This is a genomic window from Flavobacterium sp. RSSA_27 (genome assembly GCF_051547125.1).
GTDB lineage: Bacteria > Bacteroidota > Bacteroidia > Flavobacteriales > Flavobacteriaceae > Flavobacterium.
In genome coordinates, this window is the sequence record NZ_JBPTTN010000008.1 from 57,672 (window position 1) to 173,014 (window position 115,343).

The window sequence follows — 115,343 nt, forward strand, 5'->3', positions numbered from 1 at the left end:
ATTTCGTTCACCATAAAGGCCTCGCAAGGTTTGGTTGTATATTTGGTTCCATTGAAACCAATTTCAACTCCCTTCTTTATTTGCTCAATAGCTTCGGGGGTAATGATCCCATCTACTTGAACATAATATTCCTTGGCAACTTTTTGGCTTCTAATATGTTCGCTGACTTTTCCATCGGTAGTCAAGAGTAGTAAGCCTTCTGAATCTTCGTCTAATCGACCGATAGCCATGGTACCTTGTGGGAAATCATACAATTCGCCCAACAATCGTTTTTTGCGTTTGAGTACGTAAATAAATTGACTTAAATAACCATAAGGTTTATGTAGTAGAAAATGACGATGCATGGGTCTTACTATAATTTGGCAAGATAATTTTAGTTTTTGAGTAGCTTTTTAACTTCTTTGAAATCACCATCTATAGTACCTACTTTAAGCCCTAAAATATGAGCAATCAAGGGATACACACTTACGTTTTGAAAAGATTTGACAACTTTACCTTTGACAAAATTAGGTCCTTTGGCATAAAAAATAGCTTGCATGTCTTTATTTTTAGTATCGTAGCCATGGGTGCCTCCACTGATTTTTTGATCGGGTTTGTTGACCAAACTATAGCCTGTCTCTGCTTCAACCACAAAATCAAGAGCTCTCGGATTGGTACCAAAATGCAATCGTTTTGGGACTTTTGAAGAAGGATACCATTTGATATGAGGTACTTTTTTTAAAGCTTTTGCTATGGTATCTTTATACCCAGTTTTGGCTTCAATACTCATAATTGGATTGATTACTGCTGCATAGCCATACCATTCTGGCTGTAAATAGTCCAAAATAGCTATTTTCTTATCGTTATTAATTGGCGCCATGCCATGATCTGAAACGATTATCAAATTTATTTCGTCTGCAATAGGTAGTTTGGCCAATTGTTGCTCTAATTGACCAATGATAGCATCCATTTGAACCACCATTTCTCTATTTTCTTCCGACAATGGACCAAAATCATGTCCGGTTGTATCCGGTTGATCAAAATAAAGAGTGATCAAATGAGGACGTTCGGCTTCAGGCAATTGCAACCAATGTAACACGGTTGCAATACGCGTTTCGTAACTTACTGTAGCATCATATTCTTTAAAAGTACTCGGACTCATAGCACCTGTATCTGACCCCGGCCAATAAAAACAAGCGGCTTTTACCCCTTGCTGTTCGGCGAGATACCAAATGGGTGTGCCACCATAAAATTGAGGATCTTTTTTTGCAGCTGTTCTCAAGGTAAACTGTTGTTTCGTTTTGGGGTCAAAAAAGGCATTATTAACAATCCCATGATGGTCCGGGTACAAACCAGTTGCAATGGAATAGTGATTCGGGAACGTTTTGGTGGGATAACTAGGCTGCAGGAATTGGGCTTTTACTCCTTTTTGGGCTATCCCATCCAAATTAGGAGTTTCAAAAAGCTGCGGGTAATCCCAACGAAAACCATCTAAAGAAACCAAGATGACATAGGGCTTTTTGTCATTTTGCGCTGTCATACCTACTACCAAGAATAGGAAAAACGCTACTGCTATTTTTTGCATACTGTTGTTTTGATCAACAAAGATACAATTTGCCATTGAGGATTTGTAATCTAAAAGTGGAAGTCGTAATTTTTCTGAAGTGAGTTTTTAATCCAACTTGTTCTATTGCTGTTTTTTATTGCCTTTTCATTATAAAAACAATACTTTTACTCTTCACCAAAAAAACTATTTATGCCCGAATTATTTTCCTTTATAGTCGTATTCATCCTCGCACTTGGTCTTGGTTTTTTTATTGGGAAACTGCTATTTTCTACTCGATTCGAGTCACAAAAAATTAGCTTAGAAGAAAAGATGCATGCTGCCCAACTTTTGTTGCAACAACAAAAAGAACAAGCTGTACTGGATAAAACTGCCTTCGAAAAACAATTGCAAACTAGTCTTCAAGAAAAAGAAGCTATCCGAAATGAAAAAGACAGTTTGGCCATTCAACTCTCTAAAAAAGAAGTAGATTTTGATAATTTATTGGAGCGTCATAAAGAACAGAAAAATGAGGTAGCAGCGCTTCAGGAAAAATTCACTAAAGAATTTGAAAATTTGGCCAACAAAATTCTAGACGAAAAATCGAATAAATTCACCGAGCAAAACAAAGAAAACATGAAAACTATCTTGAGTCCGCTTCAAGATAAAATTCAGTTATTCGAGAAAAAAATCGAAGATACCCACAAAGAGAGCATAGACTATCATGCGGCGCTGCGTCAGCAAATTTTGGGGCTTAAAGAAATGAATTTACAAATGAGTAAAGAAACGCTCAATTTGACCAAAGCCCTTAAAGGTGATAGTAAAATGCAAGGCAATTGGGGTGAGCTGGTATTGGAACGCGTACTCGAAAAATCGGGTTTAGAAAAAGGACGCGAATATGAAGTACAACAAAGTCACATTACCGAAGCTGGGAATCGCGTGATTCCAGATGTAGTGATCAATTTACCGGATGGCAAAAAAATGATTGTCGACTCGAAAGTTTCGTTAACGGCCTACGAAAAATACACCAACGAAGAAGACGATTCCCTTAAAGCTTCCTTATTGAAAGAACATGTTTTCTCCATAAAACGCCATGTGGATCAATTGGGTGAGAAAAACTACCATGATTTGTATCAAATGGAAAGTCCTGACTTTGTGTTGCTTTTTATTCCGATAGAACCCGCATTTGCCATAGCACTAAATGAGGATACAAACTTGTACAACAAAGCTTTTGAGAAAAATATTGTAATCGTTACCCCTTCCACCCTTTTGGCCACGCTACGCACTATTGACAGCATGTGGACGAATCAAAAACAACAAGAAAATGCAGTAGAAATCGCTCGTCAAGCAGGGGCTTTATACGACAAATTTGAAGGCTTTGTAGCCGATTTGATCAAAGTTGGTAAGAAAATTGACGAAAGCAAAGTGGAATACGGAGCGGCTATGGGCAAGCTTTTTGAAGGCAAAGGCAACTTGATTGTAAGTGTAGAAAAATTAAAAAAGATGGGCGCCAAAGCCAAAAAAGCCTTACCCGAAAATGTATTGAAAAGAGCTGAAACTGACGATACTAACTTACTAAATTAATTAAATAATGAAAAAAATTGCCGCTTTATTACTCCTTGCTGGAGTTGTAGTCTTATCCATATACATGGCCTTTATGTATTACATACCCGTAAGTGATGGCGTTCGCTCTGGAGAATTGATCCGATTGAGCCACAAAGGGGTACTCATTAAAACTTGGGAGGGTGAATTGAGTCAAGGAATTTCGGGAGCTCAAATTTTCCGTTTTTCAGTATTAGACAAAGACAAAGCCGTAATAGACAGTTTAAAAGCATTTCAAGGACACTATGTTCGCTTGACCTATGAAGAAAAAAAACGCACTTTTATGTGGTGGGGTGAAACGCGTTTTTTTATCACATCGGTGCAAAAAGAAGCCTCACCATTCAATAATCGTTAGCTCATGACCAACATTTTCAAACCTGTTGCTGCATCTCATGTAACCATTTCTGAACTGATGTTGCCCTCACACACTAATTTTAGAGGCAAAATTCATGGTGGCTATATCTTATCCTTACTAGATCAAATAGCCTTTGCTAGCGCTTCCAAATTTTCAGGAAATTATTGTGTCACTGCTTCAGTAGATACGGTTAATTTTTTACAACCTATTGAGGTCGGAGAATTGGTCACCTTGAAAGCCTCTGTGAATTATGTTGGTAGAAGTTCAATGATTGTGGGTATTCGAGTTGAAGCAGAAAACATTCAAACAGGAAGTATCAAACATTGTAACTCCTCCTATTTTACAATGGTTGCCAAAGACGATCATGGTAAAAGTGTAGCTGTCCCTGGGCTCCAATTGAAAACGAAGGACGATATCCGTCGATTTAGTAATTGTTTGCAACAAATAGAACTTAAAAAAGTACACGAAATCCATGAGGAAGAATTCAATTATTGTTCCCCTGAAAACCTAGCACTTGTATCACAATACAAAATTCAATTGGAATTATAATGCCGCAATACTCCAGTAAGTTAAGTGTTTAAAAATAAGTTGTAAAGAACATTAAAAAACAGTAACTTTAAGTAATGTTATTTATTGAATCCCATGAAAAAAATGCTACTTATTTTCTTGTTTTTCTATTTTAACGCGGTTCAAGCTCAAGAGGAGCTATCAACTTCAACTGGAATAATTCTTTTTGAAGCTTCTGTTCCAATATTTGAAGAAGTGAAAGGTGTCAATCATGACGTTATTTGTACTATTGATTTAAAAACTAGTGAAATTAGTTGCACTGTTTATATTAAAAAATTTCAGTTTAAACGAGATTTGATGCGTACCCATTTCAATGACAATTATTTGGAAAGTGATCGCTATCCCAAAGCTACTTTTATTGGAAGAATTGAAAAATTTGATTACAAATCACTCTCCGAATTACCCACCGAATTCCAAATAAAAGGCATTATTAAAATACATGGCAAATCTAAGCCTCTTTCATGCAAAGCTACACTTAAAAAAGTAGCATCAGGAATGGAAATAAACACTTCATTTGTTTTAAATACGGAAGACTTTAAAATTGAAATCCCTTCAATTGTTGCCCCAAAAATATCCAAACAAGTGCAAACTACTTTAAAAGCAATTGTCTTGCAATAAATGGTTAATTTTCAGATTACTATACTACAATTACTTTATTATAGTTGTAAAATAAACTCAAAAAACAAGAAATTATGAAAACAATGTATTTTATCAAACAAAATCTTGTCATGCTTTGCTTCACTTTACTATTTTTTTCTTGTAGCAGTGAGGACACTAACTCTAGTACGACTAATTCAGCTGAAAACGTTGCGAGTATTCTAAAAACTGGCACATGGAGAATCACCTATTACTTTGATACCGACAAGGAAGAAACCAGTAATTTTAGTGGGTATAACTTTACCTTTGCAAACAATGGTGTATTAACCGCTTCAAACGGTACCTTAACTCAAACGGGGACATGGTCTATAACAGACAGCAATAGTAAAGATGACAATATAAGTGATTTGGATTTCAATATAGCCTTCTCCACCCCAGCGACCTTTGCGGAATTAACCGATGATTGGGAAATTATTGAAAAAACAGCCACAGTAATCAAATTAAAAGATGTCAGTGGTGGAAATGGCGGCATTGATTATTTGACTTTTACCAAAAACTAAATTCGAAACCTCTCGAATAGCATCAAAACGTTGAAGAATACTCAACGTTTTTTTATGCCAACTATTGATTAACTTTACGTTATCGGCTTTTAAATACAAAAACTATGAATCGATTACAGAATTTTTTGGATTTACATACTGGAGAAGAAGACAAGCAAAAAGTATTGGAAAACGTAAAGGCAAATATATCCTTTAGAGGATCGACTGTTTGGATTTTGGCTTGTGCTATAGTGGTAGCCTCTGTGGGACTCAATGTCAATTCAACGGCGGTTATCATTGGTGCCATGCTCATTTCTCCTTTGATGGGGCCCATCGTAGGAGCAGGATTTAGTCTGGGAATTTATGATTTTGAATTATTAAAAAAAGCGGCAAAAAATCTCCTTATCGCTACTTTAGTTAGTTTGTTGGTGTCCACAGTCTATTTCACTCTCAGCCCTTTTAAAGAAACCCAATCGGAATTATTGGCACGAACTTCGCCAAATATTTATGATATTTTGATTGCTTTTTTTGGAGGTCTCGTTGGTGTTATTGCAATTACAAGAGTCGAAAAAGGAAATCCGATTCCTGGAGTTGCTATTGCCACCGCTTTGATGCCTCCTTTGTGTACTGCAGGCTATGGACTCGCAATTGGCAATTGGAAATACTTTTTAGGGGCTCTTTTTTTATATACTATCAACTGTGTTTTCATCTGTATTTCAACCTTTGTGATTGTCAAATACTTGAAGTATCCGGTGGTGCAATATGTCAATCCAAAATACCGCAAACAAATCAAATATACCATTACAACTATTATCGTTTTATTAATTGTTCCAAGTGTTTATTTTGCCTATGCCTTAGCCCAAGAAAAAAAGTACCATGAAAAAGTCGTTGTTTTTCTTAATGAAGAATTTACAGAAAAAGGGTTTGCCATTTTATATCAAAAAATCAATTACAATAAAAATCCAAGAAGCATAGAATTGGCTTTTCTTAACAAAAAAATTACTAAACAAGAGATACAAAGCTTGAGTAGCTTACTTCAAAAATACCACATCGAGAACACTCAACTCATCATCAAGCAAGATACTACAGATATCAAAAAATACATTTTAGAAAATAGTGCCAATGAAAAAGCCAAAGAAAATGAAAAGGATTTAATGATCCTTCAATTGCAAAACAAACTAAAAGCCAATACTTATAATAATCAAGCCCTACAGGAAGAAATTGCTATTTTGTTTCCACAAGTACGTCAAATATCATTAGCCAACCACCTATTTAACGAAAACACAGATAGTACCGTAACCAAAACGATAGCTATTTACAGCAGTAAAAAGAATTTATCCTCACAAGAAGAAGAAAAACTTACACTATGGTTACAAAAAAGGGTCGCAGGACACCCCATAGTATTGTATAAAGAAAAGGGAGAGTAATTTATTTTAAAACTCGATTAACCTGCACAAAGTTTTTACTATAATAGCCTTCTTTGGTAGACGAAATTACCACTCCGCTACTTGTTGAAGAATGGATAAATTTTATTTCATCTCCTTGCACTTCAACAACTACACCAACATGGTTAATACGACGACTACCTCTGGTTTTAAAGAAAATTAAATCCCCTTTCTGGGCTTCAGCTGCTTTTATTTTTAATCCAACATTTGCCATCTCACCTGAAGAACGAGGCAGTTTAATATCCATAGCATTAAATGCGTAACAAACAAAACCAGAACAGTCAAAACCAGCTTTTGTAGTACCTCCTGAACGATAGCGCACTCCCAAATTATCAGAAGCATTAGCTATTAAATTATCGGCTACCGAATAATTCCCAAAAAAAGTGGCATTCGAAGCTGTTTCCTCTAGTGGAGTGGTTTTACTTTCTGAAACTACATCAGAGGTAACTGTATTCCCAGCAGTTGGGTTTCCTTCTTTAATTTTTAAAACAACACCAACTCTTAAATTTTTATGCAAAGTGGGATTTAATTGTTCTAATTCCGCTATCGTTAATCCATATTTTTTGGCGATGCCAAATTTGGTTTCTTTGGGCAAAACCTCATGAACTATAGCAGTTGTTGGTATTGAAGAAGGTGTTGCTGTGGGAAGTGTTTCATTGCCTATTGGTTCATTTACAAGAGCAGCCTTTACATCGCTTTTACTTTCTATTGCATTCGAAATTACAACAGTATTGAGAGATTCATCCGTTTTATTTTGCATGGGGACATTCAATTGCTGGCCTACTTCTAGGGATTTGGCAACAATAGCCGGATTCCTTTTTTCTAATTCAGCAATAGTGATTCCGTACCGTTTTGCTATTCCATATTTAGTTTCACTTGTTTGTACTTGATGAGTGTGCTGCTCTTCTATTAAAGTTGTGGTTACAAACTCTTGAATTGGAGTTGTGGTCTCCATATTTTCAACTTTTTGGGAATAATCCTGGTTTAAGGTTACAATTTTTTCTTCTTTTAGTTCGAAATTTTCTGGTACTAAGAGTGTAATTTTTTTACCAATTTGCAAACCTTGCTGTTCAATTAATGGATTACTTTTCTTTATATCGTCAATCGAAAGCTGGAATTTTTTGGCAATTCCAAATAAAGTTTCTTTTGGTAGAACCACATACTCAATCGTTTTGGTATTTTTCTTTTTCTCAGACAACTCCTTTTTAAAATTCTTATTTGGGATTTTTAAAACGGAATTTAATTTTAAAATTCCAGATGCTTTTGGGTTTAAATCAAAAATAACTTTTTGACTAACATGGTATTTTTCGGCTATAGTAGATATAGTCTCGCCTTGTGAAATTTTATGAGAAATGAATTTTTGTTGAGCAAAAACGGAAGTTGTAGCGCCAATTAAAAGCCAAAATAGTAATCCAAAATACTTCATGCTAAATTATTACAAATTATGGTATTATTATTATCAAAAAACTGATTTTGTTTAATTTAAAATAAAAACAAGCCCTTTTACTACCTCAAAATCAATTTTTTATCAAAAAACACAAATATACCCCTTTTTGCTAATTTAAAAATGTTAAAACAATTATAAATTCAATTTTTCGTTCATACAAGGACAAAAAAAAACTCCAAAGTTACCCGAGGAGCTTTCTTTAAGGTTCATTTATTTAGTTAAACTTGACCTGCAGCTGCTATTAAATTGAGTGCTGAACCTGCAACAAACCAACCAATTTGACTTTCATTATACGTATGATTCGCCAAAATAGTTTCTCTTGTACCATCAGAATGAACTAATTCAATTGTCAAGGGTTTGCCAGGTACAAACTCGGTCAAGTCCAAGAAATTGATGGTGTCATCTTCTTGAATTGTATCATAATCCAATTCGTTAGCAAAAGTTAAAGCCAACATACCTTGCTTTTTCAAATTTGTTTCGTGTATACGAGCAAATGATTTTACCAAAACAGCTTTCACACCCAAGAAACGTGGTTCCATAGCCGCATGTTCTCTTGAAGAACCTTCTCCATAATTATGATCTCCCACTACTATTGAAGGAATTCCTGCCGCCTTATAAGCCCTCTGAACCGTTGGGACTTCCGCATAGTCTCCAGTTAACTGATTTTTAACTTCGTTGGTTTTTTGATTAAAGGCATTGACCGCACCAATCAACATATTGTTAGAAATATTATCTAGATGTCCACGGAAACGCAACCAAGGACCTGCCATAGAAATATGATCAGTGGTGCATTTACCAAAAGCTTTAATCAACAACTTTGCACCGATGATATTCTTACCATCCCATGGCTCAAATGGAGCTAATAGTTGCAAACGGTCTGAAGTGGGACTTACCAAGATTTGTACATTTGAACCATCCTCTGCGGGAGCTTGAAAACCATCCTCTTCAACATCAAATCCTCGTTTGGGTAATTCGTCACCGAAAGGAGCGTTCAATTTCACTTCTTCACCATTATCATTCAACAAACTATCCGTTAATGGATTAAAATCCAATCTTCCAGCAATTGCAAGAGCTGCCACCATTTCTGGAGAGGTAACAAAAGCATGCGTATTAGGATTTCCATCTGCTCTTTTAGAAAAATTACGATTGAATGAATGTACGATGGTATTCTTCTCTCCTTTATTCGCTCCTGCTCTATCCCATTGCCCGATACAGGGCCCACAAGCATTGGTAAACACTTTGGTTCCCATTTTTTCAAAAGTTGCGATAATACCATCTCGCTCTATAGTGTATCGGATTTGTTCCGATCCTGGATTAATGCCAAATTCGGCTTTGGGAGTAATCCCATGATTCACTGCTTGCTCAACAATAGAAGCTGCCCGCGCCATATCTTCGTAAGATGAATTCGTACAAGAACCTATTAGTCCCCATTCCACTTTTATGGGCCAACCATTTGCAGCTGCTTCTGCTTTCATTTTAGAGACCGGAGTACCTCTGTCTGGTGTGAATGGCCCATTGATATGAGGTTCTAATTCCGACAAGTTGATCTCGATCAATTGGTCAAAATACTGCTCTGGATGGGCATATACTTCAGGATCGGCTGTCAAATAAGAAGCAACTGCATCAGCGGCCTCCACCACTTCTTGACGTCCTGTAGCCTTCAAATACCTTCTCATACTTTCATCATATCCAAATGTAGAGGTGGTCGCACCAATTTCGGCACCCATATTACAAATCGTTCCTTTTCCTGTGCAGGACATATTTAGAGCACCTTCTCCAAAATATTCAACGATTGCACCAGTTCCTCCTTTTACCGTTAGAATATCAGCTACTTTTAAGATCACATCTTTGGGAGAAGTCCATCCTGATAACTTGCCTGTAAGTTTTACACCAATGAGCTTAGGAAACTTTAACTCCCATGACATTCCTGACATGACATCTACGGCATCGGCTCCCCCAACACCTATGGCTAACATTCCTAAACCACCCGCATTTACGGTATGTGAGTCGGTACCAATCATCATTCCTCCTGGGAAAGCATAATTTTCTAAAACAATTTGATGGATAATTCCAGACCCTGGTTTCCAAAATCCAATACCGTATTTATTGGAAACTGAGGATAAAAAATCAAATACTTCTTTTGACTGTTCATTGGCAGCAGCCAAATCATATTTTGCACCGTTTTTAGCCAAAATCAAGTGATCACAATGCACTGTTGTTGGAACAGCTACCGTTTTTTTTCCAGCTTGCATGAATTGCAACAAAGCCATTTGTGCCGTAGCATCTTGACAAGCCACTCTGTCTGGGGCAAAATCTACATAATCAGTCCCTATATGATATGCCTTTGTAGCTTTACCATCCCAGAGATGACCGTATAGAATCTTCTCCGTTAAAGTAAGAGGTCTACCAACAATTTCTCGTGCAGCATCAACACGTTCAGCCATGCTTGCGTACACTTTTTTTATCATTTCAATATCAAAAGCCATAAAATATAAAATTAGAGTTTGTTTGTTTTTTTCAACACTCTAATTTACAACAATTTAATACAGCAACTGCAATAGAAATCTACTATAACTATAGTACTCCACCATTTTATATTTTTTAGTGGAGTTCAGTGATTGAATTTTTCTTCAAAACCAAGAACTTACCGCTCCCGAAAGTTTTCTGGATACCTTCCAAATACAAAAGTAGTAGCTCATTGGTTTATCTTTTTTTTGCAAGTATTCATTGAATGTTGTTTGCTTATTTAAAAATAGTTCGTGAGCTTTCCTTTTTTTGAATAATTCAGTTTCGCAACGAAGTCTATTGCGGATTCTGGGTTTAATTTGTAAATAAAAAAAGCCCGAGGTTTATCCTCGAGCTTCTTGTTACAAACAGCTTAATTATGTTATTATTATACCAACTGCTTATTAGAAGGTGTAAACTTAGTCAAGTTAATTCCATCAACAGCGGCAATGTATTCTTCAATGGTTGGAGTTCTACCAAGAACAGTTGACAAGACTACTACTGGAGTAGAAGAAAGCAATGATTCTCCTTTTTTGCCCTCAGCATCTTCTACTACTCTACCTTGGAAAAGTCGTGTAGAAGTTGCCATAACAGTATCACCTTTAGCTGCTTTTTCTTGATTTCCCATGCAAAGATTACACCCTGGGCGCTCTAAATATAGCATTTTTTCATAAGATGTTCTAGCAGCAGCTTTAGGTGCATTATCATCAAACTCAAAACCAGAGTACTTCTGCAACACTTCCCAATCCCCTTCCGCTTTCAATTCATCTACAATATTGTAAGTAGGAGGAGCTACCACTAGAGGTGCTTTAAACTCCACTTTACCATTTTGTGATTCGATGTTTTTTAGCATTTGTGCCAAAATTTTCATATCTCCTTTGTGTACCATACAAGAACCAATAAATCCTAAATCCACAGGCTTGTCTCCTCCATAAAAAGACAAAGGCCTGATGGTATCATGAGTATAGCGTTTAGAAACATCGGCATTGTTAACATCTGGATCTGCAATCATGGGTTCCGCAATTAAGTCCAAATCAATTTCAACTTCTGCGAAATACTTCGCATTTGCATCTGGAGTTAAAGCAGGTTTTTCACCTGATTGAATTTCAGCAATTCTTTTATTCGCTTTATTGATTAATCCTTGTAGTACTTGATTTTTGTTATCCATTCCTTTATCAATCATAATTTGGATTCTGCTTTTAGCAATTTCCAATGATTCGATTAAAGTAGCGTCTTCAGAAATACAAATAGCAGCTTTGGCTTTCATTTCAGCTGACCAGTCTGTAAATGTAAAAGCTTGGTCTGCCGTAAGTGTACCAATGTGTACCTCGATAACTCTTCCTTGGAAAACATTTTCTCCACCAAATTTCTTAAGCATCTGAGCTTGTGTAGCATGAACCACATCACGGAAATCCATGTATTCTTTCATCTTTCCTTTGAAGGTTACTTTTACAGATTCTGGAATTGGCATTGATGCTTCACCAGTGGCCAAAGCTAAGGCTACGGTTCCTGAATCGGCTCCGAATGCAACCCCTTTCGACATTCTGGTATGAGAGTCCCCTCCAATAATAATAGCCCAGTCATCGATTGTAATATCATTCAAAACTTTATGAATTACATCGGTCATCGCATGATACACCCCTTTTGGATCACGAGCCGTAATCAATCCAAAATCGTTCATGAATTTCATCAACTTTGGAATATTTGCTTGTGCTTTTTTATCCCAAACCGAAGCAGTATGACAACCTGATTGATAAGCTCCGTCAACTGTCGGCGAAATTACAGTAGCCGCCATAGACTCTAATTCCTGTGCAGTCATAAGCCCTGTAGTGTCCTGAGACCCTACAATATTTACTGCTACACGAACATCAGAGCCTGCATGCAATACTTTACCTGGTGTTGTACCAACAGCATTTTTGTTAAATATTTTTTCTACAGCTGTAAGCCCTTGCCCTTCTACAGAAATCTCTTTTGAAGGAGCAAACACAGTTGGAATAGCAATTCCTAATGTTTTAGCAGCAAACGTTTGGATTTTTTTACCAAAAACAATTGCATAGGAACCACCAGCTTTGATGAATTCCATTTTCTGTGGTGTAAAAGCTTTTGAAATATCAATTAACTCTTGCGCTCCATTATATAATTTCTTTTTCTTAGTATTGATTGTAAGTACCGTACCTGTAGCTACAGAATAAACCTCTTCTAAAATTGGGTCTCCGTTTTCGTTAAGCATTGGTTTACCATTAGCATCTATTTTTTTAACCCAGTTTTTGAGATCAATACCAATACCACCCGTAACATCTACAGTTGTTAAGAAAATTGGAGATATTCCGTTTGTCCCACCCACAATTGGAGCAATATTTACAAATGGAATATAGGGACTAGCTTTTTTTCCTGTCCAAAGCGCCACATTATTTACCCCAGACATTCTTGAAGATCCTACCCCCATGGTTCCTTTCTCTGCAATCAACATCACGCTCTTATCTGGATGTTGTGCCTGCAAAGCTTGAATTTCAGCCTGAGCCTGTAGAGAAATCATGCATTTTCCGTGTAACTCACGATCTGATCTCGAGTGCGCTTGATTTCCGGGTGACAATAAATCTGTAGAGATATCTCCTTCTCCAGCAATAAATGTAACCACTTTAATTTCTTCTGCTATTTCTGGAAGTTTTGTAAAGAACTCCGCTTGAGCATAACTTTCAAGAATTTCTTTGGCAATTGTATTGCCATTTTCGTAAGCTACTTTTAGACGATTAGTATCTGCGTCATAAAGGTACACTTGCGTTTTAAGTACATCGGCAGCGCCTTTAGCTATAGCTACGTCATTACCTAAAGCTAAGTCCAATAAAACTTCAATTGAAGGACCGCCTTTCATGTGTGATAATAACTCAAAAGCAAATGCTGGAGTGATTTCATTTACTACAGACTCTCCTAAAATGATCTCTTTTAAAAACGTTGCTTTTACACCAGCTGCACTAGTTGTACCTGGTAAAGTATTGTAAATAAAAAAGTGAAGAGAATCTGCTCGATATTGATTGTCAATATCTTTAATTTGCGCAATGATTTCGCTCAACAACTCAGCAGTATCAATGGGCTTTGGATGTAATCCTTGAATTTTTCGTTCTTCGATCTCTTTGATGTAATCGTGATAAATGCTCATAATGTAGTATGTTAATGACCCTCCTTATTAATGATTTCAATACCAAAAACCATAATAATTAAGTATTTTATTATTCTTGTACGCAAATTTAGGAATTAAAGCCGAGAATTAAAAAAATTTAATAGAAGTACCTTTTTTGAAAATTATCATCGACAAAAACGGCACATTACCGCTATTTATTGATAAATTATCAAATTTTATGATAAATTTTGCTTATTCATTATTTTTAAAAGATTTTTTTATCAATATGAGAATATGAGTTGAAATAAAAAAAGGTTCTTTGCTGTATTTCAAACAAAGAACCTTTCTAAATTAAGACAACTATAACGTTATAATAGCTTTTCTATGATCATTTCTTCCGATATACCTTCAGCATCGGCTTTGTAATTCTTGATAATCCTATGACGCAAAATTCCTGTAGCCACAGCCTTCACATCTTCTATGTCTGGGGAGAATTTTCCGTTAAAAGCAGCATTCGCTTTGGCAGCTATTATCAAGTTTTGAGAAGCCCTTGGACCAGCACCCCAATCCAAATAATTTTTCACATAATCATTAGACAAAGGGTTGTTAGGACGTGTTTTACTAACTAAAGTTACCGCATACTCAATCACATTGTCTGCCACGGGTATACGACGTATCAAATGTTGATACGCTATAATTTCTTCGGCAGTAAAAAGTGAATTAATTCCTAATTTAACATCTGATGTTGTATTTTTCACCACTTGTACTTCCTCCAAAAACGAAGGATAATCCAACTTGATTGCAAACATAAAACGATCCAACTGTGCCTCAGGCAACGGATACGTTCCTTCTTGCTCGATAGGGTTCTGAGTTGCCAAAACAAAATAAGGCAAATCTAATTTATAATTATGACCTGCAATTGTAACTGCTCGTTCTTGCATGGCCTCCAACAAAGCAGCTTGCGTTTTTGGAGGAGTTCTATTGATCTCATCAGCCAAAATTATATTAGAAAAAATGGGGCCTTTTATAAACTTAAAATGTCTATTCTCATCCAATATTTCACTCCCCAAAATATCAGAAGGCATCAAATCTGGGGTAAACTGAATTCTTTTAAAATCCAAACCAAGTGCTTGCGCCAAAGTATTTACCATAAGCGTTTTGGCCAAACCTGGCACACCAACGAGCAATGCATGACCACCAGAGAAAATAGAAAGCACAATTTGATCAATAACATCATCTTGACCTACAATAATTTTGGCAATCTCTGTTTTGAGTTGGTTTCGCTTTTGCACTAAAGCATGAATCGCTTCAACATCTGACATATAAATATGATTTAATTAAAAAAGAGTTAGTTTATGAAATCATAAAACTAACTCTTTTTATTTATTTTATAAAACTTATTTTTTTAACCAATTATTGGTAAAAGCACAGTCTCTGTACTCTCCATTAATTTTGATATAGGTTTCTTTGATTTTTTCTTCAAACCATTTTCCTACTGCTTTGATTTGTTTTTCTTTCAAAGCCAAATCTTTAATTTTGATATAATCTTTAGAATAATCAGCTGTATGCTCGTTGATCCTGTTGGTCACAGTAATGATTTTAAACGTCTTTTTCCCTTGATCTTCTTCCAGAAATGGCTGAGAAATTTCTTGGTCTTTAAGATTAGAAACCCTACTGTATAAACTTGGATCCATTTTGGTCAACTCAAAACGAGTATCTTGTGTTTTTGGATTAATCAAAGCCCCACCATTAGTTCTTGTTTCTTTTTCGTCTGAAAGTGTTCTTGCCGCTTCGGCGAAGGAAATTTCTTTATCAATGATTCTTTTTCGAATCAAATCAATTTTTTCTTTGGCTTCTTTAATGGATGCTTCCGTAACTGTTGGAGTAAGCAAAATATGACGCAATTCTAATTCTTGTCCTTTAATTTTTTCAACTAAAATGATATGAAAACCAAAATCTGTTTCGAAAGGCTCTGAGATTTCTCCTTCGGCTAATTTAAAAGCTACTTCTTTAAATTCTTTTACAAAAGGTGTTTTTCTATTCATTTTATAGAAACCACCGGTAGCTCTTGATCCTGGATCTTGGGTATACAATACGGCTTTGGTTGAAAAACTAGCACCTGCTTCAACTTCTTTTTTGAACCCTTTCAAACGGTCAATTACTTTTTGTTTGTCTTCTTGTGTCACTTTTGGGGCGATAACAATTTGAGCAACTTCCATTTCGGCGCCAAAGGTTGGTAAATCCTCTTTTGGGATGGATTTAAAGTAATTACGAACTTCTTCTGGAGTGATTTCTACACCATCCACAATTTTTTTACCCATTTCTGAACTCAATTTTTGCTCTTTTAAGACGTCGAAAAATGTAGTTCTAAGTTCTTCTTCTGTGCCCTTTTTATACATTTCGATAACTTTGTCCATAGACCCTAGACTCTCCACCATGTAATTGAGACGTTCCTCCATCATTCCTTTGATATCAGAATCTGAAACTACAATACTGTCTTGAATGGCTTGGTGCGCATAAAGCTTATCTTCTAATAATTTACCCAGCATTTGACATCTAGAAACACCTTTTACTGAACCCCCAGCGGCAGTAATCTCTAAAAATGATTTGTCAATATCTGAATCTAATACAATATAATCTCCAACCGTTGCAATTACTCCATCTACTTTTTGGCGTTTAGTCGGATTTTCTTTTACTGCCTCTGTTGCCTTTTCTTTTATCACTTCTTGCGCATGCATTGCAAAAGTGGCCATTAAAACGAAACAAATAGGTAGTACAAAATTGTATTTTAAAAACTTCATCGAAAAAAGGTTAAATTGTATGTATTAATAGTATTTACAAAAGGTACTTTTATCAAAACTTCATAAGCTAATTCATCTCACAACTCGGAAACAATTTAGCACTAAAATTACTATTGAAAAAAAGTAAACATATTGCAAACAAAAATAGCAATTCAAAGACATTATACAACTATACTACCTACTATTAACAAAAAATTATTATGCTTAGACAAATTCTAAAAAAATCAATTACAAGTTTTATAAATAGAATTTACATCAGATTTTTTATTCGAAATTATAAGTAGTACTTTTGCACACTATTTTTATTACTATGAGTTTTTTAGAAGAAATACAACGCAGAAGAACGTTTGGAATCATTTCGCATCCTGATGCTGGAAAAACCACACTAACGGAAAAATTATTACTTTTTGGAGGAGCTATCCAAGAGGCTGGTGCTGTAAAAAGTAATAAAATAAAAAAAGGTGCAACGAGTGATTTCATGGAAATTGAGCGCCAAAGAGGAATCTCAGTTTCTACCTCCGTTTTGGCTTTTAACTATCAAGATAAAAAAATCAACATCCTAGACACACCTGGTCACAAGGATTTTGCTGAAGATACTTTTAGAACTTTAACAGCTGTAGACAGTGTAATAGTTGTTATTGACGTTGCCAAAGGAGTCGAGGAACAAACTGAAAAATTAGTGGCCGTTTGTAGAATGAGAAACATTCCAATGATTGTTTTTATCAACAAATTAGACCGTGAAGGTAAGGACGCTTTTGATTTGATGGATGAAGTGGAACAAAAATTGGGTCTTACGGTAACTCCTTTGAGTTTCCCGATTGGCATGGGTTATGATTTTCAAGGAATCTACAACTTATGGGAACAAAACATCAATCTTTTTAGCGGTGATAGCCGAAAAAATATAGAAGAAACAATCGCTTTCTCAGACGTACAAAACCCAGAATTAGAAAAAATTATTGGAGAAAAACCAGCTACTAAACTTCGTGAAGAATTAGAATTGATTGATGAAGTCTACCCTAAATTTGACCACCAAGACTATTTGGACGGAAAAATTCAGCCGGTGTTTTTTGGTTCAGCTTTGAATAATTTCGGAGTAAGAGAATTACTAGATTGCTTCGTAAGCATAGCCCCTTCTCCAAGAGCAAAAGAATCAGAAACAAGATTGGTTGATCCTAAAGAAGAGAAAATGTCTGGTTTTGTGTTTAAAATTCATGCGAATATGGATCCAAAACACAGAGATCGTTTGGCGTTTATTAAAATTGTATCGGGAACTTTTGAAAGAAACAAGCCATATTATCATGTTCGTCAAAAGAAAAATCTAAAGTTTTCTAGCCCCAATGCTTTTTTTGCGGAGAAAAAAGAGATTGTTGACATTTCTTATCCTGGTGATATTGTGGGATTACACGACACAGGGAACTTCAAAATTGGAGACACGCTGACCGAAGGCGAGATTATGAGTTTCAAAGGAATTCCAAGTTTCTCACCAGAACACTTTAGATACATCAATAATGCCGATCCATTAAAAGCAAAGCAGTTGGATAAAGGTGTTGACCAATTAATGGATGAAGGTGTTGCGCAGTTGTTTACACTCGAAATGAACAATCGTAAAGTAATTGGGACAGTTGGTGCGCTACAATATGAGGTAATTCAGTATCGTTTAGAGCATGAATATGGTGCAAAATGTACCTATGAAAACTTCCCTGTTCATAAAGCGTGTTGGGTAAAACCAGACGATGCCAAAAACGAAGAATTTAAAGAATTCAAACGTATCAAACAGAAATTTTTGGCCAAAGACAAATACAACCAATTAGTATTTCTTGCCGATTCTGATTTTACTATTCAAATGACACAAAGCAAATTCCCGAGCGTTAAATTATTTTTCACTTCAGAATTTGATTAATACAAGAAAGCCAACTCTAAAAAGTTGGCTTTTGTTTTTTACTTATACTTCTAAAAAAAAGACTTCTTAACGAAGTCTTTTTTTTATTTAAGCTTGTCCTGTTGGACCAAAATTCAAAGGAATTGGCGCTTGTTCTGTATCTTTTATTTCACCGTGAGCTAACTCAAAACGATGAACGTTATCCGACAAGGCCTTGATTAATCGTTTCGCATGTTGTGGCGTCAATACTATTCTGGACTTTACTTTTGCTTTTGGCAAACCAGGCATAATACTCACAAAATCCAAAACAAACTCCGAAGAGGAATGATTGATAATCGCCAAGTTAGAATAAACTCCTTCAGCAATACTCTCGTCTAATTCAATATTAATTTGTTCTTGTTGCTCTTTCATAGTAAAAAATTAAAGATTCAAAGAGGTAGTGATTTAAAAAATTCAAAGACGATCGAAATCGTCTTTGAATATATAATCTTACATCTCTAAATACATTAGTAAATGTACTCTTCTTTGTTAGCCATCATATCATTGTAGTCTTCTTTCGAACCTACAATAGTATTATCATACTCTCTCATACCAGTACCTGCAGGAATTCTATGTCCTACAATTACGTTTTCTTTCAAGCCTTCTAATAAGTCAACCTTACCTGCCACAGCAGCTTCGTTTAACACTTTAGTTGTTTCTTGGAAAGAAGCAGCAGAGATAAATGATTTCGTTTGTAACGATGCTCTTGTAATACCTTGTAAAATTGGAGTAGCAGTTGCTGTAATAACATCACGAGCTACTACCAAGTTTTTATCACTACGTTTCAATAAAGAGTTTTCGTCACGCAACTCACGTGGAGTAACGATTTGACCTGGTTTCAATACTGCAGAATCACCTGCATCTTCCACCACTTTCATTCCATAAAGATTGTCGTTTTGAACGATAAAATCTTTAGTATGAATCAATTGGTCTTCTAAGAATAAAGTATCTCCTGGATCTTGAACTCTTACTTTACGCATCATTTGACGGATTACCACCTCAAAATGTTTGTCATTAATTTTTACACCTTGTAAACGGTAAACCTCTTGAATCTCATTTACTAAGTATTGTTGTACCGCAGCTGGTCCTTGGATTCTCAAGATATCGTCTGGAGTAATTGCACCATCAGACAATGGCACTCCTGCTCTTACGAAGTCATTCTCTTGAACCAAAATCTGGCTTGATAATTTCACCAAATATTTTCTAACATCACCAAATTTAGACTCGATGATAATTTCGCGGTTACCTCTTTTGATTTTTCCAAAAGAAACTACCCCGTCAATTTCAGAAACTACAGCTGGATTAGATGGATTACGAGCTTCTAACAACTCTGTAATTCTTGGTAAACCTCCTGTAATATCGCCTGATTTTGAAGAACGACGTGGGATTTTCACCAATACTTTACCTGCTTTAATTTTCTCACCATTCTCTACCATCAAGTGAGCTCCAACTGGTAAGTTGTAAGAACGGATTAGTTCGCCATCTTTACTGTAAACCAATAAAGTTGGGATTAATTTTTTGTTTCTTGACTCAGAAATTACTTTTTCTTGGAAACCAGTTTGCTCATCGATTTCAACCATGAACGATTGTCCTTGCTCTAAATCTTCGTACTCAATCTTACCAGTAAACTCAGAAACAATTACTCCGTTATATGGATCCCATTTACAGATAACTTCTCCTTTTGCAACAGATTGTCCATCTGCAACATAGATACTAGAACCGTAAGGAATATTATTTGTACTTAATAAAATACCTGTTTTTTCATCGATTAATTTCAATTCAGTAGAACGAGACACTACGATATCAACAGCGTTTCCTTCGTTATCTTCGCCTTTTACTGTTTTTAAATCCTCGATTTCTAATTTACCTGCAAAACGTGCAATAATACTAGATTCTTCAGAAATACCACCAGCAACCCCTCCAACGTGGAATGTACGCAATGTCAACTGTGTACCTGGCTCACCAATAGACTGTGCAGCAATAACCCCAACAGCTTCTCCTTTTTGCGTCATCTTACCAGTAGCTAAGTTTCTACCGTAACATTTTGCACAAATACCTTTTAAGGCTTCACAAGTTAATGGAGAACGAACTTCTACTTTTTCTACTGGAGAAGCTTCGATAGCCTTCATAATAGGTTCAGTAATTTGCTCGCCAGCGTGAACTAATATTTCTGTAGTTAAAGGATTAATTACATCTTGCAATGCAACACGTCCTAAGATTCTTTCCCCTAACGATTCAACAATCTCTTCGTTTTTCTTCAATGCAGCAACTTCAACACCTCTTAATGTACCACAATCGTCGATATTAACAATAACGTCTTGAGAAACGTCATGCAACCTACGAGTTAAGTATCCAGCATCCGCCGTTTTCAACGCCGTATCCGCAAGACCTTTACGAGCACCGTGAGTAGAAATAAAGTACTCAAGGATAGAAAGACCTTCTTTAAAGTTAGAAAGAATCGGGTTTTCAATAATTTCACCACCACCAGCAGTAGATTTTTTAGGCTTAGCCATCAAACCACGCATACCAGTTAACTGACGAATTTGTTCTTTAGATCCCCTCGCCCCAGAATCAAGCATCATATACACTGAGTTGAATCCTTGTTGGTCTTCTCTAATATTCTTCATTGCTAACTCCGTCAATTGAGCATTAGCAGAAGTCCATACGTCAATAACTTGGTTGTAACGCTCGTTATTGGTAATAAGACCCATGTTATAGTTTGCAGAAATTCCTTCTACTTGCTCTCTTGCATCAGCAATTAATTTTGTTTTTTGTTCTGGAATTCTAATATCACCTAAAGAGAAAGATAAACCTCCTTTGAAAGCGAACTTATAACCCATATTTTTCATATCGTCTAAGAAAGCGGCTGTCGTAGGTACATCAGTCGAACTTAATACGTGACCAATAATATCTCTCAAGTTTTTCTTAGTCAATACATCATTGATATATCCAGCTGCCTCAGGTACTACTTCATTAAATAATACACGTCCAGCAGTAGTTTGAATAATCTTATATACTAACTCTCCATTCTCATCAAAATCTTTTGCTCTAATTTTCACACGAGCATTCAACTCTAATCTTCCTTCATTCAATGCAATATTTACCTCTTCAGCAGAATAAAAAGTCAAACCTTCACCAAGAATAGTTAATTCTGGTGTAGTTAAACGTTCTTTGGTCATATAATAAAGACCCAAAACCATGTCCTGAGAAGGTACTGTAATAGGAGCACCATTCGCAGGGTTCAAGATATTGTGAGAAGCTAGCATCAATAATTGCGCTTCCAAAATAGCTTCAGGTCCTAATGGCAAGTGAACCGCCATCTGATCCCCATCAAAATCCGCGTTGAACGCCGTACATACTAATGGGTGCAATTGAATTGCTTTACCTTCAATTAATTTTGGTTGGAATGCTTGAATACCTAAACGGTGCAAAGTAGGAGCACGGTTAAGCAATACTGGATGTCCTTTGATTACATTCTCAAGAATATCCCATACAACAGGCTCTTTTTTGTCAATTATTTTTTTAGCAGATTTAACTGTTTTTACAATACCTCTTTCGATTAACTTACGAATAACGAATGGTTTGTATAATTCAGCTGCCATATCTTTTGGCAAACCACATTCAAACAACTTCATTTCTGGTCCAACAACAATTACAGAACGAGCAGAATAATCCACACGTTTTCCAAGTAAGTTTTGACGGAAACGACCTTGCTTACCTTTCAAAGAATCAGAAAGCGACTTCAATGGACGGTTAGATTCTGTCTTAACAGCAGAAGCTTTACGAGTGTTGTCAAACAATGAATCTACAGATTCTTGCAACATACGTTTTTCATTTCTCAAGATAACTTCAGGAGCTTTAATCTCCATTAATCTTTTCAAACGGTTATTACGTATAATTACACGACGGTATAAATCATTCAAATCTGAAGTTGCAAAACGGCCTCCATCAAGCGGCACTAAAGGACGCAATTCTGGTGGAATAACAGGAATCACTTTCATAATCATCCATTCAGGACGATTTTCACGATTTAAGTTAGACTCACGGAAAGATTCAACAACTTGAAGACGTTTCAATGCTTCAGTTTTTCTTTGTTTAGAAGTTTCATTGTTAGCACTATGACGTAAGCTATAAGAAAGCTCATCTAAATCGATACGCGCTAATAAATCCATAATACATTCTGCACCCATTTTGGCTACAAATTTATTAGGATCAAAATCATCTAAATATTGATTATCAGCAGGCAAAGTATCTAAAATATTCAAATACTCTTCTTCTGTTAAGAAATCTAAACGTTGTAAAGATTCTCCATCAGCATTTTTTGCAATACCAGCTTGAATTACGACATATCTTTCGTAGTAGATAATCATGTCTAACTTCTTAGACGGTAATCCTAAAATATAACCAATTTTATTAGGCAAAGAACGGAAATACCAGATATGAGCAATTGGCACAACCAAATTGATGTGACCTACTCTATCTCTTCTAACTTTCTTCTCAGTAACTTCTACACCACAACGGTCGCAGATAATTCCCTTGTAACGAATTCTTTTGTACTTACCACAGGCACATTCAAAATCCTTGACAGGGCCGAAAATTCTTTCACAAAAAAGCCCGTCACGTTCTGGCTTATGTGTTCTGTAGTTGATAGTCTCAGGCTTTAACACCTCTCCTCTTGACTCTTTCAAGATAGATTCTGGAGAAGCTAATCCTATCGAAATTTTATTGAATCTTTTTACAGGATTCTTATCTTTATTGTTGTTTCTATTATTCATCATAGTTTTTACTATTGATTTATTTGCAATTAAAAATTGATTTTAGATTTATGAATTAAAGACAAAATAGCAGTTACTACATCATCAAAATTCATTAAGCTCTATTACCACGAATTACTTCTCTAAACTTCTCTCTGAAGTGCTAGTTATGTGTTTCCTGAGAATCAACATAAAAAATCGGAACGGTTTACGGGTATAAATCCTAAAAACTTTTATAAATAGTAATCAGCCCCAAAAAATGGAACTGATTACTGTGATTTAATTATTCTTCTAAACGAATGTCAAGACCAAGACCTTTCAATTCGTGCATCAATACGTTGAATGATTCAGGTAATCCTGGTTCTGGCATAGATTCTCCCTTAACTATTGCTTCGTAAGTTTTAGCTCTACCAATAACATCATCTGATTTTACAGTTAAGATTTCACGTAATGTACTTGATGCTCCATAAGCCTCAAGTGCCCATACCTCCATCTCTCCAAAACGCTGACCTCCAAATTGAGCTTTACCTCCAAGTGGTTGTTGAGTAATCAACGAGTACGGACCAATAGAACGAGCGTGCATCTTATCATCTACCATGTGACCTAATTTTAACATATAAATCACACCAACTGTAGCTGCTTGATGGAAACGTTCTCCAGTTCCACCATCATAAAGGTGTGTATGTCCAAAGCGTGGTACACCGGCTTCATCTGTTAAAGCATTGATTTGTTCAAGAGAAGCACCGTCAAAAATTGGAGTAGCAAATTTTCTACCCAAATTCATTCCTGCCCATCCTAAAACTGTTTCATAGATCTGACCAATGTTCATACGTGAAGGTACCCCAAGTGGGTTCAACACAATATCAACAGGAGTTCCATCTTCCAAGAAAGGCATATCTTCATGACGAACAATACGAGCAACAATACCTTTGTTACCGTGACGTCCCGCCATTTTATCCCCAACTTTCAATTTGCGTTTCTTAGCAATATATACTTTAGCTAATTTCAAAATTCCAGATGGTAATTCGTCACCAACAGTAATAGTGAATTTCTCTCTACGTAATGCTCCCTGTAAATCGTTCAATTTAATTTTATAGTTATGAATTAAATCATTAACCATTTTGTTAGTCACATCATCAGCAACCCATTGACCTTTACTTAAGTGAGCGAAATCTTCAACAGCATACAACATTTTTTGAGTGTATTTTTTACCTTTTGGTAATACTTCTTCACCCAAATCATTCATTACACCTTGAGATGTTTTTCCGTTAACGATTAGGAAAAGTTTTTCAATCAATCTGTCTTTTAATTCAACAAATTTAACTTCAAACTCCATTTCTAAAGCGCCTAAAGCATCTTTATCCTGAGTACGTTTACGTTTATCTTTTACTGCTCTTGCAAATAATTTTTTATCTAAAACTACACCATGTAATGAAGGAGAAGCTTTTAATGAAGCATCTTTTACATCACCAGCTTTATCACCAAAGATAGCACGAAGTAATTTTTCTTCTGGTGTTGGATCAGATTCTCCTTTTGGAGTAATTTTTCCAATCAAAATATCGCCAGGTTTTACCTCTGCACCAATTCTGATCATACCATTTTCATCCAAATCTTTGGTAGCTTCTTCAGAAACGTTAGGAATATCATTAGTCAACTCTTCGTTACCTAATTTAGTATCTCTAACTTCTAATGAATAATCATCAATATGAATAGAAGTAAAAATATCATCGCGAACAACTTTTTCAGAAATTACAATCGCATCCTCAAAGTTGTATCCTTTCCATGGCATAAACGCCACTTTAAGGTTACGACCTAAAGCTAGTTCACCATTTTGAGTAGCATATCCTTCAGATAAAACTTGACCTAGAACAACTCTATCCCCTTTTCTTACAATAGGTTTCAAGTTGATACTTGTTCCTTGGTTCGTTTTTCTAAATTTAATTAGGTTATACGTTTTTTCATCAGGTTCAAAACTTACCATTCTTTCTTCTTCAGAACGATCGTATTTGATAGTAATAATGTTAGCATCAACATATTCAACAACTCCATCACCTTCAGCATTAATCAATACTCTAGAATCTGAAGCTACTTGACGCTCTAAACCAGTTCCAACAATAGGGGCTTCTGGACGAATTAAAGGTACTGCTTGACGCATCATGTTAGATCCCATCAACGCACGGTTCGCATCATCATGCTCCAAGAAAGGAATCAATGAGGCAGAAATAGATGCAATTTGATTTGGGGCAACGTCTGCATAATCTACTTGACTTGGCTCAATTACAGGAAAATCACCTTCTTGTCTTGCAATTACATTATCAGCAGTAATTTTTCCTGTCGCATCCATTTCAATGTTTGCTTGAGAAATCATCATACCTTCTTCTTCTTCAGCACTTAAGTAAACAGGAGTTGATTCTAAATCAACTACACCATTTGAAACTTTACGGTAAGGAGTCTCAATGAATCCCATTCCATTTACTTTGGCATATACACCAAGAGATGAAATCAAACCAATGTTTGGTCCCTCAGGAGTTTCAATAGGACATAAACGTCCATAATGCGTATAGTGAACGTCACGAACCTCAAAACCTGCTCTTTCACGAGAAAGTCCACCTGGTCCAAGTGCAGATAATCTTCTTTTGTGCGTAATCTCAGCTAATGGATTCGTTTGATCCATAAATTGAGACAACTGATTCGTTCCAAAGAAAGAGTTGATAACAGAAGATAATGTTTTTGCATTAATCAAATCTATTGGTGTAAACACCTCGTTATCTCTAACATTCATACGCTCTCTAATGGTTCTAGCCATACGCGCTAAACCAACACCGAATTGTTGTGACAATTGTTCACCAACTGTTCTAACACGACGGTTTGATAAGTGATCAATATCATCAATCTCAGCTTTTGAGTTGATCAATTCGATCAAATATTTAACGATAGTTATGATATCTTCCTTGGTAAGCACTTGCTTTTCCATTGGAGTATCTAAACCTAATTTTTTATTAATTCTATAACGACCTACTTCACCTAAGTTGTAACGTTGGTCAGAGAAAAATAATTTATCTATAATACCACGAGCAGTTTCTTCATCAGGCGGTTCTGCGTTACGCAATTGTCTGTAGATGTGCTCAACAGCTTCTTTTTCAGAGTTTGTTGGATCTTTTTGTAACGTATTATGAATGATAGAGTAATCAACTTGATTGTTATCTTCTTTGTGCAACAAAATAGATTTAACATTCGAGTCAATGATTTCTTCTACATTATCTTTGTCGATAATTGTATCTCTATCTAAAATAATTTCGTTACGTTCGATGGATACCACTTCACCAGTATCTTCATCTACGAAATCCTCATGCCATGTGTTCAATACACGGGCAGCTAATTTTCTTCCAATATATTTTTTTAATCCTGTTTTAGAAACTTTAATTTCTTCTGCTAGATCAAAAATCTCAAGAATATCCTTGTCTCTTTCAAATCCAATAGCACGGAATAAAGTTGTAACAGGCAATTTTTTCTTTCTATCGATATAAGCATACATTACACTATTAATATCAGTAGAAAATTCAATCCAAGAGCCTTTAAAAGGAATAACTCTTGCAGAATATAATTTAGTTCCATTTGCATGGAAGGATTGTCCAAAGAAAACACCAGGAGAACGGTGTAATTGTGAAACTACAACACGTTCAGCTCCATTGATAACAAAAGTACCACTTGGTGTCATGTAAGGAATTGTACCAAGATAAACGTCTTGAACAATAGTTTCAAAATCTTCGTGTTCTGGGTCCGTACAGTAAAGCTTAAGTCTAGCTTTTAAAGGCACACTATAAGTAAGCCCTCTTTCAATACATTCTTGAATGGTATAACGTGGTGGATCTACGAAATAATCTAGGAATTCCAATACAAAATTATTTCTTGTATCTGTAATTGGAAAGTTTTCCATGAAGGTGTTGTATAAACCTTCGTTGCCTCTTTCGTCAGACTTTGTTTCTAATTGAAAAAAATCTTTAAACGATTTTACCTGAACATCTAGAAAATCTGGATAGTCAGGTATATTTTTTGTGGAGGCAAAATTCAATCTTTCAGTCTGATTTGTTAACATCTATGGACAAAATTTTGATTAAAAAAAAGTAATTTTTTGTGTAAAACACTGTTTAAACTATACTTTCTTTTTTAATCAATACCTCTTTAAAAATAAAATAAGAGTAAACTCTTCTTAAATTTTCTTTCTTCGTATTGATTTAAAAACACTTTTGTATTTTAAACTATTTTTATAATAAAACGCATATTTTTATTATACGAAAAATGGTTTAGGTCTTTGGAACTTAATCCAAGACCTAAACCTAGTTCTCAAAACTGAGTTTAACTATTTAAGCTCAACTACAGCTCCTGCTTCTTCTAAAGATTTTTTAAGACCTTCAGCCTCTTCTTTAGAAACACCTTCTTTTACGTTGCTAGGAGCACTATCAACTACATCTTTAGCTTCTTTCAAACCTAAACCTGTAAGTTCTTTTACTAATTTAACAACAGCTAATTTAGAAGCACCTGCATCTTTCAATACCACTGTAAATTCTGTTTGAGCTTCTTCTGCAGCACCTTCACCACCTCCAGCAGCAACTACTACAGCTGCAGCAGCTGGTTCGATTCCGTACTCATCTTTCAATATTGTTGCTAACTCGTTAACTTCTTTAACAGTTAAATTAACTAATTGTTCTGCGAATTGTTTCAAATCTGCCATTTTTTCTATCGTTTTAAAATGATTTGTAAAAATATAATTTATTTATTGTGCGCTATTTTAGCAACAAGGAATATTCCTTGTCATGGTTATTATGCTTAAGCCTCTTCGCTGTTTGCGAATTGATTTTGCAAAGCAGAAATAACACGTTGAGCTGGTGATTGCAACAATCCGATGATTTCACCGATAAGCTCTTCTTTAGATTTAATTGTAGCTAAAGTATCTAATTGGTTATCTCCAATGAAAATTTCAGAATTGATATAAGCCCCTTTCAAAACAGGCTTCTCTGATTTTTTTCTAAAATCTTTGATAATTTTACCAGGAGCATTAGCAACATCTGAAATAAAAATGGCACTATTACCAGTCAATACAGATGGTAAATCACCATAATCTTTATCAGAAGCTTCCATTGCTTTTGCAAGCAAAGTGTTTTTCACTACTTCTAATTTAATACCTGCTTTAAAACAAGCTCTTCTCAAGTTTGAAGTTGTCTCTGCGTCTAAGCCAGAAATATCAGATACATATACAATGTTTGTACCAGCTAACTGTGCAGTTAAATCTTCAATCGCGATTGATTTTTCTTCTCTAGTCATACTAAAAATTTTTAACTACCAATTATACTGCTTTGGGGTCCAAAGCAATAGCTGGACTCATAGTGCTTGTAAGGTGTATCCCTTTGATATAGGTACCTTTAGCAGCAGTTGGCTTAAGTTTGATTAATGTTTGAATAAGTTCGTGTGCATTGTCAAAAATTTGCTCCGCTCCAAAAGAAACTTTACCAATTCCTGCATGTACGATACCAGTTTTATCAACTTTAAAGTCAATTTTACCAGCTTTTACTTCAGCAACAGCTTTTGCAACATCCATAGTTACAGTACCTGTTTTAGGGTTAGGCATTAACCCTCTAGGTCCTAAAATACGACCTAATGGACCTAATTTACCCATAACAGCTGGCATAGTGATGATTACATCAACATCTGTCCAACCATCTTTAATTTTTTGCAAATAATCGTCAAGTCCAACATAGTCTGCTCCAGCCGCAGTAGCTTCTGCTTCTTTATCTGGAGTTACTAATGCCAATACTTTAACATCTTTACCTGTACCATGAGGTAATGTTACTACACCTCTTACCATTTGATTCGCTTTTCTTGGATCAACACCCAATCTAACTGCGATATCTACAGACTCATCAAATTTTGCAGAAGCAACCTCTTTAATTAATGCAGCAGCATCTTTCAAAGAGTACAATTTGTTCTTTTCAATTTTTGAAGCAGCCTCTTTTTGCTTTTTTGTTAATTTTGCCATGTCTTTCTCTTAATTAAAAAGGAGAATCTCCTGATACAGTTATACCCATAGACCTAGCTGTTCCAGCGATCATACTCATTGCTGATTCGATCGTGAATGCATTTAAATCTACCATTTTATCTTCAGCAATTGCTTTGATAACATCCCAAGTAACACTTGCTACTTTTTTACGATTTGGTTCACCTGATCCTGACTTTAGCTTCGCTGCTTCCAATAACTGTACAGCAGCTGGAGGAGTTTTTACAACAAAATCAAATGATTTGTCTTTATACACAGTAATTTGTACTGGGCATATTTTGCCAGGTTTATCTTGGGTTCTTGCATTAAATTGCTTGCAGAACTCCATGATGTTCACCCCAGCAGCTCCTAAAGCAGGTCCAACCGGTGGCGACGGATTCGCAGCACCTCCCTTAACTTGTAGTTTAACTACCTTACTAATTTCTTTAGCCATTTTTTTAAAATTTAACACAGCAATCTTTGGAAGCGATTGCGGTGGTTATTATAGATGTAACAAAATTATACTTTCTCTACTTGCATAAAACTCAATTCTAATGGTGTTTTTCTTCCGAAAATTTTCACCATAACTTCAAGTTTACGCTTTTCTTCATTGATTTTTTCAACAGTTCCATTGAATCCATTGAATGGTCCATCAATAACCTTAATTGTTTCTCCTAAATTAAATGGAATAGAACGAGTATCTGTATTCACGGTTAACTCATCTACTTTCCCTAACATACGATTTACTTCAGCCATTCTTAAAGGAACAGGTTCTCCACCTTTTGTTTCCCCTAGAAAACCAATAACACTTGTAATAGACTTAATAATATGAGGTATTTCACCAACCAAGTTAGCTTCTATCATTACATATCCAGGAAAATAAACTTTATCTTTAGCTATTTTCTTGCCCTCTTTAACGGTTACCACTTTCTCAGTAGGCACCAATACTTGAGACACATAATCCTCCATCCCTAATCTAGTGATTTCAGTTTCGATATAGGCTTTTACTTTATTTTCTTGTCCGCTAACAGCACGAACGACATACCACTTTTTTAAATTATTTTCAGTCATCCCAAGAAATTTATGCTTTCAACCAGTTAAAAAATCCTTCTAATGCTTTTGCAAACATTTCATCTACTCCCCATGTCGCCAAAGCGAATAGTACTGAAAAAACAGCAACAACAATTGTTAGACGTTGAACCTCGGCCCAAGCTGGCCAAGTAACATTTGATTTTAATTCTTCAAATGCTTCTGAAATGTAATTAACAACTTTTGCCATATTTATACTCTGTGTTTTATATTGCACGGGCGGAGGGATTCGAACCCCCATCAACGGTTTTGGAGACCGCTATTCTACCCTTGAACTACGCCCGTAGTTATAAAAACCAGTGTCGCATCAAAACGACACTGGTTTTCTATTTTTATTTGAATTATGCTACAATCTCTGTAACTTGTCCAGCACCTACAGTTCTACCACCTTCACGGATAGCAAAACGTAAACCAACGCTCATTGCGATTGGGCTTAACAAAGCAACATTAATAGTCAAGTTATCACCTGGCATAACCATCTCTACTCCTTCTGGTAAAGTAATAACCCCTGTTACGTCAGTTGTACGAACGTAGAACTGCGGACGGTAGTTATTGTGGAATGGAGTGTGACGACCACCTTCTTCTTTTTTCAAGATATACACCTCAGCTTTGAAAGTAGAATGTGGTTTAACAGATCCTGGCTTAATAATAACCATACCTCTTTTGATATCAGCTTTATCAATACCTCTCAACAACAAACCAACGTTGTCTCCAGCTTCACCTCTATCAAGGATTTTACGGAACATTTCAACTCCAGTAATTGTAGAAGTTAATTTTTCAGCACCCATACCAATGATTTCAACTGGATCTCCAGTATTTGCAACACCAGTTTCGATACGACCTGTAGCTACAGTTCCACGACCTGTAATTGTAAATACGTCTTCAACTGGCATCAAGAATGGCTTGTTAACATCTCTTTCTGGCTCTTCGATCCAAGAATCAACTGCTTCCATCAATTCAATAATTTTAGGAACCCAATTTGGATCGTTATTCAATCCACCTAAAGCTGAACCCTGAATAACTGGACAGTTGTCACCATCATATTCATAGAAAGACAATAAGTCTCTGATTTCCATCTCAACCAACTCCAACAACTCAGCATCATCAACCATATCCACTTTGTTCATGAAAACAACAATTCTAGGAATACCTACTTGACGACCTAAAAGGATGTGCTCACGAGTTTGTGGCATTGGTCCATCAGTTGCAGCTACAACAAGGATAGCACCGTCCATTTGAGCAGCACCTGTAACCATGTTTTTTACGTAATCCGCGTGACCTGGACAGTCAACGTGTGCGTAGTGACGGTTAGCAGTTTCGTACTCAACGTGAGATGTATTAATTGTAATACCTCTTTCTTTTTCTTCAGGAGCATTATCAATTTGGTCAAATGATTTTGCTTGACAGTAACCAGCATCAGATAACACTTTTGTGATTGCTGCTGTTAAAGTAGTTTTACCGTGATCTACGTGTCCGATCGTACCAATATTTAAGTGTGGTTTCGAACGGTTAAAGGTTTCTTTTGCCATTTTACTTAATTTTTAATCTTAGTTATATATTTATTTCAATTTCCTACATACTAGAGCCAACTACGGGAATTGAACCCGTGACCTCTTCCTTACCAAGGAAGCACTCTACCCCTGAGCTAAGTCGGCAATTTTTTAGATTACAGACTACAGAATTCAAACACTAGACACATGACTAGTTTAAAACCTGCCGACTTAAATCTGTCATTTGGTTTGGTGGGGAGAGCAGGATTCGAACCTGCGAAGTTTTCACAGCAGATTTACAGTCTGCCCTCGTTGGCCGCTTGAGTATCTCCCCTATTAACCTCAACTTTAAAGAACATTTTCAAAAACAAGTTTTGAAAAAGAGCCGGCGGAGGGACTCGAACCCACGACCTGCTGATTACAAATCAGCTGCTCTAGCCGACTGAGCTACGCTGGCATTTATCAAAAAAAAGTCCGCTATTTCTAACGGACTGCAAATGTATAGATTTTATCTCTTATTCAAAACATTTTTTTAAAAAAAAATAAATTAAATATGTGATCTTATTTTTTCCTTCCTTTTTACTAATAAACGCTCTAGAGATTCAGCAGACAAATCAATAGCTTCTTCAAAAGTCTTACATTGCTTTTTGACTACAAAATCATCTCCTGGCACATTAATCTTAACTTCGACAATCTTATTTTCTTTATCACTTGTCTTTTCAACTTTCAAAAAAACATCTGAAGAAACTACCTTGTCATAATACTTCTCCAATTTATCCATTCGGATTTGAACAAAATCAACCAGCTTTTTGTCAACAGTAAAGTTAACCGCATGAACATTTACCTTCATAATCATTATTTTTTTGTGATTAAACATAGAATCGAAATTACCTCAGGCTTCTCGGATGAGCATCTTTATATACTTTTTTCAACTCAGACAAACTACTATTAGTATACACCTGCGTAGATGCCAAACTCGAATGCCCTAATAATTCCTTTATTGAATTTAGATCCGCTCCGTTATTTAACATGTGAGTCGCAAAAGTGTGCCTTAAAACATGTGGACTCTTTTTTACTTTCTCGGAGACATTACTAAAGTACGAATTAATTGTTCTATAGACAAAAGATTGACTTAATTTTAACCCTTTATCAGTTAGGAAAAAATATTCTACATCAACAATCAAATCCAACCTTTCCCTCTCATGATTATAACGCTTAATTAAGTTAGCCAAAGCAGGCAACATAGGAACAATCCTTTCTTTACCCCTTTTTCCCAATACCTTTATTGCAGCACTAGACACATTAACATCTTTAGTTTTCAAATTAATCAATTCCGATCTTCGCATTCCTGTAGCATAAAACATCTCGATCATTAATTTATTTCTAAGTTCTTCGAAGACTAACCCCTCAAATGCCTCTCCAAACAAGCCATTCATTTCCGTTTCAGAAAAAGGAATCTGTATATTTTTTGACACCTTCAAAGCACGATGCTTCACCAGAGGACTAATCGTAATTTCTTTTGTTTTTAGCAAAAACTTATAAAAAGCCTTCAACGAAGCTATTTTCCGATTCACCGTTACATTTGCCACTCCAGAGTCAACCAAAAAAACCACCCAAGCCCTAATATGAACATAAGCAACCTTCTCTAGAATAACACCACAAGAGGACTCGCTTAAAAAATTCTCAAAAGCATCCACATCATCACAATACGCTTTTTGCGTATGCAAAGAATAATTTTTCTCTAGAAAAAGATAATCCCTAAAAGCAATTTTAATAGAAGTCATAAAAAAACCGTTAGAATCAAAGTTACATAAACTTTAATTACTAACGGTAATAAATTTTGAAAACAGAAATTTAGATGTTCTCTATACTGTCTTTCATATTTTGAATGTAAGCTGCTTTTTGAAACTTCATTCTATTGATTACTGATGGCTTTATAAAAGCGGTACGCGCTCTTAATTGACGAACAGTTCCAGTTTTATCAAATTTTCTTTTATAGCGCTTTAATGCTCTATCGATATTTTCTCCGTCTTTAATTGGTATAATTAACATAATTTTATCACCCCCTTTCGTTAAGTGTGCAAAAGTAATTATTTTTTCTAAAACAAAACCATAAATAATGTTTTTTTTAAGTTAAAAAATAAAAATAAAATTAATGACTTACAGCAGGTTGATAATTTTTACTATCAATGATCATTTTAGACAAAATTTCTTTTAAAATTTCAGAAGTCCCTCCTCCTATAGGACCTAGACGGCTATCTCTAAACAAACGAGCCAACGGATATTCCTCCATATAACCATAACCACCTAACATTTGCAAACAACTATAAATTGTTTCATCAGCTACCTTCGTAGATTTTAACTTAGCCATTGTAGCTTCCTTCACCACATATTCACCTTGATTCAATCGAGCAACTGCCGCATAGTTAAACACTTTACAATGCTCCACTTCAGTAGCATGCTCAACCATAGTGTGTCGCAATGCTTGAAATTTATCAATAGTTTTGCCAAAAGCCTCTCTTTCCGACATATATTGTAAGGTATACTCTAAAGCATATTCGGCTCTTGCATGTGCATTTATGGCCATAATTAATCTTTCCAAGGCAAAATGCTGCATAATATACGCAAAGCCTTTATTTTCTTCACCCATCAAGTTTTCTAAAGGTACTTCTACATTATCAAATGCAATTTCTGCCGTATCAGAAGCTCTCCATCCAAGTTTATCTAACTTAGTTGCCGAAATCCCTTTTAATTTAGTATCCATTAAAAAAATACTAATTCCTTTATTCCCAAGTGTAGGATCTGTTTTAGCTGCAACAACATAATAATCTGCATAGACACCATTAGTAATAAATGTCTTGGATCCGTTTATAATGTACTTATCGCCTTTTTTAACTGCTGAAGTTTTCATCCCCGCAACATCACTTCCTCCAAAAGGCTCAGAAATACAAAGCGCCCCAATTTTATCTCCCGATATACTAGGAGCTAAATACTCTTGTTTAATCCGCTCATCCCCTTCAGCGTTTAAATGTGTCATAGCTAAATAGGTATGCGCCCACATAGCAGCAGCAAAACCCGAGGACTTAATTTTTTGTAATTCTTCCAAAAAAATAACGGTATAAAATAAATCTAAATTTAAACCACCATAAGTTTCTGGGTAATTAATACCAAATAAACCCATATCTGCGACTTTTTTCCAAATAAATCGTTCAATTGTACCTGTTTTTTCCCATTTCTCGATATGTGGCACTACTTCCTTTTGCAAGAAATCTTGAAGGCTTTTTCTAAAAAGATGGTGTTCGTCTGTAAAATATATGGAATTCATTTGTACTATATTACGATTAAAAAAATTATGATTTATTTTAAAATTCCAAATATAAAGCAATTATTTTTAATTTATCAACAGGAAAACCCTTAACGTTTGTTAAATCCTCAATTTTTAAATCCCCATTCATACTCCTATAAATTACAATATTTTTAGAAATTTGAAAATTAACATAGGGCAACTGACTCAACTCTTTTACAGAAGCAGTATTTACATTAATTTTTTTTATTGCAGGAAGCGCTCCAATCTTAAAGTTTTTGTGTAAACTTACTACTACTTCAGGTGATAATCCCCAGATTTCATCTAATTGTTCCATAACAACAAAACCATTTAAAACTGTTCTCCGAGAAATTATTCTATCAGAAATAACCTCGCCAATTCCATATATTTTCATAAAATCCTCTTTTGTAGCCAAATTAATGTCTACTATTTTTTTGACATTATTCTTAGAGACTTCCTTCTCATTAAACGTCTTTACATATGCATTTTTATTTATCCATTTCTTTTTAGTTGTTGACCAAGTAGGGAATTTGAAATATGGTGCCATTTTTTGCAAAAGAGCATCCGAAACGCCAGTTACATTCTGGAATTCCTCCGCTGAATTTACATAACGATTTGTATTTCGAAAGGCATGAAGACGATCAATTTCATCTGTAGACATTCCTAATTTATATCCTTTATATTCGGATATAAAATTAGGATTAAAAGGGAAGAAAAAAGATTTATAACCCTTTTGGGCTTTTAGGGCATTCATTTCATTTTGAAGGGAAAGCCATTGTTTTGCATCTTTTGAAACTTTATTATTAAAAGTATTCACTTCATACCAATAAAACAATTGTAAAAGAATAATTAAAAAAAACAGCAACAAAATCCCTTTCCGTTGTGTATTAGTGAATTTGACGTAAAATAAAAATTTATTCAACATGCTTCCCCGAATTTAAAATCAAGTTAAAAGTAAAAAAACAAAATATAGTTAACAAGAAAAATAAGTAATTTGAAATTCAATTTAAAAACATAACTTATTCATTATCTATAGCATTAGCATAGGTTGTATAGAAATAAGAAAAAAAAACAGCTTAAAAGGCATAATTTTTTTTATTTTTTATAAAAAACAATACATTTGGCACTTAATAACTAAAACAACAAATAACCATGTCAATTTGGAGAGTTAAACCAGTATCTGCTTTTGAAGCCGATATGAAAAAAAGTGAATTAAAAAGAGTATTAGGCAAATGGAGTCTTACTGCTATTGGTATCGGAGCCATCATAGGAGGAGGTATTTTTGTACTAACTGGTACAGGTGCATATTACCATGCAGGTCCTGCATTAGCTATTTCATTTATCATAGCAGGTATTGCTTGTGTATTTGCTGCCCTATGTTATTCTGAATTTGCTTCCATACTACCGGTAGAAGGGTCAGCCTATGCTTATGCATATGGAACAATTGGTGAAGTTTTTGCTTGGATAATAGGCTGGGGCTTAATATTGGAATATGCAATGGGCTCAATGACAGTCGCTGTTTCATGGTCTGGTTATTTCAACAAACTTCTGAAAATGTTTGGAATTAAACTTCCTGAATGGCTAACAACAGATCCTGCAAGTTATACTGGTGATGGATTCTCAATGAATTTGCCTGCCTTTTTGATTGTATTATTTGTAATTTCTATTTTGATAAAAGGTACAAAAAGCGCTGCTAACGCTAATAACTTTATCGTTTTATTAAAAGTTTCGGCTGTAATATTTGTGATTATTGCAGGAGCCTTTTTTATTAATGTTGAAAATTGGTCACCATTCATTCCAGAAGCCACTCAAATTATTGACAAAGCGGGAACACATGAGGCATATGGTATTGGTGGTATCGTTTCTGGGGCAGCAGCCATTTTCTTTGCTTATGTTGGATTTGATGCTGTTTCAACACAAGCTGGAGAAGCTATCAATCCTAAAAAAGATGTTCCTTTCGCAATCATTGCATCATTATTAGTGTGTACAATCTTATACATACTAGTTTCATTAGTATTAACTGGTATGATGAGTTATCAAGATTTTAATCCACTTGGAAAATATCCAGAAGCAATTAAAGCACCTGTTGCTTATGCTTTTGATATTGCTGGACAAGCTTGGGCTGGCTACATTATTACCATTGCTGCTACTGTAGGTTTAATTTCGGTTTTAATGGTAATGATTATGGGACAATCTAGAATTTTCTTAGGAATGTCTAAAGACGGATTGATTCCTTCAGTCTTCTCTAAAATCAACCCATTATCTGGAACACCTCAAAACAACCTAATGATTTTAGGTGGATTTATTGCTTTTGTTGCAGCATTTACTCCAATAAACAAATTAGCTGACATGACCAGTTTTGGAACTTTATTTGCATTTACAATGGTTTGTATAGCTGTTTGGATATTAAGATTTAAACAACCTGATTTAGTTCGCTCCTTTAGAGTTCCAGCTTTACCAATTATTGCTATTTGCGGTATATCAATAAATACCTACTTAATGATCAACTTAAGTCATGATGCTCAATTACTGTCTTTAGGTTGGTTAGCAATAGGTATTTTTGTTTATTTCTTATATGGGAAAAGAAATTCGAAATTAAATAACAATACTCCAGAATAAAAACTTAAAAAAAAAAAAACTTTGAAAAAGAGGCTGTCCTATTAATTTAGACAGCCTCTTTTTTATGTTTATAAATCAAAAACGGAAGATCTTTTTGCGCGGACTAAATCTTTTAAACGAATCCAAAAAGCTAAAGTTAAATACACTGCAAACCATAAACCTGCTGTAACAAATGACAAGTAAATAAAGAACAAACGAACATTTGTAACACGCATTCCTAATTTATCGGCTAAACGTGAAGACACATGAAAGCCGTGTTTTTCAAAGAAAAATTTAAGTTTGATAATTGCTGACATTACTTTGCAATTGAATTAATGAAATAGTGAACAAAATTACATTTTTATCCTCAGTATTTAGAAAAGGATACAAAATGATTGCAAAAAAAAAACCAATTGACAACTACTAGCCCCGATGGGAGTGGCATCCTTTGCCTTTTTCCTTTAAAAAGGCAAAAATATAACGGACAGCGGGAACAATGAATCCAAGAACTCTGATTGTTTATGCACCAAAAAAACTATTGCTTAAGTAATTCTGAACCAATAGCACAATCGAGACATCTACTTTTATTACAATATTCTGATTTTAATTGAAGTAATGTTTGAGCTTCAAAAGCATTTTTGGTGGAAATTCCAATTGATTTAAACTTGTCCAAAATTGCATTCTTTTCTGAATCTAAAGATTGCATCAAAGCGATTAATTCCTCTGTTATTTCTTTTCCCTGATTTTTTGCATACGCAAATTGAACTGGGATTATGGTGTTAATCAACAACAAATCGATAAAAGATTTGGTGAGTTTTTTGTTTTTTTTAGGGCTGATTTTATCGAATTGATAATGAGTTTGCCAATAATCTGAAGCAGTTACAGCGAAGCGTTCATAAAGTAAGGGTAACGAAAACTCGTTGGTGATTTTAGAAAAAAGATTTGTTTGTTGATGGTATAAACTTGCTAATTGAGACAACCGAATAGTTGGGAAATTATCGGGTCTGTGCTTGAAAAATTGAAGTGGCTCTATATTGACCTTCTCAATAGCATACTTTTGAAGTAAGTAATAGAATCGAAATTGTAAGTCCTTAAAATACGTATCTTCTTTATCGTAATCTAACAAACCTGCCATTCCGAAAAATAGCGCTTCTAGATTTTGCAAATCAGAGGCTTCTTTTCGAATCACCGAAAAAGGTATGGATTGCACAATTTTAAAAAAAGAAATCCCATTTGTATTGAGACCAAAATTCTTAGCTAACAAGAGGAATAAAACTGATTCCCAATCATTTTGGGTAACAACTAAATTATCAAAAACATATTGAGATTTTCGTTCTAAACGTTCAAAAAATAAGCGTTCTTGCCAATTGGAAACCACAAATGAATTGACTTCTTGGATTTGGTTTTCGCAATAAATCCAAGATTTTTGAGCTATTAAATTTTTATATGAAAACAACAGCTCTTTATTTACATAATTTCGAAGCTCCATTACTGGAATTTCTTGATTATTGGGGGCAAAAACATCGGAATCGTGTTCCCAAACTACATGCAAAATAACATTATTATAAGCTGTATCACGTTCATGATTATGCAAATACCAATCGGAAGATTTGACATGGATTTCGATATTGCCAGCCCATTTTTGGTCACCAATTATGACTTGAGCATTAAAAAAATCAGGCCCTGCAGTTTCTAAATAATATCCAGGATGCAGTATCGAAATAGTTTCTCCTTTGACAGTTTGTAACTCAAGTGATGTTAGCTTTTGGTATTGCCAAACATAATGCAAAAAATCTTCTTTCATATAGCAGACGATTCAAATGAATTGACTACTAATGTATTAAAAAATATTAAATGAAAGAAAATTATTTCAATAGATACAATTTAGCACAAGCTCTTGCATCGGATAACGCTTCGTGATGACTTAATGCAATGTTCATTATCTTGCAGCAGTCGCTCAATTTTGCGGGTTTAAATCCTTTGGCTTTATAAATTTTTACAGTGCATTCCCATCGGGAGCCAATATTTAAATCCTCATAATTTAAACCGTGCAATGCCATCGTTTTGGACAAAACATTTCGGTCAAAACTTTCGTTATGAGCTACAACTACTCTATTTTTAAGACGCTTTTCAATCTCTGGAAAAACCTCTACAAACGTTTTAGCATTTGCGGTATCTCTGGGATAAATCCCGTGTACTTGAATGTTGAATGGATTATAAAAATTATTTGGCGGTTGAATCAAAGTAACAAACTCATCTACAATAATTCCCTCCTCGACCGTAACAATTCCAACCGAGCAGGGATGATAGGCCGTCGCCGTTTCAAAATCTATTGCAGTGAAAGTGCTCATATTATTTTATTGATCCGATAATATCGTATTTGGTAATAATATGATGATTTCCATTCCCAAGATCAATCAAAACAGCCGCATTTTCACGAGTGAATAATTTTGACACTTCTTCAATAGGGGTTCCCATTGGTACAATTGGAAATGGTGCTCCCATAATTTCTCTCAAAGGACGATCGGCAGTATTTTTATCAGTAATATAACTTTGAAACAACAACGACTCATCTACAGACCCAACAAATCCAGTAACATCAACCACAGGAATTTGAGAGATTTTATATTTACGCATGCGCTCAATGGCATGTGATACCAGTTCTTCAGTTCTTGCAATAACCAAAGGCTTATCAATATGATCTTTAATTACATCCTCAGCTTTTGTAATTTCATCTTCTAAAAATCCTCTCTCGCGCATCCAATCATCGTTGAACATTTTGCCAACATACCTACTTCCTGAATCATGAAACAATACTACAACAACATCTTCTGGTTTAAAGTGTTCTTTAAGTTGCAATAATCCCTTAATAGCAGCTCCTGCAGAATTCCCAACAAAAATCCCTTCCTCAAGCGCAATTTTTCTAGTATAAACTGCCGCATCTTTATCGGTTACTTTTGTAAAACCATCAATTAGAGAAAAGTCAACATTTTTAGGCAAAATATCTTCTCCAATTCCTTCGGTGATATAAGAATAGATTTCGTTTTCATCAAAAATACCCGTTTCGTGGTATTTTTTAAAAACGGAACCATACGTATCAATACCCCATATTTTGATATTTGGATTTTTCTCTTTCAAATATTTTGCAACGCCAGAAATAGTTCCTCCTGTTCCAACTCCAACCACAAAATGCGTAATTTTCCCTTCGGTTTGTTCCCAAATTTCAGGACCTGTTTGCTCATAATGCGCTATAGCATTCGATGGGTTATCATATTGATTCACATACCAAGAATTTGGTGTTTCTTCAGCTAAACGTTTGGAAACTGAATAATAAGAGCGTGGATCAGTTGGTTCTACATCTGTTGGACACACGACCACTTTGGCACCAACTGCACGAAGAATATCCATCTTCTCTTTGGATTGTTTGTCTGAGATTACACAGATTAGCTTGTAGCCTTTTACGATTGCCACCAAGGCCAATCCCATACCTGTATTTCCAGATGTCCCTTCAATGATTGTACCCCCAGGTTGCAAACGACCATCGGCTTCGGCATCTTCAATCATTTTTATAGCCATTCTGTCTTTTACAGAATTTCCTGGGTTAAAAGTTTCTACTTTGGCCAAAACCAAAGCATCTACTCCATTAACAATCTTGTTCAATTTTACCAATGGTGTATTACCAATAGTACCTAATATGTTTTGTGAAAAATTCATTTGTAAAAAAAATTAATTAAAAAAATTCCAAACCAAACCAAAACGCACCGTAAAATCTCTATAAGGTGTATTGGGAGCTGAAAAATAATTATTTGAAGAAAAAAGTGAGTTAAAATGTTCTGCTTTTAAATAGATGCGCGTACGTTGAATCTTAGCGTTAATAAAAAAATCCAATAACGGAAAGTTTCCTATTTTCTTGTCGTTTTGTACAAAAAATTCTCCAACAACTGGATTATAGTCATTAGCAAAGTACGATGTGAAATAGTTCAACACAATTCCGGTTTGCAAATACAAGGCTTTATTTTTGAAATATGAATCTGAGAAATAAAAGGCACTTCTCAGCGTAAAATCGGGTACGTTCAAAATTGCGTCAGATTGGGTTACTTTTTGATATAAAAAAGTATTATCAAAGCCAAACTTTCCAAAAATGAATTCTCTACTAGCTTTGACAGATAAATAATTAATTGTTTTATCATACTGATTCGGTGCAATAATCTGTTGTCTATCTAATTTTTGAGCGGCAGTCGTTATATCTTTAAAAAATAAAAAATCTTTTAAAATCGTATATTGAGCAGAAAAATTAACCCATTGAGTCGTAGCATTTGCCAAAATGCTATTTGTTTTTTCATTCTTAAAATTATTCGACCAATTGTAGTTTACAAAACTTGATTGATACAAATTATAATTATTATTTGGTAATTTATTCTTGTTTTGGTATTCAAATGAAAACTGATTGTCCTCGTCTAAGTCAAAAACCATTTTAGCTTCGAGATTAGACAATGATTGATTAGTGATAGATCGTGAATACAAAAATTTTCCGTTCCATTTTCCTTTGGTGTAAATGTATTGAGCACCAAAATTGTTAATCTTTTCACTTATCACACTTGGAATTACGTCTGAACCTAAAATTAAAATTTGGTTGTAATAATAGTTGCTTCTAAAATCATCAATAAAAAAATTAAACCTTCCTAGTGTTGTATTTTCATATACAGCACCAACTCTATTATACATTTTATTAAAATGCGTTTGGTCATTGATATCACTCGAAGAATAGGAATCTCCAAATCTCATAACAAAAGAATTACCAACAGTTGAGGCTACAGTGGCTTGATTGTATTCAAAGAATTTATTTTCGTAATTGAATTGATGATTCAGCAATAAATTATTGGCTCCCTTTTTCTTGTTGATTCTAAATTCGTGATCCAAAAACAAACGCCTTCCTTTTAGAAAAGATTTAGCATCGGTTAAAAAAACCTCTAAACGAGCTCGATTGTCATAGTTTGGATCTTCCCCTTCGAAATCAGAAACGGTTGTAATACCTCCATTTTCACCATTTAAAATATCTTGGTACGTAAAATGACCGTTGGCAATGTATCTAAAATCTTTAGTATGATAACTGGTAGTGAATCTGAAATTACCTGAGCTTGATAATTGATTGATGTATCTTCCTAAAGATCGCAAACCACGATAAGCAATAGAAAAGTTAAGGTTTTCATTAACATTAATAGCGAAGTAGGAATCTAAAGATTGTCCTTGTTGAATAGTCGTTTTAAAATAGAGTTCCGTTACAGGAGTAGCCACAGATGCATATCGAATTTGATTGGCTTCCATAAAATTGAAATGCTTAGCTTTGAACCCCATCTCAGGAAAAATATCATTTTTGACTAAACCATAGTTAAGCGTATTATAAGTCTGCCCCTCATTCGGAAAAGCCAAGAGACCAAAATTATCTTTTCTTAAATAATTATGTGAATATTCTTTTCTGATGGTCAAAGAGGTATCAATATAAGTGGTGTCTCTATCCAAAGTAATGATTCGATACAAATCTATTGGAGCCACTTTGGTTTTAGTTGTATCGTTAGGAATAGCATTATCTACTTGACGAGAAGCTCTCCTAGGATTTTGTGAAAAAACTAAGATTGGGACAAGGAAAAGAAAAAGGACATAAAAATATATTCGCATTAAAAAAATAAATTTAGAAATTTTGCTAGCAATTTAAGTCAACAAAGATAAATTATAAAATTTCTTTTTTATAAACTATTCATAAAGATTTAATCCATAAAAAAAAGGATTAAAATCTTATAGACTTTAATCCTTTAAAATTAAGTTCAAAACAAATTACTCCTTTATAAACTTAGAGGTGATCATTGAAGTTTCACTCTCAAAATTAACAATATAAAGTCCATTGTTAAGACCACTTACTTTAAATTCATTGTTGTTAAATTCATTGATAAATAAAACTTCCTTACCCAAAATATTATAAACTTTAATACTTTAAGATTAAATCCTGTAGGAATAGAATATGAAACAATATCTTGAGTTGGATTTGGAAATAACTGAATGGATTTTTCAATTAAGAACTCTTCATTTGACAATGTCAAACCATTCGTTGCATCAGCAATTAAAGAGAATTCTTAATCACCTTTTAATAAAGCTCTTTTAATAGTTACTCATATTTGATAAGTTCCAGGTTATGCATTCTTTATTCTGTGAAAAAAAAAAAAAAAAAAAAAAAAAAAAATTATAAAATTTCTCATTAAATTAAAATAAATAGACCCTCTACAAAACAATAATGTAGAGGGTCTATAATTACTTACAATAAATCTTAATTATATCCTGGGTTTTGAACCAAAGGATTAATATTAATTTCAGATTGCGGGATTGGCAAAGTGAATCTATAATCATTAACAGTAATATTAACAGGATTTGTAGCTGATGAATTAATGGCATCTTGAGCACTTCTATCAGTACCAGCAACATTAGCATCTGCTCCTAATCGTTTTAAATCAATATATCTATGTCCTTCAAAAGATAATTCCTTTCTTCTTTCAAGTAAGATATCCGCAAATGCAGCTGCAGCATTAGCATAAGTAGGAGTTGGAACAGTACCGCCTGTGTAACTTCTTGCTTGACGAACTTGACGAATTAAATTTGCAGCACCTGCAAGATTATTTGCTCTTACTAAACACTCAGCTTTAATAAAATAAATTTCAGATAAACGGAAAACTTTTAAATCATTTGAAGTATGTGAACCTGTTTTACCAGGATATTTATCGATTACAATAACTTCATTAGTACGAGATGCAGTATTAGGTGTAGCAGAAATTGTGGCTGATCTGTCAACAAAACACCATCTTCTGAAATCTTCAGCTCCACCACCTAAACTAGTAGCATATAAATCAAATAGGTTTCTACTCATATCATATAAAGGAGCTCCTGTTAAATAAGACCCGTTAGTATTATAAACACTACTAAAATTAATTCTATTGTTGGGTCTATCGATAGCAAACAAAATTTCGCCTTGTTCAGCATCAACCCACATTCTTCTATAAACAGGACTTAAAGGTGCAACCCATTGATCCATTTGAAAAAGAGCTCTTTGTACAGGGTTAGCAGCTCCTGGATCAACATTAATAGTTGTAGAACCTGCTAAGGAAGGGATTACAGATGAAGTTGCTGGGAAATTAGGAATAGATACAGTACATGTAGACAACACTCTTCCAGAATTTGCAATCAAATCATCAGCAAAAGCTGATGCTTGTGTATATTGCTTTCTATACAAAGCCATTCTTGCTTTAAAAGCAGTAATGAAATTTTTTGTCACTAATTTATAAGCAGCTGCTCCAGTTGGAGCAATTAAATTAGCTTCTGCAAAAGCTAAATCATCATTAATAAACTTAAACAATTCTCCGTTAGTAGCTCTTGGTAGGTCTTCACTTGGTGATGGAACTTTATCTACTAACATAACTCCAAGAGCCGTATCACTACTCAAGTCAGTTGAGAAATATACCATCAACTGAAAATGACAAAAAGCTCTCAAAGCTCTGGCTTGAGCAAGAATAGAATTATAACGAGGTAATTCTGCAGCTGTAGGCTTATAAAGCGCAGCCCCTGATATCAAACGATTAGTGTAATTTATAGCATTATAATGCGTATTCCACAGCGCAGCAGCCTGCCCATTAGTTGTTACTATAAAGAAACGCTGCGTATCATTTGTTGTCAAAGAATTACCAATAGCAACTTCATCAGTTAATTGAGAAGCAACTAGAATGTCCGTTTGAGTTGAGACTCTATCATAGGTTTCATTAAGGAAATTTTGCATATTATCAACCGACACAAACAATGCTGTATCGTTCAATTCTCCCTTCTGAATAATTTCTGTTGCATCATTACATGAAAGTAAGACTGCAAAAAGACTAAAAAGTAATATTCGTTTTTTCATTTTTATTTTTTTAAAAATTAACATCTACACCAAAAGTGTATACGCTTGGGGTTGGGAAATAACCAGTTACATTTGATCTAAAACTTTCAGGATCAAATCCTTTCCATTTAGTAATCGTCCAAATATTTTCTCCTTGAAGTCTAATTCTCATACTTTTAATAAAAGTCTTATCTAAAAACTTAGCAGGAACATTATAACCAATACTTAAATTTCTTAATCTAATATATGAAGCATCATATAAAAATCTATCAGAAATATCACCAGCATCATAATTAGTGTTATCCCATGAAGGAACTGAAGAATTAGTATTTGTTGGTGTCCAAGCATTCAAGACATCTCTTGATACTGGAAAAGGATTTATATTTCTTATATCCATTAAACCTGCATAATCATCATCAAATCTATAGATTTCTGCTGCAAAAGCAAAAGCAGCATTTACAAAGAAACCTTTATATGAAGCATCTAAACCAAAACCTCCTTGATAAACAGGTATAAATGTTTTGTTAGTCAATCTTCTGTCTGCATCAGTAGGATTTTCTGTTTCATTACCATCTTTGTCTAAAAACAATAAATTACCATTTGCCGGGTTAACGCCTACATAGGGTACTAAGTTATACTGATTAGCTTGTTGACCAACCACATTAGCTAAATTTGCACCTATTCTTTGTATTCCTGTTCCTGGATCTAAAACTCCTAAATCATCTATTTCATTATCATTGTATGAACCATTAGCATTAATAGATAATTTTAAATCTTCTGATTTTATAATATCATATCTCAAACTTAATTCAATTCCTTTGTTAGATAAAGAACCATTATTTCCACTAATAGATGTTACCCCATTTGCTGAAGAAATTGGAATTGCTGTAAATAAATCAGTAGTAACTTTTTTATAGAAATCTAAAGACCCAGAAAGTCTACCCATAAAATCAAAATCCAAACCAATATTTGCTTGAGAAGTAGTTTCCCATTTCAAATCTGGGTTTCCAAAGGTGGCAACACCAAAAGAAGTGGTATTACCATATCCTTGTTGTATGTTATTCAAACTTCTAACTGCTTGCGAACCAAGAAAAATTGTTGAAACATCAGAATCAACATCTCTTGATACTATATTTTGATTACCTGTTGTACCATATGAAGCACGTAGTTTTAGATCTTTAATAAATTCATTATCTACCAAAAAATCTTCTTTCGAGATATTCCATCTACCTGCTACAGACCAAAAAGTCCCCCACTTATTATCATCTGTAAAACGATAACTAGCATCTCTACGAATGGTTCCTGCAAAACCATATTTAGAATCATAATCATAATCTACAGTACCGAAATATGAAAATAAACCAGCGTCAATTCTAGATGCAGCTACTGTTGGAGCGTATGCTAAAGGCAGAGCTGTACTATATGGAATATAACCTGTACCAGCACCAGGGTACCAAAGCAAAGGATTTAAACCAGTTTGTTGAAATAGAAAACTTCTTCTATGCGCTTTTACATACTCTGAATAAACAGAAGCGTCTAAAGTATGCTTTTCCCCAAAAACTTTTTTATAGTTTAACTGATTTGTTGCATTAAACATAAACTCTCTATTGCTTCTTTGCGTTTCTAAACCATGAAAGGGTTGACCAGCACCCACAGCTCTAACAACTGAAAGATAAGCATTTGGTCCAATTGCAAAAGTCCTTTTATCTTCGGTATAGTCAGCTCCAGCCGTTACTCTATATGTTAAATCATCAGTAATTTTATACCCAAAATTTCCAGAGATGATAGTTTTGTATTCATCAAAAAAGCTTGGTGCATTATTTTTTCCATATAAATCCATTAACATAAATGGTATAATATTCAAACTTGGAGAACCAAAATCATTAAACAACTTTTGACCATTTACATAAGTACTTGGACTGAAATAACGTGCTGAATTTAGATATCCTGTTAAAGGATTTTGCAATACATTGTTATTAATTCCTGCTCTTGTCTCTTGTTCCAATTGATTTCTTTTAGAATAAACAGCAGTTAAATTCAAACCATAAGTGATTTTATTGTTCGTAGATTTACCTGACAAATTAGATCGTAATGTAAATCTTTTGAAATCAGAAGTAGGAATTATACCATCTTGTTGAAAATAACCAATGGAAGTAAAATTCTTAACATTAGCACTTCCTGATGTAATACTTAAATCCTGACTTGATGTTTTACCTTGTGTAAAGAAAATATCTCTCCAATCGGTATTCACTTTATAGGCATCAATATTATTAGGATCTAAAGTAAATCCAGCTCCAGAACCAGTAAAACCAGGACCATCTTGTCTAAGGTTTTGCAATTTTAAATGTGTGTTAGCATCTATCAAGTTGTATTTATCTCCACGAAATTCAGAGACACCATAAGAAGAAGAAAGATTAAATGATAAGTCTTGATTAAATTCACCCCTTTTGGTTGTAATAACAATTACTCCATTCGCCCCTCTATTACCATAAACAGAAGTAGCCGATGCATCTTTTAATACAGAAACGGTCTCAATATCATTTTGATTCAAGTTTCTGAAAAAAGATTGAGTCAAAGGCACACCGTCTATAACGTATAAAGGCTCAGTACTTGCGTTAAGCGAACCTACCCCTCTAATAATAACATCAATTTTGTTTGTACCAGGCTGTCCAGAAGCTAAAGCAATATTTGCTCCTGCTAATTGTCCTTGAAGTGATTGAAGTACATTGACATTTGGCCTTCCTTCAATTGTTTTTGCAGAAACAGTCTGAGTAGAACCAATTGATTTTGCCTTTGTTGAAGTTTTTCCATAACCCTCAACTACTACTTCAGCTAGTTTTTGAGTTGCAACCTCTTTCATCACTACATTTATAGTATTTGAGTTTCCAACAGTCATCCTAACACTTTCTAGTCCAATGAAAGAAAATACTAAAACGTCACCTTGTTTAGCTTTAATAGAATACTTACCATCAAAACCTGTCTGCGTTCCTTTTTTAGTACCACTGATAACCACATTAACCCCAGGAACTGCACCTGTCTGATCAGTAACAGTACCTGAAATAGTCTTCTCTTGCGCGAAGACAAATTGCATTGACAGCGCCAATAGCAAAGAAAAAATCCATTTGAATTTTGATCTCATATTATTATTGTTTGAATTAGTTATGCAACAAAAATCATAATTAATTCTTAATTAACAAAAAAAACTAAGAATTATTTACAAACCTAGAATTAATTCAATCCTTATACAATTGTTAAATAAATATTCAATATCACATTTATTTCACACTATTTATGTAATACAATAAATAAAAAATAAATTTTTGTTAAAAAACATCAAATACTTCATTCTTTTCATTTAACAAAAAATTTAGACATATAGGGTTATATTACTAACACAAGGCATTTGAAGGATTGAATATTAACTTTTTATGTAATACTTCCTTCACATTTCAACCCACCTTTACTTAGTAACACGAAAGAATTAATCGAAAAAACGCCAGAAAAAATAGAATCTAGATAGAAAATGAAGTAATTATTGGTATCTGTAATCAAAATTTAGCCAATAGAAATTTAAGCGATTCGTATTAAAATTACATCTAAAAGATCCTATAGGATTCTGTAGAATAATTGATTACAAAAAAGGCACATAAAAGTTTTTGTTATGTTATTGATTCAAAAAAAAGAGAACATATTATTTATAGAAAAGAAATTGAATTTTTAAACTTTTTATCAAATTCAAGTAACCCAACAAACAAAATTCTTGAATTTATAATTCCTCAAGCCATTAAATTAATGCAGTAATATAAGCTAGAGTCCCTGTTTTTTTTGTGACAAAGAATATGAGACACCAAATACCCTGTAAAAATAAAGCCTATTAAGGAAGGTACTGCTTCTGCATTCTGATTTTATCCAGAATACTTTTGGAATTATGACTATGTGAAATGTATTTTATGCTACAATAAAAAATAAACTTTGATGAAAACGATTGTAGTTTTGAAGAAAGTGTAAAAATTACATTTGAGAATAAACTTCTTAACTAATGAAATTGATACATTGACAACTACAAAAAAACATCCTAAATATTGAAGCAATTTAGTTGTAGAAACTTGCTACAATGTCTTCTGGATAAAAAAAAAGAGTCCGAAATGAATTCGAACTCTTTTTGCATACTAATCTTAAAAAAAAATTATCTTCCAGCATTTACTGTATCGTCAATATTTGGATTGGCATCGATTTCTGCTTGTGGGATTTTTAAGAAGAAACGATTGTCATTGGCTTGCAAATAAAATGGGTTCCCTGTTACATTATTCACCCCTTTTAATCGATGATTTCCTGTTCTTACCATTGGAGTTCCAAGGCGTTTTGCATCAAACCATTCTACTCCATTTTCCATAAACAATTCTTTTCTTCGCTCTACTAAAATTTCATCTATTAAGGCCTGACCAGTAGTAGCACTTTGAACTGCATTAGCATCTCTATTTTTTTGTAAAGCGTACAATACTGCTTTTGCTCCTGCTTCATTGCCTTGTCTTGCTTTAGCCTCTGCTTCAATCAATATCATCTCAGGATATCTAATAATTGGGGAGTGAGAACTAAAACTAAATGAGAATTTATTAGATACATAATATCTATAGTCAGTGGGTGCATAAGAAGGATTTTTCAAATTAAACAATCTCCCCGCTCCTACGCCACCACGAATATCGGTAGCCGAAAACATATTAACAAAATCTGAATTAACATAAATAGATGAATATCCATTAGATCTATGATCAGAAAAGGCATGAGGCGCTAACCAGAAGAAGCTGGATTGATCGTCTGATTGCGGCGAACCCCATAACCACTCTCTGTTTGTATAATCCTTAAAACCAGCTGCATAGGTTGAAGCATCTAAAACACTGGCTGGATTTCCTCCATAAGCTGCTATAGCAGCAGTTTCAGCCAAATTCCATTGCCCCATTACTTGATAAACTTCAGCTAAAATCGCATTAGCAACTTGTTTATTTACATAGGATTTACCTAATCGGCTAGTACTGCATAAACTTACAGCTTTGGTTAAATCATCTACAATAAAATCGTACATTTCTTTTACTGTAGACATCGCAGCAGGAGTTGCGGTTGGGTCTTTATAAATAGGGGGTGCTGGAAAATTTGGATCTAACTTATACGATTTTGAAAATTCCAGAACCAATTGATGATAAAAGAACGCTCTTAAAGCGTATCCTTGCCCTAATAATTCATTTTTATCGGTTTCAGATAACTTGGTACTTTCTGTAACTCCTTTGATTAACGTATTGATTTGATTAATCATAAAATATGGGTAAGTCCAAGAAAAGTTAGTTCTTCTGTAGGTAGGTTCTCTATTATCATTTTCATAATCAAATTGATACCAGTTGGCATCTGAAATCACATCGTTTCCTTTTACTGTTCTCGCGAAAAACAAAGAATTTACACCAGCAGCATCAGTAGAGGTAAACTGGCCTCTAAATCGACGCATAATCCCTGACAAAACTCCATTGGCACTTTCTCTTGTATCAAAAGCTGTACTAACAGGCACACCATTTGTTGGCTTTGCTTCATTAATAAAATCATCACCACAACTCACTATCGACAGCGCTCCTAAAAAAGCTACCATCAATTTTTTTATTATATTCTTCATAATATTATTATTTTATTAAAATCTAAGATCTAAAAAGTACAGAATTTATTCTTTAAAAATCAATTTTCATTCCGATAGAGGCAATTCTTTGGTTATAGGATCTACTATCTGTAACCCCATCAAAACTTTGTTCTGGATCAATTCCTTTATGAGATTGCCAAGTAAACAAGTTGTCTCCTTGAAGATACAATCTCAAATTATTCATTCCTAGTCGATTGATTAATTCTTTATTCATGTTATATCCAATATTTAAAGCTTTCAATCGGATATAATCATTTTTAAATAAGAAACGAGTAGAAGTTGAAGCAAAATCATTATTAGCTTGATACAAATAAGGAACATTAGTGATATCTCCGGGTTGTTGCCAACGATCTTCTAAGTCAACATGACCAGGGCGTCCGGGATCCTTCAAACCTGACATTAATCCAGCATAGGATGAATCATAAACATAGGCTCCAAAACTAAAATTGAATAAAATGTTCATGTCAAAATTTTTGTATTTGAAGTAATTACTAAATCCTCCGACTACATCAGGCAAAGAAGATTTTCCAGTATATCTTCTTTCAGCTGCTGCATAAGAAAAAGTTGTATTGCGTTGACCGTTGCTATCTACACCAGGAGCATACCACATAGCTCTACCTGTATTTGGGTCTACTCCAGCCCATTCTTGCATCCAAAAATCATATATAGAACGCCCTACTTCCCAACGTTTTGTTCCAACAATAACTGAAGATTGTGTCAATTCTGAAATTTCGTTTCTATCAAAAGAAAAATTTAAATCAGATGTCCACATAAAATCATTATTTCGAACATTCACTGTATTAAAAAACACCTCTAATCCATAGTTTCTTAATGAACCTGCATTGGTCAAATAAGTCGTATTTCCTGTAGAAGGGGCCACTGGTATTGCATAAATTAAATCAATAGATTTTTTCTGATAGGCATCGGCACCAAATTTAATTCTGTTATGAAAAAGTCCAGCTTCAAAACCAATATTTGCAGAGGCTGTTTTTTCCCAAGTTAAATTTCTATCAGTTGGATTTCCTAATGAAATTCCAATATTTCCCAATTCACTGAAACCAACATTATACAATTGTTCGTAAGGGAAATAAGAAGATGTTTTATTGTTACCAAGCTCACCATAAGACCCTTTTAAACGCAAGGAGCTAATCACATTATTATCTTTTAAGAAATCCTCATCTTTGATACTCCATGCACCTCCAATAGAATAAAAATTACCCCATCTCACTTTTTCAGCAAAACGAGAGGAACCGTCTGTTCTATAAGATCCTTCAATAAAATATTTATTTTTGTAATTGTAAGATGCTCTACCTAAATAAGAAGCTAGTCTTTCTTCATTAATACTTCCTCCGACACCAACTGGTTTTGTAGCACCATCGTTTACATCAACTCCTGGTAAAAATCCTTCACCACGTGAATACATCGCATCAATTTTGAAGGAATAGGCTTCTTGAATTGCATCTATAGAAAATGTATGATCTCCAATGGCCTTTTTATAATTTAAACTATTGGTTATGTTAGTAGATGTGGAAATATCTCTATTTTGAGTTATTCTTCCTTTTACAGACGATGCATTACCATATAAAGGAGAGTTATAATTGTAATTATCAAATAAATACTTTTGAAAAGCTACCGTTGTCTTAAAGGATAAACCTTCGGTTATGTCTAACCCAATATATCCATTTAATGTCATATCATCACGGGTATTTCTTACTGTATAATTATACAAAGCCCCAATAGCACTTTCGTTTTGCAACATGGGTCGGTTAGAATTCAAAGACCCTGTTCCTCCACCATAATCATAGGTTTTTTTACCAAAAGAGTCCAAAACAAGATTACCATTTGCATCGTGTTGGAAAACTGGATAAATAGATGACACAGAATAGATCCATTGTATTGGGCTTTGGAAAGAATTACCATTTTGTGTTGGATAATTTTGCAGAGAATTGGTATATCCCATATTCAATCCTGCGCTTATCGTTTTATTAATTTTGGTAGCAATATTTAATCGAACAGAAGTTCTTTTGAAATTTGAGGTCATTAAAGCACCATCTTGATCTAAATTATTTACAGAAAAAGCATAAGTAGTATTATCACTTCCTCCATTGATTCCAACAGAATTTTCTCTTCGTATTGCAGCATTATTAATTAAAGTACTTTCCCAATCCGTGTTCCAATATTTATCAGAAGTCACTAAATTTCCATTAGCATCTACTGGCACTGCAACTTTATACGGATTATATTTTAAAGCTGAAATTAAACCTGCAGAAGCGTTTGCTCCTGCTACAGTTGGAGATTGCCCACTTGCAAATTGAAAAACATTTCTTCTAGCTTCCCAAGTTAATTGCATTAAACGATCGGTAGATAGCAATTCATGCATTCTTACAGCATTACTACCCACCCCGATAACCGAATTGATTGTAACACTTGTTGGTGCATTTATTTTACCTTTTTTAGTAGTAATGATAATCACCCCATTAGATCCTCTCGATCCATACAAAGCAGTAGAAGAAGCGTCTTTGAGGACGTTCATGGATTCAATTTGATCCGAACTAATTGAATTAATATTTCCATTATATGGTGCACCATCCAAAATAATTAAGGGTTCTGAAGAAGAACTAATAGATCCAATTCCCCTTATTCTAATAGAAGGATTATCTCCAGGTTGTCCACCGGAAGTAATAACATTAACCCCAGCTACACTTCCTTGAATGGCCGACAAAACACTTGTTGCTTGTTGCTTTTCTAAAACGTCTTTTCCAACCGTAACAACCGAACCCACTATCTCTTTTGATTTCTGCTTACCATAAGCAACTACTACCACCTCTTCTAATTCTTTGGTACTGGATTCGAGATTAATTGATAAATTTAAGTTAGAACCAATTGTAACTTCTTTGTCTTGCATTCCTAAATAAGAAATCAACAATACATCTCCAGTTTTTGCTTTTATTACAAAAAGTCCATCTAAATCCGTTTGAACGCCAATAGAAGTACCTTTTATAACTACATTTGCTCCAGGGATTGGTCCAGTTTTGTCTGAAACTTTACCATTAATAATTTTGTCTTGTGCTACTATTGTTTGCATAGATAAAATTATCAATAAAGAAAAAATCCATTTTAATTTTAATTTCATGATATCGTCGTTTTAATTGTCTTGCTGCAAAACTCACAATAAATTACAAATTTCACAAATTACTGATTTAAAGATAGTTAAGTTACGAATAATAAAAAAACATATTTCACAATATTTTTAATTTTTTTTTTATTTTGTATTTTTTTATCCAATAAAATCAAAATAATTTTCTTTCTTTTTGTTAAAACTTATTAGATATGTTATGTCTTAAATTTTTCATAAATAATATAGAAGCGGGCTGTGATGAGGCAGGTAGAGGGTGTTTAGCAGGGCCTGTAACTGCTGCTTCTGTAATACTTCCTTTGCATTTCAAAAACTCTTTACTTAATGATAGCAAACAATTAACAGAAAAAACACGAGAAAAACTTAGGATAATTATAGAAAATAAAGCAATCAGTTATGCTGTTACACATATTGAACCCAATGAAATCGATGAAATCAATATTCTAAATGCATCTATAAAAGCTATGCAAGAATGTGTAGTAAAGTTGAACCCAAAACCATCAGCTGTGATAATTGATGGTAATGCTCCTTTTATACCCAAAAGAGGAATTATCAAAAAAGGAGTAAAAATATTTTCTGAGGAAGAAATTCGTTTTTTAAGTACAATACCCAATGCGAGTATCATAAAAGGAGATGGAAAATACCTAAGTATAGCTGCTGCATCAGTTTTGGCTAAAACATACAGGGACGAATACATGAATCGCATTCATGAAGAATTTCCTATGTATAATTGGAAAAAAAACAAAGGCTACCCTACTCAAGAACATCGGGAAGCCATAAAAAAATACGGTGTAACCAAATACCACAGAATGAGTTTCAGATTATTGCCTGAACAACTCAGTTTAGATTTATAAACTTAGAACTATGATTCTTTCTATTTATTTAGTGCTGTTCTATAAACTCACAATCAAACATCGATGCAAAGTGCTTTAGGATTTTTGATTTCACTTCATTCTCATCTACAACTTCTACTCCAAGTTCTACATTCAAAGAGGTAACAGCCTTACCTCGAATGCCACATGGAATGATATTATCAAAATAGCCTAAATCTACATTTACATTTAAAGCAAATCCATGCATAGTTACCCAACGGGAAGCACGCACTCCCATGGCACAAATTTTCCTTGCAAATGGAGTTCCAACACCTAACCAAACACCCGTTTCTCCCTCGCTTCTACCACATTCTAAACCATATTCTTGTAAGGTCAGAATAATAGCTTCTTCGAGAAATCGCAAATATTTATGTATATCTGAAAAAAAATTTTCTAAATCTAAAATAGGATATCCCACAATTTGCCCTGGCCCATGATACGTAATATCTCCTCCACGATTGATTTTATAAAAAGTAGCACCCTTTGCTTCTAATTGCTCTTGATTTAAAAGCAAATTACTCATATCGCCACTTTTCCCTAAGGTATATACATGTGGATGCTCTACAAAAAGCAAATAATTAGGCGTTGGAAAATTTGTTTCCTCTCTCCTATTTTGAACTTTCAAATCAACGATTCCTTTGAACAATTCTTCTTGGTATTCCCAAGTTGCCTTATAATCTTTACTGCCTAAATCTTGAAGTTGGATTTTTTTATTCATTTATCTATTTTCTAAAATTCTACTTCAATATTCATTTTTTCTGGGGCATCCATATATTCTGAAAAGGGGTATTGAATGGTAATGGTTTTTCTGTCCTCGCTAAACATAGCGGCAGCATTAGAAACTTTCTTAACAGGTTTTGCAAAATGATACTTTATTATATAATTGGAAGAAGCAAAAATCATTTTATTCATTTCGGCCGCTTCCTCATTTTGTACTACTTTTTTAGAGGTATTCAAAGTAGCAGTTCGTTTAAATTTATTTCCTTTAAAACTATAAGATACAACCGCATTGTTGTTCGCAAAACCATCCGCAGAAACACCCGCAGCAAACTCATTCGTTTTATTGAGTTTGTTTTGAAGTGAACTCATTGTAGTAATAGCAACCATTGCATCTTGTAACTCTGAGACGTTCTTGAAATTAGTTTGCAACGAAAACAAAAACTGCTTTTGCTCTTGATTCATTTGCATACGCATGCTAAAATTTTCCAATTTTTTAAATAATTGTTGTTCTTCAATTGATAATTTGACAATACTATCTTTATTTTCTTCCATAAGCTGTTTGAAAGTAAAAATAGAATCAACATTCTTTTCGGTTCTAAGAGAATCTTTAGGCATCATTGCCATTAAACTTGAACCATCTAAATCCACATTGAATTTTCCCGAACCATCAGCTTCTATGTAAATATTCTCTGTAACCGTACAACTTGTTAATAGCAACGCCATTCCCAAGATTAAAAACTTTATCGATTTCATATGTACTATTTTTATGTGAAAATGGAAAAAAGTATGCTACAATAATATACAAGTATCTATTTCCTATCAATCTTTTTATATGTGCCAAAGATACTAAAACCCGTGGCACACTTTATAGAAGAAAAAATCTTTATTAATCCATCCAATTATTCTTCAAAAACGATTACAACTGATGTGCTAATGGGATCAAATAAACTTTCGAGCAATCCAAAAGTTATTTCAACTGATTTCTTATCAGGACTGACTTTGGCATTAGGGTTTGAAACTGATTTTATCATTTTTGTAAAATGATAATGCAAGGTTATTTTTTGATATAAATTCTTCTGAGGTAAACCTGATTTGATTGCTACAATTTTCTCTCGTTTTTTTTTAAACTCCTGTTCATCTTTAACACTTACTATTCTTTTAAATTCATTTTCAGTAAAAACAAAAGCTATTTTATAATAATGTTCTTCGGCACTTAGCGCATAATTATGTACCAAATCACTAACATATTCTTGTGTTTTGTATAAATCGGCGATTTGATTGGCTTGAAGAAAATTTTGTGTAAAAATGGTTCTGAATTCCTTTTCAAAAGAATTCTTCTTAATGTGCACTTTCACGCCTTTGTATGCATTAAAAACGGCTTTATCTTCAGGTGTTAGCCTAGAAAAAGTTGCTGAATATTTTGAAATATAATCATCAAAAACATAAGTAGTGTCTTCAAAAACTTCGTTTTTGTTATATTCCTCTCCTGCCAATTGCTGATAACTCTGCTCTATTCGAAGCATTTCGACCGAGATAGTTCCACTACCGTCTTCATTAAAATGGATGGTTTCGGTTACTTGGCAGCTAGCACAAAAAAACAGCAAAAAGAAAATAAAATGATGATATCCGATTCTCATATAAAAAAATTAAAATTCGAATATACAGAATAATCTTATAGTTAAATGTTATGAAAAACATAATTCCCTAAAATAGCCCTAACCGCAATGGCCTCCTTTTGCTTTTTTCTTAAAAAGAAAAAAATATAGCGAAGAGCAGGACGACTGGTCTTGAAAAACCAAAGTGGTGCTCCAAAAAATCTAAAATCTAAAATCTGAAGTCTGCATTCTTTTCTTATCTTTGCAGACTTAAAATTCAGAACATAATGGCCTTATCAGAACAAGAAATTATCCGAAGAGAAAAACTACAAAGCCTACGTAATTTAGGAATAAACCCTTACCCTGCACAACTTTTTCCTGTAAATCATACTTCAAAACAAATAAAAGAAAGTTTTGAAGAAGGCAAGAAAGTTATTGTGGCAGGACGTTTAATGAGCGTTAGAGATCAAGGAAAAGCTTGTTTTGCTGAATTACAAGATAGCGAAGGACGTATACAATTGTACGTAAATCGCGATGTTTTATGCCCAGAAGAAGACAAAACAGTATACAATCAAGTTTTCAAAAAATTAACCGATTTAGGTGATTTTATTGGTATTGAAGGAGAATTGTTTACTACCAAAGTGGGTGCACAATGTATTCGTGTAGATGAATTTACCTTTTTGAGCAAAACCTTACGTCCGTTACCATTACCAAAAATCGACGAAGAGGGAAAAATTCACGATGCGTTCAACGATGCCGAATTGCGTTACAGAATGCGATATGTAGATTTGACCGTAAACCAACACGTAAAAGAAACCTTCATCAAGAGAACGAAATTGTTCACTGCAATGAGAACCTTCTTTAACGAAGCTGGGTATTTAGAAGTAGAAACTCCTGTTTTGCAATCCATTCCTGGTGGTGCAGCAGCGAGACCTTTTATTACGCATCACAACTCTCTAGACATTCCATTGTATATGCGAATTGCCAACGAATTGTATTTGAAAAGACTAATCGTTGGTGGCTTTGATGGTGTCTACGAATTCTCAAAAAATTTCCGTAACGAAGGTATGGACAGAACTCATAATCCTGAATTTACCGCTATGGAAATCTATGTAGCCTACAAAGACTACAACTGGATGATGGAATTTACAGAGCAATTATTAGAATATTGCGCAACAGCAGTAAACGGAACAAGCGAAGTAACTTTTGGCGAGCACACTATCAATTTCAAAGCGCCTTATGCTCGTGTAACAATGACCGATGCTATCAAACACTTCACAGGTTTTGATATTTCTGGAAAAAGCGAAGCTGAATTGTTTGAAGCAGCCAAAGGAATGGGAATTGAAGTGGATGAAACTATGGGTAAAGGGAAACTGATTGATGAAATTTTTGGAGCAAAATGCGAAGGAAATTATATTCAGCCAACGTTCATTACTGATTATCCAAAAGAGATGTCGCCATTATGTAAAGAACACCGCGATAATCCAGAATTGACTGAACGTTTCGAATTGATGGTTTGCGGAAAAGAAATCGCCAATGCCTACTCAGAATTGAACGACCCTATTGACCAAAGAGAGCGTTTTGAAGACCAAATGCGTTTGGCCGAAAAAGGAGATGATGAGGCGAACGGAACTATTGACGAAGATTTCTTGAGAGCATTAGAATACGGAATGCCACCAACCTCTGGATTAGGAATTGGAATGGACCGCTTGATGATGTTCTTGACCAATAACGCCTCTATTCAGGAAGTGCTTTTGTTCCCACAAATGCGACCAGAAAAGAAAAAAGCTACCGTAGAGTTAGAAGCTGATGAAAAAGTAATTGTTGCCATTTTACAAGCCAATGACAATCAAATGGAATTTAGTTTACTAAAAATCAAATCCGAATTGAGTGGTAAAAAATGGGACAAAGCTATGAAAAACCTTTCTGCACTTGGAATGACCGAAGTTGTGGTTGATGGTGATGTTAAAGCTTGTCGATTGAAAGAGTAATCTTTTCTTAATATAAAAATAAACCCGATAATATGACCTATTATCGGGTTTATTTTTATATTCAAATTACATTTTTACTTCTTCTTTAATATGCTTCGAGCGCAGCTTATTGTCTTTTGCATATTTTGCTAATTGTATACCAACCTCTTTACTCCTATCCGAAGATAAAACAGTAGCACCATTGGTTATTAATTGATAATACAATCCATCGCCATTTGCAGCAGCGCTTTTATCAATATTGCCCATTGTTCCCAAGATGCAAGCGATTGAACGACTATGTAAATAGGCATATACTTCTGGTTTAGGGTCCGAAGTTCCTACAAAGGCGACCATTTTTTCTGCTTTTACACCCAAAGCTTCCATACGTTCTACATCCTCTTTTCCTCTTGCAGAAACAGAAATCATCAAATCGGGAGCCATACGAGCTACTTCTGCTGCTTGATTGGCGTTGTAGGTTATGATTACGGAATACGCTTCTGCCTTATTTCGACGCACTGCATCGATTACTTTTCGCATAGGAACTCCTCGTTTTACATCCAACGTGTAAATTACTTTTCCCTTCCCCCATTGCAATACTTCATCCAAGGTCTCTATTTTGTACGGAGTTGGATTGCCTTGGGTATCTTCTAGATAAAAATCTTGTAATTCTTTGTACGTGTAATTGCCAATCAATCCCGTTCCTGTCGTGGTTCTATCTAACTTATCATCATGCATCATTACCAAAACCGAATCTTTGGATAATGCAATATCGGTTTCGATTATTGCTGGATTATACTGAATCGTATTAGCAAAAGTTGGAGTGCAATTTTCTGGAAAACCTACTGTTGGTCCTCCTCTATGCGCGCTTACCAAAGGGTATGATTTTTTAGAATACGTCAAGAACTTTTGCAATTCTTTTCCTCTTTTAAATTGTATTCGGTATTCCTTAGTTTGAGCAAAAATCCCATTTAAGGATAATAAAAATAAAAAAACTAGTATGACATTCTTCTTCATTGCATAGATTTTGAACCAACAAAAATACCTATTCTTATTCGTTGTCGAGTCTCTTTTTTTTAAAGTTAATAAAAGAATAACAAAGTAACTTATCAACAATCTACCTCAAAAAACAACTAAAAAGACCGCAAAACAAGGCTTCAGGACGGTTAATAAAAGAGCATAAAAAAACGTAAAATATGATAAATATCAGGTCGCTATTTTGCATTTAGACGTAAAATAGCACTACCAAATACAAATTCCGCAACTCACATAAACAACTGATTTTAATTTGTTTACAACAAAAAACAAAATTGGTTGGCTATCTCAGAATTAAACTTCTGAAATCTAACTAATTATTAAAACACTTATTCATTTATAACAACAAACACAAACTTAAACTTTCAAAAAACTATGGAAAAATATGTAATCAAACGAAACGGAGAATACCGACCTTTTGAGGAATTCAAAATCAAAGATGCCATTGAAAAAAGTTTCAACAGTGTTCAATTGGCAATAGACGAGAAAGTAGTAGATAGTGTTTTCGAACAACTTCAATCTAAAACTACTTGGGCCGTAGAAGAAATTCAGGATTGCATAGAAAAAACCCTTTTTGAAAAACAATATTTTGATGTGATGCGTTCGTTTATGCTCTTTCGACATACACGAAAGTTACAACGCGAACACATCAACGGACTTAACGAAGACACCACCTATGTAGACAGCACGCAAACTATTGAAGAATACATTGAACAAACCGATTGGAGAATCAATGCCAATGCCAATACCTCCTACTCCAATGCTGGTTTGGTAAACAACGTAGCTGGAAAAATAATTGCCAACTATTGGCTAGACAAAGTCTACAGCAAACAAGAAGGATACGCCCACCGAAATGGCGATATTCACATACACGATTTGGATTGTCTTACGGGCTATTGCGCAGGTTGGAGTTTGAGAGTCTTACTCAACGAGGGATTCAATGGTGTTCGCGGACGTGTAGAAAGCAGACCACCCTCGCATTTTAGAGAAGCTCTGGGACAAATGGCTAATTTCCTAGGAATTCTTCAAAGCGAATGGGCCGGCGCACAAGCCTTCAGCTCCTTCGATACCTATTTAGCGCCTTATGTGTTCAAAGACAATTTATCCTTTGATGATGTACTGAAAGCCGTTCGCAGTTTTGTCTATAACTTAAACGTGCCAGCGCGTTGGGGACAATCACCGTTTACCAATATTACCTTGGACTGGGTCGTTCCCGAAGATTTGAAAACTCAAATTCCAACCCGAAAAGACATTCATTTTTTTGACAAAATAACCAATGAAGACCTATTACTTCGTGCACAAGCGCGTGGAGTGAAAACGTTAACCGAGTTGCGTTACGAGCATTTTCAGCCAGAAATGAACCTCATCAATAAAGCGTATTATACTGTAATGACCGAAGGTGATGCCAACGGACAACCTTTCACTTTTCCAATTCCAACCGTAAATATCACCGAAGAATTTGACTGGAATGGAGAAAACACCGATTTGCTATTCGAAAATACCGCTAAAATTGGGTCGTCGTATTTCCAAAATTTCATTGGAAGCCAATACATTCTTGACGAAAACGGCAACAAAGAAGAAAACCCTAATGCCTACAAACCCAACGCCGTTCGTAGTATGTGCTGTCGCCTCCAACTCGATTTACGCGAATTACTCAAACGCGGTAATGGTCTTTTTGGAAGTGCCGAAATGACCGGAAGCATTGGAGTTGTGACCATCAATATGGCGCGATTGGGCTATTTGTATCAAGGAAATAAAACCGCTTTGCTAGAACAATTAGACCATCTTTTATACCTTTCCAAATCAACTTTAGAGAAAAAAAGAGTCTTTATTCAAGAAATGTACGACCGCGGTTTGTACCCTTACACCAAACGCTATTTGTCGCATTTCAGAAATCATTTTTCTACCATTGGTGTCAACGGAATCAACGAAATGATTGTCAATTTCACTCAAAAACAAGACCAAATCACCTCTAGAACCGGAATCGAACTGGCAGCCGAAATTTTGGAACACATCCGAAACCGAATGAAAGAATTCCAAGAAAGCACCGGAAACCTTTACAATCTCGAAGCCACACCAGCCGAAGGAACCACGTATCGCTTTGCTAAAGAAGACAAGAAACGCTTTGCCGACATCTATCAAGCGGGAGAAGGAGACAATATCTATTACACGAATAGTTCTCAAATTCCAGCCGATTTCACCGAAGACCCATTCGAAGCCCTTTGTCTGCAAGACGAATTGCAATGCAAATACACCGGCGGCACCGTATTACACCTTTATATGAGCGAAAAAATCAGCTCATCCGAAGCCTGCAAACAATTTGTCAAAAAAGTAATTTCAAATTTCAAATTGCCCTATATCACCGTGACTCCCGTATTCAGCGTTTGCCCCGTACACGGCTACCTAAACGGCGAACACGAGTATTGCCCAAAATGCGACGAAGCCCTAATTCTCGAAAAAGAAAAAGAAGCACAAGCCTTATAATTATACGGAGCAGTAAGCAAAGGCTTTTTCAGGAAACACCGTCCCGCTCTCCGCTACAATCTTTGCTGCCGAACCCCGGCAGCAAAGGATTTTCACTGCGATCGGGGCTAAAGAGCCACAAATTGCCCTTTTGGAAACATCCAAAAACTTTAAACTTTTAAACAACTTTAAACAATTTAAACCTTAAACTTTTAAACAATCTAAAACCCTAAAATAATGAAAACACATCCCATTCTAGAACAACATCCAGAACGCAGAACCAAATGTTTAGTATACACTCGCGTAATGGGCTATCATCGTCCCGTAGAAAGTTTCAACATTGGAAAAAAAGGAGAACACAAACAACGCATCCATTTTAATGAATGCAAGTGCTAGCACGCCCATTTACAGCATAACGCCTTTTACCTTACTAGATTATCCGCATCAGTCGGCCTGCATACTTTGGTTTGCAGGCTGCAACATGCGTTGTCTGTATTGTTACAACCCCGAAATTGTGTTGGGAAAAGGGAAACTCAGCTTTCAACACGCCCTAGATTTTCTACAAACTCGAAAAAACCTACTCGATGCTGTAGTCTTTAGCGGTGGCGAATGCTTGTTGCATAAAAAGAGTATCGAGTTCATTGCAACCGTCAAAAAAATGGGATTTCTAGTCAAAATTGACACCAACGGCTCTCAACCCAAAGTTCTCCAAACCCTTATCGACCAACAAACCATTGATTATGTCGCATTGGATTTCAAAGCCATGCCCTACACTTTCGAAAAGATAACCCAATCGGATTTGTTTGCTCCTTTCGAACAATCGCTCGATTTGTTGCTTCACCATTCCGTACCCTTCGAAGTACGCACCACCATCCACTCTGAGTTAATCTCAAAAGAAAACCTTCGAGACATGGTTAATTTTTTGGAACAAAAAGGCTATCAAGGCAATTATTACCTACAGTATTTTGTCAATGACGCGCCCACCATTGAAAAAATGGGTTATTCACAACGAGAAATCAACGTAGAAGAATTATCGACCGTAACGATCCAATTAGTAATTCGGAATTAAAATCACCCCGATAGCGCGGATTTGCAATCCGTGCCCACAACGATGAGCCACAAACATAATCAGTGACCACAAAGCAAATCTACTCCAAAACAAAGAAATACAAGTTATTTTTTCTTTATTTTGTAGCTTTTATTGTATTTTTAAATAAAAAAATGTCAACAAAATATAAAGCAACAACAACAGATCAGTAGTATTTTATATCCATAACAACAGTTGGTTGGGTTGATATATTTACACGACTCAACCAAAAGTATAATATTGTTAATGCTTTGCGGTATTGTCAAGAGAAAAAAGGGCTTGAAATTTACGCGTATTGCATTATGCACAGTCATATCCATTTAATGTGCAAAGCCACGAATGGTTTTATTTTATCTGATGTGATGCGTGATTTTAAAAAATTTACTTCCAAAAAAATTATTCAAACAATTATAGAAGAACCTGAAAGTCGAAGGGAGTGGCTTTTGACTTATTTTGAAAAAGCGTGTGCCCATCTTAAGAGAGATCAAAGTTATAAAGTATGGCAAGACGGCTATCACGCTGAAATAATAGAAACCAATTGGGTCATAAAACAAAAAGTGAATTATATCCACAATAATCCTGTAAAAGAAAAAGTAGTTAGCTCACCTGAGGATTATTATTTTAGTTCTGCTAGAAATTATGCGGGTATAGAAAATGATTTAGAGGTCTTAATGTTGGATTTATTTTAGATTGTTTATGCACTGTGTGGGCACGGATTGCAAATCCGCGCCATCCAAATAGTATCTTACTCCTACCCGCAACTTGGAGTAAATCGGAAAAAATCACCCCCCAATCTTAATCATGCTTCTATTCTGAGAGAATAAATCAGGATTTTGAAATTTGGCATCATTGTCCATACCGCCGCGCATCGCGTGTTTGGACTGGATGTTTTTATAAATAAGCGGTTCGATAGGGTTTCCCGCTCTCAGGGTCGGCAACAAGGCAGTTTCTGAATTGGAAAACAAGCAATTTTTTAGTTTTCCGTCGGCGGTGAGGCGAATGCGGTTGCAGGTACTACAAAACGGATTCGTAACCGAGCTAATGATGGAAAAACTACCGGTAAACCCCTCTATTTTATAATTTTTAGCGGTATCATTAGGTTGGTCTTGCATGCGCAGCAATTGGGTTTCCGAATAGACGGAATGCACTTGTTCGATAATTTCGGCATAGGAAACGAGTTTTTCTTTATTCCATTGGTTGCCATCGAAAGGCATGAACTCAATAAAACGAATTTGAAGCTTTTGCGTTTTGGTCAAGGCTATAAAATCTAAAATTTCATTGTCATTAAAACCCTTGATGACCACCACATTCAATTTGACTTGAAAATCATTTTGCTGCAACAATTCAATGTTGTTCCATAACTGATTGAATGAATCCCTACGTGTTATGGTTTTGTATTTTTCTTTTTGCAAAGTATCAATACTTACATTCAACGCTTTTATTCCAGCTTTTTTAAACGTTGGCATAAAATCGTGTACCAAAAGTCCGTTAGTTGTCAAAGTAAGTTGCACACCCAATTGTCCCAATCGTTCGATAATGGAATGCGCTTCTTTACGCACCAAAGGCTCACCGCCCGTGAGTCGAATTTTGGTCACGCCCAAATCTACAAAGGTTTGCGCAATGGAAACAATTTCGTCTTCGGTCATTAAGTGCGGTCTGGGAGTTAAGGCAATTCCTTCGGCAGGCATGCAATAGGTGCATCTCAAATTGCATTTTTCGGTAATCGAAATGCGTAAATAAGAATGCGTACGAAAATGCGTGTCCTGCAACAAAGGGGAATTATTGCCCATGATTAAAGCCATTTAGAAGTTGGAACAAATGCAAGACCGATGGAAAAACCGCATCGATAGATTCGCTGGCTCCTGCGGTAGAACCGGGCAAAGCCATAATTAACGTATTGCCTTTGAAACCCACCACACTTCTAGATAACATAGCATAAGGCGTTCGCTGTTGTCCGTAGGAACGAATCGCTTCTTCGATACCAGGAATACGACGATCTAGCAACGGGATCACTGCTTCCGGTGTCACATCTCGATTGGACAAACCTGTGCCTCCCGTTAAAATAATCAACTCTTTTTGATCTTCACAAAGTTGGTGGATTGTAGTTTGAATGTCTATGATTTCATCTGGAATGATGGCGTAATGAGACACTTTTAAGCCAAGATTCGTTACTTTTTCGGTAATTACTTTGCCTGCACGATCTTCTTTTTTACCAGCCGAAACACTATCCGAACACACAATCACTGCTACGGACAAATCCAATCTTTTTTTGGTTCCAAAATCGGATTTACCGCCTTTTTTGTGCAAGAGTTTGATGGTCGAAATTTCTACTTGTTTGTCGATAGGTTTGAGCATATCATACATCGTCAACGCTACAATTGACGCACCGTGCATGGCTTCGACCTCAACACCGGTTCGGTAAATGGCTTTTACGGTTACGTTAATTAATACCGAATCTTCGAGTAATTCGTATTCAATTCCGGTGTATTCAATCGGTATAGGATGACAATCCGGAATAGCACTCGACGTATTTTTTACCGCGAACAAACCAGCAGTTCGGGCCACTTCCAAAACATCGCCTTTAGGCACCGTTTTGTTTACAATCGCTTGCATTGTAGCGGGTGTCCCAACTTTGACAATGGCCTGAGCGGTTGCGGTACGTTGGGTGATTATTTTATGGGTGATATCTACCATTGGATTTAAGATTATAAGATTTAGGAATTGGGATTTCGAATTTGGAGTTTGGAATTTAAAGTTTGGGATTTGTAATTTGAGATTTGGAGTTTTAGCAATACAACCCAAATTTTAAGATAACCTATGTTGTTCCCCCTTCTGGGGTTAGGGGGCTATTCTCTTTCCACACATAGGTTTCGTCTTCCAAAATTTCTTTCCCGAAAACGGGTGCTTTTTCTTTGATTTCCTCTACCAAATATTCCAAAGCTTCGTAAACCACTTTGCGTCTTGGAGCAGAAACAAAAACAAAAAGGCAAATTTCGCCCGCATTCACTCTGCCCAAACTATGGTAGATATGCATACAAGTCAGTTCATACTTTTCAAAAGCCGATTCGCGTATGGTATGAAAGGAAGCTTCAGCCATTTCTTCATAAGCCGAATAGTCAATGGCGGTTACTTTTTTCCCGTTAATTTCGTCGGCACGTACTTGTCCGAGAAAAATATTGTGGGCTCCAATGCTGGTTTTGCTTTGGTGCTTGGCGATTGAATTCCCAATAAACTCGGCGGTGATTTGTCCTTGAATAAAGGAACTTTTCTTTGGCTTTTCTGTTGACATTTTTCTGGTGTATTTTTTTATTGTAATTGGTTTTTTAGTGACATTATACCCTTTCCTAAATGGAAAACACTAGTAAATCCTGATTTTTCTAGATACTGCATCGCTGCAAGACTGCGCTGTCCACTTTGGCAAAACAACAGTATTTCCTGATTTTTATCCAAACTCTTACTGTACGCTGCTAGTTCTCCGAAAGGAACCTGAATGATATTTGTTCCTTTATATTCTGGAAGTTCCTCCACTTCCCGAACGTCAATCACCACAATTTCTGGTTTGCTGCATTTTTCTAAGAAAGCTGAAGCGCTTAGACCATTGTGCTGGTTTTTTGCTTGTAAAAGCTTATTTCCGTTAACGAATCCTTTCTCTATCTCTTTTTGATTTTTGGCAAAAGTCATGATTTGGGTTGGACCACGAAGTGCATCGTACAGTAAAAGTTTCCCCGACAACACCTCTCCTATTCCCAAAATAATTTTAAGCACTTCTGTGGCTTGAAAACTTCCCAACGTCTGAGGAACCACTCCCAGCACACCCGACATTTCACAAGTAGGAATGGCGAGTCCCTCTTCTTTTTCTGGAAACAAACAACGATAGGACGGACCGTTTTGATAATTAAACACCGAAACCTGCCCTTGAAATTTGTGAATCGAAGCGTAAACCACAGGAATTCTTTTAGCGACCGCCACATCGTTAATCAAATACCGAACACCGATCGCATCGGTACAATCGACAATGATTTGGAACTTTTCTATACTGGTTGCAGCATTATTTCCATCCAAAAATTCAGGAAAAATAATTATTTCCACTTCAGGATTTAGTTGTTGTAGCACTTGTTTGGCCACTACAACTTTGCGTATTCCCACATCCGAATTCGTATATAAAGACTGACGGTGCAAGTTGGATTCGTCCACCACATCCCCATCTACAATTCCGATACACCCAACGCCAGCCATTACTAGATTTTGCAAAACAGGGCAACCTAAACCACCAGCGCCAATGACCAAAACGCGGGCGTTTTGTATTTTTTGCTGACCGAGGTCTCCCACTTCTGGAAGAATGATTTGTCTGGAATAGCGGGTGTTGTTTTGCATTTTTTTTAGTACCTAGTGGATAGTGATTAGTGGTTAGTAAAAAGTTTATTTATTTATCAACCACCGGCAAAGGGAGGCAAAAAAGCAATCACATCGGCATCTTTTAAAGCAAGGTCATCATTACAAAGTGCTTGATTCAAAGCCATACTGTAGGGGGTTTTTTGAAAAGTAGGGAAACGCTGTTCAATTGAGTTTTTCAATCCCAAAAGTGTGGTTACATTAGGCTCTAACACTATTTGTTCCTCGTTGTTATGGGTAATTTCAGCTAACAGGCCAAAATATTTTAGGGTAATTCTCATTGTTTTAAATTTTTATACTCTTCTGGCGTGTTGATATTTTGTAATTGTGCACTCCATTTGTCAGGAACAGTAAGCGTTTGGTAAGTGAGTTCGTCCACAAATCTTCTTACCTTGAGTTGATTGCCCGCTAAAAATTCAGGCAACAAAATACGTACGGAACGATCATACACCGCCACCAAAGGACTTGGCTTATCATTAACTTGTACTTGCGTCATTTGATAGGCTTCCGAATGTGCATTGACCAACCACTGTAACAATTCGGAAGAAATCATTGGAACATCCAAACTCAAAATTAAATTACGTTTGGTTGTGGTATGTTTCAAAGCCGTGTAAATTCCGCCAAGAGGTCCTTTGTTCGTCACGATATCCGAAATTCGGGTTACGCCCAAAGCATCGTATCGTTCATCTGAAGAAATTAGTACGATATTATTCCCCACTACGGGAGTTAAAGCAGCGATTATGTTCGCCACAAAAGACTGCCCTTTCCACTCCAAAAACCCTTTGTCGGTACCCATACGTTGGCTTTTTCCTCCGGCTAAAATATAGGCAGTAATGGTATTTTCCATAATTTAATTATTAAGCGGTCGTATATAATTTAAAAACAGCAATTCCTAATACCAGCGCTAAGACATAGCGCAATTGGTTGGTATTCATTTTTTTACTTCCAAAAAAAGCACCCACTACTCCACCGACAAAAACAATTGCTATTAAAAGCATGGACGCCTCAGGCAACGTACCTCCTTTAGAAGCAAATCCTATTAAACCAGAAATAGAATTTACTAAAATAAACAAGGCCGAAACTGCTGCCGTTTGTTTGATGGTGGCCCATCGGAGCAGCAATAGTATAGGGCTCAAAATAATTCCGCCTCCAATCCCCAACAAACCTGACAAAAAACCGATGATTGCACCAATTGTCAGAGCTAACGGAATGGATATGGGTTTTAGTTCTGTATTTTCCTTTCCAAAAAAGCCCAACAATCGAAGTACTGCAAAAACCAGCACCGTGGCCAAAATTATTTTGTAATAGAAGGCGTTGATGGTCAAAAATCCTCCTAAAAATGAAAAGGGAATCGAAGTAAGAGCAAAGGGATAAAACAAGGACCACTTCATTTTCCGTTCTTTATAATAGAAATAAAACGATACTGCCGAAACCAAGATATTCAATACCAAAGCCGTAGGTTTCATAAAAGTCATTGGAAATGAAAAAAGACTCATCAAGGCCAAATAACCACTGGCGCCTCCGTGTCCCACACTTGCATACAAAAAGGCAACTATAGGCAATAAAAGCAGCAGAAGAGGTGAATCAAAAAGTGTGGCCACTGTCATAGATTGTGTTTTTTTATTTGTTCGTCTAAAAAATCCCAACAAGCTCGATTGATGCTTTCAAAAGAAGCGATTAACGATTTACCATAAGGCGTCAACACAGTCCCTCCGCCTTTGCTTCCGCCAATTTGAGTTGTAATCAAAGGGCTTGATGCTGCCTTGTTGGATTCATCGGCTAACTTCCACGCTTTTTGATAAGACAAATTCATCGCTTTTGCTGCTTTGTTTAGCGAACCCGTTTCATCGATTAGTTTCAGCAATTTTACCCGTCCATCGCTAATCAGGACACCCTCTTCGGATTCAATCCAAATTTTACTTTTAATTTTCATTGGTAAAATTTATTTTGATAAGAATCATCCAGAATTTCTAAAGGATACTTCTATTGGTTAGTACGCTATTCTTATTGGGTTTCAATACTACTTTCGTTATACTTTCACAAATATAACGAATTTGATGGTACAAAAAAAAAGAATAGCCTCCGATTTGTTAAGTTAACAACAAACACTATTTCTTAAAGTCTAATTGTATTCTTGTCTTACCGAGGGCAGTGAGATGTAACGAGGGTTCTCGACTGCGCTCGAACTGGCAAAATTGACTATGTAAAACCCGTTGGAAGAAATTGTTTTTTACCACATAGAATCATAGAATTTATAGTTTTTTAAAAGAATTCAATAGACGTTTTACTATTCACATAGCTAATCTATTGTGAGAAATAGTGCTATTTCTTTTTTTTCTATGTTGATTTGCTAGTAATCTATGGCTCTAGCCTGCACTGAGGCATCGAAGTGTGGTTAGGCATTTTATTTTTTTTTATTTCACCCAACGGGTTATGTAAAAAAAGGTATTGGCAAAAGGGATGGAGTAGCTCATTTTTTTAAGCATAAAAAAAACTGCTCAAAGAACAGTTTTAAATTTTAACTTCTAGGTCTAGGTTCTGAATAGCATTCCCTTGTGGTAGTTGTACAGCACCTTATCGTAAGGCACATATAGTGAGCGAATTTCTTCAGAATCGCTATCAAAAGTCATTTGATTGTGTTTTCTAAATAAGTAAATTTCTTTTAAACAATTGGACAAACTTTGATGGATAAAGGTTGTAAACATGGGTAATTTTGCATCCCCAACATACAAGTCCAATTGGTAATTGGAGCTACTTTTGGATAAATTATTTCCAACAATACTTATGGTGAATTTAGCTGGGGCTCCTTTGTGGGTACCTTGATATTATAAGATCATATCGGCTATTTTTTCGGTTATTACTAAACTAACTAATCGATAGTGTATTATATTTTACATAAATGTATAAAAATAGTATTACTTTTTAGCAAACAAATTGCTAATTTTTTACCCAATAAACAGCAACCTCTTCATTTTCTTTTAGTTCATAATTCCCTTCGGCTAGATACACTAAGGCATTTGCAGTTGAAAAAGTATTCAACATAGAAGAGGCCTGATGCGATAGAATGGTTACTCTCCCATTGGCGAATTTTGCTTTTAAAAATTGAGCTCTACTGTTATTAACGGATAACGGATGTCCTAGTGGCAGGGTATTTTTTGCGCCATATTTCGTGCTATGTCCACCGCTTTTTTTAAGAGTAGGCAAGACATATACATAAAAACAGATCAAACAAGCTGCAGGATTGCCGGGTAAAGCAAAAATCAATTTATTGTTTTTTTTCCCTAAAAACAAGGGCTTCCCAGGTTTTTGATTGACTTTATGGAATAAGGTTTCCACTTCTAACTCTTGCAGTGCTTGTGCGACAAAATCATAATCTCCAACGGATATTCCGCCAGAGACCAAAATCACATCATGCTTTTCTATTGCGGATTGAAGCGTGTTTTTGGTGCTTTCAAAATCGTCTTTCACCGTATAGCGTTTTACCTCTTGCACTAACGAGTCCACTACTGCCGCTTCAAGCATTAGGCCATTGCTTTCATATACTTTTCCGTACGTTAAAGGAGCGCCAGGAGGGAGCAATTCGTTGCCTGTTACCACGATACCCACACTTGGTATTTTATAAACCGGAACGTTTACCACTCCAAGTGCGGCCAAAAAACCAATAGCTGCGGCATCCAACAACGTACCTTTCTCAAGTGCGAGTTCGCCTTTCTTGATTTGCTCACCTATAGGGCGAATGTTAGCTTGAAGTTGCGGTGCCGCTTGAAGTAGCAGTTTCGCTTGTTCTACGGAAACATTCTCAATAGGAATCATGGCTTGAGCTGAATCGGGTACGGGAGCACCTGTGAAAATTTTTACCGCTTGACCTGGTTGTAAAACAAAAGATTCAGCATCGCCGGCTTTAATTTCACCCATAATTTGATAAGTCAAGCTATCGTGAATACAAACCGCATACCCATCCATAGCCGATTGTCTAAAAGGCGGCATATTGATTGGAGAAAGGATGGGTTGTGCAAGTATCTTTTTTCTAGCTTCAAGTAAAGCACAAATTTCTTCTTGAGGAGTAGGCAGTTTATTTTGTAAAATTGAAAACGCTTCTGAAACGGTAATCATGTCTATTAGTTTTTGATCTTTTCAAAAGTACAATTCCCAATGGATTTTACTGCATCAAAATGTAACATACAGAAGATTTATTGTTTTTGCTTATTACCAGAAGGCAAATAATATAGCCATCCAAAACCAATTAAGAAGAGAATCAACGATGCCACAAAAGCAGGGATTAAAATCTCGCGATTATTTTCTAAGGCATTGTTCAAAGCCGCATATAACAACCAAATCTGTATGGTCACATTTAAAATCAATATGAATATCAAGGTTGAAAGTATGTTATTCAGTTTGTTTGGATTGGCTTGATTTTGACTTGTTCTAAAAGTGCTCATTATCCGTTTGTTTTGAGATTACTTGTTATTTCTTTGCCGATTTATTGTTTACTACTGCTACTTTTTCTCAGTTTAAACCGAAAATGCTTCATCGGTTGGTGCTTTTACATAGATGTCATTACCTTTTAAAAACACCTCTAGATTGGGCAAAGCTCTAGGTGGAGGGCCGGCTAAGACTTCACCAGTTTTAGCATCAAAAGAGCCGTTATGGCATGGACAGTATATCACATCTGTACCTGGTTTATAAAAAACAGAACAAGACAAGTGGGTGCACTTTTGTTCATAAGCTTTGAGTTCTCCAGATTCTAAATGAATTAAAATATAAGGAATTGTGCTTCCTTCAATTACAAAGGCGCGTGTGCCTCCTACAGGAATTTCGTCTTTTTTACAAACGAAATGTTCTCCTTCTACTTCTTCTTTTGGCAGCATATATGCTTTGGCGGCTACTAATCCGCTTCCCACCATCAATCCACCAGAGACTAGGGTAAGAAATTTGGCGAAATCGCGGCGACTCACATTACTTGCTTGTTGCTTGAGAATTGGAAAATCCTTTTTCCAATTTTTATCTAGGTTATCTTCTTTTGACATAAGACAGTTTTCAGTTTTCGGTTATCAGTTTTCCGTTTTCGGCATTCAATTTGTTGCTAGATTGCACTTTGAGGTACAATTCACTTATCTAATAGATGATTAGATCTGTACTCCCTTTCGGCATCATAATGTTTACTTTGGTATTTACCACTTCTTTTCCAAAAATAAACGTATTGACAGGTGAGCTATTGGGGCGCATTTCTTCAATTTCAGCTTTTGTTCCGTAAAACAAAGCGCCACTTGGGCAAACTGTAGCGCACATTGGTTTTTTTCCGATGCTAGTTCGGTCATAACACATGGTACATTTCATCATCAAATCGTAGGATTCTTGTTTTTTGGGAACTCCAAAAGGGCAAGCCATTACACAATTAGAACAACCTATACAACGTTCGGTATTGGCGGTATGTACAATTCCGAATTCATCTTTTGAGATGGCATCGGCAGGGCAAACATTGGCGCAAACAGGGTCATCACAATGCATACAAACCTGTACAGTGGTTTGAATGGTTGATGCTCTATCTACATAATTCACATGAATCATAGAATCTTGCCCATTGGTTTCGCATTCGGCACAAGCCATTTCACAAGCTTTGCAGCCTATGCAACGTTGCATATCTACAAAAAATTCCTCGTTTGTATTGAAACTGGTGTAGTTCATATTTGCTTTTTATAGATTAAACACTAGCATACGCTTTTGATTCTGCAGGTGGCCCGGCTATTTCTCTGAGAGGTTCCAAATGGCAGGCGCTTACTTTGAATTCGGGTATTTTAGAAACAGGATCTAAAGTTCCCGGAGTTAATTGATTGGCTGATTTTTTTCCTGACCAATGGTAAGGGATAAAAACCGTATCCTCTCTAATGGTTTCTACGATATTGGCAGGAAAAATTCCTTCTCCTCTGCGGGTAGACACTTTTACCAATTCTCTTTGTTGGATACCGTATTGCTGCGCCAATTTTGGATGAATTTCTAGCAATGGTTCTGGAAATTGACCTACTAATTTCCCAATTCTTCGGGTTTGGGTACCACTTAGGTACTGAGAAACCACTCGACCAGTCGTCAACACTACTGGGTACTCTGCATCTACAATTTCGCCTGGCAATTTATAAGGAGCTGGGTTAAAATGAGCTTTTCCGTCGGGGGTTTTAAACTTTTTATCTTCCCAAAGGCGAGGTGTACCTGGGTGGTCTTCAGTAGGGCAAGGCCAGAAAATCCCCATATTGTCTTCAATACGTTTATAGGTAATTCCGTTATAATCGGCAGTACCACCTTTGGATGCTACTCTCAATTCATTAAAAACGGCTTCGCTATTTTCGTAGGTAAATTTATCCTTAGCTCCCAAACGATCCGCCAATTCTAATAGAATGGAAGTATCCGTTCTGGCGTCACCTGGAGGTGTTACCGCTTGACGAATTCGGATGACGCGTCCTTCTGCCGAGGTAGTCGTTCCTTCCTCCTCTTCTTGTAAAGAACCCGCCAAAATCATGTCGGCATGACGGGCCGTTTCATTCAAGAAAAAGTCGATACAAACATAATATTCTAATTTTTCTAAGGCTTCACGAACGTAATTACTATTTGGCAACGACACTAGAGGGTTGAAGCAAATTGAAAGTAACCCTTTAATTTCACCACGATGAATTGCCTCTATAATTTCGTAAGCCGACAATCCTTTTCCTGGTAAGTCTTTTTCATTGATTCCCCAAACATCCGAAATATACTTACGGTGTTCTGGGTTTTCGATATCACGATTTCCGGGCAATTGGTCGCATTTATGACCGTGTTCTCTACCGCCTTGACCATTTCCTTGTCCGGTTATCGTTCCGTAACCGCAATAAGGTTTTCCAATTCTTCCCGTAGCCAATACGAGATTGATACAACCTACTACATTGTCTACTCCTTTGGAATGGTGTTCGATTCCTCTAGCGTGTAATAAAAAACTAGTTTTGGCTTTGCCCCATAATTCGGCAGCAGCCTTTATTTTATTTTTGTCAATTCCGGTCACTTCCTCAGCCCATTCCAAGGTATAGTCTTTCACTGCATCGATGGTTTCTTGAAATCCAGAAGTATAGTTATCAATAAAATCGTGATCCAAAAGATCGTTATCAACTAAATATTTCAACATGGCTCCGTACAAAGCAGAGTCGGTCCCTGGGCGAACATCCAAATGAATATCTGCTGTTCTGGCTAAAGGAATCATACGCGGATCTACCACAATAATCTTTGCACCGCGATCACGGGCTTTCCAAATCCAATGGGTAAGGGTCGGAAAGGTTTCACTAATATTGGCACCTGCTACAATAATTACTTCGGCGTATTCTAAATCAGAATAATTATTCGAAGCTCTGTCCAAACCAAATGCTTTTTTATTACCTGCTCCCGCGCTAACCATACACAAGCGACCGTTGTAGTCTAAGTTTTTGGTTTTCAGAGCTACTCTGGCAAATTTACCCACCAAATAACTTTTTTCATTGGTCAATGAAACACCTGATAGCATTGAAAAAGCATCTTTCCCGTATTTTTCCTGAATACGTTGTATTTCAGAAACGGTTTTACTCATCGCCTCATCCCAAGAAGTAGGCACAAAACCTTGTCCTTCTGCTCTTTTAAGAGGGGAGAGTAAACGGTCGGGGTGATTGTTTTGCAAATAGCGTTGTACCCCTTTTGGACACAGTCTACCTTCGTTAAAAGGAAATTCCATCCAAGGTTCAAAGCCAACCACTTTGTTGTCTTTTACCAACAATTCGATACCACATTGCATACCACAAAAGCAGCAATGGGTTTTTACATTTTTATCGGGTTCATCTCTACCTTCATAGCCATCTTTGGGGGCATAATTCAAATGAGGACCAAATTTGGCAATAATATTTTCTTCTGCTACTGGTAATTTTGCCATATTATGTTTTTTTTTACCGCTAAGACACAAAGACGCAATTTTTATTTTAATTATGACTTTATGCTTTGCGAAGATTTTAGTTTATGAATAGTTTATTTAGAAAAGACAGCTTTTTTTTAACCTTGCCATCGCATTCCTTTACTTCCTAAACACAAGGACACTTTAATTCTTTGCCCGACTGTGCTTTTTGCTCTCCTTTTTATCCAAACAAATTGCCACCAGCTTGTCTTGCTTTCAAATGAGCTTGTGCCAATCTTGATCTTTTTCCTTCCGGGCTCAAGTCCAAATGGGAGGTACCATCATTATGGGAAAAATCAAAACCTAATTCTTTCGTTACCGTCTTCAGGTCTTGGATGTGTAATTTGGTCGCAAATTCTTCTCCTGTATGGGGACAAACTGCCATTCCCATTTTCATTCCTTGTTTTTTATAGATATGTGCACCAATTTGGGCAGGTCTTTGAATGATGTGGAAAAATTTTCCAAATGGAATCCAAATCAAAAACAAAATCACAGTAACGGCATGAAGCACCGCTAAGAAATCAAAGGCGAAACCTTTCATGAATTGGTACGAATAGGTTAATCCTAAACCGGTTACTGAAATTGCGATTAACAAAATCAGAGGCAATAAATCCCCTTCAAAAGATTGGGTAGCGATTAATCCCGGATTGGTCAAACGTCTTCTGAGGTAATACAAACATCCAAAAATCACTAGGTAAGATGACCAATTTAGAGCGTGAAACGTTAGAAAGGCCATAATTGAATCCAGTTCAAAATCCATTACTTTAAACCCAAAGAAATACGCTTCATAGGTACTAATAGTATTAGGTGCCATTGCGAAATGAATCCAACCAAAGGTCAGAGGAATAGTAATTAAAAAAGCAGAGGTACAGCCCACGGCAATCATAAAATGTGCTACCCAACGGTATTTTCCTCTTGGGTAGATAAACTTTTGAAAAGCTATGTTCTCAATACTTTCTTTAGTGGCGAACCAAAAATGAGAGATTACCTTACCCGTCACCAAATATGTGATCCCTCTTTTGAAATAGATCCAAGTTGGTGGTCTTTGCAACCACACTGAATAACGGTAGACGATTCCGAAAAAGGCGAAAACAGTTCCAAACAAATAGGTAATTAAAGCCGCATCGAAATTTTGTAATTTTCTGGAACCAAAAAACACTAAGACAATCATCAGAACAGAAAGTCCTGTTGCAATTAGTAATGCTTTTGTATTGAGATTTTTATTTTTCATCGTATTACCTAACAAATTAATAGCTATTGATTTTTACTAACTCGGTTTTTCGCAACCTTTTCTGTTGTAGAACCACCAATTGATGGCAGTAGCTAACATACAAAAAATAACTAAACCTATAAAAAATTGATTAACGGTACCATTGGCTGACAAATTGCCACCGATAAGTTTAGAGAATATGAATGGTCCGAAAGCAGCTATGGCAGCTGTCCAACCAATAACTCCAGCAGCCTGACGTTGGTTGTCTGCAAATATAATAGGGTATTGTCTAAAAGTTCCGGCATTCCCCACTCCTGTAAAAAAGAACATTAGAAATATCACTCCAACAAACATTGGGAATTGATCGATACTAGTAGGAGCCACTAAACCTTGCGTGATTAGGACAATCGCTCCTCCAATAATTCCAAGCCCTGTGAATGTGGTCAAAATAGCTCCTCCAACTTTATCGGCTACAAAACCAAAGGCAACACGGCTGGCAGAACCAATTAGTGGACCATAAAAAGCATATACTAGAGGATCTGGAGCGTTAGGAAAATCGCCGTATAAGAACTTAATCATTAATGGGAATGCTGCTGATAGTCCAGCAAAAGTTCCGAAAGTCATTACATACGTAATGGTACAATACCAAGTATGTTTGTTTCCAAAAATATCCATTTGTTCTTTAATAGAAGAATGCATTGGAATACTTCTTAAATAAAACCAGCTGATAAGTGCTAAAATGATAAGAAATGGCACATACCAAAAGGCAGCCGATTGGATGTAAATTGGTTTATTTACCACCGCTTTCGTATCAGGGCTCAACTGATTCATGATTTTTTCAGCCAATTTTGGGTTGGCATTAGCCATTACTTTTGCTTTTGCTTTTGCAGGTAATGCAACCAATAGTGTAGCCTCATCAGCGTTACTAATGGTAGCTTTTACAGAATCCAAAACAGCAGGTTTTACAGACGACAAAAGTGTAGTTTGAACCTTGGCATCTAGCGCGCTAAAAACTTCTTTTTGTTTGGCCGCTTCTACGTTTTTAAAAACCGCTAAGGCTTCTTTGGCATCAATACTGGTAAAAATCGAACTAGCTCCATAAAGACTAACCCCTAAAATAAGTGGAGTCACAAATTGGGCTAACGATACCCCAAAATTTCCGATACCAGCTTGAATCCCTAATGCCGTTCCTTTTAATCTTTTAGGGAAGAACAAACTAGTACTTGGCATATAAGAAGAGAAATCTCCTCCACCAAAACCACAGGCAAAGGCTAAAATTGCAAATACCCAAAAAGGGGTGCTTGTGTCCATAACTGCGAAACCAATTCCTATTACAGGAATTAATTTGATTAAAGTAGCCCAGGCCACCACATGTCTTGTTCCGAAAATCGGCAAAATAAAGGTATGAATGATTCTAAGAAAACCAGCAGCTAAACCAGGAATAGCCACCAACCAAAATAATTCGTCTTTTGAAAATGTAAATCCAAGTCCAGGTAATTTTACTGCGATTACGCTCATCATGAACCAAGAGGCAAATGATAATATTAATGTTAGCGTTGTAATGGTGAGTGTTTTCCAAGCGATTGCACTACCTGTTTTTTCCCAAAAGTCATTATCATCTGGTTCCCACTTATCTAGCCATGTTTTCATAGGTTATTTTTTTTTTAGATTTAACAATATTTGTAATGATTATTTTTTTGCTGTTGCAGCAAGGTTTTATTTATTGTGTTCAATATGTTTTGAAAAATGAGGGATTTGCACGCGAATGGCTTTGCTAATCGTTTTGTGCATCCAAATCAAGCAGATTGTTGAGATGGCAAAAATGAAAATCCAAGAACTCGTCCACAAACCAGTTGTACTGAGTAAATACCCGAAAATTATTGGTCCAAAAAAACCGCCCAAACCGCCAATTAGTCCAACCATTCCACCTACGACCCCCACTTCATTAGGAAAATATTCTGGAATGTGTTTGTATACCGCTGCTTTACCAATTCCCCATGAGATTCCTATTAATATCACTAAAACTACGTATACCCACATATTTGCTTCAAACTTGATTTGAGTGATTCCTTTGGCGATCAGTTCTTTCTTTTTCACTGTTTGATTCTGTTGCACTACAATTTCCTGCCATGAGGCTTTTTCTGGCAAAATTGCGGATGATTCGTGTATGATAGTTTTCTTAGGAATTACCGTATGCACTTGATCGTCAATTTTGATTTCGTTGGAGGTGACTTGGGTCACTACGCCACTTTCGGCAGCCAAAACCCCAGGGCCAGCTGTTAGTATTTCCATTTTTGGAAACATCAATAAAAAACTAATAACGATAGAAGACCCTAATACCCAATACATTACTTTTCGCGCCCCAAATTTATCCGATAAATAGCCCCCAAAAGCTCTAATCACCCCTGAAGGCAAACTAAATGCAGTAGCAAACATACCCCCCATCACTAATGAAGTTTGGTATACGTTCATAAAATTGGGAAGCAACCATTGGGAATAGGCCACGAAGCAACCAAAAACCAAAAAGTAATAGGCTCCAAAACGCCAAACACGAACGGACTGCAAAGGTTTTAGAAGGTTTTTAAGTTCCTTAGCTTCAACGGCAGGTTTTTTATTTTTTGCCAAAAAGACAAAAAGCAAGCCCATCACGACTAAGACTACCCCATAGGTAATAGGTAGCATTTTCCAACCTTCATCAGGATTATCTTGAGAAAAATTATTCAGTAAGGTTGGCGCTATGAAAGTTGTTATAGCGGCACCGGCATTACCCATTCCAAAAATTCCGAGTGCTCTACCTTGCCAATGTTGTGGATACCAAACCGAAGTGAAACCAATTCCAACAGCGAAGCTTGTGCCTACCATTCCAAAAAGAAAACTCAAAATAGCAAAACTCCAAAAACTAGTAGCAAAAGGCAGTAAAAACAACGGAATCGCACAGAGTAACAATAATGTAGAAAAAACAATTTTTCCACCAAATTTATCTGTTAAAATTCCGATAGGTAATCTAAATATTGACCCTGAAAGAATTGGAATTCCGAGAAGCCACCCCACTTCAACCACACTCCAGTTAAATATACCTCTATCTACCAAAAAAGTAACTAATACACCATTGAGTGTCCAACAGGCAAAGCAAATGGTAAATGCTAAGGTATTTAGAAAAAGAATTTTGTGTGACTGCGCTAAATTATTCATAGAGAGTGCCGTATAAAATTTATGGTAAAACTTCAAAATCAAATAAAAGAACCTTAGAAGTATCTAATTTAATCAAAAAATCTGAAAATCAATTCTTTAGATTTAATTCTTGTTGGTACTAAATAATTTTGGACTAAAAGACACCATTAGCCAAGCCCAGTTATTGGCATCAGCAGCATTGGTAACATTCTTTACTCGCTCTAAAGTAGTAGAGGTAAATATTTGAGAGAAACCACCCGAAATCACAATATCTTTTTGAACCATATAAGACGCGGTCAAATCAATCTCAGTTCCTAAATAGCTATCCATTTGTTTGCCTTGCGCATCCAATACTTTATTAGGAGCATTGAAAATATGAGGAACTAAAGCAAATTGCCATTGCTTATTTTTGTAATTTAATTTCAAATAAGCATCCTGTAAACCCACATTATTTTGATGGTTTCCAACATAAAAATAGTCCATCAATCCGTTGAAAGCATGATTGGTTCCGAACAATGGAGTAAAGGATTTTAGCTTCGTATCGGTATCGTTTTGGTCTTTACCCGAAAGAAATTCATAGCCTAATCCTGCAGAAAAACTATCGACAATAGCATAATTTACATAACCTGAAGCATACCACGCACCAAGTTGCTTACCTACGCTTTGCCCTGTTTGTCCATAAAATCCAAAATTAGCATCCCATTTTTTGTCTTTGAACGTTATGTACGTTCCAAAAGTTTGTTTGTAATCTACTTCTAAATCGTTTGGACTTTTCTGAAATTCGTAACCTGTATTTAAAAATAACAAACTCAAACCAACCTTTGTCCAATTGTGGTGCAACCAAGCATATTGCATTGCTTTGTAATTAGTAGTATACGGCGTTGTGGGGGCTACCAAATTCTCAGCATTAGCATTTAATGCAAAACCTAAATCCAAAAGGCTATTCTCTTTTTTGTAGCTGATTAATGCTGCGTCGTGACTTTGCCCTTGTTGCAACCAATCAATTCCTCCCATAATCCTCTCGTTATCATAAGAAAGTACCTGTCTGCCTAATGTTGTGCTCCAATTTTCATTAAAATAGTATTTGGCCCAAGCTTCAAAAACAGCTAATCCATTTTTACCAGCTGTGGCTGTCGTAGCTACATCGCCCCAAGTCCGAATGTCTTGAACACTTAATTTGGCGGTCAATCTTTCTTGGTGAAAAGCAAGATTCAATCGAGAACGTTGTGCAATAAACGAGGTGGCTTCCTCTGTATCTAAAAGAGGACTTTTAAAACCATTTCTAAATTCAAAACGAGGGCGTAATTGAAGATTTATATCAAATTCTTGTGCAATTGCATTGGCATTTACAACTATAAAAACAGTCAGTACTATTCTTTTCAAAGTATTCATAGACATATTTTTTTTATTTTATAACGATTCAAAGGTAGAAGATGTTTTTGTCCTTTATCATGATAAAAATCATTTTATGTAAAATTTATTAAAAAAAATATGAATATGCATATTTAAAATGGCGCAAGTATAACAATATTTTGAGCCAAGGATATATAATCCATTATTAAACAACACATTAATAAAAGTAAAAAATTAAAGAAAGTATGTCTTTATAACTATTCTTTAGAGAATTTGTTACTATTTATTAAACCAGCAAAATTTCAATAAGTGTATCTGAGACCAAATCTCATTTCAGTTATAGTTATTCAATTAATTATTTCGATGTTATATCCACAAGCCTTGATGACCTATTCATAGCAAGGAATAAAACATCATCAATTAAAAAAAAAGAAAAAAACTAGAATCAATCAATGTATAATTGTTGGTTCTAGTTTTCTAAAATGAATTAATAAGTCTCATAATATTTTGAAAGTCAGTACTTAATTAAAAGTAAAAATCAACAAAACAAATGTTTTTTTTAATTACAAAACAGAAAAACTAATAAGAATACAACTATTTTGCTTCATCAATTATTTTAGTCACTGTAGCATCTGAATTAACCCCAAGCCCTTCTTGCTGAAAAACCAACTCCCCTTGGGTATTGAATACACTAATTATATTAGAATGCGAAAAATCAAGTGGCGCTATTTTCTTATAATTTACTGCCAAAACAGCAGCAAATTCCCTAGTATTGTCCTCTGTTGATCTCAAAAACTCCCATTGTGGAGTATCCATTTTATTTTCTATAGCAAAAGATTTTAAGCGTTTTGGAGTATCCACTTCAGGATCAATACTAATGAGTATAAGTTTTACATTATCCTTAATTTTCTCTGGCAAACGTGACTCAATATTGCGCATATCGGCCACTAACCTTGGGCAAGCTGCTTTACAAGAGGTATAAATCATTACCATCACTAAAACTTTTCCTTTTAGATCTTTCATAACAATATTTTCATTGTTGTGATTAGTCCATTGAGAAGGCAGGTTATAGATTGATAAATCTGAATTTGATTTGTCTTTGGTCACTTTTTCAATCTTATTACAACTTTGTATACTGGATAAAACAAAGAAAAAAGTTATCGCCAAAGCTATTAACTTAGGATGCCATTTAAAATTCGTTTTGTCTTGAAATGTGCTATTCATATCGTTATGATTTAAAAAAGATAAAATACGTTTAAAGGTTTTTTGCGCATCGAAAACCGAGATTCTTTGTAGTAAAAGTTGCTTTGAGACTTCCTCTAAAAGCATAGCGCATAAAGGCTGCATAATTCATCAAATCGGTTGCATTTACTGAACCACTTCCACAAAAAAGATTCTTATCGGTAGCTTTGTCTTTTCTGGATTCTCCCGAAAGAAAAATACTATTGAAGTCTGAGGTCCATTCCCAAACCAAACCATGCATATCATACACTCCCCAATAATTTTTATAGGTTTTCCCAATCGGATTTAAATAGGTTTTGGGTTTTTCGTACCAAGACATAATGTATTTATTAAACTCCTCTTTGGCACGGGCATCGATACGTTTTTCATCAGCCATAGCAACATATTCCCATTCGTCCATAGTAGGCAATCGTTTCCCTTGACACTCGCAATATTTTTTGGCAGCAAACCAAGAAACATTAGTCACAGGAGCGTTTTCCAAGTTATTTTTACCATAATTATAATCACCTTGCCATTGATAGAGATAACTTTTGTCGGCAAAAAGGGCTTTCATTTGAGAACGACTATAGGCTGGATTTTTTTTTACAAATGCAAGATATTGCGCATTGGTAACTGGATATATATCGATACTAAAAGAAGCTACTTGTACTGGTTTTTTTGAAGTTGTACCATAGAGGGGGACAAAAGCCCCCCTATTTATGGTAGCCATTTTTACATTTTGAGCATAAAAAGTATAATCAATGAAGAATAAAATGAAGATAAATATTTTTTTAAAGGGTATCATTGAAAAACTTTTTTGCTGGATCTGTATTATTTTCTTTGGGCTTTTACCATAGCTGGTGTAACCACTGTTTTATTATTACCCCAACTTGCATATACATAAGTCAATGCATCTGCAATTTGTTGGTCACTTAACGCTTGTGCTGGCATCGCTCCACTGAATTTTTTTCCGTTTACTGTAATAGGTCCTGATAGTCCTTTTACTACTCCTTTTATGGCGCGATTAACATCTTTGTTCAGGTAATCGGATTTTGCCAACGGAGGAAATGCACCAGGAATTCCCTGACCTGTTGCTTGGTGACAGGCCACACAAACTTTGTCATAAACTCCTTTTCCCTTGGCTGCATTTTGAGCAAAACCATAGCAACTTACCACTAGCATAGCTGCACTTAAAACATACTTTTTCATTGAATTAATATTTAGATTATAAGATTACAAATTAGTGAGCTGCCGTTTGCTTTGGAGCTGGTTTTGCCCTAACTGCTTTAACTTTGGCAGGAGTCACAACCGTTTTGTTGTTGCCCCAACTACTATAAACATACGTTAATACATCGGCAACTTCGTCGTCGGTTAAGTTTTGACTTGTCATTACATTGTTAAACTTCTTGCCGTTTACAACTACCTCACCACTTAATCCATGCAATACAGCACTAATTGCTCTATCAGGATTAGCATTCAAGAAATCAGACTTGGCTAATGGAGGAAATGCATTTGGGACTCCCTGTCCTTCGGGTTGGTGGCAAGCAAAACACGTTCTACCATACAATTCTTTACCTGATTTAATTTGTTCAGGAACTGTTTTTGCAGCTACTTTTTTGGCAGTTCCGTTTTCTTTAGGCATGTTTTGAATGGTTCCGCCTTCAGGCAAATAGATTCCTTCTTGAGTCGTACCTGAATAGATTTTTTTGTTTTCTTCCCCTTCTACTTTTAACATTCCCAGAGCTCCTTTATTGAAAGCTCTAAAGATAGAGTGGTCAACCAAAATAAATGTCCCAGGAACATCAACTTTAAATTCAACAATAGCAGAACCACCAGCTGGAATAAGGGTTGTTTGAACATTCTCATTAATCATGTCCCCTCCTTCTATATGTACTTTGTCAAAAATCTCACCAATTACGTGAAAAGAAGAAACCAAGTTTGGACCACCGTTACCCATATAGATACGTACTGTTTCACCTACTTTGGCAGTAATGGCTTTGTCACCAGCAACAGCACCCACTTTTCCGTTGAAAACCACATAATCAGGTTGTTCTTTGATGGCTTTATTCATATCAAAGGGTTGAGATCCTTGTTCTCCATAGGCCCCTTTGGTATAAAAATCACCTTGCATGATGTAGTATTCTTTATCAACAGGAGGTAATCCCCCTTCGGGTTCCACCAAAATCAAACCATACATTCCGTTTGCGATGTGCATTCCAACGGGAGCTGTAGCACAATGGTACACATATAAACCAGGATTTATAGTTTTAAAATTGAATACTTTTTCATGACCTGGAGCAACCAGTGAAGAAGTTGCACCACCACCTGGTCCTGTCACCGCATGCAAATCAATATTATGCGGCATTTTATTATCGGGGTGGTTTTTCAAATGAAATTCTACCTCATCACCAACTCTAGTTCGTATAAAACTTCCGGGAACAGATCCTCCAAATGTCCAATAAGTATATTTTACACCATCGACCATTTCGCCTTCTTCTTCTTTAATTTCCATATTCACAACGAGTTTTGTTGCGGATCTATCACCTATGGGCTTAGGTACAAATGGTGGTGCGGTTAACTCTGCCTCTTTTTGTCCTTCAACTATTATATCTTGGTAATCGTTAACTCCATTTTCTTTTTTGGAACAGGAAGAAAAAATTAACAATCCCAATATAAAAAAGGGGAACCAGATGAAATGTTTTTGAATATTTAATTTGGTTTTCATAATGTTTTATGTTAAAAGTTAGTTATCAAATAAAAGACTTTTTTGTCTTTTATTTGAATATAAAATTATAATACTTTAGCGGATTAAAAACTGACAATTATCATGTTATTAACTTTTATTTAAGATATTTTTACAAAGAGAATTATTCCCATTAACAAAAAAAGCACAAGAAGTAAAGAGCCTTTCCAAAACGAGTTTGCTTTTTTTAACTCCATAAACTGAAAACTTACAACTAAAAATTTACAAACACTTAAGAAAAGAATTAATCCAACTTTTGGTAAAATACTATAATTAAAAGAAGCTATCAATCCTGAAAAAATAGTGAATGAAATCAATATAAAATAGCTTAAAATTAAACTCCTTTTCATGTTCAAAAAAGTGTGTAAATAATTGGAAATAATAACAACCAAATCAGATCGCAAAGATGCCAAAAAGCGGCACTTGCTTCAACATCCTCAAGTGTAGTAGCTGAATTTTTCTTGGTCATCAAGTAATTTATCCAAACCAAAATTATTAATCCAACGATAACATGAATTACATGGAATCCAGTCAATAACCAATAAAAAGTATAAAACAGATTGGTATCTAATGAAATACCACTTTCTATTTTTTGATAATACTCTGTCCCCTTAAGTATCAAGAACAAAACGCCTCCCAACATAGCCAATTGAAAAAACATTGACGATTTTTGAATTTCATTGTTCTTATATAGATGCACAGCATTTGCCATAAAAAATCCGCTTGTTAATAAAAATACCGTATTTATTATTCCAAAAGTAGTGTTTAACTGCATTCTTGATTGATGAAAAATAGCCGTGTTTTCATTTCCGTAATACGCAAATGCTACCAACGCAATCCCAAAAGTGATGAGTTCCAAAAAAATGATTATCCACATTAGAATTCCTCCCGGTGGATAGTAGAAATTCTGATAATTTATTTTTAATCTTTCCATAAGTTACTCTTAAAGTTTCAATAAACATAGCCTTCTAAATTAAAACTCAATCATTCAATGTGTTTGATTCCTGTTTATTTCCAATCCAATAATCTTTTCTCGCCTTCAATTTTCTTTATATCTGTTATATCTTGAGACATCTCAATTACCCCTTTGTAGTTTTTATTTGCATCCCTAACTGCGAAATAACGAATGAAAATTAAGCGCTCTTTATAGTTTATCCAAAATGAAGATTCATTTTGAGTGCCTTTTCTAAATTCTTCCAAAATTTTAAGCACCGTTCCAACGCTTTTTGGCGGATGACAAAATTTTACTTCACGACCAATAATCCCAGCGCTTCTCGGAAAAACACGCTCTTCGCCTCTATTGTAAAAAATTACTTTGTCGTTTTCATCCACATAAGTCAAATCCAATGGCATCGTTCTAAATAATAAATTGACTTGCTCGACAGTCATATACCCTTCATCATAATGAGAAGTGTTTTCTAATGCAAAAGGCATTTCGCGAACCTTAAAATCTTCGCTTGGATGCACATATTCCATTTTTGGAAAAGACGGGGGTGTTTCAGCTAACATCCAACCAATTTCTTCCTCACCTCTACGCATTTCTATCCAATCACTTTCGGTTAAGATATCTAATGCATTAGGGAAAAGCACAGTATCTTCAACTCCAATTAATCGGTAAATACCCTCTACCAAAAAAGGAGTATTTGTTGCTATTCTTTCGGGATTATTCATTTTTAGATAATACTGAATCAATCGAAATTGCTCTCGCAAATTATCATGAAACGACCACATTCCTTGAGATGGACCAACCCAACCTTTCTTTTCCAAAAAAGGGAAAAGCTGATTCTCTTTGCGGGCAAATCGTTTCTCAATTGTAAGTAATTGATTGAATATGTTAGTGTATTTTGGTAAATCTTTCAAAGGATTTACCGCTTTAATTTCTTCCAAAAGGCTATTGATAATTTCTTTTTCCTGAAAGTAAATCGAAACGGGATGTCCTTCCGGCAATGCTGTGGTATTAATTGTTTCTGTCATTATAATTAAATTTTAAAACATATAAGTCATATAAGTTTTCATAATATATCAAGCTCAAAAAATCTTATATGACTTATATGTTTAATTTTATTTCTGGTGTTTTATCTTTTCATATAATTTCACTAAGGATTGTAACAACTCAACGGGAGTTGTCAAAATTTGATAGTGGTTTTGTCCAAACATTTGTGGCAAATAATATTTTGCTTCGGCTTCGATGGCCAAGGCGTAGGAATTAATATTTTTTGAATTGAGTTCGCGAAGGGCTTGTTTTACATCATTGACCCCATATTTACCTTCATATTTATCATAATCATTGGGTTTTCCGTCTGAAATGAGTATTACCCATTTATTTTTGGTACTTCGCTTATCGAGGCGCACTCCTGCATGACGCAAAGCCGCTCCTATTCTAGTATAACCACTGGGTTCAACAGCTCCTACTTTATGTTTGGCGACATTCCAATTATCGTCAAAATCTTTAACCGTTAGGTAAGTGGAATAATTTCTGGTTTTGGAATAAAAGCTATCTATCGAAAAATCGATATTAAACTCGTTCAGGATTTCTCCAAACAAAATAGAAACTTCTTTCTCTACATCAATGACTCTATTTCCTGCAGCATATCCGTCGCTTGAAAGGCTAATGTCTAATAGGATCAGTATCGACAAATCCTTTTCTATTTTTCTATTCGCAAGATAAATTTTATCGGATGGTGTTTTTCGAGAATGCACATCGACATACAAATCGGTTATGGCATCGATATCAAATTCGTCGCCTTGAGGTTGGCGTTTTTGCTGTTGCATTTTGTTATTAACGTTTGTCAACATTTTACGCAAGCCCATCAAAGTGGAGGCATTCTTGGTTATTGTTCTTTTGTAATAATCGGAATCTGTTTTTAACTGCAACTTTGGATATACTTTGCAAAAATTTTCTTTGTAACTATTTTTACTGCAATCCCATTCATTATATTTATGATGAAATCCTTTTTCATCTACCTCAGCACTTTCGGATATTGTGGTGTTTTCTATAAAGTCGGATAGATAAACCGAATGCACAGTATCATCTACACGCACATTGTATTTCATATTGAGTTCCTCCAATGCGTCCTGATGCTCTTCGAGTTCATCCGATCCGTCAAAATCACGCCAATTGCCATTGAATTCTTCAGCAGTTTCTACTTTCTCAAAATTATGCAACATCACATAATCCTCTTGTTGTTTTTTGTCAAGTTCCACCGTGATAACTTCCTCAACAGCTTTTGCTTTAAGCGTCGTTAAAGGCTGAATCTCATTAGGTATTTTGGTCTTGTCCGAGAAGTTTTGCAATAGATTCTCGCTATCTACTACCGTTTCATTTTTCATCCATTTGCCAAAAAGCCAAGAGAACTCAGGACCTTTTTTAGCATCTGATTTTTGGATAAAATAATCTTTGGCTTTCGCCAAAAAGGATTCGCCAATAGAAAACTCCTGAAACAAAATCGCAAGAACAGTATCGGATGTTTCCAATGCTTTTTGTTGTGAAAGAGCCAATTCAGGTTCTATTTCTTCAGATGTCCAATTATAGTTCAGCCGCTGTTGTACACAGAGATAAAGCATTCGAAAATGATAAAAAGTAAGGTTTTCTTCCAAAGTTGGAAATTCAGCAAAGGAAATCGGCAGAAAAAAATTATTGTTTTTGTATCCTCCCTCTCTTTCGGCAGGAAATATTTCGATAGGTTTTCCAGTCAAAGCACGCGCCATTATGGTCAGACGCGATTTTATCTCTGCAAGAGTCACCGTTCTGGCTTCTATTTCGGGACTTATTTTTTTTCTGCTTTTTAAATGCTTGAAAAACTTCCCAACTAAATATTCATCTATCTCGAAACCCATAATAAGCCCCCTAACCCCCGAAGGGGGAACTCCTATTAGGGGTCAATAGGATTTAAATTGTTAAAAAACATTATTAACACAACATATTTTTCTAAGTTATAATTCCCCCTTCGGGGGTTAGGGGGATCATATCATCAGATTACATAAATCCTTCAAAGCGTCTATAGTCTGTAGATCATCTGTTAATGGTTCTACAACCGCTACGTGAACGGCTAATCGCTTAGGTAATCCGCTATGAATGATTTTAGCCGCATCTACTAAAAGTCTAGTAGAAACAGTTTCGGTTAATCCTAATTCGGTTAAATTTCTAATTTTGTTACCAATAGCTACTAATTTTTTGGCAGTATCGCTGTCAATATTAGTTTCATTGACTAAGATTTCTGTTTCAATTTTTGGTTCTGGATAATCAAAAGTAACTGCAATAAATCGTTGACGAGTTGATGGTTTAAGCTCTTTGAAACCTCTTTGATAACCTGGATTAAAAGAAGCTACGAGCATAAAATCATTATGCGCCTGTATAGTCTCTCCTAATTTATCTATAAATAGCACGCGTCGATGATCAGTAAGAGAGTGGATAGCGACAATAACATCTGGTCGAGCCTCTGCTATCTCATCCAAATAGATAATAGAACCTTCTTTTACAGCTGTTGTCAATGGGCCATCCAACCAAACCGTTTCGGCTCCTTTAATGATGAATCGACCAATCAAATCTGTGGAAGACGTTTCTTCGTGACAACTAATGGTAATCAATTTTTTATTCAACTGATGTGCCATAAACTCAATAAAACGTGACTTCCCTGTTCCTGTAGGACCTTTTAACAAAAAAGGAATTTTGTTACTATAGGAATGAACAAAGATTTCTGTCTCTTTACCTGTAGCTTGGTAATATGGGATTTTTATTAAATTATCTGTTAGCATTTTCTTTATTATTATAAAAAACCGAAACGTAGAACAATCACTCTATGGAAATGCAAATTCTTAAACGATTATCCAAACGTTCCGGTTAAAAATGGAATCGTTATATTATATGTATCTATTTTATTGAGTAAAAAACTTTTATATCCTTAAATAATTCATTTGCACCTCTTATTAAATTTAAATCCTATGACTTAAAACTGTATTTAGCATTAAAATAAGGTTATAAAATTTCAATTAAAAAAAACTACCGTTCATTCAATGCTTCATTAGTTGGGCGGCCATATTTTATAAAATCATAAATAAACAATGAAATTCCGGTTGTAAACATTGTCGCACAGATGAGCAATACAACGAAGTGAATACTTATTTCATTTTGCACCATCATAAATTCCATTTTTAATTTTCTCTCCAAGTAGACTTGCACCACTCCCGCGACTCCAAATGCAACAGTCATCCCTAACATTCCAATATTTGACAACCAAAAAGCAGCCATTCCCGTATTACTTTGGTATCGTTTTCGACCTGTTACATTGGGCAATGCATAACTAATAATTGCTAAAACTATCATAGCATAGGCACCCCAAAAAGCATAATGCCCGTGCATAGCAGTAACCAATGTCCCGTGAGTATATAGATTAGTTTGCGGAAGAGTATGTGCAAAACCTAATAAACCAGCCCCCACAAAGGAAACTATAGACGAGCCAATAGTCCAGAATAATGCAATTTTATTAGGATGACTCTTTTCGCCTTTGCGATACATATTGACTGCGAACAAAGCCATAGCCAAGAAAGCTAAAGGTTCTAATGCAGAGAAAATCCCACCAATGATTAACCAAATCTTATTAACTCCTATGTAATAATAATGGTGTCCTGTCCCTAAAACTCCTGAAAGAAACGTTAACCCAACAATCACATATAGCCACTTTTCAATCACTTCTCTATCAACACCTGTCAATTTGATTAATAAATAGGAAAGAATACCTCCCATAATTAATTCCCATACACCTTCAACCCACAAATGCACAACCCACCAACGGAAAAAAGAATCCACTACTTGGCTGTCAAACCAAATCATTCCTGGCAAATACAACAAGGCAGCAAACAGCAATCCCATTGATAAAACCAATGCTGTAGTAGTTCTTCGTTTGGCTTTAAATAAAGTTCCCAAAATCAAACCTAAAAATAAGAGAACATTTACAACTACTAGAAAATCTAATTCTCTTGGTATCTCCAAAAATTTACGTCCTTCCCAATGGTTTAAATGAAATCCTACTATAGCTACAACTCCAACAACAGCCAATGAAATCAGTTGAATGTAAGCCCACTTCACGCTAATTAACTCACGTTGAGCTTCTTCAGGAATAATGTAATAAGCTGCTCCCATAAAACCAGTTAGTAACCACACTACTAGTAAATTAGTATGCACTGCTCTAGCGGTATTAAAAGGAATAATGTCATGCAATTCTTGGATTCCAATTCTGTCAAAACCCATTATAAAACCATAGATAATCTGTAAGGAAAATAATAGCATACATAGTGCAAAAAACCAGTAGGCTACTTTTTGTGATTGATATTTCATATTTGTATTTTTATTATTAGAATTCAATTTTGGCCCGGATTTTATCAAATAATGATGATAAACGTAAACTTGTTTTCAATAGTGAATTCAATTGTTATGTTATTTATTAATTATTCTCTTTCGCTAAAGGTGAAACCACACGGTCAAACCCATTCAAATCTATTTTGCCAATCCACTTTAGGTAAGCAACAACAGCCTCTGCATCTTGTTCTCCCAAATTATAAACAACCATTTTACGACCATTTGGAGCCCAAGGTACAGGCGACATCAAAACAGCTTTAACATACCCTTCTCCTCTTCTATCTATTACTTTAGTAAGTTCAGGCGCATAATAGGCTCCTTCTCCCAATATAGTGTGACACCCCATACAGTTATTGGATTCCCAAAGTTCTTTTCCTCTGGCTACTTGTTTAGTAATAGCCTTGTAATTAGTTTGGTCATTTCTAGGCATAAACGAATAAATGGTCAATCCTATGAAGATTAAAAAGGTGACCAAAGTTCCTCCCAGAAAAAATGCTCGAGCTTGTGATTTTGAAAGCATAATAAATGGTTTTTATTAGTATTGAATTTTGATTAACAATAAAAGACAAAATTATCTTTTATTTGATTGCAGCAAATTAAGAGTATATTAAAGAGTAAAAACATGATAAAAATCATAAATTAAATACATTCTTTTTAGTAATGATAAAAAACAAAACCAATCTGATAATCTATAACTTACAATAAAAAACAATAAAAGACATTTTTATCTTTTATTTAAAAATTATATGTATATTTGTACCCAATTAAAACGTATCATTATGAACACCATTGAAAACACAACAATAGGAGAATTTGTAGCGAAAGATTTTAGAACGGCAGCAGTATTCTCAAAATTTGGTATAGATTTTTGCTGCAAAGGCAATCGAACTATCGAAGAAGCAAGCGAGAAAAAAGGGGCAGATAGCCAAACCATACTTGCAGAAATTAAAACTGTTTTAGAAAGTAAAACTGACAACAGCATTGATTTCAAATCTTGGCCATTGGATTTATTAGCAGACTATATAGAAAAAACACATCATCGTTATGTAGTAGAGAAAACACAAGTCTTATTACCTTTTTTGAATAAGCTTTGCAAAGTCCACGGCGCCCATCACCCTGAATTATTTGAGATCAACAAACTCTTTATCGGTTGCTCCGAAGAATTAGCCCAACACATGAAGAAAGAAGAATTGGTTCTTTTTCCTTTTATCAAAAAAATGGTGCAAGCCACCCTTACTGACGAATTGATCCAACAGCCCCATTTTGGCACCGTTGAAAATCCAATTGCGATGATGATGCATGAACACGATGCCGAAGGAGAACGCTTTAGAAAAATTGCGGCATTAACCTCAAATTACACCCCTCCTGCTGATGCTTGTAACACTTACAAAGTGACTTTTGCTATGCTACAAGAATTTGAACAAGATTTACACAAGCACATTCATTTAGAGAATAACATTTTATTTCCTGCGGCTGTTGCTTTAGAAAAAGGTTTTATAGCACAATCCTAATTCTTTGATTTACCCCAATTACTGTTACAAGTATTTGGGGTTTTTCATTACTTTGTCACTATGAAAAAATCCTGGTTACTTGTTTGCTTTATTAATTTCTTTGTGGCCGCCACAATGGGATTGCTTTTACGGTTGATGTATCTTATTCCTATTTCAGGTATCAATTATCAGTTTTTAGTTCATGGGCATTCGCATGTAGCCCTGTTGGGTTGGACTTACTTGGCGATTTCTTGTTTAATCATCCATTATTTTCTCCCAAAAACGAGTCAAGAAAAACCTGTTTTTACTCGTTTATTTTGGACTACAGAAATTGCCATAGTTGGCATGATGGTCGATTTTCCGATACAAGGATATGCTGTGATTTCGATTTTTTTCTCCACCCTTCATATCTTTTGCAGCTATTTCTTTGCTTATCTCGTTTGGAGAGAAACAAAAAACACCCACTCAGCAGACAAAGCACTACTTGATTCAGCCTTGCTTTTTATGCTATTTTCGACCTTAGGAGTTTGGTGTTTAGGGCCTGCTGTCGGTTTGATGGGAAAAGCGAGTGCCTTTTATCAAATTGCGATTCAGTTTTTTCTTCACTTTCAGTTTAATGGTTGGTTTTTATTTGCAATAGTTGCTTTGCTCCTTAAAATTAGCAATAACAAAATCGACAAAAACTATTTTAATTGGTTTCATTACAGCTTTATTCTTGGAACACTGCTTACTTTTTCGCTGCCCGTAAGTTGGTACCTCCCTCACCCCGCTTTGTATTATATAAACAGTATCGGCGTTTGTTTTTTGTATGCGGCACTCTATTTTTTTATAAAAATGCACTCCAAGAGCATTGGAACTTATTTTAGTAGTACCTCAACTATTGAAAAAAACATGTACCGGATTGCTTTTTTTTCATTAGTACTCAAAATATTATTGCAAGGAATCGTACTCAACCCTGAACTAAGTGACAAAATTCACCTCATTCGCCCATTTGTCATCGGATATATCCATTTATCCATGTTAGGAATACTTACTTTTTTCATTTTTGGTTTTTTATCCAAAAGCCGTTTTTTGGATTGGAATATTACAATGAATAAGTGGGGTATTGGATTCCTTGTCATTGGATTTTGTGCAACAGAGGGTTTACTTTTAGTTCAAGGCATTTCACAATTTTTACAAAATGGCAGTTTTGCATTTTATCCTCAGCTTCTTTTTACGCTGAGTGTTTTTTTGCCTGTAGGCCTACTTAGTATTGCAATTACCTATTATTTACATCAAATAAAACCATCATGAGTTGGCCTAGCTCCTTGGTTTGCATTTGCAACACCCATAGAAAAGTGCTATCGACCAGACTCCTTTTATTAATTACTACCCTACTCTTTGCATTGAGTGCTCAATTTAGAGTCCTTTCCAAACTCAAAAAAACACCAACCGTTGTCTGAAATGATTTTGCACATTTTGTGTGTAATGCTACTTGGAATTATCCTAATAATTTTAGGTTCTTTTATTTGAATTGAAGGCATTTAAATAATTAAATTTGTAAAAAAAAGTGCTATGTTTTCAAAAACCACTGAATACGGTATTCGAGCCGCCATTTTTGTGGCATCAGAATCGCATCAAAACAAAAGATCTGGGCTAAAAAATATTGCCAAAAAAATAGATTCTCCAGAAGCTTTTACGGCCAAAATCATGCAGATTTTAACCAAAAACAAACTGATAGATTCTGTAAAAGGAGTCGGAGGCGGATTTGAAATCCCAATAGAACGTTTGTCACAAATTAAACTTTCGCAAATAGTAAATGCGTTAGAAGGTGATCGTGTGTTTAAAGGTTGTGGCTTAGGCTTATCCAACTGTTCCGAAGAACATCCGTGCCCAATGCATGATAAATTCAAATCAATCAGAAACGATCTTTCTAATATGTTAGAAAATACCACCCTCGAAGAATTGACTATGGGTTTAAAAACGGGAGATACTTTTTTAAGGTTTTAAAAATATTTAAAAAAAATCAACACTCACAAAACCAATTTTAGCATTTTTTTTGGTTATACTAACATAACAAATATTATTTTGAACCAAATATAAACTCTTAATTTAAAAAAAACTTGATTTTACATCTTAATAAATTAATGGAAAGTACGATGCTAAAAAAACAGTTTTCGTTTCTTGTAAAATCAAGAACACCTTCTTAAACAGATAATTATCATTTCTTATAAATATGAGATTGATATGCTTTTACATTCCTCTACAACAATTTTCACATACTAAAAAAAGAAAAAAATGAAAGATCTCAAAGCAAAGATTATAGCGCTAAAAAAAGAAAAAAATGCAGTCATTTTAGCGCATTATTATCAAGAGCCAGACATACAAGATATTGCTGATTATGTAGGCGATAGCTTGGGTTTGTCACAAGAGGCAACCAAAGTTGATGCTCCTATTATTCTTTTTGCAGGGGTTCATTTTATGGCCGAAACAGCCAAAATACTCAATCCTAACAAGAAAGTAATTCTGCCCGACCTCAATGCAGGATGCTCCTTGGCCGATTCTTGTCCGCCAGACTTGTTTAGGAAATTCAAAGCCCAACATCCCAATCATATCGTGATTACTTATGTGAATTGTTCGGCGGAGATAAAAGCGTTGAGCGATATCGTATGTACTTCGGCAAATGCCTTAAAAATTGTTGCATCAGTTCCAAAAGAAACGCCAATTATCTTTGCTCCAGACAAAAACTTAGGCAAATACATTAGTCAAAAAACAGGAAGAGAACTATTGCTTTGGGACGGTTCTTGTGTGGTTCACGAAGCTTTTTCTCTAGACAAGTTAGTTGAATTGTACAAACAAAATCCTGATGCCGAAATCATAGCGCATCCAGAATCAGAAACGCATATTCTAAAAACAGCCCATTACATTGGCTCCACTGCTGGAATGATAACCTATGTAAAAAACAGTCCAAATACTAAGTTCATTGTTGCTACCGAAGCAGGTATTTTGCATAAAATGCAACAAGAAGTGCCTCATAAAATCTTGATTCCAGCTCCATCCGAAGAGGACAACACTTGTGCTTGCAGTGAATGCGCCTATATGAAAGTCAATACACTCCAGAAAGTGTACGATTGTTTGCTCCACGAAACTCCCGAAATTATCGTTCCTGAAGACATCAGAGAACGCGCTTTAGTACCTATAGAACGTATGCTTGAACTCTCCAACTAATGACACAAACCAACTATTTAATTATCGGTTCTGGTGTGGCTGGACTAACTTTTGCCTTAAAAATGGCCACGCGTTTTCCGGAAAAAAAAATCACAATCGTTACCAAAGCCAATGCTGAAGAATCGAACACAAAATATGCGCAAGGAGGCATCGCTATAGTAACCAACAAAATAGAAGATTCGTACGAAAAACACATTCAGGATACCCTAATTTGTGGCGATGGTCTGTGCGACGAAGCCGTGGTTCGAAAAGTAATTTCTGAAGGACCAAAACGCCTACAAGAATTAATCAATTGGGGAGCGCAATTTGACAAAAATGCACAAGGCAATTTCGACTTAGGAAAAGAAGGAGGGCATTCACAAAATAGAGTAGTACACCATAAAGATCAAACAGGTTTTGAAATAGAACGCGCAATTTTACAGCAAGTATATCTCAAAGAAAACATCACCGTGCTCGACCATCATTTTGCTATCGATTTGATTGCAGAAGACAATTGTTGTTTGGGCGTTCAGGTTTTGAATCAAAAAGACAAAACTATTTTTCCTTGTTTTGCCGATTATACCTTGCTAGCCACTGGCGGCATAGGAAATGTATACGGACATACCACCAATCCCATTATTGCGACAGGCGACGGAATTGCTATGGCAAACCGTATTCACGCCACTATCACCGAAATGGAGTTTATTCAATTTCATCCTACAGCCTTATTTCATAATGCATCAGGAACTCAATTTTTAATCTCTGAAGCTGTTCGCGGTTTTGGTGCCTATCTACGCACCAAAAGCGGCCATCGTTTTATGGAAGATTATGACGAAAGAAAAGAATTGGCTTCGAGAGATATTATTTCGCAAAGTATCGATCTTGAATTGAAAAAATCAGGAGACGCATGTGTTTATTTAGATTGTACCCACTTGGATTCGGAAGCATTTATCGCTCATTTTCCAATGATTTATAAACATTGCAAAAGCATTGGTATCGACATCACAAAAGATTGGATTCCTGTCGTGCCTGCTCAACATTATCTTTGTGGCGGAATTGTAGTCGATGCTAATGGTAAGACTTCTGTAGAACGTCTTTTTGCTTGTGGTGAATGCTCTAGAACGGGTTTGCACGGAGCCAACAGGTTAGCTTCCAACTCCCTGCTGGAGGCTTTGGTTTATTCCAATGCAATTTATGATTACCTTTCTGAAAACCCTGACCTAGAAGTAAGCAAAACACCCGTTTACTCCAAAATCTACAAAGACCGCTTGCCTTTGATTACCAATTCTATTTTGAGTCAAATAAAAAGTGAATTACAACTTTTGATGCGAAGTCACGCGGGAATAGTGAGAAACAATCACGATTTGAAAAAAGCCAAAAAACAGTTAAAACATTGGCTAAAAGAACTCCTAGAACTTGAACAAAATTATCAAGGGAATACCGCTTTTTATGAATTGAAAAATCTGATTACCATAGGAATCCTCATTGTTCAGCATTCTATCTTACGAGAAGAAAATCGCGGTGGCTTTTTCAAAATCAAGAAGTTAAAAAGCTAAGGTTTTGTTAACATTAAACCTTTTGATTAATTTATTATCTAAAGAATATAACTCAAAAAAAAGTAAGATGAAAAAAGTAATTATGGCTGCCTTATTGGTAGTAAGCTTAAGTTGTGTGGCTCAGCAAAAAAAAGAGAGACCCAATCGTAACGAAATGGAGAAAATGACTCCAGAACAACGTCAAGAGAAACATCTTAACAAATTGACTAAAGATTTGAACTTGGACTCCAAACAAAAAGAAGAAGTGAAAAAATTACTGGCAGAACAAGGAACAAAAGCAGCCGATTTCAAAGCCAAAAGAGATGCAATAAAAGACGACCAAACGCCTGAATCTGCTAAAGAAAGAAAAGAATTAGCAAAAAAAATGAAAGCCGAAAAAGAGGCTATGGACGCCAAAATGAAATCGATTTTAACACCTGAACAATTTACGAAATGGGAGAAAGATAGAGAAACTCAAAAAGAAAAAATGCTCGAAAAAAGAGGTGAAATAAAAGGAGAAAGAAGAATGCAAAACGCAGATGAAAATTAAAATAGAAGGGGCTGTCAAAACGTTGACAACCCCTTTTTTATTTTTAGAAAGTCTTCGATACTTTATCTATAGCTTGAATGGTCACATCTAAATCTTCATAAGTCAACGCATCTGTAATAAACCACGTTTCATACGCCGATGGTGCAATGTAAATACCTTCTTGCAACAAACCGTGGAAGAATTTTTTAAAGGTTGCGTTATCACCTTTAGCAGCCGTTTGAAAATCGACTACAGGCTCCGCATCAAAATGCACCGAAATCATTGAGCCTACTCTATTGATGGTAAAAACCACTCCATTTGCAGTAAGCACTTTACGAATTCCTGCTTCTAAATAAGCGGTTTTCTCTTCCAATCGTTGAAATACAGCTCTGTCGTTATTTAAGGCTTCTAACATTGCCAATCCAGCCGCCATCGCTAACGGATTTCCTGATAAAGTTCCAGCTTGATACACGGGACCTAGTGGTGCCAAGTAATTCATAATTTCTTCACGAGCAGCAAAAGCCCCTACTGGCAATCCACCACCTATTACTTTTCCAAAACAAACGATATCTGCTTGAATGCCGTATAATTCTTGAACTCCTCCTGCTGCCAAACGAAAGCCTGTCATTACCTCATCAAAAATCAATAAAATTCCATTAGCAGAACACAACTCACGTAAACCTTCTAAGAATCCGTTGAGTGGCGGTACACAACCCATATTTCCTGCAACAGGTTCTACAATAATGGCTGCAATTTCATTAGGATTAGCCTCAATCAAAGCGCTAACATTTTCTAAATCGTTGTAACGAGCCAGCAAAGTATCTTTAGCAGTTCCTTCGGTTACACCTGGACTATTGGGTACTCCAAAAGTACTTAAGCCACTACCTGCTGCAATCAAAAACGAATCGGAATGACCGTGATAGCAACCTGCAAACTTGATGATTTTATCCCTTTTGGTAAAGCCACGCGCCAAACGAATGGCACTCATACAAGCTTCTGTACCCGAATTCACAAAACGAATTTTATCAATATTCGGCACCATCGAAACCGCCAAAGCAGCAATTTTGGTTTCCAACTCTGTAGGCATTCCAAAAGAAGTTCCTAATTTGGCACGCTCGGTTACAGCCTCCACAACGGGTTCGTAGGCGTGTCCCAAAATCATTGGCCCCCAAGAATTAATGTAATCAATCAAACGGTTACCATCTTCATCATATAAATACGCGCCTTTCGCACTTTTTACAAAAATTGGAGTGCCACCTACGGCTTTAAAAGCTCGTACTGGTGAATTTACGCCTCCTGGAATTACTTTTTCCGCTTCAGCAAAAAGCTGACTGCTTCTTTGGTATATCATATTTTTACTATTTATAAAGTATTTTTAATTCTAAAATATCAACGCCTATTTTACTTCACAATCAATTTTTGTCCAATCGAAATGGCGTTGTCAGTTAAATTGTTTTTACGTTGTAAATCTTCAACCAAAACATTGAATTTTTTGGAAATGGAATACAACGTATCGCCTTTTTGGACTTCATACAATGTGCCATCACCGTTTACCACTTGGTTGTCAACTCGATTCGAAATGGGAGTATTCACTACACTTTTCCCCAAAACCTGACTATCGTACTGATGCAAATCATAACGCTCAATATAGGCAATCAGTTTTTCAGGATACAGCGGGTCGGTGGCGTATCCAGCGGCTCGCAATCCCATAGCCCAAGCCACATAATCTCCTTTGGCCAATGAAAAAAGAGAGGCATATCGCTTTTTGGTTGTCAAAAATTTAGAGTGGTCTTTATAAGAACCCGCTGGGTCTTCGTATTTTCGGAAACATTCTTTTTCTGAATCATCATCTTGGTGTACAACTTCTCCTTCCCAATCATTATGACATTTGATACCAAAGTGATTATTGGAATTGACCGCCAAACTGCTTTTTCCAGCACCCGATTCTAAAATTCCTTGTGCCAAAATTATACTCGCAGGAATGCCGAAATTTTTCATATTGCTCATCGCAATTCCTTTGTATTGTTCTATGTACTGATTGACTACCTCTAATCTTTTAGTGGCAACACCATTAGCAGATGGCGTCTTGGTATAAACGACTGTTTTCTTAGCTGGAGTTGTGCTTTTTTTATAGGTTTGAGTAACCGGTTTAGTACTGTTACAGCATACCAAAAACAGCAATACCATCAGGCAGAAAATTTGTTTTATCATAGTACTAAAATCGGTTTGTTTTGTTTTTCTAATTTGGCATTCATCCCCGCAATTCCTTGGAGTCCACCCGTGTGAATCATCAGAATTTTGGAATTTGGTGGAAAATAGTTGTGTTGTATTAAATCCATAACGCCAAAAACCATTTTTCCAGTATAAATTGGGTCTAACGGAATACCCGTTTGCGCATAAAACCAATTCATCCATTCGATAAATTCGGGGGTTACTTTGCCATAACCTCCAAAATGATAATCAGTAATTAATTCCCAATTTTTATTGCTGACAAATTTATGAATTTCATTTTGTAAAAAATCCCCTTTTAACGCTGGAAATCCCAAAACTTTTTGATGTGGCAAAGCACTATTTATAAGTCCAGAAATGGTTCCTCCCGTTCCCACTGCGCTACAAACAAAATCAAAATCGGCATCGAGCTCGGTTAAAATTTCTTCACATCCTTTGACGGCCAAATCGTTCGTGCCACCTTCTGGAACCAAATAAAAAGATCCAAATTTTGCTTGCAGTTGTTCGATAAAAGCAGCGTCTGTTTTATGACGATAGGCTTCACGGGTGACAAATTCAAAACGCATTCCGCATTCTTGGGCAAAAGACAAAGTAGGATTTTCTGAAATTTTATCGCGTAATTCATCCCCTCGAATCACTCCAATAGTTTCAAAACCTTGCTCCTTTCCAGCATAGGCCACAGCAGCGATATGATTAGAAAAAGCGCCTCCAAAAGTGAGCAAAACCGAATGATTTTCGGCTTTGGCTTGCAATACATTGTATTTTAGTTTTCGGAATTTATTGCCTGAGACAAAAGGATGAATCAAGTCTTCTCTCTTAATAAAAAGTGAGATTTGATGAGGCAATTCGAGTTTTACTTCTTGATTAATGATTTGCATTTGGCATTTTTAGGTATTTCAAAAAACGAAAAAAAGAGCGGGTTTTAAGATACTCCAAATTGGATTCGTTGGCATAAGCTTCGCGTTCAAAACTCAGGTTGCGATACGCCAAATTTTTATCTTTGTATTGATAACATCTTAGCAAAAACTCTAGGCCGTACCAAATAAAAAAAGGGACAATCAGCAATTCGAGTTGTTGTCGTAAATGTATTTTTTCGTGATTGAGGAAAATGCGATTCTCTTTGTATCCTGCCTTTTTAACTAGAACAAACGGAAAAGCAGCGAGGCCGCTATATCCTTTTGGAATTAAATATTTAGCAACAATAAGAATCATTTCGCTTTAAAATTTATAGATTTGCAACTGTTACACCCTTTTATTTAAGGAAAACACCATTCGTTCTAGTAGCACGAACATCCCCAAAAAACAAGTCGCTTATGTTAGAGCAAAGTAATGAAAATAAATTAATCGAGGGTGAAGATTTTTACTTTACTCCCGAAGGCTATAAATGTTTTACCGAAAAACACCACCTAAAAAGAGGGTATTGCTGCAAAAGCGGTTGCCGTCATTGTCCGTATGGTTTTGATATGAAAACGGGAGGGTTTAAGAAGGGAGAAGGCAGAAAGTAGAAGGCAGAAAGTAGTGGTCAGTGGTCAGTTTTCTAGTGGTCAGATTTAGTGCGATAAAAGCAGCAATCACAAACTACAAAAAACAAAAGATTCGCGATTTCAATGCAGCTGCTACTCCCCTCTCGAGAGGGGTCGGGGGTGTGTTTCTTTGGTGATAAAAGTAGAGAGCAAATTATATTAGACTTACCAAAGTTCACTAGTCTTGATGAAATGATTGAACTCAAAATATAAAAAAACGCTAAGAAATGGATGTCCTTTCTTTACAATACAGAATCAAAATATACAAGTCCTACCATCGGTCGGACATTAGGTATCCTTAGTCGGTTTTTAACCAACTGGAAGGAGACGACAATGGCATTACGTTAAAAGATTTTTGATTGAAGATTAACGATTATAGATATTTGATTTCGTGCTGGTGAATAAAAAAATCGCTTGTTTTTCAACGGTTCCAAATCTGCTGAACTAATCGTTAATCAAAAATCAACAATCAAATTATTGATTTTTTCTTAACTCATGACATTGAACTAACGGGTGACGATATACTGCCCAAGAAGTTTTGGAAGCCAAAAGTCCTTGGTCTACGGGTCGCGAGAGGGATAGGAACTGGCTACCGAAGTAGCGTGGATAGCCCGACCGCAATACCGCAAGTGGCCGCATCACGACAACGCTGCATAGGCCACTTGGGGTATTGGGGTCTCGCCCAAATCTTACTAAAAAGTATCGCTATTATTTTATTTTCGATTGTAAAAACAAAAAAAGATGACATTTAAAGAACAAATTCAACAAGGAATTCCAGATATTTTACCACAACCTAAGCCTTATGATGCTGCCATAAATCACGCGCCGAAACGCAAAGAGATTTTGACAGCTGAAGAAAAAAAATTGGCGTTGCGCAATGCGTTGCGATACTTTGACCCGAAACATCATTCGGAATTAGCCCCTGAATTCTCGCAAGAATTAGAGCAATACGGTCGTATATATATGTACCGTTTTCGCCCTGATTACAAAATGTACGCGCGTCCGATTGACGAATATCCAGGAAAAAGCGAGCAAGCGAAAGCTATTATGTTGATGATTCAAAACAATTTGGATTATGCCGTGGCACAGCATCCGCACGAGTTGATTACGTATGGCGGAAATGGTGCGGTATTTCAAAATTGGGCACAATACCTTTTGACGATGCAATACTTATCGGAAATGACCGATGAGCAAACGTTGACGATGTATTCGGGCCACCCGATGGGATTGTTTCCTTCGCATAAAGAAGCGCCGAGAGTAGTGGTAACCAACGGAATGGTGATTCCGAATTATTCGGCACCAGACGATTGGGAAAAAATGAATGCCTTGGGCGTTTCGCAATACGGACAAATGACGGCTGGAAGTTATATGTACATTGGTCCACAAGGTATTGTGCACGGCACAACCATCACGGTTTTGAATGGTTTTAGAAAAATAAAAAAGAATCCGAAAGGCGGTTTATTTGTAACTTCTGGATTGGGCGGCATGAGCGGCGCGCAACCCAAAGCGGGAAATATTGCGGGTTGTATCACCGTTTGCGCCGAAGTAAATCCAAAAATTACCCACATTCGTCACAGCCAAGGTTGGATTAATGAAGTGATTGAAGATTTAGACGCTTTAGTGCAACGTGTAGCCTTGGCAAAAACCAACAACGAAACCGTTTCTATTGCGTATTTGGGTAATGTCGTAGACGTTTGGGAGCGTTTTGACCAAGAAAATATGCATATCGATTTGGGTTCTGACCAAACTTCTTTACATAATCCGTGGGCTGGCGGGTATTATCCTGCGGGCATTTCGTTTGAAGAAGCCAATGAAATGATGGCCAACCAACCGGAACTTTTTAAAGAAAAAGTGCAAGAAACTTTACGTCGTCACGCAGCGGCAATCAACAAACATACCGCAAAAGGCACGTATTTCTTTGATTATGGTAACGCGTTTTTGTTAGAAGCCTCAAGAGCGGGAGCTGATGTGATGGCCGAAAATCCAACGCTTGGTAGAGAATTCAAATACCCTTCGTACGTGCAAGATATTATGGGACCGATGTGTTTTGATTATGGTTTTGGTCCTTTCCGTTGGGTATGTACCTCAGGAAAACCAGAAGACTTGGCCAAAACAGATGCTATTGCTTGCGAAGTTTTAGAAAAAATGATGGAAACCTCTCCTGAAGAAATTCAGCAACAAATGCAGGACAACATTCAGTGGATTAAAGGTGCACAAGAAAATAAATTAGTAGTAGGTTCTCAAGCGCGAATTTTATACGCCGATGCCGAAGGTCGTACTAAAATCGCCGAAGCATTTAACCAAGCTATTGCCAAAGGCGAAATTGGTTATGTGGTTTTAGGTCGTGATCACCACGATGTTTCAGGAACCGATTCACCTTATCGAGAAACTTCGAATATCTATGACGGCTCTAGATTTACCGCTGATATGGCCATTCATAATGTGATTGGCGATAGTTTCCGTGGCGCTACTTGGGTTTCCATTCACAACGGCGGCGGTGTGGGCTGGGGCGAAGTGATTAATGGTGGCTTTGGTATGGTTCTTGATGGTACGAAAGAAGCTTCAAAACGTTTGGCTTCAATGTTGTTTTGGGATGTTAACAACGGTATCTCAAGAAGAAGTTGGGCCAGAAATGAAGGAGCTATATTTGCTATCAAACGTGCTATGGAAGTAGAACCTTTACTAAAAGTGACACTTCCGAATGCTGTTGAAGATCATTTGTTGTAAAATCTTAATTGTAACTTAAACAATATCCATATGAAACCTATATCATTATTTGCCTTAGTGCTAGTTGTTTTTTTTAGTTCTTGTAGTTCCGTTAGAGTGTATTCGGATTACGATAAGAATGTAGATTTTACTCCCTATAAAACCTATGCGTATTACAAACCAGGCATTGACAAAGTAGAGATTTCTGATTTGGACAAAAAACGTATTTTGAGAGCCATTGACCAACAAATGACTGCCAAAGGATTTACCAAAAGCGAAACGCCTGATTTGTTAATCAATATTTTTACCAAATCAAGAGAGGAAGTTAATGTGAACCAATTCAACGCTGGCTGGGGTTATGGCTGGGGCTGGGGTTGGAACCCTTGGATGATGGGTATGGGCAACCAAACCAGTGTAACTACCTCAACAGAAGGCACTTTGTTTATTGACCTTATCGATGCTAAAAAGAAAGAAATGATTTGGCAAGGTGAAGGAGTAGGCACTTTAACTAAAAATGTCGACAAAAAAGACGAGGTGGTTGCTGAATTTGTGGGAAAAATTTTAGCACAATATCCTCCGGTAAAAAAATAACACTTACCCTATTTAAAACATATACTACCCTAAAAGCCTATCTTTGCATAGGCTTTTTTATTTATATATTATGACACCCTCTAAAGACATACAAAACCTAGACGACATCAAAAAAATGGTCGACACTTTCTATACAAATGTTCGCCGAGATGCGGCTATTGGCCCCGTTTTCAACGAAAAAATAGGCTATCGCTGGCTAGAACATCTCGAGAAAATGTACCGTTTTTGGCAAACCATTTTGCTCGAAGTTCACACCTATTCAGGAAGTCCGTTTCCGCCACACAAGCAATTGCCAGTAGACAAAACCCATTTCGACCGCTGGATGGCGATTTTCACCAGCACTATCGACAGCTTATTTGTAGGTCCACTCGCCGATGAAGCTAAGCTAAGAGCCAAAAATATGGCCGAAATGTTCAATTATAAGATTGAGTATTTCAGACAAGCCGAAAGAGACCAATTGAAATAGTACTGTTTCCTAGACAATACCATATAAAATCAGGCAACTATTCCGTTTTCTTTAAACATTCATTTCCTCCAACTTTAGCTTGAGGCAATTGAATGCAAAACAAGCTGAATAGTTACAAAATCAGTTTTTTAATCTGTGTAAATTTGTGTCATCTGTGTCTAAGAAAATTAGCCTTACAATCAGGAGCGAAACAAAAGGCATTCTCAGCCAACATGGGTTCCCGCCATCCGCTACACCCGAGCGATAGCGAACAGACGAAGTAATCTTTGGTACCGAACCCCGACACCAAAGGATTTCCGCTACTGTCGGGGCTAAAGGACTTTCAATTGGATAGTTTTTAAAAAGTAAACCATTGTTAAAATCCTATAAAAACACTTGGTTTACTAAAAATACCCAATAAAAACCTAAAAACAATCATTCGAAATTGTATTTTTACAAAAAACTATACCGATTTCGATATGAATGCAAAAATAGAAAGTAATCCCCTAATCGAGCGATTACCGAAACATTTGAAACAGTTTATCAAACCTCAAGATTACGAAGACTACACACCCATCAATCAAGCCGTTTGGCGCTATGTGATGCGCAAAAACGTGGATTACCTATCCAAGGTCGCCCACAGTTCCTACCTCGAAGGGTTAAAGAAAACAGGCATCGAAATCGACTCGATTCCGAGCATGTATGGTATGAATCGCATATTATCCGAAATTGGATGGGCCGCCGTAGCTGTAGATGGTTTTATTCCACCCAACGCTTTTATGGAATTCCAAGCCTATAATGTGCTGGTGATTGCTTCAGATATTCGTCAATTGGAACACATCGAATACACTCCTGCTCCAGATATCATTCACGAAGGTGCAGGACACGCTCCTATTATTGCCAATCCAGAATATGCGGAATACTTGCGTCGTTTTGGCGAAATTGGTTGCAAAGCCATCTCTTCGCACAAAGATTACGAAATGTATGAAGCCATCCGTTTGTTATCCATTCTAAAAGAAGCCGAAGGAACCCCACAAAGCGAAATAGAAGCTGCTGAAAAAGCAGTAGAAGATTTGCAAAACAATATGGGTGAGCTATCAGAAATGGCTCAAATCAGAAACTTACATTGGTGGACCGTGGAGTACGGTTTAATTGGCACGCTTGAAAACCCAAAAATTTATGGGGCTGGTTTGCTTTCTTCCATTGGTGAAAGCGCTTGGTGTATGACCGATAACGTAAAAAAACTGCCATATACTATAGAAGCAGCACAACAAAGTTTTGATATTACTAAAGTACAACCTCAACTCTATGTAACACCTGATTTTGCTTACTTGAGTTTGGTTCTAGAAGAGTTTGCCAACACCATGGCTTTGAGAACAGGCGGTTTATCTGGCATCAAAAAACTCATCAATTCCAAAGCTTTGGGAACCGTTGAATTGAGTACTGGTTTACAGATTTCTGGTGTTTTTACCAACGTAATCGAACACGAAGGCAAACCGATTTACCTACAAACCACTGGAAAAACAGCTTTGGCCAATCGCGAAAAAGAATTAGTAGGACACGGAACTGCTGCTCACCTTGAAGGTTTTGGCAGCCCTATCGGGAAACTCAAAGGCATCAACCTCGCAATTGAAGATATGAGTCCACGTGACTTAAAAGCCTACGACATTTACGAAGGAGAAACCGCTACTTTGGAATTTGAAGGCAATATCAAAGTCGTTGGGGAAATCATAACTGGGAAACGAAATCTCCACGGTGAAATCATCTTGATTTCTTTCAAAAACTGTACGGTTACCCACGGTGATACGGTTCTGTTCCGTCCAGAATGGGGAACTTATGATATGGCTGTAGGAAAGAAATTAGTTTCGGCTTTTTCTGGCCCTGCGGATGTGAATAGTTTTGATTTGATTGCTCACGTACCAAGTAGCAAAACTATCAAAGCTTCAACCTCACAGGAACGAGATGCCTTAGAAGTATTGTATCGTACCGTTCGAAATATCCGTGAGACCAAAGAAACGACGACCTCATTGGCTCCCATTTTTGAAAAATTAAAAGAAGAACACGCAACTGATTGGTTGCTTTGTGTAGAATTGGCAGAACTTTTAAAAGCTAGAAACGAAACGCAATTGCTTACCAAGATTCTTTCTCATCTAGAAAATCTTAAAAAACAGCGTCCAGAAGTTGCCCAATTAATTTCAAATGGTTTAGAATTGATTTTTGAAAAAGAGGAAACTGTTCACTAAAATTCTCTAGCACAGATTCTCAATTAACCACTACCTAGCAAAAAAAACCGCAAATTCGCAAAATTTAATATTGAAATAAAATTTGCGAATTTGCGGTTCTATTTTTAAAACACAGACTGCTGAGTAATTTTTTTTTTATGGAATTTGGAATTTATTTTTTTGGAATTTATTTTGTTACAGTTTCAAATCCTGTTTTAGCTGGCTTTCATTTTCGATGACTTCACCGTTGTATTGTAATTTCCAACCCAAAGTATTCGTCAAGATGAGCATTTTGGAGATTTCGCTTACCAAACGATTTTTAGCATTGGTCTTCAATGACGATTTGTCTACTTTTTGAGCCATTCTAGTTTTAACCGTTTTATTGATTTTGTTGTAATCGGCTCCTGTGAATTCGTTGAGTTTGCTTTGCTCTACATCATAATATTGGATGTCAGGATAAATCGAAATCTCTTCTTTTGGAATGGAAAGAATCGTTATGGTTTTGTTTTTTTCATCGATGTCGTATTTCATTTGGTGCAAATCATAAGCTACGGTCACCTTGGCATTCACCACTACGATTGCCTTTTTTTCGAAAGAAATCATATCCAAAAAGTACTTATTCGAATTCTTAAACGTGATGACTTCCGAAAAATGTCCTTCGGTCACCACCAATTTCCCCACATTTAGAATTTGTTGCTGAATGAGATTCGTATTGTAATCGAACTCGTCCTCTTTTTCTTTTTTAAAATCGCAGTATTTGAACAACAACAAGCCAATAACTACTATTCCAACTCCAATTAAAATGCGTTTCAACATAACTAAAATTTCATAAATGAATACTGTGCCTCTAATGTAGCTATTTTTTCTTTCAGATTTGCCTCAAACTTTTGATGGCTTTCTGAATAAGGATTAAATGGTCGATGCGCCAAGCCTTTTTGTATGGCCTCAACCAATTCCATTGTGACTTTTGCCTTTTCGTCAATTTGAGTGGCTACAAATCGTTCCCAGATATAATCAATTGCCATTGAACTAGGATGCATCATATCATCGGCGTAAAAACGATAGTCCCTGAGCTCGTCCATCATAATTTCATAGCTGGGAAAATAGTTTAATGTTTGTTGTTTAGTGTTTGTTGTTGCATAAATTGCAGCAATCAAATGCGCTTTACTTACCTGATTTTCGACAAAACCGTCTTTGAGATGCCGAACGGGTGAAACCGTAAAAATAAAATTACATTTCGGATTTAAAGTGGCAATCAAAGAGACTGTATTCTGAATCGCTTTTTGGATGCTATCAATGGACAACAACTCTTTACTGAATTGTTTTTGTGGTACTTTATGGCAATTTGCTACAATAGCGTTGGTTTCAATATGTCGATACACCCACGAAGTACCATAGGTAATAATGATATGCGTCGCCTCTTGCAATTGCTTTTGGGTATCTAAAAGAAGTTGGTTCAAATTATCCAATAGCGCTTCAGAAGTAGTGGTACTACAATCTGAATGCACCTCATAACAATGCCATCTTTCGTTGAAGAAAAAAATATCATCCTTTGTGAAATAGCGTTGCACCACAGCTCTCTCTATAAGTTTTGCAATAGAAAATGGGTTGAAAATAATCCCAAAAGGATTCACTTGGGTTTGAAATTTATAATAGCACAATTTATCCCCCATATTTTCAGCAAAGCAAGAACCTAAAGAAACAATGTTAGAATTATAATCTATTGGCTTGATATTTTGGAAAATGGGTATTTTCGTTGTAAAGTTCATAGTTTTTCTCTCAAGTTTTGATCATTGAAAATAAAAATAGTTTAAAACTCATTTTCTCGCAAAGGCGCAGAGTCGCAAAGAAAATACAACTCTACTTTTGCCCTTAGCGTCTTTGTGAGATAAATTTAGTAAAATCCTTGAGAGAAATAATCCTTAAACAAAGAGTTATTGGCTAAAGATTATTCACAATTCTTGTAATTCCGTTTTTAATCAATGATTCATTAAAATTAATCAACAACCCTAATTTCATTCCAGCTATTTTCAGATAGGTCAAAAGTTGTTTAGGATGGACATTAGCTATTTGTTCAACCGATTTTATTTCAATAATCACTTTTTCTTCAATAATCAAATCAGTTCTAAAACCTATATCCAAAAATACTTCATCCCAAATTACTGGTAATGGCTTCTGTCTTTCAACTTTTAATCCTCTATTAGTCAATTCGTAATAAAGTATAGCCTCATAAACCGACTCCAACAATCCTGGCCCAAGTTTAGTATGAATTTTATAACAAACATTAACAACAATTCTAGAAATTTCGTTTTCAGTCATATTTGTAATTTTGATACAAAATACTAAAATTCCTTCAAAAAAAATAATGCCATTTATTCATAAAATAAAAAAAGACGCAGAGTAGCAAATTCTATAGCTTATCAAATAGGTATTCAATAAACACTTTGCGGCTCTGCGTCTTTGCGAGATATTATTGTCTAAAAGATTAGCGAACTACTTCACAAACTCAATAGCTTTTTCTAATGCTTCAGGAACACCAGCTGCGTTCTTCCCACCAGCTGTAGCGAAGAACGGCTGTCCTCCACCGCCTCCTTGGATGTGTTTTCCTAATTCACGTACTACTTGTCCCGCATTTAAATTTTTATCGGCTACTAATTCTTTAGAAATATAGCAAGTCAACATTGGTTTGTCTTCATTTACAGTTGCCAAAACAATGAAAATATTGTTACCTAAATTTCCTAATTCATACACCAAATCTTTCGCGCCTTCAGCCGTTAAATCTACTTGTTGCGCTAAGAATTTAACACCGTTTATTTCTTGGAAAGCTGCTGCTAATTCGCCTTTCATATTCTTGGCTTTGTCTTTTAGCAAGGCTTCTATTTGTTTTTTCAATTGTACATTTTCATCTTGTAATCCCTGAATAGCTTTGATTGGGTCTTTTGGATTTTTCAATACTTCTTTCATTTCTCCAAAAGAAATTAATTGGCTTTCAAAGAAATCTTTGGCTGCATCACTTGTAATTGCCTCAATTCTTCGAATACCTGCTGCCACTGCTCCTTCTGAAACAATTTTGAAATGCCAAATTTCAGAAGTATTCGTCACGTGTGTTCCTCCACAAAGCTCTACTGAATCTCCAAACTTGATCATACGCACCAAGTCGCCATATTTTTCTCCAAACAAAGCAATAGCTCCTTCTTCTAGCGCTTGTTCTTTGGCAATTCCACGCTTCTCAATTAATGGCAAACTTTCACGAATTCTTGCGTTAACGAAGTTTTCAACTTCTTTCAATTCTTCGTCTGATACTTTAGAGAAGTGCGAAAAGTCAAAACGTAAAGAAGCCGAACGCACCATAGAACCTTTTTGTTCAATATGTGTACCCAAAACTTTTCGCAATCCTTGATGCAACAAGTGAGTCGCAGTATGATTAGAAGAAGTTCTTGCTCTTTGCTTCACATCAACAATAGCTTGAAAAGTATCGGTTAAATTACCAGGTAGTGATTTGGCCAAATGAATGGTTTGATTGTTCTCTTTTTTAGTATCAATAATATAAGTAATATCGCCATTACTAGCTTCTAAATACCCTTTATCGCCAGTTTGTCCTCCACTTTCCCCATAAAAAGGAGTTGCGTTAAATACCAATTGATAAATCTCTCCTTCTTTGACACTCTCTACTCTTCGGTACTTTGTGATTTTTACTTGATGTTGCAAACGATCATAGCCTACGAACTCTTGAATATCATCTTCTACAATTACGTTCCAATCACCAGCCGTAACTTTTGAAGCCGCACGTGAACGTTCTTTTTGCAATTGTAATTGTTCTTCAAAAACTTTTTCGTCTAATTGCAATCCTTTTTCAGATAAAATCAAAGCTGTTAAATCGATTGGAAATCCATAGGTATCATACAATTCAAAGGCTTTTTTACCATCAATCACTTTGCTTTCATTGTTGGCAATCACTGCATCTAGTAAAACCAAACCTTGATCTAGCGTACGCAAAAATGAACTTTCTTCTTCACGAATTACGTTAGAACATAGCGCTTTTTGAGAACGGATTTCAGGGAAAGAAGCACTCATTTGAGCACTTAACGTATCCACTAATTTATAGATAAAAGGTTCTTTGGTATTCAAGAAAGTGAATCCATAGCGAATAGCACGACGTAAAATTCTACGAATTACATATCCAGCTCCTGTATTGGATGGCAATTGACCATCAGCGATGGCAAAAGCAACTGCACGAACGTGATCTGCAATAACACGAATCGCAATATTTATTTTTTCTTCTTCTTCATTGGAAGCTTTAATGGTATAGGTTGTACCAGTAATCGTCTCGATTTCTCTGATGATTGGGGTAAACACATCTGTATCATAATTCGATTGTACTCCTTGCAAAACCATACAAAGACGCTCAAATCCCATACCCGTATCAACGTGTTGTGCTGGCAATTTTTCAAGAGAACCATCCGCTTTACGGTTGAATTCCATGAATACATTATTCCAAATCTCCACCACTTGAGGATGATCAGCATTGACTAATTCTTTACCATCAATTACTGCTTTCTCTTCTGCTGAACGAATATCTACGTGAATTTCGGAACAAGGACCACAAGGGCCTTGATCTCCCATTTCCCAGAAATTGTCTTTTTTATTTCCTAATAAAATTCGATCCTCAGCAATTAATGTTTTCCAAATGTCGTAAGCCTCTTGATCGAAAGGAACATTTTCTTCAACGCTTCCTTCAAAAACAGTTACATACAATATGTCTTTGTCAATTTTATAGACTTCGGTTAACAATTCCCATGCCCAATGAATGGCTTCTTTCTTGAAATAATCGCCAAAAGACCAGTTCCCCAACATTTCAAACATGGTGTGGTGATAGGTATCGATACCTACTTCCTCCAAATCATTATGTTTACCTGAAACGCGCAAACATTTTTGAGTATCGGCAATACGTTGACTTTTTGGTGTCCCTAAGCCTAAGAAATACTCTTTGAACTGTGCCATTCCTGAGTTATTGAACATCAAAGTTGGATCGTCTTTTAAAACTATAGGAGCAGATGGAACAATTAAATGTCCTTTGCTTTCGAAAAAATCTAAAAATTGCTTGCGTACGTCTTGTGATTTCATTGGTGTTTATTAATCGATTATCGGTTGATGGATCTTACTATGTTTCGAAAAAACGAAATCGTAATGAAACCGTTCAACTTTTGCCCCAGATAGTAGTGGAAAGCTTTGAGGAGTAGAAGACTATTTTTTCTTGCTAGGGCAGAGCGACCAACGGAAGCTCCTGACATGGCTAGAAAAAAAAGGCTTGTAACCGAAAACTTGCAACGAATAGCTGGATTAGGCCCTTATTTTTTTATTTACGTAAAAAGGAGCAATAGAATGAAACATTTATTAAATTTGTTCGACTAACTCATTTACAGGTTGCAAAAATAGGGTATTTTACCCTAAGGCAAAAATAAAATGCACACTTGATAATGAAAAAATAGCTTCAAAAACTCTTTATAATAACTAGAGTTGATGGGTGTTCTGAGCCATTCATCGACCAACAAAAAACTACAATGCATATAGAATTATCGGCTGAAAAAAGATATTACAGCATTGGCGAAGTGGCCAAAGCATTCGGTGTTAACGCTTCATTGATTCGATTCTGGGATAATGAATTTGATATTTTAAAACCCAAAAAAAATGCCAAGGGCAACCGAATGTTTACTCCCGAAGATGTCAAAAATTTACAACTGATTTATCATTTGGTCAAAGAAAGAGGGTTTACTTTAGAAGGGGCCAAAACTCATTTAAAAGAAGGACAAAAGAAAACATTGGACAAATTTGACATCATTCGAAAATTAGAAGCCATAAAAGTACAATTAACGAATATTAAAAATGAACTTTAATCCCTAAATAGGGGAATAATGAATACAATTAAACACTAAATAATAAACCTTAAAATTAAATAAACATGAGAAGATTTTTGCCTTGGATTATCGGAGCTGTAGTGATATTTGGAATTTATAGCTGGGTGAAAGGAATTAACAACACGGCTGTTGGTTACGAACAAACCATCAACGAAGCATGGGGTAATGTCAATACTTCGTACCAAAGAAGAAATGACTTGATTGGAAACTTAGTAAATACTGTTAAAGGAGCTGCTGACTTTGAAAAAAGCACACTAACAGCAGTTATTGAAGCCCGTGCAAAAGCTACTTCGGTTACCGTTGACCCAACTAACATTACACCAGAACAATTAACCGCATTTAACTCAGCACAGTCAGGTGTTTCCTCTTCACTATCTAAATTGTTGGTATCTGTAGAACGCTATCCTGATCTTAAAGCTAA

Annotated in this window: 98 protein-coding genes, 4 tRNA genes and 1 pseudogene (2 of these 103 cut by a window edge); 27 read left to right on the forward strand and 76 right to left on the reverse strand. The window is 35.7% G+C overall.

Going from position 1 to position 115,343, the window contains the following annotated elements; all coding sequences use genetic code 11:
* Nucleotides 1-344: the 5' portion of a pseudouridine synthase gene (locus tag ACSVH5_RS11990; protein WP_438061658.1), read on the reverse strand. Its footprint begins 238 nt before the window's first position; only the first 344 of its 582 coding nucleotides appear in the window; its start codon is at nt 342-344; its stop codon lies off the left edge, out of view.
* 29 nt (nt 345-373) lie between these two features.
* Complete coding sequence (locus tag ACSVH5_RS11995; protein WP_438061659.1) at nt 374-1,600, reverse strand: ectonucleotide pyrophosphatase/phosphodiesterase; 1,227 nt, start codon at nt 1,598-1,600, stop codon at nt 374-376.
* A 135-nt stretch (nt 1,601-1,735) separates the two neighbouring features.
* On the opposite strand from ACSVH5_RS11995, the gene rmuC reads away from it, so the two are divergent.
* The 6 genes from rmuC (at nt 1,736) to ACSVH5_RS12025 (ending at nt 6,609) form a co-directional block, all read left to right on the forward strand.
* Complete coding sequence (gene rmuC / locus ACSVH5_RS12000; protein WP_438061660.1) at nt 1,736-3,106, forward strand: DNA recombination protein RmuC; 1,371 nt, start codon at nt 1,736-1,738, stop codon at nt 3,104-3,106.
* A gap of 7 nt (nt 3,107-3,113) precedes the next feature.
* Complete coding sequence (locus ACSVH5_RS12005) at nt 3,114-3,479, forward strand: 6-phosphogluconate dehydrogenase (RefSeq protein ID WP_438061661.1); 366 nt, start codon at nt 3,114-3,116, stop codon at nt 3,477-3,479.
* 3 nt (nt 3,480-3,482) lie between these two features.
* Complete coding sequence (locus tag ACSVH5_RS12010) at nt 3,483-4,028, forward strand: acyl-CoA thioesterase (protein ID WP_438061662.1); 546 nt, start codon at nt 3,483-3,485, stop codon at nt 4,026-4,028.
* Between the two features lie 93 nt (nt 4,029-4,121).
* A complete protein-coding gene (locus ACSVH5_RS12015; RefSeq protein WP_438061663.1) occupies nt 4,122-4,664 on the forward strand; it encodes a YceI family protein in 543 nt (180 codons plus the stop codon).
* Between the two features lie 74 nt (nt 4,665-4,738).
* Complete coding sequence (locus ACSVH5_RS12020; RefSeq protein ID WP_438061664.1) at nt 4,739-5,203, forward strand: hypothetical protein; 465 nt, start codon at nt 4,739-4,741, stop codon at nt 5,201-5,203.
* A 104-nt stretch (nt 5,204-5,307) separates the two neighbouring features.
* Nucleotides 5,308-6,609 (forward strand): TIGR00341 family protein, encoded by a 1,302-nt coding sequence (locus tag ACSVH5_RS12025; protein WP_438061665.1) that lies wholly within the window; start codon nt 5,308-5,310, stop codon nt 6,607-6,609.
* 1 nt (nt 6,610) lies between these two features.
* Here the strand turns inward: ACSVH5_RS12025 and ACSVH5_RS12030 are convergent, their stop codons facing one another.
* From ACSVH5_RS12030 to ACSVH5_RS12050, 5 genes are all read right to left on the reverse strand, one after another.
* Nucleotides 6,611-8,053, reverse strand: coding sequence for a LysM peptidoglycan-binding domain-containing protein (locus ACSVH5_RS12030; protein WP_438061666.1), 1,443 nt, complete (start codon nt 8,051-8,053; stop codon nt 6,611-6,613).
* A gap of 239 nt (nt 8,054-8,292) precedes the next feature.
* Nucleotides 8,293-10,560, reverse strand: a complete 2,268-nt coding sequence (locus ACSVH5_RS12035; protein ID WP_438061667.1) for an aconitate hydratase — start codon at nt 10,558-10,560, stop codon at nt 8,293-8,295.
* Nucleotides 10,561-10,967: 407 nt separating this feature from the next.
* Entirely contained in the window at nt 10,968-13,736 is a 2,769-nt protein-coding gene (locus ACSVH5_RS12040) for a bifunctional aconitate hydratase 2/2-methylisocitrate dehydratase (protein ID WP_438061668.1), read from the reverse strand.
* 329 nt (nt 13,737-14,065) lie between these two features.
* Nucleotides 14,066-15,019, reverse strand: coding sequence for an AAA family ATPase (locus ACSVH5_RS12045; RefSeq protein WP_438061669.1), 954 nt, complete (start codon nt 15,017-15,019; stop codon nt 14,066-14,068).
* A 75-nt stretch (nt 15,020-15,094) separates the two neighbouring features.
* Entirely contained in the window at nt 15,095-16,498 is a 1,404-nt protein-coding gene (locus ACSVH5_RS12050; protein ID WP_438061670.1) for a peptidylprolyl isomerase, read from the reverse strand.
* A 310-nt stretch (nt 16,499-16,808) separates the two neighbouring features.
* Here ACSVH5_RS12050 and ACSVH5_RS12055 point away from each other — a divergent pair, with 310 nt between their 5' ends.
* On the forward strand, nt 16,809-18,398 hold the full coding sequence (locus tag ACSVH5_RS12055; protein WP_438061671.1) for a peptide chain release factor 3: 1,590 nt from the start codon (nt 16,809-16,811) through the stop codon (nt 18,396-18,398).
* A gap of 87 nt (nt 18,399-18,485) precedes the next feature.
* Here the strand turns inward: ACSVH5_RS12055 and ACSVH5_RS12060 are convergent, their stop codons facing one another.
* The 19 genes from ACSVH5_RS12060 to ACSVH5_RS12150 form a co-directional block, all read right to left on the reverse strand.
* Nucleotides 18,486-18,788 carry a DUF3467 domain-containing protein gene (locus ACSVH5_RS12060; protein WP_438061672.1) on the reverse strand — a complete coding sequence of 101 codons (303 nt, stop codon included), beginning with the start codon at nt 18,786-18,788 and terminating at the stop codon, nt 18,486-18,488.
* A 95-nt stretch (nt 18,789-18,883) separates the two neighbouring features.
* Nucleotides 18,884-23,194: a DNA-directed RNA polymerase subunit beta' gene (gene rpoC / locus ACSVH5_RS12065; RefSeq protein WP_438061673.1), complete on the reverse strand. Its 4,311-nt coding sequence runs from the start codon at nt 23,192-23,194 to the stop codon at nt 18,884-18,886.
* Nucleotides 23,195-23,453: 259 nt separating this feature from the next.
* The gene (gene rpoB, locus ACSVH5_RS12070) at nt 23,454-27,266 is read right to left on the reverse strand and encodes a DNA-directed RNA polymerase subunit beta (RefSeq protein WP_438061674.1); all 3,813 of its coding nucleotides are present in this window, start codon (nt 27,264-27,266) and stop codon (nt 23,454-23,456) included.
* Between the two features lie 264 nt (nt 27,267-27,530).
* Entirely contained in the window at nt 27,531-27,902 is a 372-nt protein-coding gene (rplL, locus tag ACSVH5_RS12075) for a 50S ribosomal protein L7/L12 (RefSeq protein ID WP_300977835.1), read from the reverse strand.
* Between the two features lie 95 nt (nt 27,903-27,997).
* Nucleotides 27,998-28,492 carry a 50S ribosomal protein L10 gene (gene rplJ / locus ACSVH5_RS12080; protein WP_438061675.1) on the reverse strand — a complete coding sequence of 165 codons (495 nt, stop codon included), beginning with the start codon at nt 28,490-28,492 and terminating at the stop codon, nt 27,998-28,000.
* 22 nt (nt 28,493-28,514) lie between these two features.
* On the reverse strand, nt 28,515-29,204 hold the full coding sequence (rplA, locus tag ACSVH5_RS12085; RefSeq protein WP_438061676.1) for a 50S ribosomal protein L1: 690 nt from the start codon (nt 29,202-29,204) through the stop codon (nt 28,515-28,517).
* A 13-nt stretch (nt 29,205-29,217) separates the two neighbouring features.
* Nucleotides 29,218-29,655 (reverse strand): 50S ribosomal protein L11, encoded by a 438-nt coding sequence (gene rplK / locus ACSVH5_RS12090; protein WP_035639405.1) that lies wholly within the window; start codon nt 29,653-29,655, stop codon nt 29,218-29,220.
* A 65-nt stretch (nt 29,656-29,720) separates the two neighbouring features.
* Nucleotides 29,721-30,272, reverse strand: coding sequence for a transcription termination/antitermination protein NusG (nusG, locus tag ACSVH5_RS12095; RefSeq protein ID WP_438061677.1), 552 nt, complete (start codon nt 30,270-30,272; stop codon nt 29,721-29,723).
* Between the two features lie 10 nt (nt 30,273-30,282).
* Nucleotides 30,283-30,480: a preprotein translocase subunit SecE gene (gene secE, locus ACSVH5_RS12100; protein ID WP_024982058.1), complete on the reverse strand. Its 198-nt coding sequence runs from the start codon at nt 30,478-30,480 to the stop codon at nt 30,283-30,285.
* Nucleotides 30,481-30,504: 24 nt separating this feature from the next.
* Nucleotides 30,505-30,575 (reverse strand) — tRNA-Trp (locus ACSVH5_RS12105).
* A 56-nt stretch (nt 30,576-30,631) separates the two neighbouring features.
* The gene (gene tuf / locus ACSVH5_RS12110; protein ID WP_438061678.1) at nt 30,632-31,819 is read right to left on the reverse strand and encodes an elongation factor Tu; all 1,188 of its coding nucleotides are present in this window, start codon (nt 31,817-31,819) and stop codon (nt 30,632-30,634) included.
* Nucleotides 31,820-31,873: 54 nt separating this feature from the next.
* A tRNA-Thr gene (locus ACSVH5_RS12115) sits at nt 31,874-31,945 on the reverse strand.
* Between the two features lie 85 nt (nt 31,946-32,030).
* A tRNA-Tyr gene (locus ACSVH5_RS12120) sits at nt 32,031-32,114 on the reverse strand.
* A 49-nt stretch (nt 32,115-32,163) separates the two neighbouring features.
* Nucleotides 32,164-32,237, reverse strand: a tRNA-Thr gene (locus ACSVH5_RS12125).
* 90 nt (nt 32,238-32,327) lie between these two features.
* Nucleotides 32,328-32,630 (reverse strand): ribosome hibernation-promoting factor, HPF/YfiA family, encoded by a 303-nt coding sequence (gene hpf / locus ACSVH5_RS12130; protein WP_438061679.1) that lies wholly within the window; start codon nt 32,628-32,630, stop codon nt 32,328-32,330.
* A gap of 37 nt (nt 32,631-32,667) precedes the next feature.
* The gene (locus ACSVH5_RS12135) at nt 32,668-33,564 is read right to left on the reverse strand and encodes a tyrosine-type recombinase/integrase (protein WP_438061680.1); all 897 of its coding nucleotides are present in this window, start codon (nt 33,562-33,564) and stop codon (nt 32,668-32,670) included.
* Between the two features lie 70 nt (nt 33,565-33,634).
* Nucleotides 33,635-33,832, reverse strand: a complete 198-nt coding sequence (rpsU, locus tag ACSVH5_RS12140) for a 30S ribosomal protein S21 (protein WP_438061681.1) — start codon at nt 33,830-33,832, stop codon at nt 33,635-33,637.
* Between the two features lie 100 nt (nt 33,833-33,932).
* Nucleotides 33,933-35,105: an acyl-CoA dehydrogenase family protein gene (locus ACSVH5_RS12145; RefSeq protein WP_438061682.1), complete on the reverse strand. Its 1,173-nt coding sequence runs from the start codon at nt 35,103-35,105 to the stop codon at nt 33,933-33,935.
* Nucleotides 35,106-35,142: 37 nt separating this feature from the next.
* Entirely contained in the window at nt 35,143-36,030 is an 888-nt protein-coding gene (locus ACSVH5_RS12150) for a ComEA family DNA-binding protein (RefSeq protein ID WP_438061683.1), read from the reverse strand.
* A 227-nt stretch (nt 36,031-36,257) separates the two neighbouring features.
* Here ACSVH5_RS12150 and ACSVH5_RS12155 point away from each other — a divergent pair, with 227 nt between their 5' ends.
* Nucleotides 36,258-37,724, forward strand: coding sequence for an APC family permease (locus ACSVH5_RS12155; RefSeq protein WP_438061684.1), 1,467 nt, complete (start codon nt 36,258-36,260; stop codon nt 37,722-37,724).
* Between the two features lie 68 nt (nt 37,725-37,792).
* On the opposite strand, the gene ACSVH5_RS12160 is transcribed toward ACSVH5_RS12155, so the two are convergent.
* The 10 genes from ACSVH5_RS12160 to ACSVH5_RS12205 all read right to left on the reverse strand — a co-directional run bounded on the left by ACSVH5_RS12160 (nt 37,793) and on the right by ACSVH5_RS12205 (nt 54,428).
* On the reverse strand, nt 37,793-38,020 hold the full coding sequence (locus ACSVH5_RS12160) for a hypothetical protein (protein WP_064716527.1): 228 nt from the start codon (nt 38,018-38,020) through the stop codon (nt 37,793-37,795).
* Between the two features lie 218 nt (nt 38,021-38,238).
* A complete protein-coding gene (locus ACSVH5_RS12165) occupies nt 38,239-39,507 on the reverse strand; it encodes a DUF2851 family protein (RefSeq protein WP_438061685.1) in 1,269 nt (422 codons plus the stop codon).
* Nucleotides 39,508-39,568: 61 nt separating this feature from the next.
* Complete coding sequence (locus ACSVH5_RS12170; RefSeq protein WP_438061686.1) at nt 39,569-40,054, reverse strand: 3'-5' exonuclease; 486 nt, start codon at nt 40,052-40,054, stop codon at nt 39,569-39,571.
* Nucleotide 40,055: 1 nt separating this feature from the next.
* A complete protein-coding gene (locus ACSVH5_RS12175) occupies nt 40,056-41,417 on the reverse strand; it encodes a pyridoxal-phosphate dependent enzyme (protein ID WP_438061687.1) in 1,362 nt (453 codons plus the stop codon).
* Nucleotides 41,418-41,429: 12 nt separating this feature from the next.
* Nucleotides 41,430-43,379 carry a putative porin gene (locus tag ACSVH5_RS12180; RefSeq protein ID WP_438061688.1) on the reverse strand — a complete coding sequence of 650 codons (1,950 nt, stop codon included), beginning with the start codon at nt 43,377-43,379 and terminating at the stop codon, nt 41,430-41,432.
* 156 nt (nt 43,380-43,535) lie between these two features.
* Complete coding sequence (locus ACSVH5_RS12185; protein ID WP_438061763.1) at nt 43,536-43,688, reverse strand: T9SS type A sorting domain-containing protein; 153 nt, start codon at nt 43,686-43,688, stop codon at nt 43,536-43,538.
* A 334-nt stretch (nt 43,689-44,022) separates the two neighbouring features.
* Nucleotides 44,023-45,639 carry a RagB/SusD family nutrient uptake outer membrane protein gene (locus ACSVH5_RS12190; protein WP_438061689.1) on the reverse strand — a complete coding sequence of 539 codons (1,617 nt, stop codon included), beginning with the start codon at nt 45,637-45,639 and terminating at the stop codon, nt 44,023-44,025.
* Between the two features lie 10 nt (nt 45,640-45,649).
* Nucleotides 45,650-48,757 (reverse strand): SusC/RagA family TonB-linked outer membrane protein, encoded by a 3,108-nt coding sequence (locus ACSVH5_RS12195; RefSeq protein WP_438061690.1) that lies wholly within the window; start codon nt 48,755-48,757, stop codon nt 45,650-45,652.
* Nucleotides 48,758-49,804: 1,047 nt separating this feature from the next.
* Nucleotides 49,805-51,274 carry a RagB/SusD family nutrient uptake outer membrane protein gene (locus tag ACSVH5_RS12200; RefSeq protein WP_438061691.1) on the reverse strand — a complete coding sequence of 490 codons (1,470 nt, stop codon included), beginning with the start codon at nt 51,272-51,274 and terminating at the stop codon, nt 49,805-49,807.
* Nucleotides 51,275-51,326: 52 nt separating this feature from the next.
* Nucleotides 51,327-54,428, reverse strand: a complete 3,102-nt coding sequence (locus ACSVH5_RS12205) for a SusC/RagA family TonB-linked outer membrane protein (protein ID WP_438061692.1) — start codon at nt 54,426-54,428, stop codon at nt 51,327-51,329.
* A gap of 197 nt (nt 54,429-54,625) precedes the next feature.
* Here ACSVH5_RS12205 and ACSVH5_RS12210 point away from each other — a divergent pair, with 197 nt between their 5' ends.
* Nucleotides 54,626-55,285: a ribonuclease HII gene (locus tag ACSVH5_RS12210; protein WP_438061693.1), complete on the forward strand. Its 660-nt coding sequence runs from the start codon at nt 54,626-54,628 to the stop codon at nt 55,283-55,285.
* A 28-nt stretch (nt 55,286-55,313) separates the two neighbouring features.
* On the opposite strand, the gene lipB is transcribed toward ACSVH5_RS12210, so the two are convergent.
* The 3 genes from lipB to ACSVH5_RS12225 all read right to left on the reverse strand — a co-directional run bounded on the left by lipB (nt 55,314) and on the right by ACSVH5_RS12225 (nt 57,660).
* Nucleotides 55,314-56,021: a lipoyl(octanoyl) transferase LipB gene (gene lipB, locus ACSVH5_RS12215; protein WP_438061694.1), complete on the reverse strand. Its 708-nt coding sequence runs from the start codon at nt 56,019-56,021 to the stop codon at nt 55,314-55,316.
* Between the two features lie 11 nt (nt 56,022-56,032).
* Nucleotides 56,033-56,776 carry a hypothetical protein gene (locus tag ACSVH5_RS12220; protein WP_438061695.1) on the reverse strand — a complete coding sequence of 248 codons (744 nt, stop codon included), beginning with the start codon at nt 56,774-56,776 and terminating at the stop codon, nt 56,033-56,035.
* A gap of 146 nt (nt 56,777-56,922) precedes the next feature.
* A complete protein-coding gene (locus ACSVH5_RS12225; RefSeq protein ID WP_438061696.1) occupies nt 56,923-57,660 on the reverse strand; it encodes a hypothetical protein in 738 nt (245 codons plus the stop codon).
* Nucleotides 57,661-57,905: 245 nt separating this feature from the next.
* On the opposite strand from ACSVH5_RS12225, the gene lysS reads away from it, so the two are divergent.
* Entirely contained in the window at nt 57,906-59,609 is a 1,704-nt protein-coding gene (gene lysS, locus ACSVH5_RS12230) for a lysine--tRNA ligase (RefSeq protein ID WP_438061697.1), read from the forward strand.
* 66 nt (nt 59,610-59,675) lie between these two features.
* Here lysS and ACSVH5_RS12235 read toward each other — a convergent pair whose 3' ends face one another.
* The gene (locus ACSVH5_RS12235) at nt 59,676-60,602 is read right to left on the reverse strand and encodes a glycerophosphodiester phosphodiesterase family protein (protein ID WP_438061698.1); all 927 of its coding nucleotides are present in this window, start codon (nt 60,600-60,602) and stop codon (nt 59,676-59,678) included.
* Nucleotides 60,603-60,995: 393 nt separating this feature from the next.
* Here ACSVH5_RS12235 and ACSVH5_RS12240 point away from each other — a divergent pair, with 393 nt between their 5' ends.
* From ACSVH5_RS12240 to ACSVH5_RS12255, 4 genes are all read left to right on the forward strand, one after another.
* On the forward strand, nt 60,996-63,104 hold the full coding sequence (locus ACSVH5_RS12240) for a ribonucleoside triphosphate reductase (RefSeq protein ID WP_438061699.1): 2,109 nt from the start codon (nt 60,996-60,998) through the stop codon (nt 63,102-63,104).
* 216 nt (nt 63,105-63,320) lie between these two features.
* Nucleotides 63,321-63,479, forward strand: coding sequence for an anaerobic ribonucleoside-triphosphate reductase (nrdD, locus tag ACSVH5_RS12245; RefSeq protein WP_438061700.1), 159 nt, complete (start codon nt 63,321-63,323; stop codon nt 63,477-63,479).
* Nucleotides 63,463-64,152 (forward strand): anaerobic ribonucleoside-triphosphate reductase activating protein, encoded by a 690-nt coding sequence (locus tag ACSVH5_RS12250; RefSeq protein WP_438061701.1) that lies wholly within the window; start codon nt 63,463-63,465, stop codon nt 64,150-64,152. Before nrdD ends, ACSVH5_RS12250 begins: the two co-directional genes overlap by 17 nt.
* A 197-nt stretch (nt 64,153-64,349) precedes the next feature.
* The gene (locus tag ACSVH5_RS12255; RefSeq protein WP_438061764.1) at nt 64,350-64,859 is read left to right on the forward strand and encodes an REP-associated tyrosine transposase; all 510 of its coding nucleotides are present in this window, start codon (nt 64,350-64,352) and stop codon (nt 64,857-64,859) included.
* A gap of 93 nt (nt 64,860-64,952) precedes the next feature.
* On the opposite strand, the gene moaA is transcribed toward ACSVH5_RS12255, so the two are convergent.
* From moaA to ACSVH5_RS12395, 28 genes and pseudogenes are all read right to left on the reverse strand, one after another.
* Nucleotides 64,953-65,960 carry a GTP 3',8-cyclase MoaA gene (moaA, locus tag ACSVH5_RS12260; protein ID WP_438061702.1) on the reverse strand — a complete coding sequence of 336 codons (1,008 nt, stop codon included), beginning with the start codon at nt 65,958-65,960 and terminating at the stop codon, nt 64,953-64,955.
* The gene (gene moaCB, locus ACSVH5_RS12265) at nt 65,950-66,864 is read right to left on the reverse strand and encodes a bifunctional molybdenum cofactor biosynthesis protein MoaC/MoaB (protein ID WP_438061703.1); all 915 of its coding nucleotides are present in this window, start codon (nt 66,862-66,864) and stop codon (nt 65,950-65,952) included. Before moaCB ends, moaA begins: the two co-directional genes overlap by 11 nt.
* A gap of 121 nt (nt 66,865-66,985) precedes the next feature.
* Nucleotides 66,986-67,459, reverse strand: coding sequence for a molybdenum cofactor biosynthesis protein MoaE (locus ACSVH5_RS12270; protein WP_438061704.1), 474 nt, complete (start codon nt 67,457-67,459; stop codon nt 66,986-66,988).
* 17 nt (nt 67,460-67,476) lie between these two features.
* Nucleotides 67,477-68,544: a ThiF family adenylyltransferase gene (locus ACSVH5_RS12275; protein ID WP_438061705.1), complete on the reverse strand. Its 1,068-nt coding sequence runs from the start codon at nt 68,542-68,544 to the stop codon at nt 67,477-67,479.
* Nucleotides 68,545-68,600: 56 nt separating this feature from the next.
* Complete coding sequence (locus ACSVH5_RS12280) at nt 68,601-68,843, reverse strand: MoaD/ThiS family protein (protein ID WP_438061706.1); 243 nt, start codon at nt 68,841-68,843, stop codon at nt 68,601-68,603.
* Complete coding sequence (mobA, locus tag ACSVH5_RS12285) at nt 68,840-69,409, reverse strand: molybdenum cofactor guanylyltransferase (RefSeq protein ID WP_438061707.1); 570 nt, start codon at nt 69,407-69,409, stop codon at nt 68,840-68,842. Before mobA ends, ACSVH5_RS12280 begins: the two co-directional genes overlap by 4 nt.
* Nucleotides 69,410-69,419: 10 nt before the next feature.
* Nucleotides 69,420-70,169 carry a sulfite exporter TauE/SafE family protein gene (locus tag ACSVH5_RS12290; RefSeq protein WP_438061708.1) on the reverse strand — a complete coding sequence of 250 codons (750 nt, stop codon included), beginning with the start codon at nt 70,167-70,169 and terminating at the stop codon, nt 69,420-69,422.
* Nucleotides 70,166-70,495 (reverse strand): winged helix-turn-helix domain-containing protein, encoded by a 330-nt coding sequence (locus ACSVH5_RS12295; RefSeq protein WP_438061709.1) that lies wholly within the window; start codon nt 70,493-70,495, stop codon nt 70,166-70,168. Before ACSVH5_RS12295 ends, ACSVH5_RS12290 begins: the two co-directional genes overlap by 4 nt.
* Before the next feature lie 598 nt (nt 70,496-71,093).
* Entirely contained in the window at nt 71,094-71,267 is a 174-nt protein-coding gene (locus ACSVH5_RS12300; protein WP_438061710.1) for a hypothetical protein, read from the reverse strand.
* 232 nt (nt 71,268-71,499) lie between these two features.
* Nucleotides 71,500-72,675 (reverse strand): molybdopterin molybdotransferase MoeA, encoded by a 1,176-nt coding sequence (locus ACSVH5_RS12305; RefSeq protein ID WP_438061711.1) that lies wholly within the window; start codon nt 72,673-72,675, stop codon nt 71,500-71,502.
* Between the two features lie 77 nt (nt 72,676-72,752).
* A complete protein-coding gene (locus ACSVH5_RS12310) occupies nt 72,753-73,001 on the reverse strand; it encodes a DUF6755 family protein (RefSeq protein WP_438061712.1) in 249 nt (82 codons plus the stop codon).
* Nucleotides 73,002-73,073: 72 nt separating this feature from the next.
* Nucleotides 73,074-73,589, reverse strand: a complete 516-nt coding sequence (locus ACSVH5_RS12315) for a Rieske (2Fe-2S) protein (RefSeq protein WP_438061713.1) — start codon at nt 73,587-73,589, stop codon at nt 73,074-73,076.
* A gap of 88 nt (nt 73,590-73,677) precedes the next feature.
* Nucleotides 73,678-74,247, reverse strand: a complete 570-nt coding sequence (locus tag ACSVH5_RS12320) for a 4Fe-4S dicluster domain-containing protein (protein ID WP_438061714.1) — start codon at nt 74,245-74,247, stop codon at nt 73,678-73,680.
* A gap of 16 nt (nt 74,248-74,263) precedes the next feature.
* Nucleotides 74,264-76,480: a molybdopterin oxidoreductase family protein gene (locus ACSVH5_RS12325; RefSeq protein WP_438061715.1), complete on the reverse strand. Its 2,217-nt coding sequence runs from the start codon at nt 76,478-76,480 to the stop codon at nt 74,264-74,266.
* A 199-nt stretch (nt 76,481-76,679) separates the two neighbouring features.
* Entirely contained in the window at nt 76,680-77,729 is a 1,050-nt protein-coding gene (locus ACSVH5_RS12330) for an MFS transporter (RefSeq protein ID WP_438061716.1), read from the reverse strand.
* Between the two features lie 36 nt (nt 77,730-77,765).
* Nucleotides 77,766-79,358, reverse strand: coding sequence for a magnesium transporter MgtE N-terminal domain-containing protein (locus ACSVH5_RS12335; protein WP_438061717.1), 1,593 nt, complete (start codon nt 79,356-79,358; stop codon nt 77,766-77,768).
* A 66-nt stretch (nt 79,359-79,424) separates the two neighbouring features.
* Nucleotides 79,425-80,900 carry an MFS transporter gene (locus tag ACSVH5_RS12340; protein WP_438061718.1) on the reverse strand — a complete coding sequence of 492 codons (1,476 nt, stop codon included), beginning with the start codon at nt 80,898-80,900 and terminating at the stop codon, nt 79,425-79,427.
* Nucleotides 80,901-81,002: 102 nt separating this feature from the next.
* Nucleotides 81,003-82,271, reverse strand: a complete 1,269-nt coding sequence (locus tag ACSVH5_RS12345) for an alginate export family protein (protein WP_438061719.1) — start codon at nt 82,269-82,271, stop codon at nt 81,003-81,005.
* Between the two features lie 555 nt (nt 82,272-82,826).
* The gene (locus ACSVH5_RS12350; protein ID WP_342692035.1) at nt 82,827-83,456 is read right to left on the reverse strand and encodes an SCO family protein; all 630 of its coding nucleotides are present in this window, start codon (nt 83,454-83,456) and stop codon (nt 82,827-82,829) included.
* Nucleotides 83,457-83,487: 31 nt separating this feature from the next.
* Nucleotides 83,488-84,258 carry a formylglycine-generating enzyme family protein gene (locus ACSVH5_RS12355; protein ID WP_438061720.1) on the reverse strand — a complete coding sequence of 257 codons (771 nt, stop codon included), beginning with the start codon at nt 84,256-84,258 and terminating at the stop codon, nt 83,488-83,490.
* Between the two features lie 26 nt (nt 84,259-84,284).
* Nucleotides 84,285-84,608: pseudogene (locus ACSVH5_RS12360) on the reverse strand (c-type cytochrome); the annotation flags it as partial.
* Between the two features lie 85 nt (nt 84,609-84,693).
* Nucleotides 84,694-86,178, reverse strand: a complete 1,485-nt coding sequence (gene nirK, locus ACSVH5_RS12365) for a copper-containing nitrite reductase (protein ID WP_438061721.1) — start codon at nt 86,176-86,178, stop codon at nt 84,694-84,696.
* A 370-nt stretch (nt 86,179-86,548) separates the two neighbouring features.
* Entirely contained in the window at nt 86,549-87,130 is a 582-nt protein-coding gene (locus ACSVH5_RS12370; RefSeq protein WP_438061722.1) for a cytochrome c oxidase subunit 3, read from the reverse strand.
* 74 nt (nt 87,131-87,204) lie between these two features.
* The gene (locus ACSVH5_RS12375) at nt 87,205-88,170 is read right to left on the reverse strand and encodes a DUF438 domain-containing protein (protein ID WP_438061723.1); all 966 of its coding nucleotides are present in this window, start codon (nt 88,168-88,170) and stop codon (nt 87,205-87,207) included.
* An 87-nt stretch (nt 88,171-88,257) separates the two neighbouring features.
* Complete coding sequence (locus ACSVH5_RS12380) at nt 88,258-90,033, reverse strand: nitric oxide reductase activation protein NorD (protein ID WP_438061724.1); 1,776 nt, start codon at nt 90,031-90,033, stop codon at nt 88,258-88,260.
* Between the two features lie 126 nt (nt 90,034-90,159).
* Complete coding sequence (locus tag ACSVH5_RS12385; RefSeq protein WP_438061725.1) at nt 90,160-90,951, reverse strand: CbbQ/NirQ/NorQ/GpvN family protein; 792 nt, start codon at nt 90,949-90,951, stop codon at nt 90,160-90,162.
* Nucleotides 90,952-91,195: 244 nt separating this feature from the next.
* The gene (locus ACSVH5_RS12390; protein ID WP_438061726.1) at nt 91,196-92,530 is read right to left on the reverse strand and encodes a cbb3-type cytochrome c oxidase subunit I; all 1,335 of its coding nucleotides are present in this window, start codon (nt 92,528-92,530) and stop codon (nt 91,196-91,198) included.
* 106 nt (nt 92,531-92,636) lie between these two features.
* Entirely contained in the window at nt 92,637-93,071 is a 435-nt protein-coding gene (locus ACSVH5_RS12395) for a c-type cytochrome (RefSeq protein WP_438061727.1), read from the reverse strand.
* Nucleotides 93,072-93,330: 259 nt separating this feature from the next.
* On the opposite strand from ACSVH5_RS12395, the gene ric reads away from it, so the two are divergent.
* The 6 genes from ric to ACSVH5_RS12425 all read left to right on the forward strand — a co-directional run bounded on the left by ric (nt 93,331) and on the right by ACSVH5_RS12425 (nt 99,312).
* On the forward strand, nt 93,331-94,062 hold the full coding sequence (ric, locus tag ACSVH5_RS12400) for an iron-sulfur cluster repair di-iron protein (RefSeq protein WP_438061728.1): 732 nt from the start codon (nt 93,331-93,333) through the stop codon (nt 94,060-94,062).
* Nucleotides 94,063-94,122: 60 nt separating this feature from the next.
* A complete protein-coding gene (locus tag ACSVH5_RS12405) occupies nt 94,123-95,334 on the forward strand; it encodes a hypothetical protein (protein ID WP_438061729.1) in 1,212 nt (403 codons plus the stop codon).
* Nucleotides 95,335-95,595: 261 nt separating this feature from the next.
* Entirely contained in the window at nt 95,596-96,030 is a 435-nt protein-coding gene (locus ACSVH5_RS12410; RefSeq protein WP_438061730.1) for an RrF2 family transcriptional regulator, read from the forward strand.
* A 288-nt stretch (nt 96,031-96,318) separates the two neighbouring features.
* Nucleotides 96,319-97,248 carry a quinolinate synthase NadA gene (gene nadA / locus ACSVH5_RS12415; protein ID WP_438061731.1) on the forward strand — a complete coding sequence of 310 codons (930 nt, stop codon included), beginning with the start codon at nt 96,319-96,321 and terminating at the stop codon, nt 97,246-97,248.
* Nucleotides 97,248-98,783 (forward strand): L-aspartate oxidase, encoded by a 1,536-nt coding sequence (gene nadB, locus ACSVH5_RS12420; RefSeq protein WP_438061732.1) that lies wholly within the window; start codon nt 97,248-97,250, stop codon nt 98,781-98,783. Before nadA ends, nadB begins: the two co-directional genes overlap by 1 nt.
* Before the next feature lie 67 nt (nt 98,784-98,850).
* On the forward strand, nt 98,851-99,312 hold the full coding sequence (locus ACSVH5_RS12425) for a hypothetical protein (protein WP_438061733.1): 462 nt from the start codon (nt 98,851-98,853) through the stop codon (nt 99,310-99,312).
* 43 nt (nt 99,313-99,355) lie between these two features.
* On the opposite strand, the gene hemL is transcribed toward ACSVH5_RS12425, so the two are convergent.
* From hemL to ACSVH5_RS12445, 4 genes are read right to left on the reverse strand one after another with little or no spacing between them, the layout of a single operon-like run.
* A complete protein-coding gene (gene hemL / locus ACSVH5_RS12430) occupies nt 99,356-100,642 on the reverse strand; it encodes a glutamate-1-semialdehyde 2,1-aminomutase (protein WP_438061734.1) in 1,287 nt (428 codons plus the stop codon).
* Nucleotides 100,643-100,692: 50 nt separating this feature from the next.
* Nucleotides 100,693-101,502 carry a glucosaminidase domain-containing protein gene (locus ACSVH5_RS12435; RefSeq protein WP_438061735.1) on the reverse strand — a complete coding sequence of 270 codons (810 nt, stop codon included), beginning with the start codon at nt 101,500-101,502 and terminating at the stop codon, nt 100,693-100,695.
* The gene (locus ACSVH5_RS12440) at nt 101,499-102,398 is read right to left on the reverse strand and encodes a 1-aminocyclopropane-1-carboxylate deaminase/D-cysteine desulfhydrase (RefSeq protein WP_438061736.1); all 900 of its coding nucleotides are present in this window, start codon (nt 102,396-102,398) and stop codon (nt 101,499-101,501) included. The genes ACSVH5_RS12435 and ACSVH5_RS12440 overlap by 4 nt, the downstream gene beginning before the upstream one ends.
* Nucleotides 102,385-102,732, reverse strand: coding sequence for a hypothetical protein (locus ACSVH5_RS12445; protein ID WP_438061737.1), 348 nt, complete (start codon nt 102,730-102,732; stop codon nt 102,385-102,387). The genes ACSVH5_RS12440 and ACSVH5_RS12445 overlap by 14 nt, the downstream gene beginning before the upstream one ends.
* Nucleotides 102,733-102,833: 101 nt before the next feature.
* Between ACSVH5_RS12445 and ACSVH5_RS12450 the strand changes: the two genes are divergently transcribed.
* The 5 genes from ACSVH5_RS12450 to ACSVH5_RS12470 all read left to right on the forward strand — a co-directional run bounded on the left by ACSVH5_RS12450 (nt 102,834) and on the right by ACSVH5_RS12470 (nt 109,028).
* Nucleotides 102,834-103,025: a DUF5522 domain-containing protein gene (locus tag ACSVH5_RS12450; RefSeq protein WP_438061738.1), complete on the forward strand. Its 192-nt coding sequence runs from the start codon at nt 102,834-102,836 to the stop codon at nt 103,023-103,025.
* Between the two features lie 759 nt (nt 103,026-103,784).
* Entirely contained in the window at nt 103,785-105,770 is a 1,986-nt protein-coding gene (locus ACSVH5_RS12455) for a urocanate hydratase (protein ID WP_438061739.1), read from the forward strand.
* Between the two features lie 30 nt (nt 105,771-105,800).
* A complete protein-coding gene (locus ACSVH5_RS12460) occupies nt 105,801-106,340 on the forward strand; it encodes a DUF4136 domain-containing protein (RefSeq protein ID WP_438061740.1) in 540 nt (179 codons plus the stop codon).
* 70 nt (nt 106,341-106,410) lie between these two features.
* Nucleotides 106,411-106,806, forward strand: coding sequence for a group III truncated hemoglobin (locus tag ACSVH5_RS12465; protein ID WP_438061741.1), 396 nt, complete (start codon nt 106,411-106,413; stop codon nt 106,804-106,806).
* 458 nt (nt 106,807-107,264) lie between these two features.
* A complete protein-coding gene (locus ACSVH5_RS12470) occupies nt 107,265-109,028 on the forward strand; it encodes an aromatic amino acid hydroxylase (protein WP_438061742.1) in 1,764 nt (587 codons plus the stop codon).
* Between the two features lie 174 nt (nt 109,029-109,202).
* Here ACSVH5_RS12470 and ACSVH5_RS12475 read toward each other — a convergent pair whose 3' ends face one another.
* From ACSVH5_RS12475 to alaS, 4 genes are all read right to left on the reverse strand, one after another.
* On the reverse strand, nt 109,203-109,823 hold the full coding sequence (locus ACSVH5_RS12475; protein WP_438061743.1) for a DUF4230 domain-containing protein: 621 nt from the start codon (nt 109,821-109,823) through the stop codon (nt 109,203-109,205).
* A 2-nt stretch (nt 109,824-109,825) separates the two neighbouring features.
* Nucleotides 109,826-110,776, reverse strand: coding sequence for a GSCFA domain-containing protein (locus ACSVH5_RS12480; RefSeq protein WP_438061744.1), 951 nt, complete (start codon nt 110,774-110,776; stop codon nt 109,826-109,828).
* Nucleotides 110,777-110,948: 172 nt separating this feature from the next.
* Nucleotides 110,949-111,326 carry a GxxExxY protein gene (locus tag ACSVH5_RS12485; protein ID WP_438061745.1) on the reverse strand — a complete coding sequence of 126 codons (378 nt, stop codon included), beginning with the start codon at nt 111,324-111,326 and terminating at the stop codon, nt 110,949-110,951.
* A gap of 174 nt (nt 111,327-111,500) precedes the next feature.
* A complete protein-coding gene (alaS, locus tag ACSVH5_RS12490; protein WP_438061746.1) occupies nt 111,501-114,131 on the reverse strand; it encodes an alanine--tRNA ligase in 2,631 nt (876 codons plus the stop codon).
* A 437-nt stretch (nt 114,132-114,568) separates the two neighbouring features.
* Between alaS and ACSVH5_RS12495 the strand changes: the two genes are divergently transcribed.
* Nucleotides 114,569-114,901: a MerR family transcriptional regulator gene (locus ACSVH5_RS12495; RefSeq protein WP_438061747.1), complete on the forward strand. Its 333-nt coding sequence runs from the start codon at nt 114,569-114,571 to the stop codon at nt 114,899-114,901.
* Between the two features lie 65 nt (nt 114,902-114,966).
* A protein-coding gene (locus ACSVH5_RS12500; protein ID WP_438061748.1) for a LemA family protein crosses the window boundary here: on the forward strand, nt 114,967-115,343 show its 5' portion. 211 nt of this gene lie beyond the right edge of the window; the window shows 377 of its 588 coding nt (coding positions 1-377); the start codon lies at nt 114,967-114,969; the stop codon falls past the right edge of the window.

Coding starts and splice junctions, on each gene's coding strand:
- ACSVH5_RS11995 (WP_438061659.1), bottom strand. CDS start 1,600: ATGGCAAATTGTATCTTTGTTGATCAAAACAACAGTATGCAAAAAATA.
- rmuC (WP_438061660.1), top strand. CDS start 1,736: ATGCCCGAATTATTTTCCTTTATAGTCGTATTCATCCTCGCACTTGGT.
- ACSVH5_RS12005 (WP_438061661.1), top strand. CDS start 3,114: ATGAAAAAAATTGCCGCTTTATTACTCCTTGCTGGAGTTGTAGTCTTA.
- ACSVH5_RS12010 (WP_438061662.1), top strand. CDS start 3,483: ATGACCAACATTTTCAAACCTGTTGCTGCATCTCATGTAACCATTTCT.
- ACSVH5_RS12015 (WP_438061663.1), top strand. CDS start 4,122: ATGAAAAAAATGCTACTTATTTTCTTGTTTTTCTATTTTAACGCGGTT.
- ACSVH5_RS12020 (WP_438061664.1), top strand. CDS start 4,739: ATGAAAACAATGTATTTTATCAAACAAAATCTTGTCATGCTTTGCTTC.
- ACSVH5_RS12025 (WP_438061665.1), top strand. CDS start 5,308: ATGAATCGATTACAGAATTTTTTGGATTTACATACTGGAGAAGAAGAC.
- ACSVH5_RS12030 (WP_438061666.1), bottom strand. CDS start 8,053: ATGAAGTATTTTGGATTACTATTTTGGCTTTTAATTGGCGCTACAACT.
- ACSVH5_RS12035 (WP_438061667.1), bottom strand. CDS start 10,560: ATGGCTTTTGATATTGAAATGATAAAAAAAGTGTACGCAAGCATGGCT.
- ACSVH5_RS12040 (WP_438061668.1), bottom strand. CDS start 13,736: ATGAGCATTTATCACGATTACATCAAAGAGATCGAAGAACGAAAAATT.
- ACSVH5_RS12045 (WP_438061669.1), bottom strand. CDS start 15,019: ATGTCAGATGTTGAAGCGATTCATGCTTTAGTGCAAAAGCGAAACCAA.
- ACSVH5_RS12050 (WP_438061670.1), bottom strand. CDS start 16,498: ATGAAGTTTTTAAAATACAATTTTGTACTACCTATTTGTTTCGTTTTA.
- ACSVH5_RS12055 (WP_438061671.1), top strand. CDS start 16,809: ATGAGTTTTTTAGAAGAAATACAACGCAGAAGAACGTTTGGAATCATT.
- ACSVH5_RS12060 (WP_438061672.1), bottom strand. CDS start 18,788: ATGAAAGAGCAACAAGAACAAATTAATATTGAATTAGACGAGAGTATT.
- rpoC (WP_438061673.1), bottom strand. CDS start 23,194: ATGATGAATAATAGAAACAACAATAAAGATAAGAATCCTGTAAAAAGA.
- rpoB (WP_438061674.1), bottom strand. CDS start 27,266: ATGTTAACAAATCAGACTGAAAGATTGAATTTTGCCTCCACAAAAAAT.
- rplL (WP_300977835.1), bottom strand. CDS start 27,902: ATGGCAGATTTGAAACAATTCGCAGAACAATTAGTTAATTTAACTGTT.
- rplJ (WP_438061675.1), bottom strand. CDS start 28,492: ATGACTAGAGAAGAAAAATCAATCGCGATTGAAGATTTAACTGCACAG.
- rplA (WP_438061676.1), bottom strand. CDS start 29,204: ATGGCAAAATTAACAAAAAAGCAAAAAGAGGCTGCTTCAAAAATTGAA.
- rplK (WP_035639405.1), bottom strand. CDS start 29,655: ATGGCTAAAGAAATTAGTAAGGTAGTTAAACTACAAGTTAAGGGAGGT.
- nusG (WP_438061677.1), bottom strand. CDS start 30,272: ATGACTGAAAATAATTTAAAAAAGTGGTATGTCGTTCGTGCTGTTAGC.
- secE (WP_024982058.1), bottom strand. CDS start 30,480: ATGGCAAAAGTTGTTAATTACATTTCAGAAGCATTTGAAGAATTAAAA.
- tuf (WP_438061678.1), bottom strand. CDS start 31,819: ATGGCAAAAGAAACCTTTAACCGTTCGAAACCACACTTAAATATTGGT.
- hpf (WP_438061679.1), bottom strand. CDS start 32,630: ATGAAGGTAAATGTTCATGCGGTTAACTTTACTGTTGACAAAAAGCTG.
- ACSVH5_RS12135 (WP_438061680.1), bottom strand. CDS start 33,564: ATGACTTCTATTAAAATTGCTTTTAGGGATTATCTTTTTCTAGAGAAA.
- rpsU (WP_438061681.1), bottom strand. CDS start 33,832: ATGTTAATTATACCAATTAAAGACGGAGAAAATATCGATAGAGCATTA.
- ACSVH5_RS12145 (WP_438061682.1), bottom strand. CDS start 35,105: ATGAATTCCATATATTTTACAGACGAACACCATCTTTTTAGAAAAAGC.
- ACSVH5_RS12150 (WP_438061683.1), bottom strand. CDS start 36,030: ATGTTGAATAAATTTTTATTTTACGTCAAATTCACTAATACACAACGG.
- ACSVH5_RS12155 (WP_438061684.1), top strand. CDS start 36,258: ATGTCAATTTGGAGAGTTAAACCAGTATCTGCTTTTGAAGCCGATATG.
- ACSVH5_RS12160 (WP_064716527.1), bottom strand. CDS start 38,020: ATGTCAGCAATTATCAAACTTAAATTTTTCTTTGAAAAACACGGCTTT.
- ACSVH5_RS12165 (WP_438061685.1), bottom strand. CDS start 39,507: ATGAAAGAAGATTTTTTGCATTATGTTTGGCAATACCAAAAGCTAACA.
- ACSVH5_RS12170 (WP_438061686.1), bottom strand. CDS start 40,054: ATGAGCACTTTCACTGCAATAGATTTTGAAACGGCGACGGCCTATCAT.
- ACSVH5_RS12175 (WP_438061687.1), bottom strand. CDS start 41,417: ATGAATTTTTCACAAAACATATTAGGTACTATTGGTAATACACCATTG.
- ACSVH5_RS12180 (WP_438061688.1), bottom strand. CDS start 43,379: ATGCGAATATATTTTTATGTCCTTTTTCTTTTCCTTGTCCCAATCTTA.
- ACSVH5_RS12190 (WP_438061689.1), bottom strand. CDS start 45,639: ATGAAAAAACGAATATTACTTTTTAGTCTTTTTGCAGTCTTACTTTCA.
- ACSVH5_RS12195 (WP_438061690.1), bottom strand. CDS start 48,757: ATGAGATCAAAATTCAAATGGATTTTTTCTTTGCTATTGGCGCTGTCA.
- ACSVH5_RS12200 (WP_438061691.1), bottom strand. CDS start 51,274: ATGAAGAATATAATAAAAAAATTGATGGTAGCTTTTTTAGGAGCGCTG.
- ACSVH5_RS12205 (WP_438061692.1), bottom strand. CDS start 54,428: ATGAAATTAAAATTAAAATGGATTTTTTCTTTATTGATAATTTTATCT.
- ACSVH5_RS12210 (WP_438061693.1), top strand. CDS start 54,626: ATGTTATGTCTTAAATTTTTCATAAATAATATAGAAGCGGGCTGTGAT.
- lipB (WP_438061694.1), bottom strand. CDS start 56,021: ATGAATAAAAAAATCCAACTTCAAGATTTAGGCAGTAAAGATTATAAG.
- ACSVH5_RS12220 (WP_438061695.1), bottom strand. CDS start 56,776: ATGAAATCGATAAAGTTTTTAATCTTGGGAATGGCGTTGCTATTAACA.
- ACSVH5_RS12225 (WP_438061696.1), bottom strand. CDS start 57,660: ATGAGAATCGGATATCATCATTTTATTTTCTTTTTGCTGTTTTTTTGT.
- lysS (WP_438061697.1), top strand. CDS start 57,906: ATGGCCTTATCAGAACAAGAAATTATCCGAAGAGAAAAACTACAAAGC.
- ACSVH5_RS12235 (WP_438061698.1), bottom strand. CDS start 60,602: ATGAAGAAGAATGTCATACTAGTTTTTTTATTTTTATTATCCTTAAAT.
- ACSVH5_RS12240 (WP_438061699.1), top strand. CDS start 60,996: ATGGAAAAATATGTAATCAAACGAAACGGAGAATACCGACCTTTTGAG.
- nrdD (WP_438061700.1), top strand. CDS start 63,321: ATGAAAACACATCCCATTCTAGAACAACATCCAGAACGCAGAACCAAA.
- ACSVH5_RS12250 (WP_438061701.1), top strand. CDS start 63,463: ATGAATGCAAGTGCTAGCACGCCCATTTACAGCATAACGCCTTTTACC.
- moaA (WP_438061702.1), bottom strand. CDS start 65,960: ATGGGCAATAATTCCCCTTTGTTGCAGGACACGCATTTTCGTACGCAT.
- moaCB (WP_438061703.1), bottom strand. CDS start 66,864: ATGGTAGATATCACCCATAAAATAATCACCCAACGTACCGCAACCGCT.
- ACSVH5_RS12270 (WP_438061704.1), bottom strand. CDS start 67,459: ATGTCAACAGAAAAGCCAAAGAAAAGTTCCTTTATTCAAGGACAAATC.
- ACSVH5_RS12275 (WP_438061705.1), bottom strand. CDS start 68,544: ATGCAAAACAACACCCGCTATTCCAGACAAATCATTCTTCCAGAAGTG.
- ACSVH5_RS12280 (WP_438061706.1), bottom strand. CDS start 68,843: ATGAGAATTACCCTAAAATATTTTGGCCTGTTAGCTGAAATTACCCAT.
- mobA (WP_438061707.1), bottom strand. CDS start 69,409: ATGGAAAATACCATTACTGCCTATATTTTAGCCGGAGGAAAAAGCCAA.
- ACSVH5_RS12290 (WP_438061708.1), bottom strand. CDS start 70,169: ATGACAGTGGCCACACTTTTTGATTCACCTCTTCTGCTGCTTTTATTG.
- ACSVH5_RS12295 (WP_438061709.1), bottom strand. CDS start 70,495: ATGAAAATTAAAAGTAAAATTTGGATTGAATCCGAAGAGGGTGTCCTG.
- ACSVH5_RS12300 (WP_438061710.1), bottom strand. CDS start 71,267: ATGTTTACAACCTTTATCCATCAAAGTTTGTCCAATTGTTTAAAAGAA.
- ACSVH5_RS12305 (WP_438061711.1), bottom strand. CDS start 72,675: ATGATTACCGTTTCAGAAGCGTTTTCAATTTTACAAAATAAACTGCCT.
- ACSVH5_RS12310 (WP_438061712.1), bottom strand. CDS start 73,001: ATGAGCACTTTTAGAACAAGTCAAAATCAAGCCAATCCAAACAAACTG.
- ACSVH5_RS12315 (WP_438061713.1), bottom strand. CDS start 73,589: ATGTCAAAAGAAGATAACCTAGATAAAAATTGGAAAAAGGATTTTCCA.
- ACSVH5_RS12320 (WP_438061714.1), bottom strand. CDS start 74,247: ATGAACTACACCAGTTTCAATACAAACGAGGAATTTTTTGTAGATATG.
- ACSVH5_RS12325 (WP_438061715.1), bottom strand. CDS start 76,480: ATGGCAAAATTACCAGTAGCAGAAGAAAATATTATTGCCAAATTTGGT.
- ACSVH5_RS12330 (WP_438061716.1), bottom strand. CDS start 77,729: ATGAAAAATAAAAATCTCAATACAAAAGCATTACTAATTGCAACAGGA.
- ACSVH5_RS12335 (WP_438061717.1), bottom strand. CDS start 79,358: ATGAAAACATGGCTAGATAAGTGGGAACCAGATGATAATGACTTTTGG.
- ACSVH5_RS12340 (WP_438061718.1), bottom strand. CDS start 80,900: ATGAATAATTTAGCGCAGTCACACAAAATTCTTTTTCTAAATACCTTA.
- ACSVH5_RS12345 (WP_438061719.1), bottom strand. CDS start 82,271: ATGAATACTTTGAAAAGAATAGTACTGACTGTTTTTATAGTTGTAAAT.
- ACSVH5_RS12350 (WP_342692035.1), bottom strand. CDS start 83,456: ATGAATAGCACATTTCAAGACAAAACGAATTTTAAATGGCATCCTAAG.
- ACSVH5_RS12355 (WP_438061720.1), bottom strand. CDS start 84,258: ATGATACCCTTTAAAAAAATATTTATCTTCATTTTATTCTTCATTGAT.
- nirK (WP_438061721.1), bottom strand. CDS start 86,178: ATGAAAACCAAATTAAATATTCAAAAACATTTCATCTGGTTCCCCTTT.
- ACSVH5_RS12370 (WP_438061722.1), bottom strand. CDS start 87,130: ATGGAAAGATTAAAAATAAATTATCAGAATTTCTACTATCCACCGGGA.
- ACSVH5_RS12375 (WP_438061723.1), bottom strand. CDS start 88,170: ATGACAGAAACAATTAATACCACAGCATTGCCGGAAGGACATCCCGTT.
- ACSVH5_RS12380 (WP_438061724.1), bottom strand. CDS start 90,033: ATGGGTTTCGAGATAGATGAATATTTAGTTGGGAAGTTTTTCAAGCAT.
- ACSVH5_RS12385 (WP_438061725.1), bottom strand. CDS start 90,951: ATGCTAACAGATAATTTAATAAAAATCCCATATTACCAAGCTACAGGT.
- ACSVH5_RS12390 (WP_438061726.1), bottom strand. CDS start 92,530: ATGAAATATCAATCACAAAAAGTAGCCTACTGGTTTTTTGCACTATGT.
- ACSVH5_RS12395 (WP_438061727.1), bottom strand. CDS start 93,071: ATGCTTTCAAAATCACAAGCTCGAGCATTTTTTCTGGGAGGAACTTTG.
- ric (WP_438061728.1), top strand. CDS start 93,331: ATGAACACCATTGAAAACACAACAATAGGAGAATTTGTAGCGAAAGAT.
- ACSVH5_RS12405 (WP_438061729.1), top strand. CDS start 94,123: ATGAAAAAATCCTGGTTACTTGTTTGCTTTATTAATTTCTTTGTGGCC.
- ACSVH5_RS12410 (WP_438061730.1), top strand. CDS start 95,596: ATGTTTTCAAAAACCACTGAATACGGTATTCGAGCCGCCATTTTTGTG.
- nadA (WP_438061731.1), top strand. CDS start 96,319: ATGAAAGATCTCAAAGCAAAGATTATAGCGCTAAAAAAAGAAAAAAAT.
- nadB (WP_438061732.1), top strand. CDS start 97,248: ATGACACAAACCAACTATTTAATTATCGGTTCTGGTGTGGCTGGACTA.
- ACSVH5_RS12425 (WP_438061733.1), top strand. CDS start 98,851: ATGAAAAAAGTAATTATGGCTGCCTTATTGGTAGTAAGCTTAAGTTGT.
- hemL (WP_438061734.1), bottom strand. CDS start 100,642: ATGATATACCAAAGAAGCAGTCAGCTTTTTGCTGAAGCGGAAAAAGTA.
- ACSVH5_RS12435 (WP_438061735.1), bottom strand. CDS start 101,502: ATGATAAAACAAATTTTCTGCCTGATGGTATTGCTGTTTTTGGTATGC.
- ACSVH5_RS12440 (WP_438061736.1), bottom strand. CDS start 102,398: ATGCAAATCATTAATCAAGAAGTAAAACTCGAATTGCCTCATCAAATC.
- ACSVH5_RS12445 (WP_438061737.1), bottom strand. CDS start 102,732: ATGATTCTTATTGTTGCTAAATATTTAATTCCAAAAGGATATAGCGGC.
- ACSVH5_RS12450 (WP_438061738.1), top strand. CDS start 102,834: ATGTTAGAGCAAAGTAATGAAAATAAATTAATCGAGGGTGAAGATTTT.
- ACSVH5_RS12455 (WP_438061739.1), top strand. CDS start 103,785: ATGACATTTAAAGAACAAATTCAACAAGGAATTCCAGATATTTTACCA.
- ACSVH5_RS12460 (WP_438061740.1), top strand. CDS start 105,801: ATGAAACCTATATCATTATTTGCCTTAGTGCTAGTTGTTTTTTTTAGT.
- ACSVH5_RS12465 (WP_438061741.1), top strand. CDS start 106,411: ATGACACCCTCTAAAGACATACAAAACCTAGACGACATCAAAAAAATG.
- ACSVH5_RS12470 (WP_438061742.1), top strand. CDS start 107,265: ATGAATGCAAAAATAGAAAGTAATCCCCTAATCGAGCGATTACCGAAA.
- ACSVH5_RS12475 (WP_438061743.1), bottom strand. CDS start 109,823: ATGTTGAAACGCATTTTAATTGGAGTTGGAATAGTAGTTATTGGCTTG.
- ACSVH5_RS12480 (WP_438061744.1), bottom strand. CDS start 110,776: ATGAACTTTACAACGAAAATACCCATTTTCCAAAATATCAAGCCAATA.
- ACSVH5_RS12485 (WP_438061745.1), bottom strand. CDS start 111,326: ATGACTGAAAACGAAATTTCTAGAATTGTTGTTAATGTTTGTTATAAA.
- alaS (WP_438061746.1), bottom strand. CDS start 114,131: ATGAAATCACAAGACGTACGCAAGCAATTTTTAGATTTTTTCGAAAGC.
- ACSVH5_RS12495 (WP_438061747.1), top strand. CDS start 114,569: ATGCATATAGAATTATCGGCTGAAAAAAGATATTACAGCATTGGCGAA.